General features: G+C 72.2%; 113 protein-coding genes, 2 pseudogenes and 1 riboswitch (1 of these 116 cut by a window edge). Of the genes and pseudogenes, 72 read left to right on the top strand and 43 right to left on the bottom strand.

Annotated elements, in window-relative coordinates; genetic code table 11:
• From ACZ5WC_RS18940 to ACZ5WC_RS18930, 3 genes are all read right to left on the bottom strand, one after another.
• Positions 1–1,031: the 5' portion of a polyprenyl synthetase family protein gene (locus tag ACZ5WC_RS18940; RefSeq protein WP_468541857.1), read on the bottom strand. It extends 19 nt beyond the left edge of the window; 1,031 of the gene's 1,050 nt are visible here — the first part of the coding sequence; it begins with the start codon at positions 1,029–1,031; its stop codon lies beyond the left edge, outside the window.
• Positions 1,028–2,095 carry a tetratricopeptide repeat protein gene (locus tag ACZ5WC_RS18935; protein WP_468541856.1) on the bottom strand — a complete coding sequence of 356 codons (1,068 nt, stop codon included), beginning with the start codon at positions 2,093–2,095 and terminating at the stop codon, positions 1,028–1,030. The genes ACZ5WC_RS18940 and ACZ5WC_RS18935 overlap by 4 nt, the downstream gene beginning before the upstream one ends.
• Positions 2,096–2,316: 221 nt before the next feature.
• On the bottom strand, positions 2,317–2,682 hold the full coding sequence (locus ACZ5WC_RS18930) for a VOC family protein (protein ID WP_468541855.1): 366 nt from the start codon (positions 2,680–2,682) through the stop codon (positions 2,317–2,319).
• A 35-nt stretch (positions 2,683–2,717) separates the two neighbouring features.
• On the opposite strand from ACZ5WC_RS18930, the gene ACZ5WC_RS18925 reads away from it, so the two are divergent.
• From ACZ5WC_RS18925 to ACZ5WC_RS18910, 4 genes are all read left to right on the top strand, one after another.
• The gene (locus ACZ5WC_RS18925; protein ID WP_468541854.1) at positions 2,718–3,065 is read left to right on the top strand and encodes a hypothetical protein; all 348 of its coding nucleotides are present in this window, start codon (positions 2,718–2,720) and stop codon (positions 3,063–3,065) included.
• 63 nt (positions 3,066–3,128) lie between these two features.
• The gene (locus ACZ5WC_RS18920; RefSeq protein ID WP_468541853.1) at positions 3,129–3,806 is read left to right on the top strand and encodes an ABC transporter permease; all 678 of its coding nucleotides are present in this window, start codon (positions 3,129–3,131) and stop codon (positions 3,804–3,806) included.
• A gap of 28 nt (positions 3,807–3,834) precedes the next feature.
• Entirely contained in the window at positions 3,835–4,506 is a 672-nt protein-coding gene (locus ACZ5WC_RS18915; protein ID WP_468541852.1) for an ABC transporter permease, read from the top strand.
• Positions 4,503–5,459 (top strand): ABC transporter substrate-binding protein, encoded by a 957-nt coding sequence (locus ACZ5WC_RS18910; protein ID WP_468541851.1) that lies wholly within the window; start codon positions 4,503–4,505, stop codon positions 5,457–5,459. Before ACZ5WC_RS18915 ends, ACZ5WC_RS18910 begins: the two co-directional genes overlap by 4 nt.
• Before the next feature lie 13 nt (positions 5,460–5,472).
• On the opposite strand, the gene ACZ5WC_RS18905 is transcribed toward ACZ5WC_RS18910, so the two are convergent.
• Entirely contained in the window at positions 5,473–6,387 is a 915-nt protein-coding gene (locus ACZ5WC_RS18905; RefSeq protein ID WP_468541850.1) for a nitroreductase/quinone reductase family protein, read from the bottom strand.
• A 383-nt stretch (positions 6,388–6,770) separates the two neighbouring features.
• Between ACZ5WC_RS18905 and ACZ5WC_RS18900 the strand changes: the two genes are divergently transcribed.
• Positions 6,771–7,076 carry a DUF2087 domain-containing protein gene (locus ACZ5WC_RS18900; protein ID WP_468542025.1) on the top strand — a complete coding sequence of 102 codons (306 nt, stop codon included), beginning with the start codon at positions 6,771–6,773 and terminating at the stop codon, positions 7,074–7,076.
• Positions 7,077–7,088: 12 nt separating this feature from the next.
• Positions 7,089–8,051, top strand: coding sequence for a carboxylate-amine ligase (locus ACZ5WC_RS18895; RefSeq protein ID WP_468542024.1), 963 nt, complete (start codon positions 7,089–7,091; stop codon positions 8,049–8,051).
• Positions 8,052–8,210: 159 nt separating this feature from the next.
• On the opposite strand, the gene ACZ5WC_RS18890 is transcribed toward ACZ5WC_RS18895, so the two are convergent.
• Positions 8,211–9,374 carry an ABC transporter ATP-binding protein gene (locus ACZ5WC_RS18890; protein WP_468541849.1) on the bottom strand — a complete coding sequence of 388 codons (1,164 nt, stop codon included), beginning with the start codon at positions 9,372–9,374 and terminating at the stop codon, positions 8,211–8,213.
• Positions 9,375–9,588: 214 nt separating this feature from the next.
• On the opposite strand from ACZ5WC_RS18890, the gene ACZ5WC_RS18885 reads away from it, so the two are divergent.
• Entirely contained in the window at positions 9,589–10,884 is a 1,296-nt protein-coding gene (locus tag ACZ5WC_RS18885; RefSeq protein ID WP_468541848.1) for an alpha/beta fold hydrolase, read from the top strand.
• Positions 10,885–10,931: 47 nt separating this feature from the next.
• Here the strand turns inward: ACZ5WC_RS18885 and ACZ5WC_RS18880 are convergent, their stop codons facing one another.
• Positions 10,932–11,504, bottom strand: coding sequence for a rhodanese-like domain-containing protein (locus ACZ5WC_RS18880; protein WP_468541847.1), 573 nt, complete (start codon positions 11,502–11,504; stop codon positions 10,932–10,934).
• Between the two features lie 191 nt (positions 11,505–11,695).
• On the opposite strand from ACZ5WC_RS18880, the gene ACZ5WC_RS18875 reads away from it, so the two are divergent.
• From ACZ5WC_RS18875 to ACZ5WC_RS18805, 15 genes are all read left to right on the top strand, one after another.
• Positions 11,696–12,430: a PIG-L deacetylase family protein gene (locus tag ACZ5WC_RS18875; RefSeq protein ID WP_468541846.1), complete on the top strand. Its 735-nt coding sequence runs from the start codon at positions 11,696–11,698 to the stop codon at positions 12,428–12,430.
• A 60-nt stretch (positions 12,431–12,490) separates the two neighbouring features.
• Positions 12,491–13,096 (top strand): helix-turn-helix domain-containing protein, encoded by a 606-nt coding sequence (locus tag ACZ5WC_RS18870; protein ID WP_096627309.1) that lies wholly within the window; start codon positions 12,491–12,493, stop codon positions 13,094–13,096.
• A 126-nt stretch (positions 13,097–13,222) separates the two neighbouring features.
• On the top strand, positions 13,223–14,188 hold the full coding sequence (locus ACZ5WC_RS18865; protein WP_468541845.1) for an NADPH:quinone oxidoreductase family protein: 966 nt from the start codon (positions 13,223–13,225) through the stop codon (positions 14,186–14,188).
• Positions 14,185–15,375: an acyl-CoA dehydrogenase family protein gene (locus ACZ5WC_RS18860; protein ID WP_468541844.1), complete on the top strand. Its 1,191-nt coding sequence runs from the start codon at positions 14,185–14,187 to the stop codon at positions 15,373–15,375. The genes ACZ5WC_RS18865 and ACZ5WC_RS18860 overlap by 4 nt, the downstream gene beginning before the upstream one ends.
• Positions 15,372–16,490 carry an acyl-CoA dehydrogenase family protein gene (locus ACZ5WC_RS18855; protein ID WP_468541843.1) on the top strand — a complete coding sequence of 373 codons (1,119 nt, stop codon included), beginning with the start codon at positions 15,372–15,374 and terminating at the stop codon, positions 16,488–16,490. The genes ACZ5WC_RS18860 and ACZ5WC_RS18855 overlap by 4 nt, the downstream gene beginning before the upstream one ends.
• Before the next feature lie 147 nt (positions 16,491–16,637).
• A complete protein-coding gene (locus tag ACZ5WC_RS18850; RefSeq protein ID WP_468541842.1) occupies positions 16,638–18,254 on the top strand; it encodes an ABC transporter substrate-binding protein in 1,617 nt (538 codons plus the stop codon).
• Between the two features lie 23 nt (positions 18,255–18,277).
• Positions 18,278–19,243 (top strand): ABC transporter permease, encoded by a 966-nt coding sequence (locus tag ACZ5WC_RS18845; RefSeq protein ID WP_468541841.1) that lies wholly within the window; start codon positions 18,278–18,280, stop codon positions 19,241–19,243.
• Complete coding sequence (locus ACZ5WC_RS18840; RefSeq protein WP_468541840.1) at positions 19,236–20,093, top strand: ABC transporter permease; 858 nt, start codon at positions 19,236–19,238, stop codon at positions 20,091–20,093. Before ACZ5WC_RS18845 ends, ACZ5WC_RS18840 begins: the two co-directional genes overlap by 8 nt.
• Complete coding sequence (locus tag ACZ5WC_RS18835; RefSeq protein WP_468541839.1) at positions 20,090–21,091, top strand: ABC transporter ATP-binding protein; 1,002 nt, start codon at positions 20,090–20,092, stop codon at positions 21,089–21,091. The genes ACZ5WC_RS18840 and ACZ5WC_RS18835 overlap by 4 nt, the downstream gene beginning before the upstream one ends.
• Entirely contained in the window at positions 21,084–21,758 is a 675-nt protein-coding gene (locus ACZ5WC_RS18830; RefSeq protein ID WP_468541838.1) for an ABC transporter ATP-binding protein, read from the top strand. Before ACZ5WC_RS18835 ends, ACZ5WC_RS18830 begins: the two co-directional genes overlap by 8 nt.
• A 242-nt stretch (positions 21,759–22,000) precedes the next feature.
• Positions 22,001–22,879 (top strand): phosphatidylinositol-specific phospholipase C/glycerophosphodiester phosphodiesterase family protein, encoded by an 879-nt coding sequence (locus ACZ5WC_RS18825; RefSeq protein ID WP_468541837.1) that lies wholly within the window; start codon positions 22,001–22,003, stop codon positions 22,877–22,879.
• A 117-nt stretch (positions 22,880–22,996) separates the two neighbouring features.
• Positions 22,997–23,191, top strand: a complete 195-nt coding sequence (locus ACZ5WC_RS18820) for a hypothetical protein (protein ID WP_096627319.1) — start codon at positions 22,997–22,999, stop codon at positions 23,189–23,191.
• Between the two features lie 70 nt (positions 23,192–23,261).
• Positions 23,262–24,002 (top strand): FYVE zinc finger domain-containing protein, encoded by a 741-nt coding sequence (locus ACZ5WC_RS18815; protein ID WP_468541836.1) that lies wholly within the window; start codon positions 23,262–23,264, stop codon positions 24,000–24,002.
• 146 nt (positions 24,003–24,148) lie between these two features.
• Positions 24,149–24,538: a hypothetical protein gene (locus ACZ5WC_RS18810; RefSeq protein ID WP_468541835.1), complete on the top strand. Its 390-nt coding sequence runs from the start codon at positions 24,149–24,151 to the stop codon at positions 24,536–24,538.
• An 88-nt stretch (positions 24,539–24,626) separates the two neighbouring features.
• Positions 24,627–24,806, top strand: a complete 180-nt coding sequence (locus ACZ5WC_RS18805) for a CsbD family protein (protein WP_468541834.1) — start codon at positions 24,627–24,629, stop codon at positions 24,804–24,806.
• Between the two features lie 119 nt (positions 24,807–24,925).
• Here the strand turns inward: ACZ5WC_RS18805 and ACZ5WC_RS18800 are convergent, their stop codons facing one another.
• Complete coding sequence (locus ACZ5WC_RS18800) at positions 24,926–25,594, bottom strand: endonuclease (RefSeq protein WP_468541833.1); 669 nt, start codon at positions 25,592–25,594, stop codon at positions 24,926–24,928.
• Complete coding sequence (locus ACZ5WC_RS18795) at positions 25,591–25,785, bottom strand: DUF6480 family protein (RefSeq protein WP_311122560.1); 195 nt, start codon at positions 25,783–25,785, stop codon at positions 25,591–25,593. Before ACZ5WC_RS18795 ends, ACZ5WC_RS18800 begins: the two co-directional genes overlap by 4 nt.
• 116 nt (positions 25,786–25,901) lie before the next feature.
• On the opposite strand from ACZ5WC_RS18795, the gene ACZ5WC_RS18790 reads away from it, so the two are divergent.
• Positions 25,902–27,107 (top strand): FUSC family protein, encoded by a 1,206-nt coding sequence (locus ACZ5WC_RS18790; RefSeq protein ID WP_468541832.1) that lies wholly within the window; start codon positions 25,902–25,904, stop codon positions 27,105–27,107.
• Positions 27,108–27,231: 124 nt separating this feature from the next.
• Complete coding sequence (locus tag ACZ5WC_RS18785) at positions 27,232–27,429, top strand: DUF6381 family protein (protein ID WP_468541831.1); 198 nt, start codon at positions 27,232–27,234, stop codon at positions 27,427–27,429.
• A gap of 8 nt (positions 27,430–27,437) precedes the next feature.
• Here ACZ5WC_RS18785 and ACZ5WC_RS18780 read toward each other — a convergent pair.
• The 5 genes and pseudogenes from ACZ5WC_RS18780 to ACZ5WC_RS18760 all read right to left on the bottom strand — a co-directional run.
• A pseudogene (locus tag ACZ5WC_RS18780) lies at positions 27,438–27,560 on the bottom strand (ISAzo13-like element transposase-related protein); the annotation flags it as partial.
• Positions 27,561–27,665: 105 nt separating this feature from the next.
• Entirely contained in the window at positions 27,666–28,154 is a 489-nt protein-coding gene (locus ACZ5WC_RS18775) for a hypothetical protein (protein WP_468541830.1), read from the bottom strand.
• 131 nt (positions 28,155–28,285) lie between these two features.
• On the bottom strand, positions 28,286–29,173 hold the full coding sequence (locus ACZ5WC_RS18770) for a hypothetical protein (protein ID WP_468541829.1): 888 nt from the start codon (positions 29,171–29,173) through the stop codon (positions 28,286–28,288).
• Between the two features lie 344 nt (positions 29,174–29,517).
• Positions 29,518–30,525, bottom strand: coding sequence for a PHP domain-containing protein (locus tag ACZ5WC_RS18765; RefSeq protein ID WP_468541828.1), 1,008 nt, complete (start codon positions 30,523–30,525; stop codon positions 29,518–29,520).
• An 88-nt stretch (positions 30,526–30,613) separates the two neighbouring features.
• The gene (locus ACZ5WC_RS18760) at positions 30,614–32,122 is read right to left on the bottom strand and encodes a helix-turn-helix domain-containing protein (protein ID WP_468541827.1); all 1,509 of its coding nucleotides are present in this window, start codon (positions 32,120–32,122) and stop codon (positions 30,614–30,616) included.
• A 200-nt stretch (positions 32,123–32,322) separates the two neighbouring features.
• Here ACZ5WC_RS18760 and ACZ5WC_RS18755 point away from each other — a divergent pair, with 200 nt between their 5' ends.
• Both ACZ5WC_RS18755 and ACZ5WC_RS18750 read left to right on the top strand, forming a co-directional pair.
• The gene (locus ACZ5WC_RS18755; protein ID WP_468541826.1) at positions 32,323–32,937 is read left to right on the top strand and encodes a hypothetical protein; all 615 of its coding nucleotides are present in this window, start codon (positions 32,323–32,325) and stop codon (positions 32,935–32,937) included.
• 88 nt (positions 32,938–33,025) lie between these two features.
• A complete protein-coding gene (locus ACZ5WC_RS18750) occupies positions 33,026–35,701 on the top strand; it encodes a SpoIIE family protein phosphatase (protein ID WP_468541825.1) in 2,676 nt (891 codons plus the stop codon).
• Positions 35,702–35,785: 84 nt separating this feature from the next.
• Here the strand turns inward: ACZ5WC_RS18750 and ACZ5WC_RS18745 are convergent, their stop codons facing one another.
• Positions 35,786–37,147 carry an FAD-dependent oxidoreductase gene (locus ACZ5WC_RS18745; protein ID WP_468541824.1) on the bottom strand — a complete coding sequence of 454 codons (1,362 nt, stop codon included), beginning with the start codon at positions 37,145–37,147 and terminating at the stop codon, positions 35,786–35,788.
• 481 nt (positions 37,148–37,628) lie between these two features.
• A riboswitch (cyclic di-AMP (ydaO/yuaA leader) is annotated at positions 37,629–37,787 on the top strand.
• A gap of 3 nt (positions 37,788–37,790) precedes the next feature.
• On the opposite strand from ACZ5WC_RS18745, the gene ACZ5WC_RS18740 reads away from it, so the two are divergent.
• Positions 37,791–38,645: a transglycosylase SLT domain-containing protein gene (locus ACZ5WC_RS18740; protein ID WP_468541823.1), complete on the top strand. Its 855-nt coding sequence runs from the start codon at positions 37,791–37,793 to the stop codon at positions 38,643–38,645.
• Positions 38,646–38,723: 78 nt separating this feature from the next.
• Here the strand turns inward: ACZ5WC_RS18740 and ACZ5WC_RS18735 are convergent, their stop codons facing one another.
• The 3 genes from ACZ5WC_RS18735 to ACZ5WC_RS18725 form a co-directional block, all read right to left on the bottom strand.
• Entirely contained in the window at positions 38,724–40,241 is a 1,518-nt protein-coding gene (locus ACZ5WC_RS18735) for a PucR family transcriptional regulator (protein ID WP_468541822.1), read from the bottom strand.
• Positions 40,242–40,317: 76 nt separating this feature from the next.
• Positions 40,318–41,124: an SAM-dependent methyltransferase gene (locus tag ACZ5WC_RS18730; RefSeq protein WP_468541821.1), complete on the bottom strand. Its 807-nt coding sequence runs from the start codon at positions 41,122–41,124 to the stop codon at positions 40,318–40,320.
• Positions 41,099–41,968, bottom strand: a complete 870-nt coding sequence (locus tag ACZ5WC_RS18725) for a helix-turn-helix domain-containing protein (RefSeq protein WP_468541820.1) — start codon at positions 41,966–41,968, stop codon at positions 41,099–41,101. Before ACZ5WC_RS18725 ends, ACZ5WC_RS18730 begins: the two co-directional genes overlap by 26 nt.
• Positions 41,969–42,105: 137 nt before the next feature.
• Here ACZ5WC_RS18725 and ACZ5WC_RS18720 point away from each other — a divergent pair, with 137 nt between their 5' ends.
• Together ACZ5WC_RS18720 and ACZ5WC_RS18715 are read left to right on the top strand one after the other, a co-directional pair.
• Entirely contained in the window at positions 42,106–42,477 is a 372-nt protein-coding gene (locus ACZ5WC_RS18720) for a hypothetical protein (RefSeq protein ID WP_468541819.1), read from the top strand.
• 146 nt (positions 42,478–42,623) lie between these two features.
• Complete coding sequence (locus tag ACZ5WC_RS18715) at positions 42,624–44,267, top strand: GMC oxidoreductase (protein ID WP_468541818.1); 1,644 nt, start codon at positions 42,624–42,626, stop codon at positions 44,265–44,267.
• Positions 44,268–44,343: 76 nt separating this feature from the next.
• On the opposite strand, the gene ACZ5WC_RS18710 is transcribed toward ACZ5WC_RS18715, so the two are convergent.
• The 3 genes from ACZ5WC_RS18710 to ACZ5WC_RS18700 form a co-directional block, all read right to left on the bottom strand.
• Positions 44,344–44,823 (bottom strand): carboxymuconolactone decarboxylase family protein, encoded by a 480-nt coding sequence (locus ACZ5WC_RS18710; protein ID WP_468541817.1) that lies wholly within the window; start codon positions 44,821–44,823, stop codon positions 44,344–44,346.
• On the bottom strand, positions 44,820–45,899 hold the full coding sequence (locus tag ACZ5WC_RS18705) for an NAD(P)H-dependent amine dehydrogenase family protein (RefSeq protein ID WP_468541816.1): 1,080 nt from the start codon (positions 45,897–45,899) through the stop codon (positions 44,820–44,822). The genes ACZ5WC_RS18710 and ACZ5WC_RS18705 overlap by 4 nt, the downstream gene beginning before the upstream one ends.
• Positions 45,900–46,007: 108 nt before the next feature.
• Positions 46,008–46,913, bottom strand: coding sequence for a UbiA family prenyltransferase (locus ACZ5WC_RS18700; protein ID WP_468541815.1), 906 nt, complete (start codon positions 46,911–46,913; stop codon positions 46,008–46,010).
• 118 nt (positions 46,914–47,031) lie between these two features.
• On the opposite strand from ACZ5WC_RS18700, the gene ACZ5WC_RS18695 reads away from it, so the two are divergent.
• The 10 genes from ACZ5WC_RS18695 (at position 47,032) to ACZ5WC_RS18650 (ending at position 54,605) form a co-directional block, all read left to right on the top strand.
• Entirely contained in the window at positions 47,032–48,084 is a 1,053-nt protein-coding gene (locus tag ACZ5WC_RS18695; protein ID WP_468541814.1) for a type III polyketide synthase, read from the top strand.
• Positions 48,085–48,099: 15 nt separating this feature from the next.
• Positions 48,100–48,627 (top strand): isoprenylcysteine carboxyl methyltransferase family protein, encoded by a 528-nt coding sequence (locus ACZ5WC_RS18690; RefSeq protein WP_468541813.1) that lies wholly within the window; start codon positions 48,100–48,102, stop codon positions 48,625–48,627.
• Complete coding sequence (locus ACZ5WC_RS18685; protein ID WP_468541812.1) at positions 48,624–49,640, top strand: NAD(P)/FAD-dependent oxidoreductase; 1,017 nt, start codon at positions 48,624–48,626, stop codon at positions 49,638–49,640. Before ACZ5WC_RS18690 ends, ACZ5WC_RS18685 begins: the two co-directional genes overlap by 4 nt.
• A gap of 156 nt (positions 49,641–49,796) precedes the next feature.
• On the top strand, positions 49,797–51,416 hold the full coding sequence (locus tag ACZ5WC_RS18680) for an MFS transporter (protein ID WP_468541811.1): 1,620 nt from the start codon (positions 49,797–49,799) through the stop codon (positions 51,414–51,416).
• Between the two features lie 3 nt (positions 51,417–51,419).
• Positions 51,420–51,875 carry a glyoxalase superfamily protein gene (locus ACZ5WC_RS18675; RefSeq protein ID WP_468541810.1) on the top strand — a complete coding sequence of 152 codons (456 nt, stop codon included), beginning with the start codon at positions 51,420–51,422 and terminating at the stop codon, positions 51,873–51,875.
• Between the two features lie 96 nt (positions 51,876–51,971).
• Complete coding sequence (locus tag ACZ5WC_RS18670) at positions 51,972–52,370, top strand: DUF6221 family protein (RefSeq protein ID WP_096623984.1); 399 nt, start codon at positions 51,972–51,974, stop codon at positions 52,368–52,370.
• A gap of 115 nt (positions 52,371–52,485) precedes the next feature.
• Positions 52,486–53,355, top strand: a complete 870-nt coding sequence (locus tag ACZ5WC_RS18665) for a hypothetical protein (RefSeq protein WP_468541809.1) — start codon at positions 52,486–52,488, stop codon at positions 53,353–53,355.
• A 1-nt stretch (position 53,356) separates the two neighbouring features.
• Positions 53,357–53,797, top strand: a complete 441-nt coding sequence (locus tag ACZ5WC_RS18660; protein WP_468541808.1) for a hypothetical protein — start codon at positions 53,357–53,359, stop codon at positions 53,795–53,797.
• Positions 53,794–54,111, top strand: a complete 318-nt coding sequence (locus ACZ5WC_RS18655; RefSeq protein WP_468541807.1) for a hypothetical protein — start codon at positions 53,794–53,796, stop codon at positions 54,109–54,111. The genes ACZ5WC_RS18660 and ACZ5WC_RS18655 overlap by 4 nt, the downstream gene beginning before the upstream one ends.
• A gap of 290 nt (positions 54,112–54,401) precedes the next feature.
• The gene (locus ACZ5WC_RS18650) at positions 54,402–54,605 is read left to right on the top strand and encodes a cold-shock protein (protein ID WP_003964323.1); all 204 of its coding nucleotides are present in this window, start codon (positions 54,402–54,404) and stop codon (positions 54,603–54,605) included.
• Positions 54,606–54,691: 86 nt separating this feature from the next.
• Here ACZ5WC_RS18650 and ACZ5WC_RS18645 read toward each other — a convergent pair whose 3' ends face one another.
• Positions 54,692–54,937 (bottom strand): hypothetical protein, encoded by a 246-nt coding sequence (locus ACZ5WC_RS18645; RefSeq protein ID WP_468541806.1) that lies wholly within the window; start codon positions 54,935–54,937, stop codon positions 54,692–54,694.
• A 591-nt stretch (positions 54,938–55,528) separates the two neighbouring features.
• Between ACZ5WC_RS18645 and ACZ5WC_RS18640 the strand changes: the two genes are divergently transcribed.
• Positions 55,529–56,092 carry a DJ-1/PfpI/YhbO family deglycase/protease gene (locus ACZ5WC_RS18640; RefSeq protein ID WP_468541805.1) on the top strand — a complete coding sequence of 188 codons (564 nt, stop codon included), beginning with the start codon at positions 55,529–55,531 and terminating at the stop codon, positions 56,090–56,092.
• A gap of 8 nt (positions 56,093–56,100) precedes the next feature.
• On the opposite strand, the gene bla is transcribed toward ACZ5WC_RS18640, so the two are convergent.
• A complete protein-coding gene (gene bla / locus ACZ5WC_RS18635) occupies positions 56,101–57,048 on the bottom strand; it encodes a class A beta-lactamase (RefSeq protein ID WP_468541804.1) in 948 nt (315 codons plus the stop codon).
• 42 nt (positions 57,049–57,090) lie between these two features.
• Here bla and ACZ5WC_RS18630 point away from each other — a divergent pair, with 42 nt between their 5' ends.
• Positions 57,091–57,225: a hypothetical protein gene (locus ACZ5WC_RS18630; protein ID WP_468541803.1), complete on the top strand. Its 135-nt coding sequence runs from the start codon at positions 57,091–57,093 to the stop codon at positions 57,223–57,225.
• Between the two features lie 20 nt (positions 57,226–57,245).
• On the opposite strand, the gene ACZ5WC_RS18625 is transcribed toward ACZ5WC_RS18630, so the two are convergent.
• Positions 57,246–58,274 (bottom strand): S66 family peptidase, encoded by a 1,029-nt coding sequence (locus ACZ5WC_RS18625; RefSeq protein WP_468541802.1) that lies wholly within the window; start codon positions 58,272–58,274, stop codon positions 57,246–57,248.
• Between the two features lie 262 nt (positions 58,275–58,536).
• Between ACZ5WC_RS18625 and ACZ5WC_RS18620 the strand changes: the two genes are divergently transcribed.
• From ACZ5WC_RS18620 to ACZ5WC_RS18605, 4 genes are all read left to right on the top strand, one after another.
• Positions 58,537–58,755 (top strand): MbtH family protein, encoded by a 219-nt coding sequence (locus tag ACZ5WC_RS18620; RefSeq protein ID WP_096624000.1) that lies wholly within the window; start codon positions 58,537–58,539, stop codon positions 58,753–58,755.
• 789 nt (positions 58,756–59,544) lie between these two features.
• The gene (locus tag ACZ5WC_RS18615; RefSeq protein ID WP_468541801.1) at positions 59,545–60,111 is read left to right on the top strand and encodes a nitrobindin family protein; all 567 of its coding nucleotides are present in this window, start codon (positions 59,545–59,547) and stop codon (positions 60,109–60,111) included.
• Positions 60,112–60,197: 86 nt separating this feature from the next.
• The gene (locus ACZ5WC_RS18610) at positions 60,198–60,626 is read left to right on the top strand and encodes a DUF4190 domain-containing protein (protein WP_468541800.1); all 429 of its coding nucleotides are present in this window, start codon (positions 60,198–60,200) and stop codon (positions 60,624–60,626) included.
• A 28-nt stretch (positions 60,627–60,654) separates the two neighbouring features.
• On the top strand, positions 60,655–61,041 hold the full coding sequence (locus ACZ5WC_RS18605; RefSeq protein ID WP_468541799.1) for a VOC family protein: 387 nt from the start codon (positions 60,655–60,657) through the stop codon (positions 61,039–61,041).
• Here the strand turns inward: ACZ5WC_RS18605 and ACZ5WC_RS18600 are convergent.
• Complete coding sequence (locus ACZ5WC_RS18600) at positions 61,029–61,916, bottom strand: NAD(P)H-binding protein (RefSeq protein WP_468541798.1); 888 nt, start codon at positions 61,914–61,916, stop codon at positions 61,029–61,031. The two genes, ACZ5WC_RS18605 and ACZ5WC_RS18600, sit on opposite strands and share 13 nt — an antisense overlap.
• 123 nt (positions 61,917–62,039) lie before the next feature.
• Between ACZ5WC_RS18600 and ACZ5WC_RS18595 the strand changes: the two genes are divergently transcribed.
• Positions 62,040–62,633: a TetR/AcrR family transcriptional regulator gene (locus ACZ5WC_RS18595; RefSeq protein WP_468541797.1), complete on the top strand. Its 594-nt coding sequence runs from the start codon at positions 62,040–62,042 to the stop codon at positions 62,631–62,633.
• A gap of 177 nt (positions 62,634–62,810) precedes the next feature.
• Positions 62,811–62,888 carry a 50S ribosomal protein bL37 gene (locus tag ACZ5WC_RS18590; RefSeq protein WP_373558710.1) on the top strand — a complete coding sequence of 26 codons (78 nt, stop codon included), beginning with the start codon at positions 62,811–62,813 and terminating at the stop codon, positions 62,886–62,888.
• Positions 62,889–63,109: 221 nt separating this feature from the next.
• On the opposite strand, the gene ACZ5WC_RS18585 is transcribed toward ACZ5WC_RS18590, so the two are convergent.
• The 9 genes from ACZ5WC_RS18585 to ACZ5WC_RS18545 all read right to left on the bottom strand — a co-directional run bounded on the left by ACZ5WC_RS18585 (position 63,110) and on the right by ACZ5WC_RS18545 (position 71,555).
• The gene (locus ACZ5WC_RS18585) at positions 63,110–64,060 is read right to left on the bottom strand and encodes a PfkB family carbohydrate kinase (RefSeq protein WP_468541796.1); all 951 of its coding nucleotides are present in this window, start codon (positions 64,058–64,060) and stop codon (positions 63,110–63,112) included.
• Positions 64,057–65,046, bottom strand: coding sequence for a zinc-dependent alcohol dehydrogenase family protein (locus tag ACZ5WC_RS18580; protein WP_468541795.1), 990 nt, complete (start codon positions 65,044–65,046; stop codon positions 64,057–64,059). Before ACZ5WC_RS18580 ends, ACZ5WC_RS18585 begins: the two co-directional genes overlap by 4 nt.
• Positions 65,043–65,915, bottom strand: a complete 873-nt coding sequence (locus ACZ5WC_RS18575; protein WP_468541794.1) for a carbohydrate ABC transporter permease — start codon at positions 65,913–65,915, stop codon at positions 65,043–65,045. Before ACZ5WC_RS18575 ends, ACZ5WC_RS18580 begins: the two co-directional genes overlap by 4 nt.
• Complete coding sequence (locus tag ACZ5WC_RS18570; RefSeq protein ID WP_468541793.1) at positions 65,912–66,874, bottom strand: carbohydrate ABC transporter permease; 963 nt, start codon at positions 66,872–66,874, stop codon at positions 65,912–65,914. The genes ACZ5WC_RS18575 and ACZ5WC_RS18570 overlap by 4 nt, the downstream gene beginning before the upstream one ends.
• A complete protein-coding gene (locus ACZ5WC_RS18565; RefSeq protein ID WP_468541792.1) occupies positions 66,871–68,241 on the bottom strand; it encodes an ABC transporter substrate-binding protein in 1,371 nt (456 codons plus the stop codon). Before ACZ5WC_RS18565 ends, ACZ5WC_RS18570 begins: the two co-directional genes overlap by 4 nt.
• Before the next feature lie 139 nt (positions 68,242–68,380).
• The gene (locus ACZ5WC_RS18560) at positions 68,381–69,142 is read right to left on the bottom strand and encodes a DeoR/GlpR family DNA-binding transcription regulator (protein ID WP_468541791.1); all 762 of its coding nucleotides are present in this window, start codon (positions 69,140–69,142) and stop codon (positions 68,381–68,383) included.
• 240 nt (positions 69,143–69,382) lie between these two features.
• A complete protein-coding gene (locus tag ACZ5WC_RS18555; protein ID WP_468541790.1) occupies positions 69,383–70,540 on the bottom strand; it encodes an MAB_1171c family putative transporter in 1,158 nt (385 codons plus the stop codon).
• A gap of 8 nt (positions 70,541–70,548) precedes the next feature.
• Positions 70,549–71,073 (bottom strand): hypothetical protein, encoded by a 525-nt coding sequence (locus ACZ5WC_RS18550; protein WP_468541789.1) that lies wholly within the window; start codon positions 71,071–71,073, stop codon positions 70,549–70,551.
• An 11-nt stretch (positions 71,074–71,084) separates the two neighbouring features.
• Positions 71,085–71,555, bottom strand: a complete 471-nt coding sequence (locus ACZ5WC_RS18545; protein WP_468541788.1) for a hypothetical protein — start codon at positions 71,553–71,555, stop codon at positions 71,085–71,087.
• A gap of 174 nt (positions 71,556–71,729) precedes the next feature.
• Between ACZ5WC_RS18545 and ACZ5WC_RS18540 the strand changes: the two genes are divergently transcribed.
• From ACZ5WC_RS18540 to ACZ5WC_RS18470, 15 genes are all read left to right on the top strand, one after another.
• Complete coding sequence (locus ACZ5WC_RS18540; protein WP_468541787.1) at positions 71,730–72,800, top strand: ParB/RepB/Spo0J family partition protein; 1,071 nt, start codon at positions 71,730–71,732, stop codon at positions 72,798–72,800.
• A gap of 677 nt (positions 72,801–73,477) precedes the next feature.
• A complete protein-coding gene (locus ACZ5WC_RS18535) occupies positions 73,478–74,680 on the top strand; it encodes a helix-turn-helix transcriptional regulator (RefSeq protein WP_468541786.1) in 1,203 nt (400 codons plus the stop codon).
• A gap of 293 nt (positions 74,681–74,973) precedes the next feature.
• The gene (locus ACZ5WC_RS18530) at positions 74,974–75,399 is read left to right on the top strand and encodes a MarR family winged helix-turn-helix transcriptional regulator (RefSeq protein WP_468541785.1); all 426 of its coding nucleotides are present in this window, start codon (positions 74,974–74,976) and stop codon (positions 75,397–75,399) included.
• 25 nt (positions 75,400–75,424) lie between these two features.
• Positions 75,425–76,909: an FAD-dependent monooxygenase gene (locus tag ACZ5WC_RS18525; RefSeq protein ID WP_468541784.1), complete on the top strand. Its 1,485-nt coding sequence runs from the start codon at positions 75,425–75,427 to the stop codon at positions 76,907–76,909.
• Positions 76,909–77,232, top strand: coding sequence for a TcmI family type II polyketide cyclase (locus ACZ5WC_RS18520; RefSeq protein WP_096624220.1), 324 nt, complete (start codon positions 76,909–76,911; stop codon positions 77,230–77,232). Before ACZ5WC_RS18525 ends, ACZ5WC_RS18520 begins: the two co-directional genes overlap by 1 nt.
• A complete protein-coding gene (locus tag ACZ5WC_RS18515; RefSeq protein WP_468541783.1) occupies positions 77,232–78,512 on the top strand; it encodes a beta-ketoacyl-[acyl-carrier-protein] synthase family protein in 1,281 nt (426 codons plus the stop codon). Before ACZ5WC_RS18520 ends, ACZ5WC_RS18515 begins: the two co-directional genes overlap by 1 nt.
• Complete coding sequence (locus tag ACZ5WC_RS18510; protein ID WP_468541782.1) at positions 78,509–79,738, top strand: ketosynthase chain-length factor; 1,230 nt, start codon at positions 78,509–78,511, stop codon at positions 79,736–79,738. The genes ACZ5WC_RS18515 and ACZ5WC_RS18510 overlap by 4 nt, the downstream gene beginning before the upstream one ends.
• 20 nt (positions 79,739–79,758) lie before the next feature.
• Positions 79,759–80,028: an acyl carrier protein gene (locus ACZ5WC_RS18505; RefSeq protein WP_468541781.1), complete on the top strand. Its 270-nt coding sequence runs from the start codon at positions 79,759–79,761 to the stop codon at positions 80,026–80,028.
• A gap of 12 nt (positions 80,029–80,040) precedes the next feature.
• The gene (gene fabG, locus ACZ5WC_RS18500) at positions 80,041–80,826 is read left to right on the top strand and encodes a 3-oxoacyl-ACP reductase FabG (RefSeq protein ID WP_468541780.1); all 786 of its coding nucleotides are present in this window, start codon (positions 80,041–80,043) and stop codon (positions 80,824–80,826) included.
• Between the two features lie 63 nt (positions 80,827–80,889).
• Complete coding sequence (locus ACZ5WC_RS18495; protein WP_468541779.1) at positions 80,890–81,837, top strand: aromatase/cyclase; 948 nt, start codon at positions 80,890–80,892, stop codon at positions 81,835–81,837.
• 3 nt (positions 81,838–81,840) lie between these two features.
• Entirely contained in the window at positions 81,841–83,871 is a 2,031-nt protein-coding gene (locus tag ACZ5WC_RS18490; protein WP_468541778.1) for an SDR family oxidoreductase, read from the top strand.
• A 60-nt stretch (positions 83,872–83,931) separates the two neighbouring features.
• Positions 83,932–85,476 carry an acyl-CoA carboxylase subunit beta gene (locus ACZ5WC_RS18485; RefSeq protein ID WP_468542023.1) on the top strand — a complete coding sequence of 515 codons (1,545 nt, stop codon included), beginning with the start codon at positions 83,932–83,934 and terminating at the stop codon, positions 85,474–85,476.
• Positions 85,473–85,694: an acyl-CoA carboxylase subunit epsilon gene (locus tag ACZ5WC_RS18480; RefSeq protein ID WP_468541777.1), complete on the top strand. Its 222-nt coding sequence runs from the start codon at positions 85,473–85,475 to the stop codon at positions 85,692–85,694. The genes ACZ5WC_RS18485 and ACZ5WC_RS18480 overlap by 4 nt, the downstream gene beginning before the upstream one ends.
• Before the next feature lie 29 nt (positions 85,695–85,723).
• The gene (locus tag ACZ5WC_RS18475) at positions 85,724–86,707 is read left to right on the top strand and encodes an LLM class flavin-dependent oxidoreductase (protein WP_468541776.1); all 984 of its coding nucleotides are present in this window, start codon (positions 85,724–85,726) and stop codon (positions 86,705–86,707) included.
• Positions 86,704–87,903, top strand: a complete 1,200-nt coding sequence (locus ACZ5WC_RS18470) for an MFS transporter (RefSeq protein ID WP_468541775.1) — start codon at positions 86,704–86,706, stop codon at positions 87,901–87,903. The genes ACZ5WC_RS18475 and ACZ5WC_RS18470 overlap by 4 nt, the downstream gene beginning before the upstream one ends.
• Before the next feature lie 20 nt (positions 87,904–87,923).
• Here ACZ5WC_RS18470 and ACZ5WC_RS18465 read toward each other — a convergent pair whose 3' ends face one another.
• On the bottom strand, positions 87,924–88,748 hold the full coding sequence (locus ACZ5WC_RS18465) for an SDR family NAD(P)-dependent oxidoreductase (protein ID WP_468541774.1): 825 nt from the start codon (positions 88,746–88,748) through the stop codon (positions 87,924–87,926).
• A gap of 45 nt (positions 88,749–88,793) precedes the next feature.
• On the opposite strand from ACZ5WC_RS18465, the gene ACZ5WC_RS18460 reads away from it, so the two are divergent.
• Positions 88,794–89,303 carry a nuclear transport factor 2 family protein gene (locus ACZ5WC_RS18460; protein WP_468541773.1) on the top strand — a complete coding sequence of 170 codons (510 nt, stop codon included), beginning with the start codon at positions 88,794–88,796 and terminating at the stop codon, positions 89,301–89,303.
• A gap of 68 nt (positions 89,304–89,371) precedes the next feature.
• On the opposite strand, the gene ACZ5WC_RS18455 is transcribed toward ACZ5WC_RS18460, so the two are convergent.
• A complete protein-coding gene (locus tag ACZ5WC_RS18455) occupies positions 89,372–90,829 on the bottom strand; it encodes an MFS transporter (protein WP_468541772.1) in 1,458 nt (485 codons plus the stop codon).
• 177 nt (positions 90,830–91,006) lie between these two features.
• On the opposite strand from ACZ5WC_RS18455, the gene ACZ5WC_RS18450 reads away from it, so the two are divergent.
• Positions 91,007–91,585 carry a TetR/AcrR family transcriptional regulator gene (locus ACZ5WC_RS18450; protein WP_468541771.1) on the top strand — a complete coding sequence of 193 codons (579 nt, stop codon included), beginning with the start codon at positions 91,007–91,009 and terminating at the stop codon, positions 91,583–91,585.
• Between the two features lie 94 nt (positions 91,586–91,679).
• Complete coding sequence (locus tag ACZ5WC_RS18445; protein ID WP_468541770.1) at positions 91,680–92,468, top strand: SDR family oxidoreductase; 789 nt, start codon at positions 91,680–91,682, stop codon at positions 92,466–92,468.
• 1 nt (position 92,469) lies between these two features.
• On the opposite strand, the gene ACZ5WC_RS18440 is transcribed toward ACZ5WC_RS18445, so the two are convergent.
• Together ACZ5WC_RS18440 and ACZ5WC_RS18435 are read right to left on the bottom strand one after the other, a co-directional pair.
• Positions 92,470–93,360 (bottom strand): LLM class F420-dependent oxidoreductase, encoded by an 891-nt coding sequence (locus ACZ5WC_RS18440; protein WP_468541769.1) that lies wholly within the window; start codon positions 93,358–93,360, stop codon positions 92,470–92,472.
• A 48-nt stretch (positions 93,361–93,408) separates the two neighbouring features.
• Positions 93,409–94,638: an erythromycin esterase family protein gene (locus tag ACZ5WC_RS18435; RefSeq protein ID WP_468541768.1), complete on the bottom strand. Its 1,230-nt coding sequence runs from the start codon at positions 94,636–94,638 to the stop codon at positions 93,409–93,411.
• 75 nt (positions 94,639–94,713) lie between these two features.
• Between ACZ5WC_RS18435 and ACZ5WC_RS18430 the strand changes: the two genes are divergently transcribed.
• Positions 94,714–95,427, top strand: coding sequence for a TioE family transcriptional regulator (locus tag ACZ5WC_RS18430; protein WP_468541767.1), 714 nt, complete (start codon positions 94,714–94,716; stop codon positions 95,425–95,427).
• On the opposite strand, the gene ACZ5WC_RS18425 is transcribed toward ACZ5WC_RS18430, so the two are convergent.
• The 3 genes and pseudogenes from ACZ5WC_RS18425 to ACZ5WC_RS18415 all read right to left on the bottom strand — a co-directional run bounded on the left by ACZ5WC_RS18425 (position 95,411) and on the right by ACZ5WC_RS18415 (position 97,180).
• A complete protein-coding gene (locus ACZ5WC_RS18425; protein WP_468541766.1) occupies positions 95,411–96,103 on the bottom strand; it encodes a 2-phosphosulfolactate phosphatase in 693 nt (230 codons plus the stop codon). The genes ACZ5WC_RS18430 and ACZ5WC_RS18425 overlap by 17 nt on opposite strands.
• A gap of 79 nt (positions 96,104–96,182) precedes the next feature.
• A pseudogene (locus ACZ5WC_RS18420) lies at positions 96,183–96,449 on the bottom strand (PQQ-dependent sugar dehydrogenase); the annotation flags it as partial.
• A 110-nt stretch (positions 96,450–96,559) separates the two neighbouring features.
• The gene (locus ACZ5WC_RS18415) at positions 96,560–97,180 is read right to left on the bottom strand and encodes a TetR/AcrR family transcriptional regulator (protein WP_468541765.1); all 621 of its coding nucleotides are present in this window, start codon (positions 97,178–97,180) and stop codon (positions 96,560–96,562) included.
• Between the two features lie 170 nt (positions 97,181–97,350).
• On the opposite strand from ACZ5WC_RS18415, the gene ACZ5WC_RS18410 reads away from it, so the two are divergent.
• From ACZ5WC_RS18410 to ACZ5WC_RS18395, 4 genes are read left to right on the top strand one after another with little or no spacing between them, the layout of a single operon-like run.
• Positions 97,351–97,929, top strand: coding sequence for a (2Fe-2S)-binding protein (locus tag ACZ5WC_RS18410; RefSeq protein WP_311122622.1), 579 nt, complete (start codon positions 97,351–97,353; stop codon positions 97,927–97,929).
• The gene (locus tag ACZ5WC_RS18405) at positions 97,926–98,918 is read left to right on the top strand and encodes an FAD binding domain-containing protein (RefSeq protein WP_468541764.1); all 993 of its coding nucleotides are present in this window, start codon (positions 97,926–97,928) and stop codon (positions 98,916–98,918) included. Before ACZ5WC_RS18410 ends, ACZ5WC_RS18405 begins: the two co-directional genes overlap by 4 nt.
• Positions 98,915–101,071, top strand: coding sequence for a xanthine dehydrogenase family protein molybdopterin-binding subunit (locus tag ACZ5WC_RS18400; protein WP_468541763.1), 2,157 nt, complete (start codon positions 98,915–98,917; stop codon positions 101,069–101,071). The genes ACZ5WC_RS18405 and ACZ5WC_RS18400 overlap by 4 nt, the downstream gene beginning before the upstream one ends.
• Complete coding sequence (locus ACZ5WC_RS18395) at positions 101,064–102,194, top strand: XdhC family protein (RefSeq protein WP_468541762.1); 1,131 nt, start codon at positions 101,064–101,066, stop codon at positions 102,192–102,194. The genes ACZ5WC_RS18400 and ACZ5WC_RS18395 overlap by 8 nt, the downstream gene beginning before the upstream one ends.
• Before the next feature lie 342 nt (positions 102,195–102,536).
• Here ACZ5WC_RS18395 and ACZ5WC_RS18390 read toward each other — a convergent pair whose 3' ends face one another.
• The 3 genes from ACZ5WC_RS18390 to ACZ5WC_RS18380 all read right to left on the bottom strand — a co-directional run bounded on the left by ACZ5WC_RS18390 (position 102,537) and on the right by ACZ5WC_RS18380 (position 107,910).
• On the bottom strand, positions 102,537–103,118 hold the full coding sequence (locus tag ACZ5WC_RS18390; protein WP_468541761.1) for an N-acetylmuramoyl-L-alanine amidase: 582 nt from the start codon (positions 103,116–103,118) through the stop codon (positions 102,537–102,539).
• A 350-nt stretch (positions 103,119–103,468) separates the two neighbouring features.
• The gene (locus ACZ5WC_RS18385; protein WP_468541760.1) at positions 103,469–104,845 is read right to left on the bottom strand and encodes an SWIM zinc finger family protein; all 1,377 of its coding nucleotides are present in this window, start codon (positions 104,843–104,845) and stop codon (positions 103,469–103,471) included.
• Positions 104,842–107,910, bottom strand: coding sequence for a DEAD/DEAH box helicase (locus tag ACZ5WC_RS18380; RefSeq protein ID WP_468541759.1), 3,069 nt, complete (start codon positions 107,908–107,910; stop codon positions 104,842–104,844). Before ACZ5WC_RS18380 ends, ACZ5WC_RS18385 begins: the two co-directional genes overlap by 4 nt.
• 282 nt (positions 107,911–108,192) lie before the next feature.
• On the opposite strand from ACZ5WC_RS18380, the gene ACZ5WC_RS18375 reads away from it, so the two are divergent.
• Entirely contained in the window at positions 108,193–109,275 is a 1,083-nt protein-coding gene (locus ACZ5WC_RS18375; protein ID WP_468541758.1) for a fatty acid desaturase family protein, read from the top strand.
• Positions 109,276–109,355: 80 nt separating this feature from the next.
• Positions 109,356–109,538, top strand: coding sequence for a hypothetical protein (locus ACZ5WC_RS18370; protein ID WP_096624084.1), 183 nt, complete (start codon positions 109,356–109,358; stop codon positions 109,536–109,538).
• The last annotated feature ends 101 nt before the right edge of the window (positions 109,539–109,639 follow it).

The raw sequence follows: 109,639 nt of genomic DNA, 5'->3' as shown, positions 1-109,639 counted from the left end.
AGATACGGGATCAGGGTGAGCAGGTCTCCCCGCGCCTCCTCGGCGAGCTCCACCCGGCCCAGGCAGTCGTGGGCGGCGGCCAGGTGCTCCTGGGCCTCGGCCGCCGTCGCGCGGCGCCCCCCGGCGGCGTCGATCAGTTCGGCCGCCCGGCGGGCCGTCGGCCCGTCGAGGGGATCGGCGGAGGTGAGGAGGGCCTCCAGGCTCCGGGACGCCGGGTGGTCGGCCGCGAGGGCGGCCAGCACCGGGTACGTCTTCTTGAGCCGCCGCAGATCGCTGTGCACCGGCTTGCCCGTGACCTGGGGATCACCCCAGATGCCGAGCAGGTCGTCCACCGCCTGGAACGCCACCCCCAGATGGCGTCCCGCCCGGTCCAGCGCCTCGGCCGTGCTCGGCGGGGCGCCCGCGAGTACCGCGCCCACGGCGGCCGCGCACCCGAGCAGGGAACCCGTCTTGTGCGTGGCCATCGCCCGGTATTCCTGCGGCAGGACGGCGTCGGGCCCGGTCCACGGCCGGGACTCGAACAACAGGTCCTGCGCCTGACCGTGCACCAGTTCGCCCAGGGTGCCCGCCAGTTGCCGCACCGCCGCCGGGCCGCCCGGCCCGGGAGACTCCGCGAGCGTCGAGACGGCCAGCGCGAACAGGGCATCCCCCGCGAGGACCGCCGGGCCGGTGCCGTACGCCTTCCACAGGGCCGGGCGGCGGCGGCGCGTCTCGTCGCCGTCCATGATGTCGTCGTGGATCAGGGAGAAGGTGTGGATCAGCTCGACGGCGACCGCGCCGGGCACCGCGTCCGCCCCGGAGCCCCCGGCGGCCTCCGCGCCGAGCACCGCGAGGGCCTGGCGCACGCCCTTGCCCTGCGAGCCGGGCACCGGGTCACCGCCGACCCCGCTCCAGCCCAGCGAGAAGGCCGCCGTCTCCGCATGCCAGGGATGCAGTCGGCGCACCGACTCCACTAGCGCCGGGCGGACGAGCTCGCGGCACCGGTCCAGTATGCGTGGCGCGCTCGTCCGCCGGGTCGTGGAGGGCGTCATCGTCGGCCGTTCCCCTCGTCCGCCTCGTCCGCCAGGGCCGGTTCCACGCCCAGTTCGGCGTACGCCTTCTCGACCATCTCGCGGGCGTTCAGCAGGCCGATCCGGTCCAGCCGGACACGCAGCCCGTCCAGGTCGGCCGCCGTGGCCGCGCGGTCCCGGCCGAGCCTGGCCCGCGCCTTGACCAGGCCGAGTGATGCCAGTGCCTCGCCGCGGAGCTCGTCCATCGCCCGGAACTCGCCGAGCGCCTGCTCGTAGACCGCGCGGGCCTCCTCGTAACGCCCGGCCCGGAACAGCACGTTGGCCCGCATCTTGTGGTTGTACGCCAGCGCGCTGGAGAGGTTCATCGAGCGGCAGGAGGCCTCGGCCTCGGAGAGCAGATCGAGTGCCCGCCCGGTCGCGCCGTCCCGGAGGGAAACGATGTCAGCGATGCCGCGCAGTGCCCAGGCCCGGCCGCGCCGGTCGTCCGCGTCGCCCGCCAGGGCGGCCGCCTCCTCGAACATCTCCAACGCGGTGTCCAGGGAGCCGGTGTTGCGGTGGATCTGCGCTATGCCCTCCAGAGCCCACACCGTGTGCCGCGCCTCGCCCCGGGCGCGTGCCTCGGCCAGCAGCTGTTCGTGCAGCGTCGCGACCGTCGCGTAGTCGCCCTGGATGCGGCCGGTCTCGGCGAGACCGGCCAGGGAGTAGCCCCGGGCGACCACGTCGCCGCCCTGCTTGCCCAGCTCCGCGGCGAGCCCCAGCAGCCGGAACGCCAGGCGCAGCGCCCCGCGCTGCCGCGCCAGCGTGCCGCCGCTCCACAGCGCCCAGGCCATCGCCCCGGTGTTCCCGGCCGCCCGCGCGGCCCGGTAGCTGGCCTTCCAGGCCCGGTCCGCCTCCGCCACCTGCCCCAGCCTGCGGTGCGCCTCGGCCACGGCGAGACCGGAACGCGCCACTTCCTCCTGCGATCCGGAGAGCTCGGCCTGCTTCAGATGATGTAGGCCCTCGGCCAGTACGTCGGTGAGGGAGGCGTTCACCGACATCTTGGTGAGAGCGCCCTGGTACTCGGGCGCCAGTGCCTTGGTCTGCATGGGTGCCTTCCGCGCGGTGCCGGGCCCGCACCCGGGGCAACTATGCGCCCCGGGTATACAGGGAGCGTATAGTCGGCCGGTCGTCCAAGCCCGGAACATGTGGGGGTGGACGCCGCTGAACACCTGCGGCGAACCGTCCTGTCGTGGATCAAGACGGCAGTGGGACGGGGAGGGTTGCTCGCCCGCCCCAGGTCGTTCCGCATTCGCTCGGCGGTCCCGCGTCAGACGGCTGTCGGCGGCTCGTGCAAGCCGAACGGCGATCCCTGGTCGTCACGGCAGAGCCGGAAGCGCCCGAACCGGGCGGCCGACTCCTCGTCGTCACCCGGCGACGTGTCGTCCACCACGCCGCCGAGCTCGCGGACCCTCGCCACGGCGGCGCCCAGGTCGTCGACCCGGAAGAAGACGTACGGTCCGGCTCCCCGGTCACCGCCGTGTACGCCGCCCGGAGTCCCGGGGGTCGTGATCACGAAGCCGCCGCCGTCCGAGGGGCCCGGCTCGAAGGTCCAGCCGAACAGTTCGCTGTAGAAGGCGCGCGCCTGCTCCGGGTCCTCCACGCCGAGCTCGAAGAAGGAGATCTCACCGGCCATCGCGGGTACCTGCCGTCCGTTCGGGGCCCGTACTCATGCCGCCACTCCACCGTACGTCGGCCGCCCGCCCGCTGCTGCGCCCTTCCCGTCCGCCGCGGCCGAAGGCGCACCGCGCGCCGGGCGACCGGGCCGAGTTCGTCGAGCACGCCCGCCCGTTCCGCGAGCCGCTCCAGCGCCCCGACGGCCCGTCGCGCCCCGGCCGGCAGCGCGTCGAGCGAGCCGACGCGGGAGAGGTTCGTCGAGCGAGCCGAAGCGGCGAGGACCAGGGCCTGATCGACCCCGGCCGCGGCCGCCGACGAACGGGCCGACGTCTTCGCGGCGCGCCGCTCGGCGAGCGTGCGCGGCGCGCCCTCCAGAAGCTCCGTGCGGGTGTCCGCCCCTGACCGCACACCCCGAACGGCCGCCCCTGACCTGCGACGGCGCCACGGCCGCGCTCGAATGAACGGATGACGGCGCCCCCGGACGACTGCCTCGCCCGCAACGAGTGGATCTGCGGCGCCTATCTCTCCACCCGCCGCGAGATCCTGGTGGACGCGGTGATCCAGCACCTCCAGCTGACGGCCGCCGCGGTGGCCGTCGCCCTGGTGCTCGCCGTTCCCCTCGCGCTGGCGGCCCGCCGGTGGCGCTGGGCGGCCGGGCCGGTGCTCGGACTGACGACGATCCTCTACACCATCCCGTCGCTGGCGATGTTCTCGCTGCTCCTGCCGGTGTACGGGCTGTCCGCCGCACTCGTCGTCGCGGGGCTCGTCCTCTACTCCCTGACGCTGCTCGTCCGCAACATCCTGGCCGGGCTCCGGGCCGTCCCCGAGGAGACCCGGCAGGCCGCACGCGGCATGGGCTACGGGCCGCTGCGCCTGCTGCTCGCCGTGGAGCTCCCGCTCGCGCTGCCCGCGGCGATGGCCGGGCTGCGCATCGCCACCGTCTCCGCGGTCTCCCTGGTCACCGTCGGCGCGATCGTCGGCCACGGCGGACTCGGCAACCTCATCTACTCCGGCATGAACACGTACTTCAAGGCCCAGGTGCTCACCGCGTCCGTGCTGTGCGTCGTCATCGCCGTCGCCGCCGACCTGCTGCTCCTGGGAGCCGGACGGCTGCTGACGCCCTGGACCCGGAGGCGGGCATGAGGACGCGACCCGCGGCACGGAGGCCGGGATGAACACGCTCGCCGACACCTGGTCCTGGCTCACCACAGCCACCCACTGGTCCGGCCCCGACGGTGTCTGGCACCGGCTCGTCGAACACCTCTTCCTGACCGGCGTCTGCCTGCTCATCAGCTGTCTGATCGCCCTGCCCGTCGCCCTCGTCCTCGGACACCTCGGCAGGGGCGGCGCACTCGCCGTCAACCTCTCCAACATCGGCCGGGCCGTCCCCACCTTCGCCGTACTGGTCCTGCTGCTGCTCACACCCATCGGCACGTACGGCCAGTGGCCGACGATCATCGCGCTGGTGCTGTTCGCCGTGCCGCCGCTCCTCACCAACGCCTACGTCGGGATGCGCGAGGTCGACCGCGACGTCGTACGGGCGGCCCGGGGCATGGGCATGACCGGCCGCCAGATGCTGCTGGGCGTGGAACTGCCGCTCGCCCTCCCGCTGGTGCTCACCGGCGTACGGATCGCCGCCGTGCAGCTGGTCGCCACCGCCACCCTCGCCGCACTGGCGGGCGGCGGGGGACTGGGCCGGATCATCACCGCGGGCTTCAACCTCGCCTCCACCCCGCAGGTGGTGGCCGGGGCGGTCCTGGTGGCCGTCTTCGCCCTCCTCGTCGAGAGCCTCTTCGAGGCCGGGCAGCGCCTTGTGCCGCGGCGCGGACGGGAGGCCGCGTGAGGCCCGCCCGCGCCCGCCGGGCCCTGGCCGCGCTGGCCCTGCTCACCGCGACCGCCTGCACCACGGGCCCCAGCCTGGAGAACCAGGGCGAGGTCACCGCACCGCCCGGCGACAGCAGGGAACTCACCGTCGGATCGGCCGGATTCACCGAGAGCGACCTGCTCGCCCGGATGTACGCCCTGCTCCTGGAGCACGCCGGATACTCCGCCGACATCATCTCCGTCACCAACCGGGAGATCTACGAACCCGCCCTGGAGAACGGCCAGATCGACGTCGTCGCGGAGTACGCGGCGACCTTCGCCGACTGGCTGAACGCCAAGGCCAACGGCGCCGACGCGGCCCCCGTGGGATCGCCCGACCTGGCCGCCACCATGAAGGCGCTGCGCGCCCTCGCCGCCCCGCGCGGGCTGACCGTCCTCGACCCGGGCCGGGCCGTCGACCAGAACGCCTTCGCCGTCACCGCCGCGTACGCGAGGAAGCACCGCCTGAAGACCCTCAGCGACCTGGGCGCCGCGAAGCTGGCCGTGCGGCTGGCGGCGGGCGACGAATGCGTACAGCGGCCCTACTGCGCCCCCGGGCTGCGCAGGACGTACGGCATCGACATCGTCGCCGTCGACCCGAAGGGCGTCGGTACCACCCAGGCGAAGCAGGCGGTCCAGAACGGTCAGGACCAGATGGTGCTGACCACCACGACCGACGCCACGCTCGACCAGTTCGGCCTGGTCCTGCTGGAGGACGACAAGAACCTCCAGAACGCGGACTACGTGGTGCCCGTCGTCAACCGTGCGCGCGCCGGGAGCACCGGGGTGCGCGACGCCCTCGACCCGCTCAACACCGTACTGACCACCGCCGACCTGGCATCGCTGAACGAGCAGGTCGACAGCTGGCGCAGGCTGCCCGAGGACGTCGCGCGCACCTACCTGGAGTCGAAGGAGCTCCTCCCGGAGGGCTGAGCGGCCCCGGAACTCAGGAAGCGGTCGCGGCGGGAGCCGCCGGAGGCCAGGGCACCTCGGCCAGCAACGGCAGGATCTGCTCCTCCTCGTAGTCGAGGTGGGTGGTCAGCTCCTCGGTCATCCGCGTCAGTTCGGCACGGAAGCGGTCCGGCTCCGCGATGGCGACGTCGGCCAGCAGCGCGGAGAGGGCCGTCTGGACGGACGCGATGCCGCGGTGCTCCTCCCGCAGCCGGTCGAACACCTCCCGCAGGTGCGGGTGGTACCCCTCCATCGCGGGGAACATATGGCCGTCCTCGGCCGTGTGATGGAAGTCCAGAGCCTGGCAGAACGCCAGGCAGCGCTGCCGGATCTGGAGCCCGAGAGGCGGCGCGGGCGGTTCCCCGGCGTCCCGGTGGGCGGCCCGTGAGGCGAAGTGCGCCTCCGTCTCGGTGCGGACGTGGAGCAGCTGGGCGCGCAGCCAGGTGTGCACCTCCACGAGCTTGTCCGCGAGGGAGGCGGCCGCGGGGGCCGCCGCGTCGGGGTCGGGGAGTTCCAGGACCACGACCGGCAGCACCCGGTCGGTCGCGTCCTGGTACTCCGCGTACCCGGGCGCTTCGGTCACCACCCGGGCGAACAGCTCGTCACGCCGGGCCCCTTCGGCGGGAACGGCGACGGTCTCGAACTCCGCTGTGCCCCACTCCACCCGGACGGAGGGGCGGGCGAGGAGGTTGCGGTACCAGTCGGGGTGGCGCGGTGCGCCGAGGTTGGAGGCGACGACGAGCAGCCGGCGGCCGTCGCGTACGTACCCGAGCGGCGTGGTGTGCGGGGTGCCGGAGCGGGCGCCGGTGGTGGTGAGCAGGAGGAGGTCGGAGCCCTCGAAGGGGCCACCGACCTTCCCGGCGTTGGCGCGGAACTCTTCGATGACGGACTGCTGGAAAGCAGGGGGCATGGAGGTTCTGGGTCTCCTGGAAGGATGCGGGCGCACGAGGGCCCGGCAGACGGAACGGGGTGCGTCACACGGGGGCGCGTCGACGTGTACGCGCCCGGAGCGAACTGCTCAGCGGCAGGGGGCTCAGCGGCAGGGGGCGATGAGTGTGCTCATGGCGGTTTCCCTGGAAGAAGGTGCTGGCTTGACTGCCGGCCGGCCCAGATCTCTTTGGCCGACGTCACGCTGCACGTGCCCCATCACAACCCGGGCCGCGTACGTCTGTCAACGCGAGTGCCGGGAAGGGCGACGCGAGGACGGGCCACGCCGGGACGGGCAACGTGGAAACGGCGTTGCCCGTGCTGCGGAAGCCTGCGACGCTTCCGACCATGCCTGCCATATCTGCCATGCATGCTGAACAGGAAACCCTTCAGCCGCTGTCGCCGTCGCCGAGCCCTCGTACGCACCGCGTGGAGGCGCTCTTCTCGCACGGCCGCCTGGTCGCGATCCCGCGCAAGGAGGCCCGGCGGGAGCAGTTGCTCGTGCACCTTGCCGACACGCTGTTCGAGCGGGAGCGCTCGTACACCGAACGCGAGGTGAACGAGGCGCTGCTCACCGTTCACGAGGACTGCTCCGCGCTGCGCCGCTATCTGGTCGTCGCGGGACTGCTGGTCCGCCCCCGGGACGGCAGCAGCTACCGGCGCGGCCGCTGACCGTTCGCCTCCCTGAGCCTGAGCGGTCGTCTCACTCGGTGCAGTGAACCTCGCGGCGGTGCGGCATCGACAGACGCCCTTACGCCAGCCCGCGCACCCGAATCAGGCCAGGCCCCGGCGCCGCTCACCGTCGGCGTCGAGGAAGAGCTCCTGCTGATCGATCCGGCCACCCGCGCCCTCAGCCCTCAGGGCCCCCGCCTGGTGGGAGAGGCCGTCGGCGAACTCGGTGACCGGGTGGGCGCCGAGCTGACCTGCTACCAGGTCGAACTGCGCACTGACCCGCACACCTGCCTGAAGGAAGCCGACGACCAGATCCGCTCCACGAGAACGGCCGCCGCCCGCGCCGCCGCCCGCCTGGGCCTGCGCATCGCCTCCACCGGCGCCCCCGTACTCGGCCAGGCCTCCCCCGTCCCGATCACCCCCGGCGACCGGTACGCACGAAGCGCCGCCCACTTCCAAGCCCTGGACGACGAGCAGACCTCGTGCGCCTGCCACGTCCACGTCGGCCTGCCCGACCCCGGCAACGCCGTCCACGTCAGCAACCACCTGCGCCCCTGGCTGCCCACCCTGATCGCCCTGTCGGCCAACTCTCCGTTCCGCGACGGCCGGGACACCGTCCGCGCCCTGACCGCCACCGCCCTCACCGCCGTCAAAGCCGGCGACCCTGCGCCGCGGCCGGCCCCGGAGCTCCTGCGTGCGGCCTGCTGGCGCGCGGCACGCGACGGACTGGCCGGCCACGGCATCGACCCCTTCACCGGCCGCCTGGTGCTCCAAAGCACGCTGGTCGAACGGCTGCTGCACACCATCGCGCTGTCTTTGCGACAGCACGAGGATCTCGACTTCGTACGCGAGCAGTGGCAGCGCCTGCGCACCGAAGGAACCGGCGCCGACCGCCAGCGCGCCGCCTATCGGCAGCGCTCCAGTGCGCGCGACGTCGTTGACTACACCGTCTCTGCCACCTGCCCCCAGTGCTGACCATCCCCTCGGCCCGGATCGGGCACAGCGGAGAACTTCCTGTGGTCGGGGGGCATGCCGATCCGCAAGGCCGCCGCCGGCCTCCGCCACCCGCCCCTCCGCGCTGCGATGCACCGCGTCTGACACTGCGCTGATCCACCAGGGACGACGGGACAGCCCTCACGCGTCCGCCACCGAGTCGAAGTCCACCTCCTCGCGCCCCACGCCCTGCGCGTCCGCGTCCACCGACCGGCGCAGCGCTTCGTGCAGCTTGGCCGGGGTGAGCACCCCGAGGAACCGCGCCCCGTCCAGCACCGCCACCCACCCCGCGTCGTGCTGGAGCATCTCGCTGAACGCCTGCTTCAACGGGGCCCCGACCGGCACCCACGCGTCCATCCGGCGGGCCAGGGTGCCCACCGTCGCCTCCTCCCCGGCCGCCCGCAGCGCGTCCGTGGCGACCCAGCCGTGCAGCTCGCCCGAGCCGCTGAGGACCACCGCCCACCGGGCCCCCGCCGCGACCAGCCGGGCAGCCGCGTCCCCGGCTGGCTCCTCCAGCCGGGCCACGGGCGGCTCCTCCAGGTCCTCCGGCTCGATCGCGGTGACCGACAGCCGCTTCAGACCCCGGTCGGAGCCGACGAACCGGGCCACGTACGGGGTCGCCGGAGTGCCGAGCACGGCGGCCGGGGTGTCGAACTGCTCGATGCGCCCCTCCCCGTACACCGCGATCCGGTCGCCCATCCGCACCGCTTCCTCGATGTCGTGCGTCACCATGAGCACCGTCTTGCGCACCCGCTGCTGGAGGCTCAGGAACTCGTTCTGCAGCCGCTCCCGCACCACCGGGTCCACCGCTCCGAACGGTTCGTCCATCAGCAGCACCGGCGGATCGGCGGCGAGCGCCCGCGCCACGCCGACCCGCTGCCGCTGGCCGCCGGAGAGCTGCGCCGGATAGCGCGAGCCGTACGTCGCCGGGTCCAGGCCCACCAGGTCCAGCAGCTCCGCCGCCCGCTCCCGGGCCCGTGCGCGCTTCCAGCCGACCAGTGCCGGGACGGTCGCGGTGTTGTCCAGGACGGTCCGGTGCGGGAAGAGGCCGACCTGCTGGATCACATAGCCGATGCGGCGACGCAGCTTGACCGGATCGGTCCCGGCGATGTCCTCGCCGTCCACCAGGATGCGGCCCGAGGTCGGCTCGATCAGCCGGTTCACCATCATCATCGTGGTCGTCTTGCCGCAGCCGGACGGCCCCACCAGGGTCACCAGTTCGCCCTCGGCCACCTCGAAGGACAGCCCGTCGACCGCCGTCGTCCCGTCCGGGTAGACCTTGCCGACCTGCTCGAACCGGATCATGTCTGCACGCTAGGAGCGCCCCGGCCGCCGCGCACACGGGCCGGGACCGTACGGGGCACGGCTGCCTCCGCCGTACGGTCCCGCGCCCCCTTCGCCGTACGGTCCCGGCTCCCACTTCCGTACGGGCGCGGCCCCTTCGCCGACCGGCCGTGGGCATGTGCTGAACTGGGCCTTTCGCCCGGATCAGCCCGCACCCCGGATTCAGGAGTTCCCCGTGAGCAGTTACCGGCAGCCTGGTGTCGTCCTCACCGACCGGCGTTTCACCGTGCCCCTGGACCACAGCGACCCCGGCGGCGAGCAGATCGAGGTCTACGGCCGGGAGGCGGTGGCGGTCTCCCGGGCCGGTGACGAGCTGCCCTGGCTGGTCTACCTGGAGGGCGGCCCCGGCTTCGGCGCGCGCCGGTTCGTCGGCACGGAGGCCTGGCTCGGCCGCGCCCTGCGCGAGTTCCGGGTCCTCCTCCTCGACCAGCGCGGCACCGGACTGTCCACCCCCGCCAACCGGCAGACCCTGCCGCTGCGCGGCGGCCCGCGCGAACAGGCCGACTACCTCGCCCACTTCCGCTCCGACTCCATCGTCCGCGACTGCGAGCTGATCCGGCCGCGGCTCACCGGCGGAGCCCCCTGGACGGTCCTCGGGCAGTCCTTCGGCGGGTTCTGCGCCGTCCGCTATCTCTCCTCGGCGCCCGAGGGCCTCGCGGCGGTCCTCATCACCGGTGGGCTGCCCTCGCTGGACGCCCACGCGGACGACGTCTACCGGGCCGCGTACCCCCGTATCGAACGCAAGGTCGCCGCCCACTACGCCCGCTACCCGCAGGACGTCGAGCGCGCCCGCGCCATCGCCGCGTACCTCGCCGAACACCGGCCCGAGAGCGCCGGACACCGGCTGACGCCCGAGGGCTTCCAGTCGCTCGGCATCCTGCTGGGCTCCGGCAGCGGCAGCCACCAGCTCCACTACCTGCTGGAGAACGCCTTCGTCCGCACCCCGCACGGCACGGAACTCTCCGACACCTTCCAGGAGGCCCTGCGCACCGCCACGTCCTTTGCCGGGCACCCCCTGTACGCCCTGCTGCACGAGGCCATCTACGGGCAGGGCGAACGCGCCACGGCCTGGTCAGCCGAACGCGTACGGGCCGAGTTCCCCCAGTTCGACGCGGCGGCCGCGCTGAAGGGCGACGGGCCCCTCCTCCTCACCGGCGAGACCATCCACCCCTGGCACTTCGACGTCGACCCGGCGCTGCGCCCGCTGCGCGAGACCGCCGAACTGCTCGCCCGGCGCACCGACTGGCCGGTGCTGTACGACCCCGAGCGGCTCGCCGCCAACGAGGTCCCCGTCGCGGCGGCCGTCTACCACGACGACATGTACGTCGACACCGAGGACTCGCTGCGCACGGCGGCGGCGATCCGGGGGCTGCGGACCTGGGTGACGAACGAGTACGAGCACGACGGGGTGCGCGCGGGCGGCCCCCGAGTGCTCGACCGGCTGCTCGCGCTGGTGCGGGGTGAGGCCTGACCGCACGGCCGGGGCCGTCCGGGGGCCCGCGCGGCCACTGCCCCGGATCAGCGCTGGAGCGCCTCCAGGGTGGCGTCCAGGTCGGTGGCCGAGCGCGGGGCGCGGTTGTACGGCAGCTTCGAGAGGACCGAGGCCATCCCGCAGGTGTTGCTGACCGCCGAGTAGACGAGGCCCGTGCCGATGCCGGCGGACAGCCAGCGCGCCGCCGGGTAGCGGACGCCCGCCGCGAGACCGGCCACCACCAGCGAGCCCGCCACCAGCCGCACCTGACGCTCCATGGGCCAGGTGGTGCGCGCGCCCTCGGGGCGGTCCAGGCCGCGGCCGTCGCCCTGCCAGGCAGAGGTGCCGCCGGTCAGGGTCGCGGCCTCGATGTCCGCGCCCCCGAGGATCTCGCAGGCCCGTGTGGAGCGGACCCCGGAGGCGCACACCACCAGGAGCGAACCGCGCGCCGAGGCGGACTTGAGGGCGGGCAGCGCGTCGGGCAGCTTGTCGAGCGGGATGTTCAGGGCGCCGGGCACATGGCCCGACGCGTACTCGCCGGGAGCCCGCACGTCGATGACGGTGAACTCCTCCAAGCGGGCTGCGGCCTGGGCGGGGGAGAGAGATGCGGGGCTGGTCACGAGCGGGATTCCTTTCGTTCACCGGGGCTGCGCGAGAGGGCAGGGACTCTACACGTGAGTCCAGCACCGAGGGGCGGTCCCGCATTCCGCGTCCGGGCCCTGGGATGTGCGCCCCCGGGCCGTACCGAGAAGCCCGGCCGGACGCCGGGTGCCGTACTCCGGGCCCCGGGGCCCGTGGGTAGCCTGCCGGTATGACGCAGCATCGACTCGAACCCATGCCCGCCGACTGGCAGCGCGCCCTGGCGGTGGTCGCGCACCCCGACGACCTGGAGTACGGCGCGGCCGCCGCTGTGGCGGAGTGGACCGACGGCGGCCGCGAGGTCGTCTATCTCCTGGCCAGCCGGGGCGAGGCCGGGATCGACACCCTCCCGCCGGAGGAGTGTGCTCCGGTGCGGGAGCGGGAGCAGCGGGCCAGTGCCGCCGTCGTCGGCGTACGGACGGTGGAGTTCCTCGACCACCGCGACGGAGTGATCGAGTACGGCGTCGGGCTGCGCCGCGACATCGCCGCGGCCGTCCGGCGCCACCGCCCCGAGCTGGTGGTCACCCTCAACCACCGGGACACCTGGGGCGGGGTCGCCTGGAACACCCCGGACCACCGCGCGGTCGGGCGCGCCACGCTGGACGCGGTGGCGGACGCGGGCAACCGCTGGATCTTCCCGGAACTGGCCGAGCAGGGCCTCCAGCCGTGGAACGGGGTGCGCTGGACGGCCGTGGCGGGCAGCGACCGGCCCACCCACGCGGTCGACGCCACGGCGGGCTTCGAACGCTCGGTCCAGTCGCTGCTGGAGCACCGCGCCTACATCGAGGCGCTGACGCAGGAGGACCCGGAGCGGTACTGCCGGTCCTTCCTGGAAGGCATGGTCGGGGCCGCCGCGGAGCGGTTCGACGGCCGGCCGGCGGTCGCCTTCGAGGTCTTCGCCCACTGAGCGCGCCGGGAACGGTGTTCCCGCATTGACAAACCGTCTTGCCGATTCTGCAATGGCGGTATGAAAGAACACGACCGGGACGATCCGGAACTCGAAGCGGTGCTCTCCGGCGTCGGCCCCAGGCTGCGCCGTCTGCGCAAGGATCGCGGAGTCACCCTCTCCGCGCTCTCGGACGCCACCGGAATCTCCGTTTCCACGCTCTCCCGGCTGGAGTCCGGCGGCCGCCGCCCCAGCCTTGAGCTGATGCTTCCCATCGCCCGCGCCCACGAGGTGCCGCTCGACGACCTCGTGGGCGCCCCCGCGGTCGGCGACCCCCGGGTACGGGCCACGCCGATCGTGCAGCACGGCCGGACGATGGTGCCGCTGACCGCCCGTCCCGGCGGGCTCCAGGCGTACAAGATGATCCAGGAGCCCGGCAGCGGCGAGGCGCCGGAGCAGCGCACGCACGAGGGGTACGAGTGGCTGTTCGTGCTCTCCGGGAAGCTCCGGCTGCTGCTGGCCGAACACGATCTGGTGCTGGAGCCGGGGGAGGCCGCCGAGTTCGACACGCGGCTGCCGCACTGGTTCGGACCGGCGGAGGGCAAGCCGGTGGAGTTTCTCAGTCTCTTCGGCCCGCAGGGCGAGCGCATGCACGTGCGGGCGAAGCCGAAGCCGAAGCGGGGCTGAGGAGTCCCGCCGTCGGCGGTGTGAAGGTGTTCCCAGGCGGGCAAGCGACCGCTTAGTATGCGCCGGAGCAGTGGTAATGCCGACAGCGGCAGCGGTTCGATGCCGACAGTGTTGTGGAGGCCCCTCATGCAGGCATGGCGAGTACACCGGAACGGCGAACCGGGCGAGGTGATGCGCCTGGAGGAGACGGAACGGCCCACGCCCGGCGAGGGGCAGGTGCTCGTCGAGGTCCGCGCCGCGAACGTCAACTTCCCCGACGCCCTGCTCTGCCGGGGCCAGTACCAGGTGCGGCCGCCGCTGCCGTTCACCCCGGGCGTCGAGGTGTGCGGCACGACCGAGGACGGGCGGCGCGTCCTCGCCACCCCCGCCCTGCCGCACGGCGGCTTCGCCGACTGCGTCGTCGCGGACGAGGCGGCCCTGCTGCCCGCCCCCGACGCCCTGGACGATGCCGAAGCGGCCGCTCTGCACATCGGCTACCAGACCGGCTGGTTCGCACTGCACCGCCGCGCGCACCTCCACCCCGGCGAGACCCTGCTCGTGCACGCGGCGGCGGGCGGCGTCGGCAGCGCCGCCGTCCAGCTCGGCAAGGCGGCGGGCGCCACCGTCATCGGCGTCGTCGGCGGCCCGGAGAAGGCGGCTGTCGCCCGCGGGCTCGGCTGCGACCTGGTCATCGACCGGCGGAGCGAGGACATCGTCGGCGCGGTGAAGGAAGCCACCGGCGGGCGCGGCGCGGACGTCGTCTACGACCCGGTCGGCGGCGACGCGTACGCCAAGTCCGTCAAGTGCGTCGCCTTCGAGGGCCGCGTCCTCGTCGTCGGATTCGCCAGTGGCACCATCCCCGCCCCGGCCCTCAACCACGCCCTGGTGAAGAACTACTCGATCGTCGGGCTGCACTGGGGCCTCTACAACACCAAGGACCCGGCCGCTGTCCGCGCCTGCCACGACGAGCTGACCGAGCTGGCCGCCCAGGGCATCGTCAAACCCCTGATCAGCGAGCGTGTCGCCATGGCCGGGGCCGCCGACGCCGTCCAGCGCGTCGCCGACGGCACCAGCACCGGCCGCATCGTCGTCCTGCCCGGAGGCGCCCGATGAGCCCCGCCGTCGACGCCGCCGAGGTGCGCCGCCGCACCCGCGAGCTGCTCGCCGCCCATCCGCCCGCGACGACCGACCGCACCGACTTCCTGAAGGCCCGGTTCGACGCGGGCCTCGCCTGGGTCCACTACCCGGTGGGCCTCGGCGGGCTCGACGCGCCCCGCTCCCTCCAGCAGGTCGTGGACGCCGAACTCGCCGCCGCCGACGCGCCCGACAACGACCCGCGCCGCATCGGCATCGGCCTCGGCATGGCCGCGCCGACCATCCTCGGCTTCGGCACGGACGAGCAGAAGCAGCGCTTCCTGCGCCCCCTGTGGGTGGGGGAGGAGGTCTGGTGCCAGCTCTTCAGCGAGCCCGGCGCCGGGTCCGACCTCGCGGCGCTGGCCACCCGGGCGGTCCGCGACGGCGATGACTGGATCGTCGACGGGCAGAAGGTCTGGACGTCCAGCGCCCACCTCGCCCGCTGGGCCATCCTCATCGCCCGCACCGACCCCGGCCTGCCCAAGCACCGGGGCATCAGCTACTTCCTCTGCGACATGACCGACCCCGGCGTCGAGGTCCGGCCGCTGCGCCAGATCACCGGGGAGGCCGAGTTCAACGAGGTCTTCCTCTCCGGTGTGCGCATCCCGGACAGCCACCGGCTCGGGCCGGTCGGCGAGGGCTGGAAGGTCGCCCAGACCACCCTGATGAACGAGCGAGTCTCCATCGGCGGCTCCCGCATCCCGCGCGAGGGCGGCATGATCGGCCCGGTCTCCGCGACCTGGCGCGAACGCCCCGACCTGCGCACCCATGACACCCACCAACGCCTGCTCACCCTCTGGGTGGAGGCCGAGGTCGCCCGGCTCACCGGGGAGCGGCTGCGGCAGCAGCTCGTCGCCGGACAGCCCGGACCCGAGGGATCGGGCATGAAGCTCGCCTTCGCCCGCCTCAACCAGGAGATCAGCGGCCTGGAAGTGGAACTGCTCGGCGACGAGGGCCTGCTGTACGGCGACTGGACCATGCGCCGCCCGGAGCTGGTCGACTTCACCGGACGTGACGCCGGTTACCGCTATCTGCGGTCCAAGGGGAACTCCATCGAGGGCGGCACCAGCGAGGTCCTGCTGAACATCGTCGCCGAGCGTGTCCTCGGCCTGCCCGCCGAACCCCGCAACGACAAGGACGTCGCCTGGAAGGACCTGAGCCGATGACCGCGACCGCCCAGCCGCCCGCCACCCCCGACCTCCTCTACTCCCAGGACGAGGAGGACCTGCGCTTGGCCGTACGCGCCCTCCTCGCCGACCGGGCCGACGCGCCGACGGTGATCGCGGCGACCGAGTCCGGCACGCCGTACGACCCCCGGCTCTGGGAGGCACTCGCCTCCGGCATCGGCGCCGCCGGACTCCTCGTGCCGGAGAGGCTCGGCGGCCAGGGAGCATCCCACCGCGAGGCCGCCGTGGTCCTGGAGGAGCTGGGCCGCAGCGTGGCCCCGGCCCCGTATCTGACCAGCTCCGTGGTGGCCACCGAGACGCTGCTCGCACTCGGCGGGGACGGCGGACCGGCCGCCGCTCTCGTCGGTGAACTGGCCTCCGGCGCTCGTACGGCGGTGCTCGCCGTGCCCTTCGGGACCGCGCCCGCAGGCTCCGGGAAGGCCACGGCCTCGCTGGACGGCACGGTCCGGGGCGTCGCCGACGCGGCAGTGGCGGACGTCCTGCTGGTACCGGCCGCCGAAGGCCTGTACGCGGTCGAGGCGACGGGCCCCGGGGTGACGGTCGCCCCCCTCGTACCGCTCGACCTGACCCGCCCGCTCGCCACCCTCACCCTCTCCGGTGCGACCGGGACCCTGCTCGCAGGCGCGGACGCGAGCGCCACCGCCGTACGGCGCGGGCTGCTCGCCGGGGCCGGGCTGCTCGCCTCCGAACAGCTCGGGATCGCCGAGTGGTGCCTCACCGAGACCGTCCGGCACACCCGCGAACGGCACCAGTTCAACCGGCCCGTGGGCTCGTTCCAGTCGCTCAAGCACCGGATGGCCCAGCTCTGGCTGGAGGTCGTCTCGGCCCGTGCCGCCGCCCGCGGCGCCGCCGACGCCCTCGCCACCGGCAGCCCGGACGCCCCGCTCGCCGTCGCCGTGGCCCAGGCGTACTGCTCCGGCGTCGCGGTCCACGCCGCCGAGGAGTGCGTACAGCTGCACGGCGGGATCGGGATGACGTGGGAGCACCCGGCGCACCTGTACCTCAAGCGCGCCAAGGCGGACTCCATCGCCTACGGCACGGCGGGCAGCCACCGCGCCGCCGTCGCGGAGCTGGCGGAACTCCCGGCTCCGTAGCTCTCACGGCTGCCGCGCGCATCCGGACCGCCGGCCCCGGTACCCCCGCCCCACCTGCTGAGGCGGGGTGTACCGGGGTCTTTTACGTGCTGTTTAATTGCGTACTGCTCGCAACAACAGTCGATCTTGAACAGGGATGTGCAGAGTATGACGGCCCGATCGATACGGGGGGCGGTCGCCGCCACGCTGGTGACCGCACTGTCCTTGACCGCGGCGGCCTGCTCCAACCCGGACAGCTCCAAGGGCGGCTCCGCGACCGGTTCCACCTCGGCCGTCGTCGGCATCGCCTACGAGCCCGAGAGCCTGAGCCCGCTGCTCGGCTACGGCAAGGACGGCAACTCCAAGATCTTCGACGGGCTGCTCGCGCTGGACGCGGACATGCAGCTCCGCCCGGCCCTCGCCGCCGCGCTTCCCGAGGTCAGCGCCGACGGGCTCACGTACACGTACAAGCTGCGCCAGGGCGTGAAGTTCAGCGACGGCGAGCCGTTCAGTGCCAAGGACGTCGTCTTCACCTACCGCACCATCCTCGACGAGAAGACCAACAACGCCTCCCGCACCGAGCTGGACGCCGTCAAGGACGTCACGGCCAAGGGCGAGGACACCGTCGTCTTCACTCTCAAGTACCCCTACGCGCCCTTCGCCCAGCGCACCGTCCTGCCCATCGCCCCCGAGCACATCGCGGGCAAGCAGGACGTCAACACCGGGGCCTTCACCACCCGGCCCGTCGGCACGGGACCCTACGTCCTCACCAAGTGGTCCAAGGGCGAGAAGCTCAGCTTCACCGCCAACCCCCACTACTGGGACGGCGAGCCCGAGGTGAAGAAGCTCACCATGGCGATCATCAAGGACGACGACGTGCGCGCCACCCGGCTGCGCTCCGGCGACCTCGACGGCGCGATCCTGCCGCCCAACCTCGCCAAGGGCTTCGCCGACGACAAGGCCAAGAAGACCTACGCCGCGACCACCTACGACTACCGCACGGTGACGCTCCCCACGCACAACAAGGTCGCGGGCGACACCGCCGTACGCCGCGCCCTCGACGTCGCCGTCGACCGCGAGACGATGGTCAAGGCCATCCTCAACGGCGACGGCAAGCCCGCCTACGGGCCCGTCCCCACCGACAGCGAGTGGTTCACCAAGGGCACCGAACGCCCCCACGACCTCGCCGCCGCGAAGAAGATCCTGGACGAGGCGGGATGGAAGCCCGGCAAGGACGGCATCCGCGTCAAGGACGGCGTGCGCGCCGCGTTCCCCCTCTGGTACCTCAGCGGTGACAAGCTCCGCCAGGAGCACGCCCTCGCCTACGCCTCCGACGCCAAGAAGGCGGGCATCGACATCCGCACCGAGGCCGGGACCTGGGAGGTCATCGAGCCCCGGATGAAGCACGACGCCGTCCTCGCGGGCGGCGGCTCGCCCGCCGACCCCGACTTCGACCAGTACACCCTGCTGAAGTCCTCCCTCGCGGGCGACGGCTTCAACAATATGGCCTGGTACGACAACAAGGCCGTCGACGCCGCCATCGAGTCGGGCCGCAGGAGCGGCGACGCGGCCGAGCGCAAGAAGGCGTACGACACCGTCCAGCGCGAGCTGGTGAAGAACCCGGGCTACACCTTCCTCACCCACATCGACCACCTCTACGTCGTCGACGACCGCTTCGGCGCCCTCACCACCCAGGTCGAGCCGCACGACCACGGGCTGGCCTCCGGCCCCTGGTGGAACGTCGAGAAGTGGAAGACCGCGAGCACCGGAGACACGGACAAGTGAGCCGCAGCCTCCCCTGGGGGCCGATGGCGAGGATGACAGGACGGCGGGCCCTGTTCGCCGTCCCGGTCCTCCTCACCGTCACCTTCGGCGTGTTCGCCGTCGCCGCCGCGTCCCCCTTCGACCCGGTCAAGGCGTACGCGGGCACCGCCGGACTCACCGCGTCCCAGGAGAACCTGGACCAGCTCCGGGCCAACCTCGGCGTCGACCAGCCGCTGGTGGCCCGCTGGTGGAACTGGCTGACCTCGGCCCTCCAGGGCGATCTGGGCGACTCCAGCGTGATGCGCCAGCCCGTCGCCGACGTCATCGCGGAGCGCCTGGGCTGGTCCGTCCTGCTGGCCGCCACCGCCTTCCTCATCGCGATCCTGCTCGGCACCGGACTCGGCGTCCTCGCCGCCCGCAGGCCCGGCGGCTGGCTCGACCGGGGCGTCAGCTCCGCCGCGTACACCCTGGAAGCCGCCCCCGCCTTCTGGCTGGGACTGCTCGCCATCTGGGTCTTCGCCCTGAAGCTGGACGTCCTCCCGGCCGGCGGACTCACCGACACCGCCAGCGAATCCATCACCTTCGGCCAGGTCGCCTCCCACCTCGTCCTGCCCGCGGCGGTCCTCGGGGTCTCCCAGCTGCCGTGGTTCTTCCTCTACGTACGCCAAGGGGTCACCGACGCCCTGGCCGAGGACCCGGTCCGCGGCGCCCGCGCCCGGGGGCTGAGCGAGCGCACCGTGCTCCTCGGCCACGCGCTGCGCTCCGGGATGCTGCCGATGCTCACCCTGATCGGCTCCCGCGTCCCCGAACTCATCACCGGCGCCCTGCTCATCGAGACGGTCTTCAGCTGGCCCGGCATCGCCGCCGCCACCGTGCAGGCCGCCACCTCCGTCGACTTCTCCCTGCTCGCCGCGCTCACGGTGCTCGCCACCGCCGCGGTCCTGCTCGGCAACCTGCTCTCCGACCTCCTCTACGGGCTCGCCGACCCACGGGTGGCCTTCGATGGCTGAGACCGCACTCGCCCCGCCGGGCCGCACCACCCGCCGCGTCCGGGTCGTCACCTCCGTGGTGATCGTCGCCGCCGTCGCGCTCGCCGTCCTGATCGTGCCGCCGCTGGCCCAGCTCGACCAGCAGGCCGTCGACCTCTCCAACAAGCTCCACCCGCCGTCCTGGGCCCACCCCTTCGGCACCGACGACGTCGGCCGCGACCTGCTGCTGCGCTGCGTCTACGGACTCCGCGTCTCGCTGCTCGTCGGCCTGGTCGCCGCCCTCACCGCCACCGTCATCGGCACCGCGATCGGTGCGCTCGCCGGGGCGTTCGGCGGCTGGCCGGATCGCATCGTGATGCGGGTCGTCGACGCCCTGTCCTCCATCCCGCATCTCCTGCTGGGCATCTTCATCGTCGCGATGTTCCGGCCCGGCGTCTGGCCGGTCGTCATCTCGGTCGCCCTGACCCACTGGATCTCCACCGCCCGGATCGTCCGCTCCGAGGTGCTCTCGCTGCGCTCGCGCCCCTTCATCGACGCGGCCGTCTCCGGCGGGGCCTCGCGCACCCGGGTCATCGTGCGGCACCTGCTGCCCGGGGTGCTCCCGCAGGCCGGTCTCGCGGCGGTGCTGATGGTGCCGCACGCGATGTGGCACGAGTCCGCGCTGTCCTTCCTCGGCCTCGGGCTCCCGGCCCACCAGGCGAGCCTCGGCAACCTCGTCCAGTCCGCGCGCGGTTCGCTGCTCGCGGGGGACTGGTGGCCGACGCTCTTCCCCGGCCTCTTCCTGATCATCCCGACCCTGGCGCTGGCCGGTCTCGCCGGAGCGTGGCGCGACCGGATCAACCCGCGCCGGAAATCGGAGCTGATGCTGTGACCGACGACCGCGAGAACACCGGCGCGCCGGTCCTCGACGTCCAGAACCTCTCCGTCCGCTTCCGGATGCGCGGCGGCCGGGACATCGCCGCCGTCAGCGACGCCCGCTTCTCCGTCGCGGCGGGGGAGTGCCTGGCCCTGGTCGGGGAGAGCGGCTGCGGCAAGTCCGTCCTGGCCTCCGCCCTGCTCGGGCTGCTCCCCGCCAACGCCGAGACCACCGGCAGCGCCGTCCTCGGCGGGGACACGGACCTGCTCACCGCCGGTGAACGCACCCTCGCCCGTACGGTACGGGGACGGCGCATCGGCCTCGTACCGCAGAGCCCCGCCGCCCACCTCACCCCCGTGCGCACCGTGCGGGCCCAGCTGGAGGAGACGCTGCGGGAGCTGACCGGGGCGAGGGGGAGCGCCCTGCACAAGGCGGCCGTGGCAGCCGCGGCCCGCGCCTCGTTCCCCGACGGCCACCTCGACCGCTACCCGCACGAACTCTCCGGCGGCCTCGCCCAGCGCGCCGCCACCGCCCTCGCCCTGATCGGCGACGCCCCGCTGCTGCTCGCCGACGAACCGACCACCGGACTCGACCGGGATCTCGTCGAGCGGACGGTGGACGAACTGCGCCGCCACACCGACGAGGGCCGGGCGCTGCTGATCATCACCCATGACCTGGCCGCCGCCGAACGCATCGCCGACCGGGTCGCCGTGATGTACGCGGGCCGGATCGTCGAGATCGCGGACGCCCCCGGTTTCTTCGGCGTCCCGGGCCCCCGCCACCCCTACGCCAAGGGCCTCCTGGACGCCCTGCCCGAACGGGACTTCGCCCCGATCCCCGGCATGCCCCCGGAGCTGGGCGCGCTGCCCGAGGGTTGCGCCTTCGCCGCCCGCTGCGCGTACGCCGACGCCCGCTGCACCGGCGAACGCCCGGACTTCACGGCGGACCTCGCCTGCCACCACGGGCTGACCGGACGCGCACACTCCCCGACGAAGGAGTCCGCCGATGCTTGAGCTGACCCGGATCACCGCCGGATACGACCGCCGCGACCCCGTCGTCCGCGAGGTCTCCCTGCACGTCGGCCCGGGTGAAGCGGTCGGACTCCTCGGCCCCAGCGGCTGCGGCAAGTCCACCCTGGCCAAGGTCGCCGCCCTCCTCCACCGCCCGGACTCCGGAACCATGACCCTGGACGGCACCGTGGTACGCGGCTGGCGGCACCGCGCCCCGCAGGAGCAGCGCACGGCGATCGGCGTCGTCTTCCAGCAGCCCCGGCTCTCCGCCGACCCCCGGCTCAGCCTCCGCGAGCTGATCGCCCAGCCGCTGCGGTCCACCGGGCGCCGCCACGAGGTCCCGGAACGGGTGGCCGAACTCGCCCCGCTGGTCGGCCTCTCCGACGAACTCCTGGAGCGCCGCCCGCACGCGGTGAGCGACGGCCAGCTCCAACGGGCCTGCCTGGCCCGGGCCCTGGTGCTGCGGCCCCGGCTGCTGATCTGCGACGAGATGACCGCGATGCTCGACGCGTCCACGACGGCCGCCCTGGTCGCCGTGGTCGAGCGCTACCGCTCCGACTCCGGGGCCGCCCTGCTGGCCGTCGGCCACGACCGGGTGCTGCTGGAGCGCTGGTGCGACCGTACGGTGCGCTGGGGCGAGCGGAGCGCGGAGAGCGTTCCTGCCGGGTGAAGGGCCCGCGTGCCTGCCGTGCGTGCGGCCGTCAGCCCTTGAGGGACCCGTCCGTCGGATTCTCCGGCCGCGGCGACGCCCTGCCGGGGCGTGTGCATCGGGAGGCGCGGGGCGTAGGTGTCCGGGGCGTGAAGCATCGCCGAACGAATGTCAGGTACCTGACGTATTGGTGGGTGCGCCTCCATACTCGTCGCGACCGCCCCCCTCCTTCGTCCCCTCGCCCGTCCGCTCAGGGAGTCTCCATGGCCCACCCCACCCGCCGCCGCGCGCTCACCGTCGCCCTCGCCACCGCCGCCGCGGGCGTCGCCGTCCCCACCGCGACGGCGACCGCCGCACACGCCCGCCCACGCGGCCCGCGTCCGTTACGCCACGCCCACGCGCACAACGACTACCTGCACCCCCGACCGCTCCTCGACGCCCTCGCGCACGGGTTCACCAGCGTCGAGGCGGACATCTTCCTGGTCGACGGGGAGCTGCTCGTCGCCCATGAGCCCGCCGAGCTCGACCCCACCCGGACCCTCGCCTCGCTCTACCTGGACCCCCTGGCCGCCCTGGTCCGCGCCGGGCACGGCAGTGTCCACCCGGGCCACCGTGCCCCGCTGCAACTCCTCATCGACATCAAGGCCGACGGCGTCGCCGCCTACCGCGAGCTGGACCGGCAGCTGCGCCGCCACCGCCGCATCCTGACCCGGTGCGGCCACGGCCGCGTCCACCCCGGGGCGGTCACCGCCGTGATCTCCGGCGACCGGACCGCCCGCGGCCCCATGGAGGCCCAGCGCACCCGCTACGCGTTCTACGACGGCCGCCTCGACGATCTCGGCACCCCGGCCCCCGCCTCCTTCGCCCCGCTCGTCAGCGCCAACTGGACCCAGACCTTCGGCTGGCTCGGCGCGGGCCCCTTCCCCCGGGCCGAGCGCGACCGGCTCCGGACCCTCGTCGCCGCCGCCCACCGCGAAGGCCGCCGCATCCGCTTCTGGGCCACGCCCGACCTGCCCGGCCCCGAGCGGACGGCCGTCTGGACCGAACTGCTGGCCGCCGGGGTCGACCACCTCAACACCGACGATCTGGCGGGGCTGCGACGCTTCCTGCGCGCCCGACGGGACGCCGGCCCGACCCCGTAACGCGTCACCTCCCGGAAGTACCCGTTCGGCGGACACGCCAGTCCGCCGAACGGTCCCTCCGCTACGCCACACTGGCGGCCGAATGCCGCAAATCAGGCGCGGCGGAGGAGGTTGGTCATGGCCATTTCGATCTCACTGGTGCTGCTTCTGGTGATTCTCGCGGTGATCTTTCTGCGCAACGGCGGTCTGAAGGTCTCGCACGCACTGGTCTGCGCCCTGCTCGGCTTCTTCCTGGCCGGTACGAGCATGGCGCCGACGATCCACGACGGCGTCGGCGCCACCGCCGACCTGGTCAGCAGCCTGCACCCCTGACAGCGGAGGGTTCCGGGGAGCGGTGGGGGATCGTCCGCGAGCGCACCGGCTGATCCCGCACAATGGGCAGATGTCTTTTCCGCCTCCCGGCCGGCACTCCGGCGCCGCGCACCACGAGCACTGCAACACCGGCCTCTGCTGCCGGTGCCAGATGCGGATCTGGACCACCAAGGCGGGCAACGAACGGCTCTGCGGTCCGTGCGCGGCCTGCTGCCACGCGTGCGGCCGGGCCCCCGCCCCGCATCTGGACGGGCTCGACGGCGGACTGTGCGCCGAGTGCCGCGGACTGTGCGGCCGCTGCCACGCACGGAAGCGGCCCGACGGGTCCTGCGGCTGCGACCGCTGGCGGGAGAGCGCCAGGAGCAACCCGCGCGGCTACGTCCTCCAGGCCCTGCCGCCCCAGCTCCTCCAGGCGCTCGGCGGCCGCGTGCCGAGCACCGTCCACGACCTCATCCACCAGGAGATCGCCACCCGCAGCGCCGGCCAGCTCCGCGAGCGCATCGAACGCCGCTGGAACCTGCGCTGGGCCCACGCGCTGGGCGAGCTGGACGAGGACGGCCGCCGCCGCTGGAGCGCGCAGGACATCGCCGAACAGCTGCTGCGGCCCGGCTCGTGCCCCGACCGGCAGTGCGAGGACGGGTACCTCCTCACCACCGACGCGGCCTGTCCCCGCTGCCGCCAGCCCCTGCACCGCTTCGTCACCTCGGTCGCCGACCACACCGCCACCCCGGAGCGCGCGCGTGCCACCGCGGCCGAAATCCGGCAGGCGATGCGGGAGAGCCGCTCGCGCAAGCGGATCCCGCCGCGCTGAGCAGCCACGGGGTGCCCGCGCGGCCGGTCGGCTGATCAGGGGTGCTGCTTCCACGAGAGGGAGCCCGAACGGCATCGTCGCCGTACGCGACACCGCCCGAGGCCCGGGCCGTGCGGACCGGACGTGGTGCCCGGGCCGCACGCCCTATGCTCGCGCCCATGGAGCAACGGGAAGTCGTGAAGCGCGTGATCGGCATCCTCACAGAGGCGCGCGAAATGCAGCGCCTGCTGGAGGCGGACCTCGAACGGGAAGACCTGGACGCGGGAGCGGGCGCCGTCACGGCCCTGCTGAACGAGACGATGCCCCACATCGCCATCCCCGACGACTTCTCCGTCGAGGAGGTGGTGGCCGTGGTCGGACGCGAGGTGGGCGGCGCGGTCGAACAGCTGGTGAGCGCGTTCACCCTCGCGTTCACGATGCTGGCGCAGGTGCACGACTCCGGGCAGACGGACGTGACCTCGGCCGACGTCCTCCAGGACCTCGCCCTGCGGGTCGAGGGCGGCGGTCCGGACGAAGGCGAGGAGCCGCTGCTGTAGCCGCCGGACCGCGGCCCCTGCGTTCTGCCGCGCGGGTACGCATAGTGGAGGGAGAGGCGCGTATCCCCCTCGCGCCGTGGAGGCAGCTGTGGGAAAGAGCACCGACATAGCCCGCGCCAAAGCGCGGAGGCTCAAAGGCATGATCAAGGAATCGGACGGCATCGCCCTCGACAATGAGCGGATGAAGGCCGAGGGCAGAAGGGAACAGGCCAAGGCCCGCCGCGAGGAGGCCCAGGCACGCGCAGCGCGGACTGCCTCCCACGGCTGAGGCCGGTGCGAATGGGGCCGCCCCCCAGGGGGTGTCCGGCGGACCCGGTCATGATTCGCCGGACACCCTCCCCGACGCCGCATGCGGTGCGGGCGGCCCTTTCGCCAGTGGACGGGCCTTCAGTCACCGCGTGTCCTCTCCCGGACCGCGGCGGCGAGGTCCTGGTCGAGGGCCACCCGGACCAGGGCTGCGGCGAACGCCGCCCCGTCCCGGCCCCTCGCCACCTCCGCCAGCCTGTCGGGGGAGGTGGGCAGCCCGATCCGCTCGGCGCCCTGGATTCCTTTCCGGCCGATCCAGGGTCCGGCCTCCGGCCAGACCGCCTGCACCTCGCGTACGAAGATGTCCGCTCCGGCCGGTCCGATTCCGCGGACCCGCTGGAGTCCCTCCCGCAGCTTCCCGTCGTCGCCGTCGGCCTCCCGGCGCAGTCGCCGCAGATCCCCTCCCCACACGTCGAGGACGAGTTCCGCACCCTCCCCGAGCTGGGTGGACGTCCGTTCGTCGTAGCGCCGGTAGCCGCCCTCGCCCAGCGCGTCGACCCGCTGCTGCCAGGTCGCCTCGGCCATCCGGCGCGGGGTGCGCATGCCGTGCGCGAACAGCGCCTGCGCGGCCGCCACCGCGACCGGGGCGCGGATGCGTGCGCTGAGCAGGTGGCTCAGCACCAGGAGCTGGTACAGCGGCTGCGGTGTGTCGCGCAGCCGGATTCCCGCCTCCGCCGCGTACGTCCGCCCGCACTCCGCCAGCAGCGCGTCGGTGGTCCGCCGCGCCGAAGTGGACACCCGGGAGCTCATCCGTAGCCGAAGATCCGGGCGATGAAGAACCCGGCGACCACCAGCGCGCCCACCACGATCAGGCCGGTCCACACGGCCGGGTGCTCCCAGAGGCCGCCGTCCGCGCGTTCCTCGTGGGCTTCGCTGATGGAGCCCTCGGCCGGTGGGGTCTCACCGGGAGGACGCAGTTCTTGGGGGTGCGAAACAGCCATGCCCCCAGGGTCTCTCCGTACGCTTCCGCGCGCACGCCGTCCGGGTGCGGGGCCGTACGGGCGCACCGGCGGGGGAGAAGTGCTGCCGCGCCCGGAAAGCGGGGCACCGTCAAGGAATGCCTGGAGTCTCCGCCCCTGTCGTCAAACTTGTGCAGCGCACCACGGAACCCGCCGGGGTACAGACCCTGCGGTCCACGGCGGCTGCCGTCATCGCCTACTCCGTGGCCGTGTGGACGCTGCCCGAACCGGCCCCGTTGACCGCGCCCCTCACCGCGCTCCTGGTTGTCCAGGTGACCCTGTACGCGACCCTCACCACCGGGGTCCGCCGGGTGAACTCCGTCGTCGTCGGCGTGCTCATCGCCATCGCCTTCAGCTCCCTGGTGGGACTGACCTGGTGGAGCCTCGGCCTCACCATCTTCACCTCGCTCCTGATCGGGAGGCTGGTGCGGGTCAACGAGTTCGTTCCCGAGGTGGCGATCAGCGCCATGCTCGTGCTCGGCGTCTCCCAGGTCGCCGACACCGCCTGGGACCGGGTGTGGGAGACGCTGATCGGCGCCGTCGTGGGCCTGCTGTTCAACCTGGTGTTCGCCCCACCGGTCTGGGTGAGGACGGCGGGCTCCTCCATCGAGTCGCTGGCCACCCGTATGGGCACGATGCTCCGCAGCATGGGCGAGGAGGTGGTCGGCAACAACCCCGTACCCAGGGCCGCCGCCCGGCTCCACGAGGCCCGCAGGCTCGACCACGACATCGTCGAGGTCGACGCTTCCCTGCGCCAGGCGGAGGAAAGTCTCACCCTCAACCCCAGAGTGAGACAAGGGCTGCTCCACCGGGTCGTCCTGCGGTCCGGGCTCGACACCCTGGAGATCTGCGCGGTCGTGCTGCGGGTCCTCTCCCGCACTCTCACCGACCTCGCCAAGGCCCGTACGGAGGAGTCGTTGTTCCCGGCCGATGTGGCGGAGCTGCTCCGGGAGCTCTTCGGCCGGCTCGCCGAGGCGATCGAGAGCTTCGCCGTCCTGGTCACCACCCAGCTCGCCGCCGACGCCGAGGAGGCGGAGCAACGCCTCGCCGACGCCCTCGTACGCAGCCGCGCCACCCGCGACCGGGTCGCGGACCTCCTTCTGGAGGACGTCCAGGAGCACCCTCGGCAGTGGCAGCTGCACGGGGCGCTGCTCGCCGAGATCGACCGGGTGCTCGCCGAACTCGACATCGACGAGCGCACCAAGCGCCTGGGCGAGGAGCTGGACCGCCGCTCGGCCGAGGCCCACGCGCACCACCCCCGGCTGCGCGCCCTGCTGAAGCGGCTGGGCAGGCAGCCCGACTGACCGCCGCCGGGCCCGGCGACCGCTTCCGCCGGGCCCGGCGGGCGGCGCGGGATGCGGATGCGGCCGGTCACTGGTTCGCTGGGGGGCAGTGGTCCCCAGCGTCCCCAGCGTCCAAGGAGTGGTGATGAGCGGTTCGGACGAACCCGCCGACCTGGCTCGGCAGATGCGTGAGAAGGCCCAGCAGCTCGCCGAGGCCGCGGAGCGCGCGAGCGACCCGCAGGAGAAGGAGCGGCTGGCGAAGAAGTCCCGGACGATCCGGGACCGGAGCGAGCAGCAGAGCACGACGGCGGCGGGGCCCTCTACCCCAAGACCGCGGAGGTAGGGCTTGCCGATCAGGCCCGCGACCGTATCCGCCGAGACCCGGTGGCCCCGCCGGGTCGGCTCGGCGGCCAGGCGCCGGGTCGACTTCGTCGTCCACCGCAGCGGCGACACCGGGTCGCCCCGCTCGTCCGGCGACCGGTCGCACGTGTGAACCGGTGAGCCAAACGATCACGCAGAGGCGAGCCGCACCCCGGTCGGAGATGCGGCCCAGCCTGCTGTACGGCGGTAGCGCGAGGATCAGCTGATGAAGCTGCCCGCGCGGCAGTCGCCCGCGGTTACCCAGCGGTGGGAGGAGATGGAGTTGTTCATGTTGTAGCGAGTTCCGCTGGGGGCCGGAGTGAACCGGTTGCGGCTCAGGTCGTCCACGTAGAACTCGCCAGGCTTCAGGCAGCCGTAGCCGAACTTCCACGGCTCCGAGTTGTCCCCGATCCAGTAGAACGCGACGACGTCCCTGCCACCGTAGTAGCCGCTGTTCATGACGGACGACGCCCTGTTGTCGTCGGACCCCCGGAACGCGCCGGCCCCATCGCCCCAGTCGCCGTCGTTCCCCTGCGTCCCGCCCAGGAGGGTGCCTTGGCAGTCCTTGCCGTCCCAGGCACGGACGTAGCCGTCGCGGCCCGGCCATTTGCTGTTGCAGCCGTCCGCGGCTTGAGCAGTGCCGACCGAGGCGGTGAGGCCCAGGGCTGCCAAGCCGAAGGCGGCGAATGCTGTACCAACCTTGCGCATGTCTGTACTCCTTCGCTGTTTTCTGACCTGCCTCACTCGGGGCAGGGGATCCGCGCCTCTTGGCGCGGAGGCTGGTAGGGGGAGGGAACACCCTCCGGGTCCGGAAGGCGACGCGCGGGGAGCGCGACTGGTCACTCGCGCGGTTCGACGATCTGCTCGGCGCGCGTCAGGGCCCGGTGCCGCAGACGTTGGGCCGTGTCCAGGGCGCCCCCGAACTCGGTCCTCAGCTGATCGACGTAGTGGGCCTCCCGCTGCCGGCCGATGGTCTTGAGCGAGGTCTGGCGAGCGCAGGTGGCGGCGGCGACGGCGATACGGAGTTCGGTCCCGAAGTCTGCCTGTCCTGCTGCCTGCCGGGCCTCGCCCGGGTCCCGATAGGGATGCCCGGCGCTCTGCATACAACGGGACCAGGCGCGGACCGCGCGGGCGAACTTCTCGTCCGCCAGCAGTTCTCCCACGTAGAGAGGCCGGATGCTGTCGGCGGCCTTCTCGGCGACGAACCACGTCTCCAGATCGCCGTACAGCTTCCGCTCGGCCTCGCCGATGCAGCCGTCGGCACGTTTGCGGATCGTGCCTCCGCCTGGGACGTCGGCGACGATGACCCGGGCCGTCGGGCCGCCGTCGAGCGCTGTGTCGAAGGCCCTGCGACGCTCAGCGGAGAGGCCTTTGCGGTAGGCGATGTTCGGGTCCTTCGCCCGGGCGCGGCTGCTCTTCTCGGCGATGCGGCTGCCGTAGCCGTGCTTGTGGGCCCACGCCACATCGTCCTGGACATAGCCGGTCGGGCGGCTCTCCTCCAGGGTCAGTGGCCTGCGTTCGCGGTAGGTGAACCCCTGTCGCTCCATGCACTTGCTGATCAGCCGCTGGACCGCGTCATCGATGCGGAGCTGGTCCGCGTGGGTGAGCTCGCGGACAGGGCGTGACTCGCGCCCCTGCTCGGTGTTCATCCCATCGGACCGGGAGAGCCCCTTGGCCTTTGTCCCGTTGCTGTCCGTGCACCCGGTCGTGGCGGATAACGCAGCCATGACGAGGCACACTGAAGCGAACACGCGCTTCATGGAAATTCCCTCCCCCGTCGCGGTGTTCCTCGTTGGCACCGCAGGAACACCATGACCCGTGGAGCCGCTTCCAGATACCTCGTACCTCAGAGGAACGGCGCCGGGCATGGGTGTGACAGAGTGGAATCTTCGGTCCGGGCGCAGGACGTGACCACGATTCCTTCACGCCAGGCGGGCACCTGAACCGCCCCGGGTTCGGTGGAGATCTCAGGCTGTGCACGTGTTCCCGTGCACACCCGTCCCGGTCCCGCCCGGGGCGGGTGCCGTCGCCGCCTGCCGACCGTACGCACCGCACGTGCCGTGCGTACGCGTCACCCGGCCCACTCCAGCAGCCGCTCCGCGCTCCACGTCGTCACCACGCGCTCGGCCGGGATCCCGCACTCCTCGGCGCGCGCACAGCCCGACAGCTGCCAGTCCAGCTGCCCCGGAGCATGCGCGTCCGTGTCGATCGAGAACAGCACGCCCGCCGCTTCGGCCTCGCGCAGCAGCCGCAGGGGCGGATCCTGCCGTTCCGGGCGGCAGTTGATCTCCACCGCCGTCCCCGCCTCCGCACAGGCGGCGAGAACCCGGCCCGCGTCGAACCGAGACTCCGGCCTCCCGCGACCGTCCAGGAGCCTGCCCGTGCAGTGGCCGAGCACATTGGCCTGCGGATGCCGCACCGCCGCTTCCAGACGCCGGGTCATCGGGCCCGGGTCCATGCGCAGCTTGGAGTGGACGGAGACCACCACCACGTCGAGCCGTTCCAGCAGCTCGGGCTCCTGGTCGAGCGAACCGTCCGGGAGGATGTCGCACTCGATGCCCGTCAGCAGCCGGAACGGAGCCCACTCCTCGTTGAGCCGCTCCACCACCGTGAGCTGCTGCCGCAGCCGCTCGGGCGACAGGCCGCCCGCCACCGTCAGCCGGGGCGAGTGGTCGGTGAGCACGGCCCACGCGTGCCCGAGTTCCGCCGCCGTCCGGCCCATTTCCTCGATCGGGCTGCCGCCGTCCGACCAGTCCGAGTGCAGATGGCAGTCGCCGGTCAGCAGGGCGCGGAGTTCCCGGCCTCCCTCGGGGACCGGTTCCGCCGCGGCCTCCCGCTCCAGCCGGTCCAGATAGGCGGGCACCCCGCCGGCCAGGGCCTCGCCGATCACCTCGGCCGTACGGGGGCCGATCCCGGCGACCCTCTCCAAGGAGTTCGCGGCCGCCCGCTCGGCCGCCTCCCCGACGTCCATCGCGTCCACGACGGCGGCTGCCCTCCGGAAGGCCTTCACCCGGTGGGTGGAGGCTTGCGAGCGTTCCAGCAGGAAAGCGATCCGCCGCAGAGCGGTGACAGGGTCCATCCCACCTCACCTCCAGCCGTGCGCGCGCCGCCTGTCACCAGCATGGCCGCACCCGGGCCCGTACGCCTCCGCGATCCCGCTCACCGCGTCAGGAGGACGGCGGCTCCTCGGCCTCGTCGGCTTCCTCCCGTGCGACCCAGCGCCCGCTGTCCGTGTCGTAGTCGTGGACGGGCCGCCCCCGCGCCCCGCTCGTACGGAACGGGCGCCCGTCGTCGTCGATGCGCACCGTCCCGGACCGGCCCCCGCTGCTCCACGCCAGCTCGGCGAACCAGTAACAGTCGCAGCGGACCGTGCGGCCGGTGACGAGGAAGACCTCCGGGTCCGAGGCCGAGACGCGGTACGGGAAGGCGACCGCCTCGATCGGCACGCCCGAGTCGTTGCCCGGGACCGATCGCGCCACGGGACGGGGTACGTCGAGGTCGACGTCGAACACCCGCGGGGTGAGCGCCCCGCCGCACCCGGGGCTCATCCGGTACACCCGGCCCCCGACGGGCGTCCCGCGCTCGACGACCCGGATGCGCAGCGCCTCCAGCACCACGGCCCGCTCGTCCCGGCCCTGAACGGTGATCCGGACCCTGGTGTCGCCCGCGTGCACCGCGCCGAGAGCCTTCGCCCAGGCTGCCCCGTCGGCCTCGACCGGGGGCGGCGGGACGGCCGCGGGCGCGCGGTCGACGAGATAGGAGTGGCCGCAGCCGGACTTCCATGCGTGGTCGTCGCTGGTCCAGGTGAACGGCGCCCGCCCGGCTCCGGTGCCCTGGTCCGGCCCCGGCTCCGGCTCCGGGGAGGACCCCGGCGGCCCGGGTACTCCTTCCTGCCGTGCGACCTCGGGCGGCGCTGTCGGCCGGGGACCGCCCGACGGACCGTCCGACGGTGTCCCGGGCGCGGGTGCGCCGTCCGTGGCAGAGGGCTCCGGGACGGCGCCCGGGGGGACGCCCGGCCCCTGGGCCGCCGACGGCTGCCGCTCCTGCCCCGGCAGGAACGGCAACCGGGTCCCGCCGAAGCCCGTGACCAGGGCGAGGACGACAACGGCCGCGGCGAGGGCGGCGAGCGCCTGCCCGTACCGGCGCACCCGTCGCGAGCGACCCGGCGCGGCGGGGACGGCCCGGCCCTTGACGCCGTACGACGCCCCGGGCCGGGTGCTTTCCCTGTCGCCTGGTCCGGGCGCGGAGCTCTCGCGTACGGCCTTCGCCCCCGCCCCAGGCTCCCCGGCCCGCACCGGCCCCGCGCCGGGAGTCTCCCGTACAGCCTCAGCCTCCCCACCGGCGGCCTGCCCCGCGCCGGGAGTCTCCCGTACGGGCTCCGCCGCAGCGTCCCCCGCCCCCTGCCGGTCGAGGCGCTCCGCGTCCGCCAGGAGCCACAGGCGGTGCAGGGCCTCCCGTTCCCCGCCCGGTGCGCCGCACAGCCGGGCCAGCCGTTCCACCGCGGCGAACTCCGCCGGCACCGTCCGCCCGGTGCAGTACCGGTGCAGCGTCGATCCGCTGACCCCGACGCGACGGGCCAGCGAGGCGTACGTCCGGCCCGAGCCCTCCCGCAGCGCGCTCAGCCGTTCCGCCAGCGCGTCACGCGCGCACCCCTCGGCCTCGTCACCGTCACTCAAGCCGCTCGACCTCCTCACAGCCGTCCCAGGGCGTTCCAGCCCTCCGGGAACACCCACGTCACCGGGGGTGGGACGGTTCCAGCCCGGCCGGAAGCAGTGTCGCGCTTGTCCGGATCGGGGGCGGCCGCCCAGGCTGGTGCCCGTTCCCCTGCGACTCCCGTACGGGAACACGACCGACCGCCCGAACGGGGAGCTTCACCATGCACATGATCCGCACCGCACTCCTGACCGCCGCAGCCGCGGGCCTGGCCGCCACCGCGCTGGCCCCCGTGCCCGCCGCCGCGGCCCCCGCTCCCGCCCCCGCTCCGAAGTTCCTCAGCGCCAAGGAGCTGCCCGCGTCGCTCACCCCGTGGACCGCGGGTCCGGTGCGCAAGGGCCTGCCCGAGTACGGGGCCGTGTGCACCGGCGAGGCCACCCCGGCCGCCGGTACCCGCCACCGGGAATTCCGTACCGAGCTGGACACCGGCGCCCGCCAGACCATCACCGTCGCCCCCACCACCGCGAAGGCGAAGGCGCTCGCGGCGAAGCTGCGGACCTCGCTGGAGACCTGCCTCGACCGGCTCAAGGAGCAGGACCCGGGTCTGGAGGGCGAGGCCTTCTACCACGGCCGCGTGAACGTGGCGGACGGCGCGCACGTCTACAGCATCGACACCTCCTACCCGGAGGTCGGCTCCACCGACATCGGCCTCTACTCCGTGGGCCGCGACGGCCGTGCGGTGACCGTCGTCGAGTGGGGCCAGCTCGGCGAACTGGACGGCGCGCCGCTGGGGGGATTCAGGAAGACGACCCGCACCGCCGTCGCCAAGATGTACTGACCTCCGCACCCGCGACCGGCCGCCGACGGGGGGGCGGCCGGTCGTGCCGGAGGTGCGAGGCCCCCCTGACCGGGAGCATCCTGGCTGTGTGACCCGGCACGGTACGACCCGGCACACCCCGCCCGCCGGCAGCGGGGACACGGACGGGGCGGGCGAGGACGGCCGCGTACCGGACGAGCTGTCCCTCGTCCTCGCGCAGTCCCTGGTCAGCGCCGTCGAGTCGTCCGACGGCTACGCGGGCGGGGTGTACCTGCGCACGGGGACGCCGGGGCTGCTGCGGCTCGCGGTACTCGCCGGACTGCCGGGCCCGCTGTTCCGGCCCTGGTGGCGGATGCATGTGAACCGCCCCTTCCCGGTCTCCGAGGCCTACCGCTCGGGGCGGCCCGTACTGCTCGCCGACGCGGAGGAGGCGATGCGGCGCTTCCCGCAGCTGATGGCCGGGCTGCCGTTCCCGTTCGGTTCGCTGTGGGTCCCCGTCACCGGGCCCCTCGGCAGCATGGGCGTACTGGCCGTTCTGCGGGCCTCCACCCCGGGGCGGCCGATCGCCGCGGCCGACGGCGACCGGCTCCACCGGCACGGCCAGCGGCTCGGTGACGCGCTCACCGATCTGGAGCGGCGGGGCATCGACTGCGTATGGGAGACCGAGCCGGTCCCCGTGCAGCTGCCCGCCGCCACCGCGCCCCCGGTGCGGGTCGGCCGCTTCGACTGGGACCTGCACTCCGGGCAGGTCGCCGCCGACGACGAACTGTGCGCGATCCTCGGCTTCGAGCCCGCCGCCTTTCCCGGCACCGTCGACGCACTGGCCGCGCGGCTGGTCCCCGAGGACGTGTACGGGCTGTGGGCCCTGGCCCGGCAGACGGTGGAGTCGGCACAACCGGTCGTCCGCCGCATGCGGCTGCGCGGCCCCGACGGCCGGTCCCATCTGCTGGAGCTCTCCGGCCGCTGGACCCACCCGGACGGCGACGCCGACTCCAGCCATCTGACCGGGTTCCTGGTCGACCTGGGCGCGGGCCCCGTCGTGCCGGAGGCCGCCGACCGGCTGCCCCGGGGCGTCCTCTCCCTGGACCGGCTCGGCCGGATCACCTACGCCAACGGACTCGCCGAAGAGCTGCTCGGGCACTCCCGCACGGAGCTCGTCGGCCGTCTGGTGTGGCAGGCCCTGCCGTGGTTCGGGCACGAGGCGTACGAGGACCACTACCGGGCCGCCATGATCGCCCACGAGCCCGTCCACTTCCTCGCCCGCCGCCCGCCCTCCCGCTGGCTGTCCGTCTCCCTGTATCCGGGCCACGACGGGGTGAGCGTCGTCCTCCAGGCGACCGACCGGCCGGCCTACGCCCCCGGATCGGTCACCGCCCCCGGCCTGGGCATCGGCTCCACCGCCGACCGCTCCTCCGCGCTCTACCGTCCGGTGGCCCTCGCCATCGCGCTGACCGAGGCGGTCACGGCCCGTCAGGTCTCCGCCGTGGTCACGGAGGAACTGCTGCCCGCGTTCGGCGGCCGCCAGCTCGCCATCTATCTGCTGAACGAGCGTCATCTGCACCTGGCGTGGGAGACGGGGTTCCCCAAGGGCTTCCTCGACCGCTTCGACGGGGTCGGACTCGACGTCAGGATTCCCGGGGTGGAGACCCTGACCACCGGCCGCCCGATCTTCTTCGAGTCCATGCAGCACCTGGCCGAGGCCTACCCGGGCATCCCCATCGACGCGGACGTCGGGGCCCGGGCCTTCCTGCCGCTGATCGCCTCGGGGCGGCCGGTGGGCTCCTGCATCCTCGGCTTCGACCGGCCGCGCGGCTTCAGCCCGGAGGAGCGCACGGTCCTGACCGCGCTGGCCGGGCTCATCGCCCAGGCGCTCCAGCGCGCCCAGCGTTACGACAGTGAGTCGGCCCTCGCCCGCGGACTCCAGGACGCCCTGCTGCCCCACCGGCTGCCGGAGGTCGACGGGGTGGACACGCTGGGGCGCTATCTCTCCGGCACCCAGGGCATGGAGGTGGGCGGCGACTGGTACGACGTCATCGAGACCGGTCACGAACTCGCGCTGATCATCGGCGATGTCCAGGGCCACGGTGTCGCCGCCGCCGCGACGATGGGCCAACTCCGCAGTGCGGTGCGGGCGTTCGCGCTGAGCAACCACGACCCGCAGGAGGTGATGAGCGGGACGAACCGGCTGCTCATCGACCTCGACCCGGGCCAGTTCGCCAGCTGCTGCTACGTGGTCCTCGACCCGGCGACCGGGGTGGCCCGTGTCGTACGGGCGGGGCATCCGCAGCCCGTGCTGCGAAGGCCCGACGGCCGGACGGAGGTGCTGGACCTGCCCGGCGGCATCGTGCTCGGGATCGACGGACAGGCGGTCTATCCGGTCACCGAGATGCGGCTCGAACCGGGCGCCATGCTCGCGCTCTTCACCGACGGCCTGATCGAACGCCCCGGTACCGACATCGACGAGGGGATCGAGCGGCTGCGCGCCACGATCGAACGCATCGGCGCCGTCCCGCTGGCCGACACGGCCGACCAGGTCATCGGGGAGGCACGAGCGGCCATCGACCGCCCCGACGACATCGCGATCCTGCTGGCCGCCCGCTGGGCCGGGACCTCGACGGTCCGTCGGCCCGCCGAGGCGCACACCCCCGGACCGGACCTGTGGCGGACGTTCCGGGGTGCGGAGCCGGGGCGCACGGCCGAGGCCCGGGGCCGGCCCCGCACGGATGGCGGCACGGCGGCCCCGGGTCCCGCCCGGACGGACGTCAGCCCCGGTCGGGACCGGTGAGGGCCCCGTCCAGGGCCGGGCGGTGTCCGCCGGGACGTGCCCGGCCGACGGTCAGGTCCGGCGCCCGGGGCGCCCGGCCGACGATCAGGCGCCCGAGGCCTTGAGCATGCCCTCGCGCTCCACGACCTTGATCCGCTCACGGCCCTGGGCCGCGCCGAGCGCCTGCTCGTGCGCGTCCAGCCTGTGCCAGCCCTCCCAGGTCGTGTACCGCACGCCCCGGTCCTCCAGGAAGGCCTCGACGGCCTCGGGGGCGGGCGTCGCCGGCTCGGGCAGCCGACCGGCGGCGCGGTCCTCCAGGAGGCAGGCCACCGTCTCGTTGGCGTCGCCCTTCGTGTGGCCGATCAGGCCGATCGGACCGCGCTTGATCCAGCCCGTGACGTAGACCGAGGCCATGTGTTCGTCCCCGGCGATGACCCGGCCCGCCTCGTGCGGGACGGTGCCGGAGGCCACGTCGAAGGGGAGCTTGGACAGCTCCTCCGAGTAGTAGCCGACGGCGCGGTAGACGCTCTGCACGTCCCAGTCGGTGAACTCTCCGGTGCCCCGGACATTGCCGGTGCCGTCCAGCTCGGTGCGCTCGGTGCGCAGCGCCGCGACCTTGCCGTCCTCGCCGAGGATCTCGACGGGGGACTCGAAGAAGTGCAGGAACAGCTTGTGCGGGCGGTCGCCGACATCGCGGATCGCCCAGTTCTCCAGGGTCTGCGCGACCATGTTGGCCTGCTTGTTCTCCCGCCGGGTGGCGATGGAGCCCTCGTCGTACTCGATGTCCTCGGGGTTGACGATGACTTCGATGTTGGGGGAGTGGTCCAGCTCCCGCAGCTCCATCGGGCTGAACTTGGCCTGCGCCGGGCCACGCCGACCGAAGACATGAACCTCCAGCGCCTTGTTCGCCTTGAGGCCCTGGTACACGTTGTCCGGGATCTCGGTGGGCAGCAGCTCGTCCGCCGTCTTGGCCAGGACCCGGGCCACGTCCAGCGCCACGTTGCCCACGCCGAGGACGGCGACCTTCTCCGCGGTCAGCGGCCAGGTGCGGGGGACCTCGGGGTGACCGTCGTACCAGGAGACGAACTCGGCCGCGCCGTAGGAGCCGTCCAGGTCGATGCCGGGGATGTCGAGAGCCCGGTCGGCCTCGGCGCCGGTGGAGAAGATCACGGCGTCGTAGAACGAGCGCAGGTCGTCCAGGCCGATGTCGTTCGGGTAGCTGACGTTCCCGAAGAGGCGGATCTGCGGCTTGTCCAGCACCTGGTGGAGGGCCTTGACGATGCCCTTGATCCGGGGGTGGTCGGGGGCCACGCCGTAACGGATCAGGCCGAAGGGCGCGGGCATGCGCTCGAAGAGGTCGATGGAGACCCCCGGGTCCTGGCAGACCTCGGATTTGAGCAGCGCGTCCGCAGCGTAGATACCGGCGGGGCCGGCTCCGACAATGGCGACGCGGACGGGGCGTGTCATGGCGTGGTGTTCCTTCGGGGCGGGCGAACGCGGGCAGGTACAGCGTACGTCGGAGGTAAGGGTTGGCTTACTAGTCTCCACCCCACACCGTAAGCGATCGCCCGGCGAGCGCTTCGACCGGCCCTGACCAGCGTGCCCGATAAGTCCATTTCGCCATATCGATATGGGTGATTTACCTCCTTTGGAACTCTCATCCGTAAAGGGCTTATTAGGGCGCTTGAGGCATTTGCCTGGCCGTGTTTTCGCCACCTCCGGTGGAAGTGGTGAGCGTCACGTCGCGGGGCGCGGACGGTGATCCGGAGGGTTCGGTTCCCTTCTGTGCGAAGAAAGTTGACGCGGTGACGGTGCGGCCCCCGTCGGAAATCCCCTGTTTCGATCATGCGGAAAAACAGCGATGCGGAATGCGGGGCTTGTTCCGTTCGGCGTTTCTCGCCTACGGTCACCGTCAATCCGGATGGAACGCCGAATCCTGCCGCCGTCCGGGAATCCGAAACCCACTCACGTACGGCAGGAGCGGGGGACCCAGGTAAGTCGCCGAACCGTTACCGGAACGGCTTGGGGTGAAGTCGCATGCCCATGCGGCCAGACATCTCCCGTCTGAACCCGACAGCTCACCTCGCAGGCGCCGGAGAGGAAATTCCCCATGCCCGCACAGGGTAAGCACCGCCGTCCCAAGTCCACCTCGCTGAGCCGCGGCCTCGCCGCCGTGACCACGGGCGGAGCCGTTCTCGCTCTCCCGGTGATCGGCGCCACCACCGCCTTCGCGGCCCCCGCCCCGGCCGCCCAGCAGCAGGCCGTGGCCCCGGTCTCCGTGGCCGCCCAGGTGAATTCCGCCACCAAGGCCGCTTCCGGGTCCGCCGTGAAGTCCGCGCCCGCCAAGCATTCCGTGGCGGCCGGGGAAACCCTTTCCAAGATCGCCCGCGAATATTCCGTCAGCGGCGGTTGGAAGAAGCTCTACGAAGGGAACCGGAAGGTCGTCGGCGGTAATCCCGACCTCATTCACCCGGGTCTCACGCTGACCATCGGCGCCAAGGCCGCCGCCCCGTCGGAGGACAAGTCCGGCAAGGCCTCCGCGAGCGCCGCCCGCGGTGAGTCGGCTGACCGCGCCGACCGTTCCGAGCGCGCCGCGGCCCCGGTCGCGAAGGCCGCCCCGGCCGCCGAGAAGCCGACCGCGTACACGAACGACCTCGACGGCTGGATCAAGGAGTCGCTGGCGATCATGGCCGAGCGCGGCATCCCCGGCAGCTACGAGGGCATCCACCGCAACATCATGCGCGAGTCCTCCGGCAACCCGAACGCCATCAACAACTGGGACTCCAACGCCGCCAAGGGCACCCCGTCCAAGGGCCTGCTCCAGGTCATCGACCCGACCTTCCAGGCCTACCACGTGCCCGGCACCTCGACCGACAGCTACGACCCGGTCGCCAACATCACCGCCGCGTGCAACTACGCCGCCGACCGCTACGGCTCCATCGACAACGTCTTCGGCGCCTACTGACCGAGGCGCGGAGACCCGGAAGGCGGTGCCACCCGTTCGCGCGGTGGCACCGCCTTCCGCCGTTTCCCGCTGCCGCCGTCAGGTACGCCGGTAGGTGCGGCCGCCGCGCCGGGGCAGGGCGCGCGGGTCGTCCGCGCCGTCGGTGGCCGCGGTGGTTTCGAGAGCGAGGTGGAGCTCGGCGCGGACGGCGGCGTCATCGAGGTTCCGGTCGAGATGCTCGGCGCACTGGGCGAGCCAGACCGTCAGGGTGGTGCGGTGGACGTGCAGTTCGGTCGCGGCGGGCGCGGTCTTCGCGTGGTGGCGCAGCCAGCAGGCCAGCGCGATCCGCAGGTGCGGTTCGAGACCGCCGACCAGACCGGTGGCCCAGGAGAGGGCGGGGGCGGTGTCGAGAATCCCGGCGGGCAGCGTCTTCAACCGGGCTGGACCGTACGGGCCCGCGGCCGCTTGGCTTCCCGGCGGCGTCGGGCCCGAGTCCCCCTGCCCGCCGTCGTGAGCGTGGCCGTTGTGGTCGCCGGAGGCGGGAGCGCGGAGGGCGAGGAGGAGATGGGCCCGCACGGTGGCGTCGTCGAGGTCCGTGCCGAGCAGGGCGGTCAGCTCGCGCAGCCGGGTGCGGAGGGTGCCGGCGGAGATACCGAGCGCGGCGGCGGCGCGCGGGGTGCTGCCGGTGCGCAGCCACACCAGGAGCAGGTGCCGGTGCTGCGGGGTGAGCGGGCCGAGGACGGCGGCCGCCCACCGGCTGTAGGAGCCGGGGTCCAGGAGGCGGACGAGCTGTGTGGCGCCCACGGCATCGGCGGGGACGACGCGGTGGGCGGGGGTGGCGCTGTGCCGGGCGGCGGCCGCGTCCGCGTGCGCGGTGGGCATGTCCGCGAGCGGGAGCGGTCCGGCGAGGCCCGCGAGGAGGTGGTGGCGTTCACTGACCCGGGAGACCAGGCGGAGGATCCGCCCGTTGTCCTGGCCGCGGTGGAGTTCGGCGACCAGGAGCTCGCCGTCCAGCTCGCCGATCAGGGCGCAGGAGCCGCTGTGCCCGGCGAGGGAGGGGCGGGCGGCGCGCCAGAGGACCTGGTGGGCGGTGGGAACGTCGGGGCCGGTGAGCCGGTAGACCGTGACATGCGTGAGGCCGTCGGCGCCCAGGGTGTCGGTGACGGCGGTGGTGTGGCCGCCCAGGAGCAGCCGGAGCAGCGTGGAGTGCAGCCGCATCTGCTCGGCGCGCAGTTCGGCGGCGCGCTGCCCCCGGACCTCCAGCAGGGCCGCGGTGGTGGTGGCGACGAGGGCGGTGTGCTCGGCGCGGACGACGGGCGCCGGGTGCAGGACGAGGACGGCGCCGGCCGCCGGCCGCAGGACGTGGTGCGGGTGGTCCTGCGGGTGGGACGCCGCCCGGACGCCGGCGGCGGCCGCGACGGCGGGGGTGCTGTAGACGGCTCCGGCGATCGGGTCGGCCAGCACTGCCGAGCCGTTGATCAGGGTGGCGGCCTCGCTGATCAGGTGCGCACCGGAGCGCATGGCGGCCCGCAGGAGCCGGTCCGCCGCGGCTTCCCGTGTATCGCGGGCGCGGAACGGATCGGCTTCGAAGGGCTCTGCCGTACCTCTGGTGCTCATGCTGTACGCCTCTGCGGGCCGAGCGCGCCGCGCACCGGTCCATCCCGGTGCGCGGCGCGGCGGTTGCGGACAGGGGTTACGGGATGCGGGCGACGGCCCCCCACCCGGCCCGGGCCGTGGTGGTGCCGGTGTTCGCGTCGGGCCGCCAGTTCGGCCAGGACACCATCCCCGGCTCCACCATCTCCAGCCCGTCGAAGAACGCGATCGTCGTCTCCGGCTCCCGGAAGATGTACGGGATGGCGCCGGATGAGTTGTACTCGTCCTGCACGGCGCGGTGCGCCTCGTCCGAGGCGGTGGAGTGCGAGAGCGAGAGGTAGCTGCCCGAGGGCAGCCGCTCCACCAGCCGCCGTACCAGGGACAGCGCGTCGTCCCAGTCCACGATGTGCCCGAGCACGTCCGAGATCACCAGGGCGACCGGCCGCGTCAGGTCCAGGGTCTCGGCGGCCCCGGCCAGGACGGTGTCCGTGTCGCGCATGTCCGCCTCGACGTACGCGGTCGCGCCTTCGGGGCTGGACGTCAGCAGGGCATGGACGTGCAGCAGCACGAGCGGGTCGTGGTCGACGTAGACGATCCGCGACTCCGGGGCGATCCGCTGGGCGACCTCGTGGGTGTTGTTCGCGGTGGGCAGGCCCGCGCCGACGTCCAGGAACTGCCGTATCCCGGCGTCCCGGGCGAGGTGGGTGACCGTCCGGCGCAGGAAGTCACGGGACTCCTTCGCGAAGGTCTCGATCAGCGGGTACTTGTTCTTGTACGCGTCGCCCGCCGCCCGGTCCGCCGGGAAGTTGTCCTTCCCGCCGAGCCAGTAGTTCCACACCCGGGCGCTGTGCGCGACGGACGTGTCGATCTGTGCGGGCAGTTCAAGCCCATTCCCGGTCGTACTCATCCTGAAGAATCTCCCTGGTTCGGGCCGGACGTATCGCCATCACGCACGACATGTCCAGCATTGCTTGGTATTCCTGTACGGACGGATTGGTGTCCCAGACCTCCGCCGTCCCGGGCAGCCCGCCCTCGCGGACCACGTGATCCGCGATCTCCCGGATCTCCACCCGGTACAGACTCAGCGCCGGCACCCCGGTGAGCGGGTGCGGCGGCGCGCCGTCGGGGTGCAGCTGCACCGTCACCTCCCGCCGCCCGGCGGCCCTCTGAAGCGCGTTCAGTTGCTCGCGCATCACCTCGGGGCCGCCGACCCGGCAGCGCAGCGCGGTGACCGGCAGTACCGCCCACACCCGCGCCTGCTGTTCACGCAGCCGCTTCTGACGCTCCGCCAGCAGGTCGGCCCGCCGCTGCCGCGCCCCGGTGCCCAGTTCGGGCCGCAGGGCCGCGTCCACGGCCATGGCGTAGGCCGGGGTCCGGAGCAGCAGGGGTACGAGCGCCGGGTCCCAGGTGCGGACGACGCTCGCGGCGGACTCCACGCTCATCAGGTCCATGAGCCAGGGGTCCATCGCGTCCCGCCATGGATGCCACCAGCCGGGCATGTTCGCGGCGTTGAGCCGGCCCATGATGTCCTCGGCCTCCGCCGCGCCCGCCCCGTAGAGGCCGAGCAGCGCGGAGACCTGCCCGACATCGAGGGAGGTCTGCGCCTGCTCCAGCCGCCGCAGCGTCGTCGGATGCCAGCCGAGCTGCTTCGCGGCCTGCGGTACGGACAGACCGGCGCCTTCCCGCAGGTGCCGCAGGCGCGCCACCAGGACCAGGTGCTGCGCCGTCCGGCCCGACCGTTCACGCGCCACGTGGTGCTCCCTCCCCGCTCCGGCTCGATCTATTCGACACTCCGCACAGTCTGAGCGCAATGCATACAACGCACCTTGCGACGACCGCACGCCGCTCTCATGGTGAGTATCTCCGACGCCACCCTGGAGCCCACCCCGTGAACCATCCGAGTCCGCTGCGCGCTGTTCCCGCCCCGATGCCGGCCCCCGCCCGCCCGCTCGATCTCCGCGTACGCGCGCAGCGGATCCAGATCGACGAACTGATCGTCGACGACCCGCACGAGGTCCTCGCGCATGCCTGCCGGGCAGCCCGCACCGCCCCGGACACCGCGGCCCTGCTGGGGTACGGCCCCGGCGCCGACCTGACGCTCCCGGCGGCCGCCGCGCTTCTCTGCGCCCTCCACGAACCCGACGAACTCGCCACCATGGGCCTGCGCTTCACGCGGCACACGACTCACGTCACCGCCCACAACCAGCAGAGCGAACCCGTCTCGCTGGAGTTGTCCCACGCCCCGGAAGAGGGGCGCTGACCTGCCCGGTCGCCTCGCCCGGCAACGGCGCGCGCCCCGGCTTCGCCTGCCGGAGGGGCGCCGGAAGTTACCCCTGAGTTTCTCGTGACTTACCACACGATTGACAGTAGAACCTGTTGCACTCTGTCGAGAGTGAGGAATGTCACATGAGTGACGCTATCATGCACAACAGTGAGGCCAAGGGCGTCTCGCGTCGAAGATTCATCACTGGAACAGGTTCTCTTCTGGGTGCTGCGGCGATCGCCGGGCACGCCACGCCGACATGGGCGAGCGTCCGTCCGGCGGCGGCGCCGATCGGCTCGGGGGCGCATGTGCCGGTCCTCGTCGTCGGCACCGGATACGGCGGCTCCGTGGCCGCCCTCCGGCTCGCCGAGGCCGGCACGGACGTCCACATGATCGAGATGGGCATGGCCTGGGACACCCCGGGCGCGGACGGCAAGATTTTCGCCAACACCACCAAGCCCGACGACCGCTCCTTCTGGCTGCGGACCCGGACCAAGCAGCCGCTGAGCAACTTCCTCGGGTTCCCGCTCGACAAGAACGTCAACTGCTACACCGGCATCCTCGACGCCGAGGAGTTCGGCGGCATCACGGTCTACCAGGGACGGGGCGTCGGCGGCGGATCGCTGGTCAACGGCGGAATGGCCGTCACCCCCAAGCGGGAGCACTTCGGGTCCGTCCTCCCCACGGTGAACGCCGCGGAGATGTACAGCACCTACTACCCGCGCGCCAACAGCGGGCTCGGCGTCACCACCATCGACCCCGCCTGGTTCGACACGGTCGACTGCTACCGGTACGGCAGGGTCGGGCGTAAGCACGCCCAGCGCTCCGGCTTCCCGTTCCTCTTCGTACCCGCCGTGTACGACTGGGACTACATGAAGCAGGAGGCGGCCGGGGCCGTCCCCAAGTCCGCCCTGGACGGCGAGATCCTCTACGGCAACAACCACGGCAAGAAGTCGCTCCAGAAGACCTACATCGACCGGATCAGAGCCACCGGACGAGTTACCATCTCGCCGCTCCACAAGGTCACCTCGGTCGCCCCGGCACCGGGCGGCGGCTACACCGTGCTCATCGACCAGCTCAGCACCGGCGGCCGGACCACGGCCACCAAGTCCGTCACCGCGGACAAGGTGTTCTTCGCGGCGGGCAGCGTGGGCACCAGCAAGCTGCTGGTCGCCCTGAAGGCCACCGGTGCCCTGCCCCTCCTCAACAGTGAGATCGGCAAGGGCTGGGGCGACAACGGCAACGTCATGTGCGGCCGTGCCAACCACCTGTGGGACCCGACCGGGAAGGTCCAGTCGTCCATCCCCACCGGCGGCATCGACAACTGGGACGCCGGAGGGGCGTTCGCCGAGATCGCCCCGCTGCCCACCGGGATCGAGACCTGGGCCTCGTTCTACCTGTCCATCACCAAGAACCCGCACCGCGCGCGGTTCACCTGGAACGCGGCGGCGGGCAAGGCCGAGCTGAACTGGCAGACGGAGTGGAAGCAGCCGTCCATCGACGCCGCGAAGACCATCTTCGACAAGATCAACCAGAAGGAAGGGACGATCTACCGCACGGACCTCTTCGGCGTCCACAAGATCTGGGGCGACCACCTCACCTACCACCCGCTGGGCGGCGCGGTCCTGGACAGGGCCACGGACAACTACGGCCGTCTGCACGGCTACCCGGGCCTGTACGTCATCGACGGCGCGCTCATCCCCGGCAACACCAGCGTGAACCCCTTCGTCACCATCACCGCGCTGGCCGAACGGAACATCGAACGGATCATCGCCGCCGACCTGTAGGGGAACCGGCGGGCGAAGAGCCCGGGGCCGGGAGTGCCAACCCGGCGGCCCCGGACTCCGTCAGTGACCGGCTCCCTCAGTGACCGGGCAGGACGCACACCGCGTCGATCCCCAGTACATGGTTGAGCCGCCCGAACGCCAGCCACGAGCCGATGCTCATGCTCAGCTCCACGATCTCCGCCTGGCTGTAGTGCGCCGCCATCCGTTTCCAGAAGGCGCCGTCCAGACCGTGGTGGTCGAGCGTGTACCGCTCGGCGTACTCGGCCGCGAGCCTGGTCCGCTCGTCGAAGGCCCCGGTCGTACGCCACTGGGTCACCGCCTCGGCGAACTCCTCCTCGACCCTCGCCCCGTCCCGCTCGGTACGCCAGTCCAGGCAGAACAGACACCCGTTGATCTGCGCCACCCGCAGCCTGGCCGCCTCGAACTCCCGCAGCCCCAGGGTCGTGTGCTCGTACACGGACATCGAGAAGGCGGCCGCGGCCACACCGATGCCGGGGACCATCTCCCCCCACACGTAACCGATGGGCTCCTGGCCCTCCGGGATGTCGATGATCATGCCGGTCTCCTTCCCAGCCTGCCGACCGCAGGCCGCAGCGGGACGTCGAGTGCGTCGTACAGGCCCGGCTCCGCGTCCACCAGCCAGTCGATGGCCGAGACGAGCCGCCCGACGGCCGTGGCGTTCCCGCCCGCGGACCGGTTCTCGCCCTCGTCGGAGGCCTCGACCGTCACCTCGATGCGGGGGCGGCCCTCGATCACCACACGGTGCGCGCCCACCCCGTCGGGCGGGGAAGGCCAGTCCGGCGCGCACGAGCCGTGGATCCGGGTGATGTGCTCGATGACGATGCGCGGCTCGCCGCCCACGATGCCCTGCACCTCGAACCGGACGGCCCCCTGGGTGCCCGCGGCGAACTCGCCCATCGTGCGCGTGCTGACCGTCGACTCCAGCGCCCGCCGGTCCGATGTCTCGCGGATCTCGTCGAGTTCGACGCCGAGCGCCCGGGCCATCAGACGTATCTGACCGCCCCACACCATCGTCGGGACGCTCTCCGCCAGCATCAGCGGCTGGTAGTCCATCGGGTGCCCCATGCCGATCAGGTGGCGTACCGAATCCTCCTGCTCGTACGTGGAGTAGTCGAAGATCTCCTGGCAGCGGATCGCGTCCACCTCGGTGCCGAGACCGCTGACCAGCAGGGGCAGGACGTCGTTGCCCCAGCCGGGATCGACCCCGGAGACGAAGAGGGAACCGCCGCCGTCCGCGACGGCGGCCAGGACCGGGTCCCGCAGCTCCGGAGGGGCGTTGCGCTGATCGTAGAGCGGATAGAGGGAGGGCGTGACGACCACCGCCCCGGCCCGGATCGCCCTGCCGATGTCGGCGAGGGCGTCGTCGGGGCGGACGTCGCCGGACGCCGCGTAGACCACTGCCCTCGGCCGCTCGGCCAGGACCGCGGTGATGTCGTCGCTCGCCGCCACGCCGAGCGGGTGCCCGAGCCCGGCCAGTTCGCCCGCGTCGCGGCCCGACTTGGCGGGGTTGTGGACGAGGACGGCGGTGAGTGCCAGTGCCGGATGGGCCGCGACGGCGCGGATCGCCGCGCGGCCGACGTTGCCGGTACCCCAGACAACCGTGGGAATCATGCGCGGAGGGTAGCGGCCCGGCCATGCACTTCCCAGAGCCGCGGCGGGACCGAATAAGGCTGCGCAAAGGGTTCTCCCGGGCCGGTGGCGAGCCGCCGGCCCGGGAGTTCAGCGTACGGCCGGGCCTCCGGCCAGCAGCAGCGCCAGGTCGACCCCCGCCACGGCCACCGCCCCCGCCAGCGCCGCCTTGCGCCACCGGTGGCCGAGGGCGGGTCCCACCAGCGCCGCCGCCCCGGCCAGGGCGAGCGCGGCCGCGCCCCCGGCATCCGGCGGGCCGGGCGGCCCGAGCGCCAGCACGGCCGTGGCCCCCAGCAGCGGCAGCGGCAGCAGCAGCCGGGTCCCCGCACCGCCCAGCCGGTGCGGCAGCCCCCGGATGCCGGCCGACCGGTCCACCGAGATGTCCGGGAGCGTGTCGGCCAGATGCGCCGCGAACCCGAGCAGCGCCCCGGCCGTGACCGTCCACCACCGGGGCAACGGGCCGCCGGGCTGGGCCAGGGCGACCGCCGTGGGCAGGGCGGCGAACCCGGCCACGTACGGCAGCCAGGACAGGGCGGTCGCCTTGAGCCGCAGGTTGTAGAGCCAGGCCACCGCGACCGCGGCGAGGTGCACCGTACCGGCGAGGACTCCGCAGGCCAGCGAGAGCGGTACGCACAGGGCGAGCGCGAGCCCCGCCGCCCCCCACACCGCGCGCACCCCGACCGCGCCGTCGGCCACCGGCTTCCCCCGGCGCCCAGCGAGGGCGTCGCGCCGGGCGTCGTACGCGTCGTTGCACCACCCCACCGACAGCTGGCCCGCCAGCACCGCCGCCGCGACCAGCGCCGACCGCGGGCCGCCCAGGCCCGAGCCGAGAGCCAGCGCGAAGGCGATCGCGGTCACGGCGGCCACCGGCCCCGGATGGCAGGCGAGCGCCAGAGCGCCGGCGAGGTCCATGACACGCCGGACCGGCCGGAGGGTGACCGCCGGCCCGCGTGGCGGCGCTCCGGCGGTGCGCGGGGTCCCGTCCATGGCGTCCATCGGGCGATCGTAGGGACCTGCCGACCCGTCAATGCGACAACCGGGCGGGTCCTTTGCCCCGTTTCGTCACTTCTTGTGGGCAGGATGGGGTCATGACGTCCCCGAAGCAGGAACCAGGATGACCCGGATCGCCGCGGTCCACGGGGTCCTGCCGCCCCACCGCCACACCCAGCCCGAGGTCACCGACATGGTGGCCCGCACCTGTCTGCCGCCAGGCGCCGACCGCCGCGTCCTGGACCGGCTCCACAAGAACGCCCGTGTACGCAACCGGCACACCGTGCTCCCCCTGGACGGCTACCGCGAACTGGAGGGATTCGGCGACGCCAACGACGTGTTCATCCGCTCCGCCGTCGACCTCGGGGCGCAGGCCGTACGCGGCGCGCTGCGCTCGGCCGGGCTGCGCCCCACCGACGTCGACCTGCTGATGTTCACCTCCGTCACCGGCATCGCGGCCCCCTCCGTCGACGCCCGGCTCGTGACGCGCCTGGGCATGCGGTCCGACGTCAAACGGCTGCCCGTCTTCGGCCTCGGCTGCGTCGCCGGGGCCGCCGGGATGGCCCGGTTGCACGACTACCTCCTCGGCCGTCCCGACGACGTCGCCGTGCTGCTCTCGGTCGAGCTCTGCTCCCTCACCTTCCAGCGCCGGGACGCGACCCCCGCCAACCTGGTGGCGACCGCGCTGTTCGGCGACGGGGCGGCCGCCGTTGTCGCCCTCGGACAACGCCGTGCCGTCGCCGGACCCGAGATCGTGGACACCCGCAGCCGGATGTACCCGGACACCGAACACGTCATGGGCTGGGACATCGGCAGCACCGGCTTCACCGTGGTCCTGGACCCGGCGGTGCCCGACGTCGTCCGCCGCTACCTCGCCGACGACGTCAGGGAGTTCCTCGCCGGACACGGCCTCAAGCCGAAGGACATCGCCCACTGGGTCTGCCACCCCGGCGGCCCCAAGGTGCTGGAGACCGTCACGGAGGTCCTCGGCCTGCCCGACGGCGCGCTCGACGTCACCTGGCGCTCGCTCACCGACATCGGCAACCTGTCCTCCGCCTCGGTCCTGCACGTCCTGCGCGACACCATCGAACAGCGCAGGCCGGAGCCCGGCACCCCCGGCCTGCTGCTGGCCATGGGCCCGGGATTCTGCTGCGAACTGGTGCTGCTGCGCTGGTAGGAAGGGAGGGACAAGATGGTCTGGTACACCGCCCTGGTGCTGGCCGTCGCCGCCGAGCGCCTCGCCGAACTGGTCGTGGCCCGCCGCAACACCCGCTGGAGCCTGGCCCGCGGCGGTACGGAATCGGGCCGGGGGCACTACCCGGCGATGGTCGCCCTGCACACCGGGCTCCTGGTCGGCTGCCTCGCGGAGGTCGGGCTGGCCGAACGCCCGTTCCTGCCCGCCATCGGCTGGGCCATGGCCGCCCTCGTCGTGGCCGCACAGGCGCTGCGCTGGTGGTGCATCCGCACGCTCGGCCCCCGCTGGAACACCCGCGTCATCGTCGTACCCGGCCTGCCCCGCGTCACAGGCGGCCCCTACCGGTGGCTGAGCCACCCCAACTACGTCGCCGTCGCCGCCGAGGGCGTGGCGCTGCCCCTGGTCCACGGGGCCTGGGTGACCGCCCTCGTGTTCACCCTGCTCAACGCCGCCCTGATGGCCGTCCGGATCCGCTGCGAGGACGGGGCACTGGCCCGCCTCCCGGCAGTGGACGCCCGGGCATGATCGACGTCCTGGTCGCGGGCGGCGGCCCGGCCGGACTCGCGGCCGCGATCCGGGCCGCGTCGGCGGGCCTGGAGGCGGTGGTGGTCGAGCCCCGCACCGCCCCCGTCGACAAGGCGTGCGGCGAGGGCATCATGCCCGGTGGCGTCGCGGCCCTGCGCGGCCTCGGCGTCCGGGTGAACGGCCACGACCTCCGGGGCATCCGGTACACCGACGGCCGGCGCAGCGCGGAGGCGGCGTTCCGGGGCGGCCCCGGCGCGGGCGTACGCCGCACCGAACTCCACGCCGCCCTGCACGAACGGGCCGCCGCCCTCGGCGTACGCGTCGTCACGGGAAAGGCGGGGGAGATCCGCCAGGACGAGCACACCGTCAGGGCCGCCGGGCTCACCGCCCGCTGGCTCATCGCGGCCGACGGGCTGCACTCGCCGCTGCGCCGAGCCCTGGGCCTGGACCGGCCGGTCCCTGGTCCCGGCCGCTACGGGCTGCGCCGCCACTACGCCATCGCCCCCTGGACCGACCACGTCGAGGTGCACTGGTCGCGGCACGGCGAGGCATACGTGACCCCGGTCGGCGAACGCCTCGTCGGCGTGGCCGTCCTGAGCCGCGACCGCCGCCCCTACGAACGCCACCTGGCCGCCTTCCCGGCCCTCGCCGCCCGGCTGGGGGGCGGCCCCGACGCCACCCCCGTACGCGGGGCAGGTCCGCTGCGGCAGCGGGCGCTGGGGCAGCGGGCCGGGCGGGTCCTGCTGGTCGGCGACGCCGCGGGCTACGTCGACGCCCTGACCGGGGAGGGCATCGCCCTCGCGGTGGCCACCGCGAGCGCCGCCGTCGACTGCCTGAGCGCCGGGCGGCCCGAGGACTACCCGCGCCGCTGGGCCGGGGTCACGCGACGGTACCGGCTGCTGACCCTCGCCCTGCTGAGCGCCGCGGGGCATCCGTCCTCGGGCCGGCTGATCGTCGCGGCCGCCCACCGGGCCCCCGCCGTCTTCCGCACGGCGGTCCACGCGCTCCAGTGAAACGACCCCGCGGGAGCGCCCGGTGATCGATTGGCGGGGCCCGGGGTTCCGTCATAACGTCGATCGGGTGAACGCCCGCGTTCACCGTTCACCGGACCGGCGGAGACCGGGCGCCCCACGCGGCGCACTGCTTCGGCACGAGAGACGGACCCCACCATGACGGGCTCCCACGCGACACCCGAGCACCTGGCCAAGAACTCCGAACGGCACCGGGGCAGCGCGATGGCGCTGCTGGTCATCGCCTCGTGCCAGCTGATGGTGGTGCTCGACATCACCATCGTCAACATCGCGCTTCCGCACATGCAGAAGTCCCTGGGGTTCTCCACCGAGAACCTCTCCTGGGTGGTCAACGCCTACACGCTGACCTTCGGCGGGCTGCTGCTGCTCGGCGGACGCCTCGGCGACATCCTCGGCCGCCGCCGGGTCTTCGTCTTCGGTGTGCTCCTCTTCGTCTTCGCCTCGCTGCTCGGCGGACTGTCCCAGGAGTCCTGGCAGTTGCTGGCGGCCCGATCGCTCCAGGGCGTCGGCGGCGCGATCGCCTCGCCCACCGCCCTGTCGCTGATCACCACCACCTTCCGCGAGGGCCCCGAACGCAACCGGGCGTTCGGCGTGTTCGCCGCCGTCTCGGCGGGCGGCAGCGCGATCGGGCTGCTGGCGGGCGGGCTCCTCGTGGAGTGGCTCGACTGGCGCTGGGTCCTGTTCGTCAACGTCCCCATCGGCCTGCTGATCGCGCTGGCCACCCCCCGCTACATCGCCGAGTCCGAACGCCGTCCCGGCCACTTCGACGTCGCGGGCGCCCTCACCTCCACGGTGGGCATGGTGCTGCTCGTCTACGGCTTCATCCGCGCATCCGAGGACGGCTGGAGCGACGCCCTGACCCTCGGGTCGTTCGCCGCCGCCGTGGTGCTCCTGACCGGGTTCATCGCCATCGAACGCGGCTCCAGACAGCCCATCACCCCCCTGTGGATGTTCCGCGACCGCAACCGTGCCGGGGTCTACGGCATGATGCTCAGCCTGGCCGCGGCGATGTTCGGGATGTTCTTCTTCCTGACCCTCTTCGTGCAGAACGTCCTCGACTTCAGCCCGCTGCGGGCCGGACTCGCGTTCCTGCCGGTGAGCGCCATCATCGCGGTCGGCGCGGGACTCGCCTCCCAGCTGCTGCCCAGGTGGGGGCCCAAACCCTTCATGGTGGCCGGTGCGCTGTTCGCCGCGGGCGGCCTCGGCTGGCTCACCCTGACCGACGTCCACAGCTCCTACTTCGGCTCCATCCTCGGGCCGATGCTCGTCTTCGGATTCGGCATGGGCATGCAGTTCGTGTCGCTGACCCTGATGGCCGTCTCGGGTGTCGCCCCGAAGGAGGCGGGCGCCGCATCCGGCATCCTCAACGCCACCCAGCAGGTCGGCGGCTCCCTCGGCCTGTCGATCCTGGTGACGATGTTCGGCACGGCCAGCCGCAACGAGGCCACCGACCAGGTGCCCGAATTCCTCCGGGAGGCCACCCCGGCCCAGCTGCTGGAGTTCCGCAGAACCGGTGAACTGCCAGCGCCCTGGGCCGACCAGGTCCTGACCTCGGGGGTGTCCAGCGCCTTCGTCGTCGCGGCCTGCTTCGCCGTGTTCGCCGCCCTGATCGCCCTGCTGGTCATCCAGGTGCGGCCCGCGGACCTGGCCCGCCTCCAGGGCGGCGCGACCCCGCTCGCCGGTGAGGAGACCGACCACGGCGGGCAGGATGAACTCCGGGCCGACCCGGACACCGACCGCCCCGCGAAAGGGAGCTGAACCATGGACTGGACCCTCGAAGTGATCGTCCTTCCCGTCACCGACATCGACCGGGCCCGGGACTTCTACCGGGACAAACTGGGCTTTCATGTCGACATCGACGCCGAAGTGATGGAGGGCGCCCGGGTCGTGCAGCTGACCCCGCCCGGCTCCGGCTGCTCGATCGCCCTCACCGACGGACTGCCCAACCCGACGGGAACCCCGAAACCGGGCACGTACCACGGCCTCCAGCTCTGCGTCACCGACATCGACGCCGCCCACGCCGAGCTCGTCGGCCGGGGCGTCGAGGTGTCCGAGCCCCAGCGGTACACCGACGAGGACGGCGCCACCTTCATGTACTTCACCGATCCGGACGGCAACGGCTGGGCGGTGCAGGAGTACCGCCGCCGCAAGACCGAACCGCTGCACCGGCTCCTCACCGACCTGGCCGCGCGGAGCGCGGGCGACACGGCGGGGTGAACCGGCCGGAGCGGGGTCGTGCCCCGCCCGGCCCATCCATCAGAATGCTCCCCGTATCGAGTGCGGAGATCCAACAGCGCAAGGGAGCAGCATCCAATGGGCGGCAACGCAGACATGGTGGCCTTCGTCCGGGCGCGGCTCGCCGACGAGGAACAGGTCGCCCGGGCCGCCGGCGGGGACCGATGGCGATGCCCGGCCGACGTGCCGGGCGAGGTCCACGACCGCACCGGCGGGGTGGCGTTCACCGTGCGGGGTCGCGGGTTCGACCAGCACATCGCCTTCCAGGACCCGGCGCGCTCCCTGGAGCGCATCGAGACCCACCGGGTCCTGCTGGGTGAGTACGTCGAGGTCGCCGACCTCGACACCGACCGCCCCGCGCAGGACTTCCCCTCCGGCCGCGCGGTGGGCCTCGGCTTCGCGGTACGCCAACTGGCCGCCGAGTACGCCGGACACCCCGACTACCAGGCGCGCTGGCTGCCCCGCTTCATCCAGTAGCGGCCCCGGGGGCAGGAGACTCTCCGCCGGACCGTGATTCCGGGAAGTCCGCCTGCACGGAGTGCAGTTGATCGATAGCATCTTCCCATCGGCCGACACCGGGGGAGTTGCACGCGTGCCCGACGTCTGGGAGAACACTCGATCGCGGTGGGAGAGCGTCCGGCATGCCGTGGAGGGCGGCGGTCCGGCCCCCGGGCCGGAAGCGGCGACCCTCCACGGAAGGATCGGACTCTCCGTCAATCCCGTCGCCATCACCGGCGAGGCGGGGGCGGGCAAGACCGTCCTGTACGACGCCCTGACACAGTCGATCCGCAGCGGCGACAGCGACAGCGCCCGCAGCCCCGACATCGAGAAGCATGCCACCGTCCTGCGCTCCGGCGGCCGCCGCACCCGGGCAGCCGTCACTGTCATCCCGGGCCAGCTCTCCGCCCAGCGCGAACGCGCCCTGACCGACACGATGCGCGGGGACGCCTCCCCGCACGGCATCGTCCACGTCGTCTGCTGGGGGCACAACAGGATCTGGCAGCGGGGCGCCCAGCGCGACGTCCACGAGGCGCTCGCCGCCCAGGGTGGCCCCGTCGACCAGGAAGCCGTACGGAAGTGGCACCGGCGCAAGGAGGCGGCGGACTTCCGGCTGCTCGTCGACGCGATCATCGACGGGCAGCTGGCCCAACGGCTGCGGTGGCTGATCGTCGCCGTGTCCAAGAGCGATCTGTACTGGGACCGCCTCGGCGAGGCACGCGACCACTACATCCCCGGCGGCTCCCGCCGGGAGTCCCCGTTCGCCGCCCTGATGCGGGACCTGCAGAACGAGACGTCGCTGCGCCTGTCCGTCCTCCCCATGGCCTCCCGCCTCATCCGGCACCAGTTCCTGCCGGGACTGCCCGCGCAGACCTCTCAGCTGGACGACGCGCAGATCGGCGTGCTGCGCACCCACTTCGGCCAGGAACTCCAGGCGTTCATCACGCAGCGGAACGGGGGCTGACATGGCCGCGATCGACAGCGGAGCGGCGTTCCTTCGGACGCTGGCGGCCGCGGAACGAACACTGGCCGCCGTCCAGGCGCTCAGCGCGCGGCGACGGCGGGTCCGCCGGCCCCGGATCGCCGCGGCCTCCCTCGCCGCGCTGATCCCGGCGGTGCTGCTGCTCGCCGCCGCGGCGGGCGACGGCCCCGGCGGTGCGGCCGTGGCGGTGGGTCTGGCCGTGGCGGCGCTCGCGTTCGCCGCGTACATCGCCCTCGGCCTCATGATCGAGCGGCCACTCGGCCGCCGTATGGCGCAGGAGGAGCACACCATGATCGAGGAGGTGAACCGGATGCGGGAGCTGTTCACCCATATCGCCGAGCGGGAGCGGTGGGAGGCACGACTGACCCGGTCGGTCCGGGAGCGCCTCTCCCGCTTCCCCGTAGAAGGAGGGTCCCTGCGGTGATCCGACGCCTGGCGGTCGTCTTCGGACTGGTGGCCTTCCCCGCCGCCCTGTTCACCTCGGCCGGATACGTCCTGGCCACCCGGGACCAGGGCCCCTACCAGCGGGTGTTCGAGGACCAGTGGGACGCCATCGCGGCCGGGTTCGCCGTCACGGTCTGCGGGGCGCTCGTGGTGGCGTACGGCGCCCGGCTCTGCTTCAGCGTGCTCGGCGGCTTCCAGCCGGACAACGTACGCCGGGGAGCGCTGGCCCTGCTGGGCGGTGCGCTCGTGTGCGGAGTGGGTCTCCTTCTGCTCTGGCGGCTGCTGGAGGTCTGAGGAGGCGCGCGGCGACATCTGCGGAATCTCTCCGTCCGGGTCACCGACGACCTCTGAACGGAAAGTGATCGGCAGGCTACGGTGCGGTGACTGTGACACTGATCGTCAGCAAAATGGCGTTGCTCTCTGGTGAGGAGTGATCCCGCCGTGTAGCGTCGCCGACAGATGTCGTGGTTCGCAGTACCTGCCCGCGCCTGGCGCGGGCGTTTTGCTGTGCAGTGCCTGAGAACCAGGGCGATCACCTCCGGGTCCGCGCGGTGCGGATCCGTTTACTGCTGAGAGGTACAGGCATGGCCAGCGGAACCGTCAAGTGGTTCAACTCGGAAAAGGGCTTCGGCTTCATCGCGCAGGACGGCGGCGGCCCCGACGTCTTCGCGCACTACTCGAACATCAACTCCACCGGCTTCCGTGAGCTCCAGGAAGGCCAGGCGGTGACCTTCGACATCACCCAGGGCCAGAAGGGCCCGCAGGCGGAGAACATCACCACCGCCTGATCCGGGTTGACCGACCCTCGGGCCCCGGAGCGCACGCACCGCGCTCCGGGGCCCGAGGGCGTTCCCGGGCCCTCCGGCCTGGCCTCCTAGTCCGGCGACTCGTCCGGAGTCGGGTGCTCGGGGTGCGCGCCGGCGTTGCGCGGGGTGTCCGGGCCGGAACCGGCCTCGTCCGGATCGGGCTCGCCGCTCTCGCGGGCCACCCGTTCGGGCACCGGTGTGTCGAGCGGGTCCTCGTCCTCCCCCATCTGCTGGTCCGGCAGGTCCGCCGGTATGGGGGGCGGGCTGCCGGAAGCCCCGTTGTGGGCGGCGCCTTCGGGCCTGCGGTCGGTCATGGGAGCTTCCTTCCGTGCTGACCCCGGTGGGACCGGGGACGACTGGTCCGCCCTGCTGGGTACCCCTTGCCGCGAGGAGCACTCCTCCCGGATACGGCCTCCGGCCGAAGACGCGGGGCGCCGACGGCCCGGCCATATCGGGAGCCCCGGTCCACCGGTCGCTGCCGCACGTGCGGTGCGACGGTGTGACCCGGACGGGTGCGGGTACCCGGTGCATGGCTCCACCTCCACGGTAGGGGGCCGACGGCGGAAGGGGAGGCGCACGGTTCCGCCGAGCGGCATGGTCCACTTCACCGCGCGCCTCTCGCACCGCTGCGCCACAGTGGGGACCAGGGGCGCGGACGTCTGCCTGGACCCGGCCGACACGGTGCTGCCGGCCACGCCCGTAGGGGCCTGGCACGAACCCCTGTGCGTCGCGTCCTGGCAGGTGGCCAGGGCGGGGCTGAAGGACCGGCTGGTCCATCCCCGCACCCTGCGGCCGGAGCCCGCGTCCGCCGTGCTGTGGGACCCGCCCACCAGAAGCAGCACCAGAGGCCACAGAGGACGCAGAGGGAACAGAAGCATCGGAAGATCGGAAGAGAGGAGCAGTCCATGTCCACCACCGATCTCGGCGACCGCCGGATCCTGGTCATCGTCACCAACTACGGGGTCGAGCAGGACGAACTCGTCGTCCCCGTCCGGCACCTGCGCGACCGAGGCGCCCAGGTCGGCGTGGCGGCGGTCTCCGGCGACGAGATCCGCACCCTCGTCGGCGACCGCGATCCCGGCGAGAGCGTGCGGCCCGACCTCACGCTCGCCGACGTCGACCCCGCCGCGTACGACCTCCTGCTGGTACCTGGCGGCACGCTGAACGCCGACTCGCTGCGACTGGAGGACGCCACCACCCGGATCGTCAGCTCGTTCGCGGCCTCCGGCAGGCCGGTGGCCGCGATCTGCCACGGCCCGTGGGCGCTCGTGGAGGGTGGCTACGTCCGGGGCAAGACGCTGACCTCGTACGCCTCCCTGCGCACCGACATCACCAACGCGGGCGGCACCTGGGTCGACAAGTCGGTCGTCCGCGACGACGCCTCCGGCTGGCCGCTGATCACCTCGCGGAACCCCGGTGACCTGGAGGACTTCCTCGGCGAGATCGACGCCGTGCTCACCGAGGCCTGACCCACCTGTCAGGGAGTGTCCTGCCCGGTCAGCGCACCGACGGCGACGGACGCCGCCTTCGCGATCAGCGTGTCGTCGAAGGCGGCTTCCGCGTCCATCCGGTTGGACAGCACCGCCAGCACGAGCGGGGCGGCGCCGGGCGGCCACACCACGGCGATGTCGTTGCGCGTCCCGTACGTACCGCCCGCCCCGGTCTTGTCGCCGACGGTCCACCCCTTCGGTACCCCGGCCCGGATCAGCTCGTCGCCGGTGGTGTTGGTCCGCAGCCACTGGGTGAGCCGGGCCCGCTCGGGCCTGCCGAGGACATCGCCCAGGACGAACGCGCGCAGATCCTCGGCCAGGGCCCGGGGCGTACTGGTGTCGCTTGTCGCGCCCGGGCTCCACTTGTTGAGCTCCGTCTCGCGCCGCTCCATCCGCGTCACGTCGTCCCCGAGCCCCGCCAGCACCCTCTGAAGCCCCCGGGGCCCGCCGAGCGCGTCGAACAACAGGTTCCCGGCCGTGTTGTCGCTGTAGCGGACGGCGGCGTCGCACAGGTCGCCCAGGCTCATTCCGGTGGCCACATGCTTCTCGGTGACGGGGGAGTAGTCGACGAGATCCTCGCGGCGGTACGTCACGACGCGCATCAGCCCGCTCAGCCCGTGCTTGTGCAGCACCGCCCCCGCCGCCAGCGCCTTGAACGTGGAGGCGTACGCGAACCGCTCCCCATCACGATGGGCGACCGCACGCCCGCTCCCGGTGTCGACGGCGTACACACCGAGCCTGGCGGCGTACTCCTTCTCCAGCGCCGCGAACGCGCGGGTCGGGTCCTCCGCCGCCGACGGCGATCCCGCCGCCTTCCCGGGGGACGCTGATGCACTGTCCGGGCCCCCACAGGCGACGAGCGGTACGGAAACCAGCGCGCCGCCCATCATGCGGAGTACGGAACGTCGGGCGTGGGGGTTGGGCAGTCGGTTCATCCCGCCATGCTAGGCACGCCCGGGGGGCGGACCATCACGTACATGATCGAATCAGGCCATGTACAGGTGTACGGCGGCCGCGAGGGCGAGCCCGTCGCCTGCGTACCCCCGGACCACGCCGACGCGTTCCTGGAGGCCGACGTGCCGCTGGGCGAGCAACTGCCGCGCGTCTGCTGACAGGGAGGGCTTACCGCCGCTCAGTCCAGCGTCTGCGTGATCTCACTGCGCGTCGCGGTGTGCACGACCCGGGCGCGCGCGCCGTTGACGAGCGGCATGTACGGGGGCACGTGCCCGCACTCGACGTCGGCAAGGATCGGCACGTTCAGCGGACCGAGCGCGTCGAGCACCGCCTCATGCTGACCGAGCGACGGAGTGCCCGGCGCCGAGGTCCGGCCGACCAGCACCGCCCGCGCCGTGTCGAAGAATCCGGCCATCCGCATCCCGTGCAGGTAGCGGCAGATGGCGAGCGCGTCCTCGCCCGCAGCCTCCACGTACACGAGCAGACCGTCTGGGGCGTGCGCCCGGGCGAAGGAGGAGGAGTCGAGGTACGGGGTTCCCGTGAGGTTGCACAGCATTTCGGTGCAGCCGCCGATGAGCCGCCCCTCCACGTCCACGTCCCCGTCGCCGTCCAGTCGGGTCCACCGCCCCGGGGTGTCGAGCGTGAGCGTACGGGCGTCGGGGTGCTCCGCCCAGTCGTCCCAGCCCGAGGCCCGGTGCCGTTCCGGCGGGACCTGGGTGAACCGGTGGCCCGGCGGGGCGGCGACGATGTCGAACCAGGACACCAGCCCCTCCGGCACCCGGTAGGGGGTGTCCATGAGGTTGTTCCCGTGCACGGTCGCCACCCCGGTGAGCAGGGTCAGCGGTGTCATCACGGTCGACATGTCCGAGTAGCCCACCAGCCAGGTCGGCTCGGCCGTCCGCACGGCGTCCCAGTCGATCAGCGGCAGCAGGTCGAGCGCGGTCTCCCCGCCCCACGGCGGCACCACGGCCCGGATCGCGGGATCCGTCAGCATCTCCGTCAACTCGGCCGCCCGGTCGGCCGCGGGCGCGCTGACATGCCCCGAACCGTCCATGCACCGGCCGGTCACGACCTCGTACCCCCGTGCCTCCACATCGCGCACCGCCACGGCGAGCCGCTCGCGCAGCTCCTTGGGCACTCCGCTCGAAGGGGAGGTGATTCCGATGCGGTCACCGGGGCGCAGGGGGCGCGGGTATCGAACTGACATGCGCTGGATTCTGGCACAACACCCCCGCGCGGGCGGCGGGGCACCGGGTGTCGTCGGGCTCCGGGGGAGAAGACGGGCGTGGTGGACGGGGAAGCCGCCACGGGCAGCCGGAGCGAAGGGCGCGGCGCCGTGCTGGTACGGCCGTGCCGGCGGTGTGCAACGGAAGGGAGTTGTGAGATTCGGTGGGTCAACCGAGAAAGAGATGGGTAGGATCGCCGACGTCCAAGTAAAGAGAGCCTTGCCTAAGTTGACGGAGGATGCTGTGGCCAACCCGTTCGAGGACGAGAACGGCACCTATCTGGTGCTCGTCAACGACGAGGGACAGCACTCCTTGTGGCCCGCCTTCGCCGAGGTGCCCGCCGGGTGGACCGTGGCCCACCCCGAGGACACCCGTCAGGCCTGCCTGGACTACGTGGAGCGGAACTGGACCGACCTGCGGCCCAAGAGCCTGATCGAGAGCACGGCGGCCGATCCCGCGTGAGCGCACCGGCTGCTGGACCTCCTCGCCCCCACCCCCGGCCGGTGAGGTGCGGGCGGGCTCTGTGCGGGTGAAGTCCAGCTGATCGGCCCGGTTCGTGCGGTCCTCCTCGATCCGGCCGTCCTCGTTCTCGTCCTCGACGAGGCCACCGCCGCCATCGACTCCGAGACGGCACACACAACCCCGCGGAATCCGCGATCGACCGCTGAGCGACGTCAACGGCGGCCCCGGCCGCCTGACCAGTCGGCCGCGATCACCCGGGCGGCTTCGCGTTCCGGACCGGGCGTCACCACGTCTGTCCTGCGCCCCTGCGCCCCGGCGTTTCCTGGCGCGGCCTTCCGGCCGAGAGCGCGGGCTGCTCCGGAGTCATGTTCCGGCACCGGCTGCGGGACTGGATCGAGGGCGACTGCTCCGTGGACGGATCGCGCGTGCGGGGACGCCCGCCGCAAGCCCCGGTGCCTGTACCCCGACCGGAGCTACGACGTGGACAAGTGCCGCCGTCTACTGTGGACGCGGGGCGTCGGAACCGCTGATCGCCCGACGAGGGCTCGTCCACGGTTCCGGACCGGGCAGGGTGCGCCGGGTCGTCGAGCGCGCCTTCGTCCGGCTGCACCAGCCAGAACCGCTCCACACCCGCTGCGAGCGGCGCGGTGGCCTCCACCAGGGCCTGCCCGGACCGGCGTGCAGCCTCGTATGCCTCCGTCGCCTCCGAACCTCATTCCGAAACGATCAGCCAGGTCCGTACGACCGATGGCACCGCCCCGTCCCGACCGACCCAGGAGCGCACACCTCATGCACCACCCCCTCCACCCCGCCCGCGAACTCCCCTTCCCCGACGCCCTCGGCCCCCACGAGTCACCGGCCCCGCACCCCCTGCTCGCCCCGGTCACCGGATACCTCGGCACCTGGGCCGGTACCGGCCGCGGCGGATACCCGACGCTCGACGAGGGGTTCACGTACGCCCAGGAGGTGACGTTCAGCCATGACGGGCGGCCCTTCCTCGCGTACGAGGCGCGGGCCTGGCTGCTCGGCCCCGACGGGCAGCCCGTGCGGCCGTCCGCCCGGGAGGCCGGATGGTGGCGGCTCCAGCCCGACGGGCGGGTGGAGGCGCTGATCACCCAGCCCACCGGCATCGCGGAGATCTCGGTCGGTCAGGCTCACGACGGTACGGTCGACCTGGCCACCCATCACGTGGGGCTCGCCCCCACCGCCAAGACGGTCGAGGCCACCCGGCGTCGCTACACCCTGGCTGACGGGGACACCCTCACCTTCGTCCATGAGCTCGCGGCCGTCGGACAGCCGCTCCAGCACCACCTGTCGGCAGAGCTTCGCCGGGCGGCGCCCGGCCAAGGCCTTTAGTTGCCCGAGTGTGACCAAGAGGGCGCATGGGGGAGGGATCTTCGGGCATATGCTCGGATGACCAGGAGAACAGGAGCCCTCACCCGATGTCCCTTCCCTCTTACCCGGACCCCTCGTACACGGGCCCGCCCGCAGCCGGGCAGCAGCCCTATGGCGGCCACGGGCCCGCCCCGACGAACGGCTTGGCGGTCGCCGCCCTCGTCCTCGGCCTCAGTGCCTGTGTGTTCTTCTGGACCGTGGTCGGCGGGGTCCTCCTCGGACTGCTCGCCATCGTCTTCGGGATCATCGCCGTGCTCCGCACCCGTCAGGGCCGGGCCCCGCGCCGGGTGATGGCCATAGTCGGCGCCTCGTTCGGGGCGCTCGGTCTCATCGGTTCCGCGGTCCTCCTCGTGTGGGTGGTCAACCTGGTCGACTCCGAGGAGTTCAGGAACTTCGAACGGTGCATGGACCGCGCGATCGGCCAGACGGCGCAGGACCGCTGCACCGAGGACTTCCTCGACGAGCTCACCAACTGACGGACCGCGCACGGCGTACGCTCGGGGCATGGTGCATGTACTGGGCAGCAGGATTCTGCTCCACCCCACCGATCCCGAGCGTTCGCGTGCCTTCTACGGCGAGGCCCTGGGCCTCGCCGTCTACCGCGAGTTCGGCACCGGCCCCGAGCGCGGCACGGTCTACTTCCTGGGCGGCGGATTCCTGGAGGTCTCCGGGCGCGGCGAGGGTCCGCCCTCGTCCTCCGTGCAGATCTGGCTCCAGGTCGACGACGCCGAGGCCGCCCACGAGGAGTTGCGGGCCAAGGGTGTCGACGTGCTGCGTCCGCCGCAACGGGAGCCCTGGGGGCTGATCGAGATGTGGATCGCCGACCCAGACGGGGTGCGGATCGCCGTGGTCGAGGTCCCGGAGGACCATCCGCTGCGCTACCGGGCCTGAGCGCCCGGACGGCTGTCCGCCGCGCCCGCCGTCCTGCCCGACTCCCGTGCCAGGAAGCCGTCGAAGTCGCCCGGCGGCCGGCCGGTGAGCCGTAGCACGGTGTCCGTGACCCGGTCCTCGGCCCCGCCGGCGATGGCGAGGTCCATTCCGGCGAGCATCTCCGCGAACAGGACGGGTATCCCGGAGGCGGTGAGCCGGTCGCGCATGCGCCCGTACGTCAGCCGCTCATGGCGGACGTCCCGCCCGGTGGCCCGGCCGACCGCCGAGGCGACCTCGTCGTAACTCAGCGGCCGGGGACCGGTGAGGACCAGGTCGGTGTCCGGTGCCCGCTCGTCGGTCAGGGCGTGCACGGCGACCGCGGCGATGTCCTCCGCGTCCACGAAGCCGACCCGCCCCTCGCCCGCCGCGGTCCGGATGACGCCGGTCTCCCGGATGCTCAGGGCATGCGCGTGGTCACCCGTGAAGTTCTGCATGAACCAGGACGGCCGCAGCACCGCCCACTCCTCGAAGAGGCTGGGCAGGGCCCGGTGGACACGGCCGGTCGCGGGCCCGCCCGCCGGGATCGCGGAGGAGCTGAGCAGCACCGCACGGCGAACCCCGGCACCGCGGGCCCGCTCCAGGAAGGGCAGCATCACCTCGGCCGGGTCCGGGTGGCCGATCGGCGGTACCAGATAGACCCGGTCCGCCCCGGTCAGCGCCTCGCCGTGGCTGGAGGGGTCCTCCCAGTCGAAGCGGACCGCCTCGCCGCCGGGTACCGGACGGGCTGCACGGGAGGCGGCCCGCGCACGGTGCCCGGCCGCGGCGAGGCGGGCGACGACACGGCTGCCGGTGGTGCCGGTCGCGCCGATGACGAGGGTGGCGGCGGAGGTCTGCAACGGCTGCTCCCGGTGAAGTCGTTCGACGGCCCGAAGGTTCCGTCACCTAGAATGCGGACCGTCGGTCCGTTTCAGTGGCGACGATACGGACCGTGGGTCCGTTTTGCAATCGGAGGAGACCCCATGACCGCCCGCACGCCTCGCAAGGACGCCGCCCGCAACCGTGCGGCCGTCCTCGCGGCGGCCGATGATCTCTTCGCGCGCTGCGAGAGCCCCGCGGCCGTCACCATGGCCGATATCGCGGCGGCGGCCGGTGTCGGCAAGGCGACCCTCTTCCGCGGTTTCGGCGACCGCACCGGGCTGATCCGTGCCCTGTTCGAAGCCCGCCTCGAACCGATCCGGACCGCCGTCGAGTCCGGCCCGCCGCCACTGGGCCCCGCGGCCCCGCCGCGGCGTCGCGTACCCGCCCTGCTGGACGCCGTCCTGTGCTTCAAGCTCGACAACCGGCACCTCGCCCTCGCCCTGGAGGACACCGGCGGAGACAGCCCGTACCGCACAGAGCACTACGAACGCTGGCACCGCACCCTCCAGGACCTGCTGGACCGGATCGAGGGCTTCACCGGCAGCGCCTACGCCGCACATGCCCTGCTGGCGGCCACACGCGCCGATCTCGTCGAGCACCTGATCGTCCAGCAGGGCATGGGCCGTGAGGAACTGCGTGCGAACCTGGCCGACTACACCGCCACCGTCCTCGGTTCCCGCCCTTCTCCGGGCTGAGCGGCTGCCCCCGCCGCCTCCCCCGGGTCACCGCCCGGACTTCTGTGCGCCGTGTCGCCGGTTGCACCCGCACCGGGTGTTTGCCACGGTGTCCCTCGGCAGGTGGCACAGTGATCGCCGGGGTTCATCGCCCCGCACACCGTCCGCACGGAACGCAGAGCAGAGAAGGAGGGTTCGATGTCCTCGAAGCGACGTCGGAAGAAGAAGGCCCGCCGCAAGAACGGCGCCAACCACGGCAAGCGCCCGCAGTGCTGACCGGCCGTAACTGAGCCAAGCGTCCCGCCCGGGGACCGGCACCGCGGGGTGCCGGTCCCCGGGCGGTGTGCTGTCCGCTCGCCGAACGCCGTGGCGGCCCGCCGGACACACCGCGGCCCCACCCGGCGGGGGAGCCGGGTGGGGCCGCGGTGGTTTCCGTGGACCGGGGGAGGGCCTTCGGGAACTCGGGTCCCGATGTCGATGCCCGGTGTGCGGGCCCCTCACACCGCAAGCGGGGGTGTGGGTTCCGTGCCCGCCCGGGCGCAGACCGACGCGGCGGTCGCGGCCGCGTACTCCAGCATCGCCCGCGTTTCAACGGCGGACAGGTCGCTCCGCCACCCCGCCTCCGCCCCGAGCCAGGACAGCATCCCCGCCATGAACGCGTCGCCCGCGCCGATCGTGTTGACCACCCGCACCGGCAGGGCCGGGACGGAGACCGCCGGTGCGCCGTGGGCGTATGCGACGGCCCCGCGCGGGCCCCGGGTCAGCACCACCAGCCGCTCCTGTGCGGCCAGCCTGCGGCAGCTGGCCTCCGGATCCGCATCCGGCCACAGGCGTACCAGGTCCTCGTCGCTCGCCTTGACGACGCGGGCGAGGCCGCACAGCTCGCGCAGCCGCCCGAGGCTCCGTACGGGGTCGAGGGTGCGGTCCTCGCGGACATTCGGGTCCACCGCCAGCAGCCCGTCGCGGGCGGCCGCCCGCGCGGTGGCGGCGACGGCCCGGGCCGCGGGCTCCACGACCGCGGCGAGCCCGCCCACGTACACCGCGCCGAAGCGGGATGCCTCCGTGCTGCGGTCGGGCAGCTGGAAGGTCGCCGTGTCCCGCAGGTGGAAGCGGTAGCTGTTCCCGCCGCTGCCCGGGTCCGCGACCGCGAGCGCCGTGGGCAGCGCCGGACGGGCGCTCAGCGAGAGATCCACGCCCGCCCCGCCCAGCCACGCCTCGATGGTGCCCGCGAAGGCGTCGTCGCCGATCCCGCCCACGAAGGACGGCCGCCCGCCGAGCCGGGCGAGGCCCACCGCGACATTGGCGGGCGCGCCGCCCGGCTGGGCTGCCCGGACCCCGGGATCACCGTCCACCGGGACCAGATCCACCAGCGCCTCACCGACCACGAGCACGGAGCCGGAGCCGGAGCCGGGGACCGGTGTGGTGGCGGGGCTCTGCGGGCCCGTCACGGCTCCACCACGATCTTGCGGCCGATGCCCGCCCCGAAACGCTCGACCGCCTGCGGATACCGCTCCAGCGGCAGCCGGTCGCTGATGAACACCGACGCGTCCAGCACCCCGCTCGCGAACAGCGCGGCGGCCCGCTCGAAACTGTGCAGGACCGCCATCGAACCGGTGATGGTGATCTCCTGGTTGTAGATCCGGTACGGCTCGATCACCGCCGTCGTCGCGTAGTCGGCGACCCCGAACTGGAGGAACGTACCGCCCTTGGCGACCCGCCCCAGCCCGTCCTGGATGGCCCCCGCGTTGCCCGTGGCGTCGATCACCACGTCCCAGCCGCGCGGGCGCTCCAGCTCCTCGGCGCGGGCGGCCGAAGCGCTGCACCCCAGGAGCGACGCCGTGGCCAGCCGCTGGGCGTTGACGTCCAGCACGTCCACCGACGCCGCGCCGGTGCGCTTGGCCAGCTCCAGCATCATCAGGCCCATGGTGCCCGAGCCGTAGATCAGCACCTCCGCACCCAGATTGCCCCGGAGCACGTCATAGCCCCGCACCGCGCACGACAGCGGCTCGATCAGCGCCGCGTCCCGCACGTCGACATGCTCGGGCAGCCGTACGCAGTTGGCGACGGGCGCCACCGCGAACTCGGCCGCGCCGCCCGGCACGGTGACACCGATCGCCGCCCAGGCGTCGCAGAGATTCCCCCGCCCCGAACGGCAGTAGCGGCACTCGTGGCAGTGCAGCGAAGGGTCCACGGCCACCCGGTCGCCGACGGACAGCTCCGTGACGTCAGCGCCGAGGCCGACGACCTCCCCGGCGAACTCATGACCGGGCACGATCGGCAGGGTCGGGGCGAACTCGCCCTGGAGAATGTGCAGATCGGTGCCGCACAGTCCGCACGACGCGACTTCGACGACCACCTCGCGGGGGCCCGGCGCGGGGTCAGGGACGGTGGTCACGGAGACCTTGCCGGGGGCTTCGACGATGGCTGCCCTCATTTGACTGCTCCCAGGGAGAGGCCCTGGACGAGCTTGTCCTGGGCGGCGTAACCGGCCACCAGCACCGGCAGGGACACGACCACCGACGCCGCGCACAGCTGGGCGAGGAAGAGGCCCTGGCTGGTGACGAAGGTGGTCAGATGGACGGGTGCGGTCCCGGCGACGACACCGGTCAGCACCCGCGCGAACAACAGCTCGTTCCAGCTGAAGATGAAACAGATCAGCGCGGTCGCCGCGATGCCCGGCCCGGCGACCGGGGCGACGACCCGGCGCAGCACCGTGGGCAGCCGGGCCCCGTCGACCTGCGCGGCCTCGATGATGGAGACGGGCACGTCCGCGAGGAAGGACTGCATCATCCACACCGCGATCGGCAGGTTCATCGAGGTGTAGAGCAGAACGAGCAGCCAGATGTTGTCCAGCAGCCCGGTGTTCTTCGCGAACAGATACACCGGCAGCAGCCCGGCGACCACCGGCAGCATCTTCGTGGACAGGAAGAAGAACATCACGTCAGTCCACTTGCGCACCCGCCGGATGGACAGCGCGTACGCGGCGGGCAGTGCCAGGAGCAGGACCAGCACGGTGGAGAAGAACGAGGCCGCCAGCGAGTTGACCAGCGGGGGCCACGGCGTCGGGCCGCCTCCGCCGCCGAAGAACGAACGGTAGCCGTCGAGCGTCAACGCGGCTGCCAGGGAAGGCGGGTTGGTCGCCGCGTCGGCCTCCGCGTGGAAGGACGTCAGTACCATCCACAGGGCGGGCAGGCAGAAGCCGACCCCCACCACCCAGGCGGCCGCACCGAGCGCGGCGGAGCGCCGACGGGCCCTGCGGGAAACGGTGTTGGCGGAATGGGGACTGGCGGTCGAGGCGCTCATGCGCGGCTCGCCTCCTCACGGAAGAGCGACGAGACCACCCGGAGCGCGAAGGTGGCGATGATGATCGTGCCGATCACCACGACCACACCCGCCGCGGACGCCAGCCCGTACTCATGGGCCCGGTAGAAGGTCTCGTAGACGGTGTACGGCAGGTTGGCGGTGCCCAGACCGCCGGAGGTGATCGTGAAAACCGCGTCGAAGTTCTGCACGATGTACACCGACCCCAGCAGGACGCCCAGTTCGAGGTAGCGGCGCAGATGGGGCAGGGTCAGATGCCGGAAGGTCTGCCAGGGTCCCGCCCCGTCCAGCCGTGCGGCCTCCATGATCTCGGCGGGCCGGCTCTGGAGTCCGGCGAGCAGGATCAGCATCATGAACGGCGTCCACTGCCACACGAGTGCCGCCTCGATCGCGATCAGCGGCATCTGGGACGTCCACTCCGGCTGCGCGACGCTCTCGACGCCGAACAGGTCGCCGAACCAGGTGAGCGCCCCGTTGAACAGCCCGTATTCGGGGTTGTAGAGCGCGTGTTTCCACAGCAGGGCGGCGGAGACCGGCACCAGGAGGAACGGGGTGATCAGCAGCGTACGGACGAACCCCCGGCCGAAGAAGGTGCGGTCCAGCAGCAGGGCGAACGCCAGCCCCAGGACGACGCTGACGAGCACCACGGACGCGGTGAGGACGACGGTCGTCACCACGGACTCGCGCAGGGCCTCGTCGGTGAAGACGGAGGCGTAGTTGGACAACCCGGTGAAGTGGCGCTTCTCCGGTTTGAGGGAGTTCCAGTCGAACAGGGATATCACCAGCGTCGCCACGAAGGGCAGTTGGGTGACGGCGATGAGGAAGACGAGAGCGGGCAGCAGCGGGGCACGGGTGGCCCAGGCGCGCCTGCGGCCGCTGCCGCCGGCCTTCCTCGCCGGGGTGGGAGGCGCGGGTGTCCCTCTGGTGGCGGTGACGGTCATCGGTACTCCTCGGCGACCTTCTCGGCCAGCTTCTGGGAGGCGGCGAGCGCGGCGTCCACCGACTGGCGGCCCGCGATGGCCGCACTGATCTCCTGTGCCACCTTGGTGCCCAGATCGGTGAACTCCGGTACGCCGACGAACTGGATGCCCGCCGTGGGGCGGGGCTGGGTCCCGGGGTTCCACGGGTCGGCCTCGGAGATGGCCCGCTCGGTGACATCGGCGAACGCGCCCGCCTCCGCCCGGTAGTCGGGGTGGGCGTAGGTGGAAGCCCTTTTGCCCGCAGGCACGTTGGACCAGCCGCTGGTGGAACCGACCAGCTCCTCGTACTCCTTGCTCGACGCCCAGGACACGAACTTCCAGGCGTCGTCCGACTTCTTGGACGCCTTCTGCAGACCCCACGCCCAGGTGTAGAGCCACCCGGAGCTCTCGGTCCGCTCGACGGGGGCGGGGACGTAACCGATCTTCCCCTTCACCGGGGAGCCCTCGGCCTCCAGCGAACCGGCGCCCGCCGTGGCGTCGTACCACATGGCGGTCTTGCCCTGGGTCATGTTGTTCAGGCACTCGGCGTACCCGGACTGCGGGGCGCCGAGCTCGCCGTGGTCGCGTACCAGGTCGACATAGAACTTCGTCGCCTTCCTGAACTCCGGTGCGGTGAGCCGCGGTTCCCAGTCCTTCGTGAACCAGGTGCCGCCCATGGTGTTGACCACCGTGGTGAGCGGGGCGATCACCTCGCCCCAGCCGGGCAGCCCGCGCAGACAGATGCCCTTCATCCCGCGCTCCGCGCCGTCCGTCTTCGCGGCGAGCTTCGCCACCTGCTGCCAGGTGGGATTCTCGGGCATCGTGAGCCCGTGCTTCTCGAAGACGTCCTTGCGGTACATCAGGAAGGACGACTCGCCGTAGAACGGCTGGGCGTAGAGCCTGCCGTCCTCGGCGGTCAGCGACTCCCGCAGCGGTTCCAGGATGTCCTCCTGGTCGAAGGCGGCGTCGGCCGCCGCGTAGTCGTCCAGGGGATGCAGCCAGCCGTTCTTCGCGAAGAACGGCAGCTCGAAGTTGCTGATGGTGGCGATGTCGTACTGACCGGCCTGGTTGGAAAAGTCCTGGCTGATCTTGTCCCGCACGTCGTTCTCGGGCAGGACCGTGAAGTGGACCTTGATCCCGGTCTTCCTCGTGAAGTGCTTCGCGGTGAGCTTCTGCAACTCGACCATCTGCGGGTTGTTCACCATCAGGACGTTCAGGGCGTCGCCGCCCCCGAAGGAGGTTCCGCCCGCCCCGGCACAGCCGGTGGCGAGCAGGGCGAGGGCGGCCGTCGCGGCGCAGGCCCGACCGCGCAGAGGTGGTCGACGGCGGCGGCGTCGTGGGTGGGGCATGGGGGACTCCTGATCAGTCGTAGCGGCTCGGTGATCGGGTCGTTGCGGGCATGGCGGACCAGGCCCCGGCGGAAAGGGGGGCGAGCGGTGCCGGACAGGCAGGGGTGCGGAGACGGGGCGGCGCGCGCAGCCGTACGGGTCAGACGCGGATGACCTGCGGGCCGAGGAGGGAGTAGCGCTGGGCCTCCGCCGAGGGGAGTCCTGCATCGGTGACGATCGCTTCAAAATCACCGACACCGGCGAACCGGCAGAAGCTCACCGCCCCGAACTTGCTGTGGATCCCGGCGAAGACCCGCCGCCGCGAACTGCGCAGAGCCTGCGCCTTGACCTCGGCGACGGCGGGGTCCGGGGTGGTCAGGCCGTACTCGCGGGAGATGCCGTTCGCCCCGAGGAACGCCAGGTCGATGACGAAGTCCGCGAGCATGCGGCTGGCCCAGTGATCGACCGTCGCCATGGTCGAACCGCGTACCCGGCCGCCCAGCAGGAGCACCGCCGTCTTCTCCGCCCCGGCCAGCGCGGTCGCGACGGCCAGCGAGGCGGTGACCACGGTCAGCGGCCGGTCCTTCGGCAGTGCCTCGGCGACGAGCTGCGGGGTGAAGCCCTCGTCGACGAAGACCGTCTCGGCGTCGCCGAGCAGATCGGCGGCGGCCGCCGCGATCCGTGACTTCTGCGGAACGTTACGGGTGGTGCGGACAGCGAGCGTGGTCTCGAAGCCCGCCGACTCCACGGGATAGGCACCCCCGTGGGTACGGCGGACGAGGCCGTGCTCCTCCAGCACGTGCAGATCCCGGCGGACGGTCTCCTTGGCCACCTTGAACAGGTCCGCGAGGGCGTTCACTGCGACCGACCCGTCCCGTCGCGCCGTGTCCAGAATTCCCCGACGGCGTTCTTCGGTGTCCACGGCGCACTTCCCTGATCGCTGCTGGGCCCGGTCGGGCGGAGCCCGCTGTCCGTTCGGGCTCATGTGTCGTTTCTACAAGCACTTCCCCTGCTTCGACCAGCCGCTTCACCGAATCCCCTGGGCCCGTTCGCGCCCGTTTCCCAGGGGCGTCGGTGCCTGGTCACGCCCAGGACGAGCGCAGGACCGGCAGTCCGGGGTGCCCGCTTCCCACCGATCGGCGCCCGGATCCCGACCGAAGGGTCAGCGGCAGGGTGCGGGCGCTCTGTGGCTGTCCGTGGTGAGCGCCGCGAACGCGGTGGAAACGGCGATGAGCTCGTGAGCCTCCGCGTCCATGTCGTTGCCCGAGGGGGAGGCGACGCGCACGGCGGGATGCGTCGTGTCCGGGTCCTCGACGAGCGGTTTCCGGGCCAGCGCCGCACGGATGTGCAGGGCGAGCTGATCGGGCCCGCAGCGGGCGAGGTCGGCGCCGGGCGCCACGAGGACGAGGTAGGGGCTCAACCGCACCAGGCCGTCCCGGCATTCGATGAGGCGGCGGTAGAAGCGTGCGTGGGTGTGGCGCAGCCTCAGTCGGCCCCACCGGGACATGGGCGGCTCCTGGTTGAGGACGACGTCCGGGTACGCCGTGACCAGCGCAGTCCACAGGGGAGTGAGCTGGTGATGCATCTGTTGGTGGCGCGCGACCGATCGCAGGTGGGTCACCAGTTGCACTCCGGCGGAGAGGGTGATGCCGATCAGCACGGTCCCCAGGGCCACATCGGTGAGGGCTCGGTTCACCGTGTCGAGCACCGGGTGCGTGCCGGGTGAGCCTGCCTGCACGATCACCCAGAGCACGCGCACGGCCGAGGTGACCGCCAGGCCGAAGAGGCCGATCGACATGGTCCGAAGGCTGGGGGCCAAGGACCGGGACGCCAGGCGCGTGTAGCGCAGCGCCCAGCGGCCCGAGGTGAGATACGCGTAGAAGAAGTAGGTGTTGCCGATGAGGTAGAAGGAGGCGATGGTCGGCTCGGCCATGTGCGGGGTGGACAGCGTATGGCCGCGCAGGGCGGGCGGGGTGGCGAGCATGGTGACGACCAGGGTCCCCAGCACCGCGGCCAGCAGGCCGGTGTGCAGACGGACGTGGCGTCGGTGAACGGAGGGCGCGTCACTGGTCGAGGCGGTGAAGAAGAGAACGAGAACGCCCAGGCCGCACATGTAGACCCAGTTGAAGACGATCTTGCCGACGCCGACGGTCGTCAGCCCGTCGACCCGGTCGTTGACCTCGTCGAACCCCAGGAGGTCGCCCACAGTGAGCAGGAACAGCGAGGCGACGAGCAGGCGCAGGACCCGGTCGTGCGGGGCGCGGACGAGGTCGACGGCCTTCCAGGCGAAGCCGATGACCAGCATGACGGTCACCGGCACATGGAGGATCACCTCCACCCCCAGCGCGAACCCAGCGCGGAACGCAGCGGATCGAGGGCCGAGTCCTCGTAGCCGCGTGCCGTGGTGTGGTCGATGACGACGGCCCACTCCTGGATGATGGTCGCGACCAGCTCCGCCTCGCGTTCGTAGTCCTCCGAGTAGGAGGTGCGGTGGAGCCTCCGGGTGATCAGACCGCGGGGGTGGTCGGGACCGCCCATACCCAGAACCTCCTCCTCGGCGCGTGCGTCGGCCTCGTGATCGGCGAGGATGTGGCCGACCTCATGGAGAATGATGTGGTCCTGATGTACCCGGGTCGTCTCCTTCTGGTAAAAGATGTGTTCCTCGTCCGTGCGGGATATCCACACGCCGAAGGGCCCGGGAGCGGGCAGCTCCCAGGGGATCAGCCGGATGGGTTTTCCGCGGTGCAGGCCGAGCCGGTGGCACAGTTCGTCCACGCGGAGCGGTGGCCGGATGTCCAGTTGGCGCAACAGACGTTTGCAGTAGCGGCGGAGCTCGCGCTCGCGTATGGCCACGACATCCTTCCTCAGTGCTGGGCGCCGGGGTCGGCGGGGGCGTCCTGATCGAAGGTCTCGATCATCTTGAGCAGCTGTTCCCGCATCGTAGGCGTCATCGCGCCCGCCCTCATGGCGATCATGCGGACCTGTCGGCTGGCCAACTGCTCCCGGAGCAGGTCGTCTTCGGGATCCCTGCCCGCCACCAGTGACTGGATCGTGATCGGAGTGGCCCCCGGCCCACGGTGGTCGTCGAAGAACTTCACCAGGCCGTCGAGGACGCCCAGCGTCGGGTTCGTGTGCGAGCCGTTGCGCAGCATCGCGAGGTAGCTCCTCGACAACGTCGCGGGGTGGGACGGATCGGCGGTCACCGCCCTGGCCACCTCGGCCGTCGAATACTCCCGTTGCCGCCCATGGGCGTCGCGCCATCGCACCATGGCGAACAACGCGTTCAACCGCTCGGCCAGCGACTGGCCGCGACACTGGTCCCTATCTGCTGACAAGGTTCACGCTCCCCGGTCGGATCGCCCGACGTTCCTGCTCGTCCTGCTGTCTGTGCGTGGTACGGAGAGTAGCCAACACCACTGGCTGTGTGGAGACTTGGGTGCTAATATCTTGGACACTTCGCTTACATCATTGACATCCGCCCGGGCAGGAGCGCGCTAAGGGGAGCATCGATGTCCGATGGGTTGGTCGGCGCCGTCGAGGACGGTGAGTACGGGCGCGGCACGGAGCTGGTGGCCGTCGACGCCCTGCGTGTCTCGGATCGTCCACGCGTCGCGGCGGAGGACACCCGGCACACCCGGGCCCTCGCCGACTCGGACGTCCCGCTGCCGCCCATCGTCGTCCACCGGCCCACGATGCGTGTCGTGGACGGCTTCCACCGCCTGCGCGCCACGGTGCTGCGGGGAGAGGCGTATATCCGGGTCAGCTTCGTCGAGGGCACGCTCGACGATGCCTTCGTCCTGGCCGTAAGGATCAACACACGGCAGGGGATGCCTCTTTCGCACGCCGACCGGACGGCGGCGGCGGCCCGCCTCGTCGAGAGCCACCCCCGGTGGTCCGACCGCCGCATCGCCGAGGTCGCCTGCCTCTCGCCCACCACCGTCGCCGCGCTGCGGAGTCGTTCAACCGGCCGTCGTGGGCAGTTGAACGCACGGGCGGGCCGCGACGGGCGGGTCCGCCCGCCCGACGCCGACGCGGCGCGGGGGCGCCGTCGCGCGGAGCGTTTCCTCCGCGTCAGGCCCGACGCGTCCTTGCGCGAGGTGGCGGCCGCGGCCGGTGTCGCGGTCGCCACGGCCAGAGACGTACGGGCCAGGCTGCGGGCCGGTGAGAGTCCGCTGCCGCCGAAGCTGCTGGCCGCCGAACAGCAGGGTGTCCCCGAGGGGGGTGCGGCGTCCCCGGCGTCCGCTCGCGGTGGAAAGGAGCGGTCGCTGACCGCTGCCGGTCCGCCGCCCACGGGGGACGGCAGATGTGTGGTGCAGATGCCGCAGCGCTTCGCGCACCCGGCCGTGCCCAATCTGCGCAAGGACCCCTCGCTGCGCTTCACCGAGGCCGGGCGCACGCTGCTGAGGCTGTGGAGTGCGCACTCGATGGACGCCCACCGGTGGCAGTGGCTGGCCGGCGGTGTGCCCGCCCACCGGCTGGGCGATGCCGTCTGGGCCGCACTCCAGTGTGCGGACCAGTGGCGTCGCTTCGCCAGAGACCTCGAAATTCGTGCGGCGGAAGGCCGTGACCGGACCGGCTGACACCCGAAAACGCCGGCGCCCGTGCAGAGGGCGGCGTCGTAAACATGTGGTGGATGAGACGGACTTCACGGCGAGCGGTCTTGAAGAGCGCCGAAGTGACTCGTGTACGTTGAAGTAATTGTTGGCGCGCTGCTTCCCGACTTTGTGGCGGGTAACGGATCCCGGTGTGCGTCGCGGGATTACTGAAGGGATGCTGGATGCCTCATTGTGTGGCGTGCACAGTTCCGGTAGTTCCTCAGGTCTGCGAGGCTGGGTGCACGCGAGGCGGTCCGTCCGCGTGACGTCCGCTGGTTTTCCGGCGGGCAGTGAACCGCAAGCGAGAAGAATGGCGTCGGCCGGGCCCGCTGTCGTGCCCGCCAGTCCCGCACTTTGCCCGAAGTGCTTCCCTGTCGCGGTGGGCATAGGGAATTCCCTGCTGCTGATGCCCGCACCCGTGCGCCGACACCTTGGTACGTATTGCCAGTTATGGGGGAAAGATGAACGCGACGGAGTGCGAAAAAAATCGGACAGCGGATGTTTTCGCCGGGCGGCATGCGTGGCGCACGGATCCGATGGTGCCGGGGTGGCGCAACGCGGCCGTTCACGCGGGATGGGAGGAAAGGGGGCAGGAGAGCGCCCCTGCCTTAGCCAGGCCGTCGGCGTCGTACCGGTCCGCAGTCACCTACACGCCGGGGATCGTGCTCCGCGGCGAGGGCGACGGCCTGCGGCCCGAACTGCGCGCCGCCGTGCAGAGCATCGGGCTGGCCAATCTTGGAGTGGGCCGTGCGGTGGTCACCGAACAGACCGAGTGGGTGCTGGAATCGGACGCGGTCCGCTCCGAGGCGCACTGCGCCTGGCTGGCGATCCTGGCGCTGCACTACACCGGTGACCTCGTCTCGGCGGACGCGCAGTGCGAGCGGCTCGCCCGTGATCCCGTGTGGGCCGGGTCGGACCGGCACCAGGAGCTGCTGACGCTCCTGAGGGCCCGCAGCAGTCTGATGTCCGGCGATGTGGCGCGGGCCGCGGACCTGCTGAAGGCGCTTCTCGCCCGCCGCGCGTCGACGTTGCCCACCTGTCTCACGGTCGCCTGGCTGATCGAGGCGCTGGTCCACCTGGGCGAATTCGACCAGGCGCACCAAGTGCTCCTCGACCACGGGCTGGTCGGCCGGCTCGGCTCCCACCTGCCCGACCGGGTGCACGTGCTGGCGGCCAGGGGCGCCCTGCACATGGCCGTCGGCCAGTTCCGGCACGCCATCGACGACTACACCGCCTGCGGCCGGATTCTGGCCACGCTCAACGTGGTCAACTCCGCCGTCGTCCCCTGGCGGTCCAGGGCGGCCTTCGGGGCGCTGGCCGTGCAGCGGTACGACCTGGCACTCGCGCTGGCCGAGGACGAACTGATCGCGGCCCGGAAGTGGGGCTCCGCCAGGGGCGTGGGCATGGCGCTGCACGCTGTGGCCATGGCGCGCCGCGACGAGACGTCACCGGCCCTGCTGGAAGAGGCCGTGCAACTGCTCGAACTGGGACACGCCCGGTCCGAGCTGATCCAGGCACTCTTCGACCTCGGGATGATGCAGGCCGAACGCAAGGACGTGGTGGGCGGGCGCAGCCGGCTGGAGGAGGCCGACGAGGTGGCCCACGCCTGCGGCAACGCCTTCTGGGCGCGGCGCGTGAAGCCGGCTCTGGCCCGCCTGAGCGACCCCGACAGCAGCCGTGTGCTCACCCGGCAGGAGAACAAGATCGCCCAACTGGCCCGTGCCGGATACAGCAACCGGAGGATAGCGGAGACGCTCTTCCTGGCAGTTCGGACGGTCGAATTCCACTTGTCCAGTGTGTACCGGAAGCTGGATATCTCCGGGCGGCAGGAGCTGGTCACCGCCCTGGGGGTCGTGGCCCCTTAGGGAACAGTGCAAGGCGACGCCGCCCATCTCTTCGAGATGGGCGGCTTTTTCGTGTTCTGTTCGGCAGCGTTTCCCCGTCTGAAATAAAGGCGTGCTGCTGCGAGGGGGGGAATCTACGGGTGGGCCGCAGTGACCCTGTGGGTGTCCCGTAACGGAACCTGTGGGTGCCCCGCAGGTTCCCCTCGGTTCCCTTGTGTGCCGGTCGGTTCTGATGACAGGCTCGAAATCAATTCAGCGGGGCTTCGCTCACCGGGCTGCGGCCGCAACCGACGCACACCGAGGCAGGAATTCGCATGCTTCAGCAGAACACGACCAAGCGCATCGGATATTGGCTACTGCATTTGCACCAGCTTTTCGACGAAGCCACTCGGCGGGCACTGTCGGAACAGAACCTGAATCGACGTCAGTGGCAGGTGCTGCACGCCATCAGTATCCAGGTGAATACCGTCGCCGGGATCGATGAGGCGTTCTCCCCCTTCCTGGCGGTGGACCGGGCGGAGACGTACGGCCCTATCGTGAAGGAGTTCGAGGCCCGTGGCTGGGTGACAACGGACGGCACGGCCATTTCCCTCACCCAGGACGGGGGTGCGGCGCATACGCGGGCCGAGGCCGCGGTGAACGCGCATGCGGCCGAATCGCTCGCAGGGATATCCGAGGCCGAGTTCCTCGCGGCCAACGACGTACTGGCACGCATCGCCCACAACCTTGAGAACAAATAACGCCGGTTCTCCTCGGGAGGCACGTATGGATGCTTCAGTCATTGTCGTGGGCGCCGGGCCCGCGGGGCTCGCGCTGGCCGGGGAACTGCGTCTGGCCGGTGTCGACGTCATCGTGCTGGACCGGCTGGCCGCACCGTCCGGAGAGTCGCGCGGCATCGGGTTCACCATCCGGACCATGGAAGTCTTCGACCAGCGGGGACTTCTCTCCCGCTTCGGGGAGATCGAGACCAGTGAGGCCGGGCACTTCGGTGGCCTGCCTCTCGACCTGGGGGTGCTGGGCGCCGCCCACGCATCCGCGAGGACCGTTCCCCAGCCCGTGACCGAGGGAGTCCTGGAGAGCTGGGCCCGCGACCTGGGCGCCGACATCAGGCGCGGACACGAGGTCACCGGCCATGTCGAGGACGGCGCCGGGGTGACCGTCACCCTCTCGGGCGGCGGGGCCAATCTGCGCGCCCGCTACCTGGTCGGCTGTGACGGAGGGCGCAGCGGCGTTCGCCGAGCCGCCGGCTTCGACTTCCCCGGAACTCCCGCCACCACCGAACTCTTCCTCGCCGACATCCGCGGCGCGGATCTGTCACCCCGCATGGTGATCGACCGGACCGACGACGGCCTGGTGATGGTCGCGCAACTGCCGGGCGGCATCCACCGCGTCATCGTGGGCGAGCGAGGCACGACACCGCCCGGGCGCCGCACCGAACCGCCCGCCTTCAGCGAGGTCGCCGACGTCTGGAAGCGCCTGACGGGTGGTGACATCTCCGGGGCGGAGCCGGTCTGGGTCAGCGCGTTCACCGACGCCGCCCGGCAGGTCACCGCATACCGGCGCGGCCGGGTGCTGCTTGCCGGGGACGCCGCGCACGTCCATCTGCCCGCCGGTGGGCAGGGGATGAACACCAGCATCCAGGACTCGGTGAACCTCGGCTGGAAGCTCGCGGCGGTGGTGCGCGGCACGGCCCCCGGCACGCTCCTCGACTCCTACCACGACGAACGCCACGAGGTCGGCCGCAGGCTCCTCGCGAACACCCGGGCCCAGAGCTCCCTGATCCTCGGCGGCGCCGAGGCGGGACCGGTCCGCGAGATCCTCGGCGAACTCCTCGACCAGCCGGAGGTCGAACGCCTTCTGGCGGCCCGGGTCAGCGGCCTGGACATCCGCTACGACGTGGGCGGCGGCGCGCACCCCCTGCTGGGGGCCCGCATGCCGCGGCTCCGGCTCACTCACGAGCGGAAGGACACCAGCAGCAGCGAACTCCTGCGGACGGGGCGCGGCGTGCTGCTGGACCTGGCGGACAACGCCACGCTGCGCGGCCGTGCCCGGGAATGGACCGACCGGATCGACGTGGTGACAGCCGTCCCGCACGACCTCACGGCCGACCACCTGCCGGCCGGCACCACCGCACTCCTGCTGCGTCCCGACGGCCATGTGGCCTGGGCCGCTCCGGGCTCCCACTCCGACCTGCCGATGGCGCTGGCCCGCTGGTTCGGGCCGGCCCGACGAACACGAGAAGGGGAATGATGCACAGCACGCTGATCGTGGCCAGAATGGCATCCGGCTCGGCCGAGGAGGTCGCCGAACTCTTCGGAGCCTTCGACCGTACGGACGTTCCCGGCCGCATGGGCACCCGCCGCCGGCGGCTCTTCGAGTTCCGCGGCCTCTACTTCCACCTTCAGGACTTCGACGAGGACAACGGCGAGGACCTGATCGAGGAGGCCAAGACCGACCCCCGCTTCGTCCGCATCAGCCAGGACCTGAAGCCGCACATCCAGGCGTACGACCCCGCCACCTGGCGGTCGCCCAAGGACGCCATGGCCCGACGCTTCTACGACTGGAGGGCCTGATGAGCGGCGTGCAAGGACGCCGGGTCGTGATCACCGGGATCGGGGTCACCGCCCCCGGTGGAAAGGGCCCCAAGGAGTTCTGGAAGCTCCTCACCGACGGACGCACGGCCACTCGCCGTATCTCCTTCTTCGACCCCTCTCCGTTCCGCTCGCAGATCGCCGCCGAGGTCGACTTCGACGCCGAACTCTCCGGACTGAGCCCGCAGGAGATCCGCCGGATGGACCGGGCCGCCCAGTTCGCGGTGGTCACCGCGCGCGACGCGGTCGCCGACAGCGGACTGGAGTTCGCCGCCCTCCTCCCGCAGCGGACCGGGGTGACGATCGGCAGCGCGGTCGGCGCGACCACCGGCCTGGACCAGGAGTACCGCACGGTCAGCGACGGCGGCCGGCTGGAACTGGTGGACCACGCCTACGCGGTGCCGCATCTGTACAACCACATGGTCCCGAGCTCCTTCGCGACCGAGGTCGCCTGGGCGGTGGGCGCGGAGGGGCCGAGCACGGTGGTGTCCACCGGCTGCACCTCCGGTCTGGACGCGGTGGGGTACGCCGCGGACGTGATCAGGGAAGGCTCGGCCGACGTGATGATCGCGGGCGCGACCGACGCGCCCATCTCGCCGATCACCGTGGCCTGCTTCGACGCGATCAAGGCCACCACGCCCCGCAACGACGACCCCGAGCACGCCTCGCGGCCCTTCGACGCCAGCCGCAACGGCTTCGTCATGGGTGAGGGATCGGCCGTGTTCGTCCTGGAGGAACTGGACAGCGCCCGTGCCCGCGGGGCGCGGATCTACGCCGAGGTCGCCGGATTCGCGACGCGCTCGAACGCGTTCCACATGACCGGACTCCGCCCCGACGGCGCCGAGATGGCCGAGGCCATCAGGGTCGCCCTCGACGAGGCCCGGCTCAACCCCGAGGACATCGACTACATCAACGCCCACGGCTCCGGAACCAAGCAGAACGACCGGCACGAGACGGCGGCGTTCAAGCGCAGCCTGGGGGAGCACGCCCACCGGACCCCGGTCAGCTCCATCAAGTCGATGGTCGGCCACTCGCTCGGCGCCATCGGCTCCATCGAGATCGCCGCCTCCGTCCTCGCCATGACCCACGACGTGGTGCCGCCGACGGCGAATCTCCACAACCCCGACCCGGAGTGCGACCTGGACTACGTGCCACTGACCGCACGCGACTGGAAGACCGACAGCGTGCTCTCCGTAGGCAGCGGCTTCGGCGGATTCCAGAGCGCGGTGGTGCTGGCCAAGCCCGAGCGGAGCACCCGATGAGCGCGCGTGCACTGGTCACCGGGCTCGGGATCGTCGCGCCGACCGGACTCGGCATCGAGGATTACTGGTCTGCCACTCTCGCGGGCTGCAGTGCGATCGGACGGGTGACACACTTCGACCCCACGCCCTACCCGTCCCGGCTGGCGGGCCAGGTCAGCGGGTTCGACGCCGCGGAGCACCTGCCCAGCCGGCTCCTGCCGCAGACCGACCGGATGACCCGGCTCGCCCTGGTCGGCGCCGACTGGGCGTTCGAGGACGCCGGTGTGGTCCCCGCCGACCTGCCCACATACGGCATCGGAGTGATCACCGCGAGCCACTCCGGGGGCTTCGAGTTCGGCCAGAACGAGCTGCGGGCGCTGTGGAGCAAGGGTGGCCAGTACGTCAGCGCGTACCAGTCCTTCGCCTGGTTCTACGCGGTCAACAGCGGGCAGATCTCCATCCGCAGCGGCCTCCGCGGCCCCAGCAGTGTCGTGGTCAGCGACCAGGCGGGAGGGCTCGACGCGGTAGCCCAGGCCCGCCGGCAGATCCGCAAGGGGACCAGCATGGTCATCTCGGGCGCGGTCGACGCGTCGATCTGCCCCTGGGGGTGGGTCGCCCAGATGGCCGGCGGCCGCCTCAGCACCTCCGACGACCCGGAGCGGGCCTACCTCCCCTTCGACGACCGGGCCGCCGGGCACGTCCCGGGCGAGGGCGGCGCACTGCTGGTCGTCGAGGACGCCGCACACGCGACGCGGCGTGCGGCGCCCCGGGTGTACGGCGAGATCGCCGGGCACGCGTCGACGGTGGACCCCAGGCCCGGCAGCGACCGTGCGCCCACCCTGCAGAACGCCATCGAACTCGCCCTGGCGGACGCGGACATGGTTGCCGACGACATCGACGTCGTGTTCGCCGACGCCGCGGGCCTGCCGGACCTGGACCGGGCCGAGGCCGAGGCGATCACCAAGGTCTTCGGGCCCCGCGGGGTGCCGGTGACCGCGCCCAAGACCACGACGGGACGGCTGTACTCCGGCGCCGCACCGCTCGACCTCGCCGCCGCGTTCCTCTCGATGCGCGACCAGGTCGTCCCGCCGACGGCTGGCTCAACCCCGGCGAAGTCCTACGAGATCGACCTCGTGACCGGCGCCCCCCGCCCCGCCGAGCTGCGCAGCGCGCTCGTGCTCGCCCGCGGCCACGGCGGCTTCAACTCGGCGATGGTCGTGCGCGCAGCCGGCCACGCCGCTCCGTGACCCGTACGAAAGGACGCCCCATGACCACCCGTGAATTCACCCTCCAGGCCCTCAGGACCACGCTCCTGGAAGGCGCCGGAACCGACGAGAACGTGGACCTGCACGGCGACATCGCCGACACCACCTTCGAGGACCTCGGCTACGAGTCGCTGGCGATGCTGGAGACCGTCGGCCGCATCGAGCGCGAGTACGGCATCGGCCTGGACGAGGAGGAAGTCGCCCTGGCGAACACCCCCCGCGCGCTCATCCGCCTCGTCAACGGCCGTCTGTCCGCCGCCCAGTCCGCCTGATCGGAGACCACGATGACCGACAACACGGCCAAAGTCGCGCTGGTCACCGGCGCCACCAGCGGAATAGGCCTGGCTTCCGCCCGGCTCCTCGCCGAGCAGGGACACCGGGTGTTCCTCTGCGCCCGGGACGCGAGCGCGGTCGCCGAGACCGTCAAAGCCCTGCAGAACGAGAACCTCGACGTGGACGGCGCGGCCGCCGACGTCCGCTCCAAGGACGACATCGAGGCCGTCGTACGGGCGGCGGTGGCCAGGTTCGGGCCGATCGACGTCCTGGTCAACAACGCGGGCCGCAGCGGGGGAGGAGTCACCGCGGACATCGCCGACGACCTGTGGGACGACGTCATCGCCACCAACCTCACCAGCGTGTTCCAGGTGACCCGCGAAGTCCTCAACACGGGGGGCATGCGCGAGAAGAGGCGCGGCCGCATCATCAACATCGCTTCCACGGCGGGCAAGCAGGGCGTGGTGCTCGGCGCCCCGTACTCCGCCTCGAAGCACGGGGTGGTCGGTTTCACCAAGGCGCTGGGCAACGAGCTGGCGCCGACCGGGATCACCGTCAACGCGGTGTGCCCCGGCTACGTCGAGACGCCGATGGCGCAGCGTGTGCGGCAGGGGTACGCGGCCGCCTACGAGACGTCCGAGGACGCGATCCTGGAGAAGTTCCGGGCGAAGATCCCGCTGGGCCGGTACTCCACCCCCCAGGAGGTCGCCGGACTCGTCGGCTACCTCGCCTCCGACCCGGCGGCCTCCATCACCGCGCAGGCGCTGAACGTCTGCGGAGGCCTGGGCAACTTCTGACTCCCTGTCATGTCGCGTAGCAACTTCCCTGCCCACCGAGCACGTCGAGTCAAGGAGACAGCTGTGCCCGCACAAGCCGGCCGCGAGGTCGAGCACGAGATCACCGTCCTGGCCGCTGCCAAGGACGTCTACCGACTGCTTGCCGAGGTGGAGAACTGGCCGAGGCTCTTCCCGCCGTCGGTGTACGTCGACGTCCTGGAGCGTGAGGGAAACCTGGAGCGGATCCGTATCTGGGCCACCGCGAACGGTGAGGCCAAGAACTGGACCTCGATCCGGGAGCTCGATCCGGACGGGCTGCGCATCACGTTCCGGCAGGAGATCTCCGCACCGCCCGTGGCGTCGATGAGCGGCACCTGGATCGTGGAGCCGGTGGGGGAGGGGGAAACCCGGCTCCGGCTGCTCCACGAGTACCGCGCGATCGACGACGATCCCGAGGGCCTCGCCTGGATCGACGAGGCCGTCGACCGCAACAGCCGCGCCGAACTCCCCTCGGTCAAGGCCGGACTCGAAGAAGCCACCCGGACCGATGAGCTGACGCTGTCCTTCGTGGACAGTGTCACGGTCGAAGGCGCCGCGAAGGACCTCTTCGACTTCGTCAACGAGGCCGACCGCTGGACCGAGCGGCTGCCGCACGTCAACGAGGTCAAGCTCACCGAGGAGACCCCCGGCCTCCAGGTCCTGCGGATGGAGACCCTCACCAAGGACGGCTCGGCGCACACGACCGAGTCGGTACGGGTCTGCTTCCCGCACCAGCGGATCGCCTACAAGCAGACCACGCTGCCCGCCCTGATGAACCTCCACACCGGGTACTGGCTCTTCGAGGAAGGCCCCGACGGCACCACCACCGCGAGCTCGCAGCACACGGTGGTTCTCAACGCCGCGAACATCACCAAGATCCTCGGAGCGGACGCGGGCGTCCCCGAAGCCAGGGAGTTCATCCGCAACGCCCTCGGCAACAACAGCCGCGCCACGCTGGAGCACGCCAGGAAGTACGCGGAAGCGCGGCGCTGACCGATGCCCGTGAACACCCCCCGGAGCACAGTGGACGCGGACGTGGTCGTGGTCGGCGCCGGTCCGGTCGGGCTGCTCCTCGCCGGGGACCTGTGCGCCCATGGGGTCCGGGTCACGGTGGTGGAGCGGCTGACCACGCCGATGACCGAATCGCGCGCGTCCACCCTGCACGCCCGCACGATGGAGGTGCTCGCCGAACGCGGCGTCCTCGACCGGCTCGGCCCGCTCCCGGACGGCGGCCCGGGGCACTTCGGCGGCATCCGGCTCGACCTGGCCGAGGCCGAGCCGGGCCATCCGTACGCGGGACAGTGGAAGTGTCCCCAGACGCGGATCGAGGCGGTGCTCCAGGAGCGGGCCGTCGAGCTGGGGGCGCGGATACTGCGCGGGCGACAGCTTGTCGCCCTGGCGGACCGCGGCGACCGCGTGGTGGTCGCGACCGCCGCGACGGATCCGGCCGGCGGCCCGGCCGAGGAGCTGACCGGATCGTATGTCGTCGGCTGCGACGGCTGGCGGTCCGCCGTACGGGACCTGGCGGGCTTCACGTTCCCCGGCCGGCCGGCGGGCCGCGAGATGCTGCGGGCCGACGTCGCCGGAATCCGTGTCCCCGACCGGCGGTTCGAGCGCCTGCCCGACGGACTGGCCACCGCCCACCGCTGGCCGGACGGCAGCACCCGGGTCATGGTGCACGTCTTCGGTACGGAGCCCCGGTCCCGCGCCGGGCAGCCGGAGTTCGACGAGATCGTGCGGGCCTGGTCGAAGGTCACCGGTGAGGACATCGGCCATGGGACGCCCCGGTGGCTGAACGCCTTCGACAACACCCGACGCCAGGCCGCCCGCTACCGCCGGGGCCGGGTCCTGCTCGCCGGTGACGCCGCCCACGTACAGATGCCGGTCGGCGGGCAGGCCCTCAACCTCGGCCTCCAGGACGCCGCCGCGCTCGGCGTACGGCTCGCCGAGCAGCTCAGGGCCCCGACGGGCGGCGAACCCCGGGCCGATGGGGACGCCCTGGACGCGTACCACCGTGAGCGCCACCCCGTGGGGGCCGCCACGCTCAACAACATCCAGGCGCAGTCGACGCTGCTGCTCGGCGGGCACGAGGTGGAGCCGCTGCGGGAGATCTTCGCCGAGCTCATGCGCCTCGGGTCCGTACGCCGACGGCTCGCCCGCATGATCAGCGGCCTCGGCACGCCGCCCACCGCCGACGGGGGGGCCGACGGGCTCTTCGCCCTCCCTTCCCCGACGACTACACAGGACAGGACTCCCACCATGGCCAAGCTCACGAACAAGACCGCGCTGGTGACCGGCTCCAGCCGGGGAATCGGCCGCGCCACCGCCCAGCGGCTGGCCGCCGAGGGCGCACTCGTCGCGGTGCACTACGCGTCCAACGAGGAGGCGGCGCGCGAGACCGTCGAACTGATCGAGAAGGACGGGGGACGGGCCTTCACGGTCCGGGCCGAACTCGGTGTCCCCGGAGACGTGCACGAACTCTTCCTCGGCCTGGAGCGCGGCCTCAAGGAGCGCACCGGCGCCACGACCCTCGACATCGTGGTCAACAACGCGGCTGTGACCACCCCCGCCGGGGTGCAGCCGGAGGATGTCACGCCCGAGGAGTTCGAGCGGCTCTTCGCGGTGAACGCCAAGGCCCCGTTCTTCATCGTGCAGCGCGCCCTCGTCCTGCTCTCCGACGGCGGCCGCGTCATCAACATCTCCTCCGGCCTCACCCGCTGCGCCAACCCCGACCAGGTCGCGTACTCCATGACCAAGGGCGCGGTCGAGCAGATCACCCTGCACTTCGCGCGCCACCTGGCGCCGCGCGGCATCACCGTCAACAGCGTGGCGCCCGGCATCACCAACAATGGCGGCCCGGTCTTCGACATCCCCGAGGCCGTGGAGCAGATGGCCCAGCTGTCGGCGTTCAAGCGCGTCGGCGAGGCGGTGGACGTCGCTGACGTGGTGACGTTCCTCGCCACCCACGAGGCCCGGTGGATCACCGGGGCCTTCATCGACGCCAGCGGTGGCACCCTGCTGGGCTGACCGCTCCGGCATCCGAGACGAGCAGGAGGACTGGTGACGACCGTACAAGCATCGCCGAGCATCGCTGAACACCTCGGTGAACTCAAGGAGTTGAAGAAGGCGGCCCGGGTCGGACCCGATCCCGCGGCCACGGAGCGCCAGCACGCCAAGGGCAAGCTCACCGCGTACGAACGCATCGATCTCCTGCTGGATCCGGGCAGCTTCACCGAGGTCGAGCCACTGCGGCGGCACCGGGCCACGGGATTCGGCCTGGAGGCCAAACGGCCGCACTCCGACGGCGTGGTCACCGGTTGGGGAACCGTCGAGGGACGCACCGTATTCGTGTACGCGCACGACTTCCGGATCTTCGGGGGTGCGCTGGGAGAGGCGCACGCACAGAAGATCCAGAAGATCATGGACATGGCCATCGCTTCGGGCGGTCCGCTGGTGTCCCTGAACGACGGCGCGGGCGCCCGTATCCAGGAGGGCGTCTCGGCACTGGCCGGATACGGCGGCATCTTCCAGCGCAACACCCGGGCATCCGGGGTCATCCCGCAGATCAGCGTGATGCTCGGACCCTGCGCCGGGGGAGCCGCCTACTCCCCGGCTCTGACCGACTTCGTTTTCGCGGTCCGCGGCATAGCGCAGATGTTCATCACCGGCCCCGACGTGGTCCGCACGGTCACCGGGGAGGAGGTCTCGCAGGACGGCCTGGGCGGCGCCGACGTACACGGCACCGCGTCGGGCGTCGCGCACTTCGTCCACGACGACGAGGAGACCTGCCTCGCCGAGGTGCGCTGGCTCCTGTCGCTGCTGCCCGCCAACAACCGTGAACTGCCGCCCGCCGTCGTCACCGGCGATCCGGCGGACCGCAGGGTGGACCGCCTCCTCGAAGTGGTACCGGCCGACGGCAACCGCTCCTACGACATCCGCGACGTCATCGCCGAACTCGTGGACGACGAGGACTACATGGAGGTCCACGCCCAGTGGGGCACCAACCTGGTCTGCGCACTGGCCCGGCTCGACGGGCAGGTCGTCGGCGTGGTCGGGAGCCAGCCCGCCGCCCTGGCCGGTGTCCTGGACATCACCGCGAGCGAGAAGGGCGCCAGATTCGTCCAGTTCTGCGACGCCTTCAACATCCCCCTCCTGACGCTCGTGGACGTGCCGGGCTTCCTGCCCGGCGTGGACCAGGAGCACGGCGGCATCATCCGGCGCGGCGCCAAGCTGCTCTACGCGTACTGCAACGCCACCGTGCCGCGGATCTCCGTGGTGCTCCGCAAGGCGTACGGCGGTGCCTACATCGTGATGGACTCGCGTTCCATCGGCACGGACCTCGCCCTTGCCTGGCCCACCAACGAGATCGCGGTGATGGGTGCGGAAGCGGCGGCGGACGTGGTCTTCCGGCGCGAGATCGCCGCCTCCGACGACCCGACGACCACCCGCGAGCAGAAGATCAAAGAATACCGGCGGGAGCTCGTACACCCCTACTACGCGGCCGAACGCGGCCTGGTCGACGATGTGATCGACCCGGGCGATACGCGTGCCGTCCTCATCCGCTCCTTCGCGATGCTTCAGCGCAAGGACACCGACCTGCCGCGCCGCAAGCACGGCAACCCGCCCCAGTGAGCGCCGGCCCCGGCCAGGAAGCACCGCTGCTCCTGCGGATCGAGAAGGGCTCACCCGACGCGGTGGATCTCGCCGCCGTCACCACGGCCCTGTTCACCCGCCTCACCGCCGCACCACAGGAGTCCGCCCACCGCGGGCGCACTGCCGCCCCGTGGCGCCGCCCCGAACGGTCGTCCGGCTTCGACGGTCCCAGAAGCTGGCAGGACGCCCGCAGTTGAATACGACGACAACGAACGGAGAACAGAGCATGGATGTGGGAATCCTCTTCGACCTGCGCAACCCGGACGCCTGGCACCGGCCGTGGGCCGATCACTACGCGCACGCGCTGGAGCTCTGCGAGGAGGCGGACCGGCGAGGCGTCGGCGGTCTCTGGTTCACCGAGCACCACCTCTTCGAGGACGGCTATCTGCCGCAGCCGCTGGTGTTCGCCGCGGCCGCCGCGGCCCGTACCCGCGACTGCCGTATCGGAACCGCGGTCGTCCTGCCCAACCTGCGCAAGCCCGCACAACTCGCCGAGGACGCCGCGGTCGTCGACCTGATCAGCGGCGGCCGTCTGGAGCTGGGCGTCGGGGCCGGATACCGGGTGCCCGAATACCAGCTGTTCGACGCCGAGTTCGAGGGCCGCATCGGGCGGGTCGAGAGGAACATCGCCGAGGTCCGAAGCCTGTGGGCCGAGGGCGGCATCACCCCCGGGCCGATCCAGCGGCCGGTACCCGTGTGGGGCGGCTTCTACGGGCCGCGCGGCGCACGGATCGCGGGCCGCCTCGGCATCGGTCTGCTCCACATCAACCGCGCCATGTACGAGCACTACCGCAGAGGCCTGGAGGAGGGCGGCCACGACCCGTCCGTCGCCCGGGTCTCCGACCTGCTGCCGGTGATCCTGGCCGACGACCCCGAGGCAGCCTGGCCGCGGATCGCCCCGCACCTGGTCCACCAGATGAACTCCTACCGCACCGGATCGGTGGAAGGCACCGGCCACCCCGCTCCGCCGCTGTTGAAGGTGGAGGACTTCCCCGAGAAGCGCGCCGACGACGGGTCCTGGTCGACCCTGGAGGTCCTCACCCCCGAGGAAGCGGCGGTACGCATCCACGAGCGGACCCAGGGACTCCCGGTCAAGCACCTCATCTTCTGGGCGAGCGTCGCGGGGATGCCCAACGACCTGGTGACCCGGCACATCGAACTGGTGAGTGAGCGACTGCCGAAACTGCTCGCCGAGGTGCGGGGCCGGTGAGTGGGAGGACCGCCAGCGAGGCGACCGCAGGACGGGAGGGCGTACGACAGCACCGGCCGCTGCTCGTCGTCCTGTCGGGGAACATGCTCCTGGACGCCGTCGAGGTCTCCGTGGTCCTGGTGGCTCTCCCGTCGATCGCGGCCGACCTGGGACTGACCCTGTGGTCGGTGCAGTGGCTGATGAGCGGCTTCGCACTCGGCTTCGCCGCGATGCTGCTCCTGGGGCCCGTGCTCTCGGGCCGCTGGGGGCTGCGCCGCGTCTACCTCTGCGCGATGCTGGTCTTCGCGCTCGCCTCCCTCATCGGCGGTCTCGGCGACAGTACGGAGCTGCTGATCGCCTCACGCGTCGTCAAGGGGGCATGCGCGGCGCTGACCGCCCCGGCCGGGCTCGCGCTCATCGGTACGACCTTCCCGAGCGGACCGGCGCAGCGCCGGGCGGTGTCGGTCTACTCGTTGTTCGGAGCGGCCGGGTTCACCGCGGGTCTGCTGCTCTCCGGGGCCCTGGTCGCCGCCGACTGGCGCTGGACGTTCCTGCTCCCGACCCCGGTGGCCCTGGTACTCCTGGTGTGGGGGCTGAAAGTGATCCCCGGCCCCGCCCGGCAGGCCGCACGCCGGCCGGTCGCGGCGGTGCTGCGGAACGGGCCGTTGACGAGGGCGGCCCTGGGCGCCTCCGCCCTCAACGGCTCCTACATCGGGCTGCTTGTGCTCGTGACGTTCCGGGCCGCCGACGGTTGGGGCTGGGAGCCCTGGCAGATCGCGCTGGCCCTGCTGCCCGCGAGCGTTCCGCTGGCTCTTTCGGTGCCGTACGCGGGGCTTCTCGTCCACCGATTCGGCACGGCACGACTGATCGCCGCAGGCGCGCTCTGCGCCCTCGCCGGACAGCTCTACGCCCTGCTGAGCCCGGCGCCCCACACGTACGCGACCGGGCTGCTCCCTGCGCTGATCCTGGTGGAGGCCGCGTTCGTGCTCTCCTTCGCGGCCCTGAACCTTCAGGCGACGCAGAGCGTGGAACCCGTGCTGCGGTCCACGGCCGTGCCGGTCTACCAGACCGGGGTGCAGATCGGCAGCGTCGTCATGCTGCCGCTGGTCGCCGGGCTCGCCACCGTCACCGACGGCTACCGGGCACCTCTGTTCGCGACCTCGCTGGCCGCCGCCCTGGGGGTGGCGACGGCGGCCGGGGGGCTGCGTGGGAGGTGACCGGGGCCGGGGCGGTGGTCTCAGCGTGCGAGCAGTTCCCGGGTGAGGGCGTCGAGCCGCAGTGCCTCCTGCTGGTTGAAGGACGGGAGCCGCGTGCTGAGCCGTCGGCCCTCGAAGAAGGCGCTCAGGGGTTCGGCCGGCGGGGCGTCGATGGCCGCGACGATCGGCGCGATGCCCACCTCCACCGGATTCGCGTACCGCAGCATCTCCTGGATACGGGCAGCGGTGGCCGGGTCGAACTCGCCGGCGAAGCCGGTCGCCGTACCGCCGGGGAAGTTGAGGACGTACCGGGTGCGGTAGCCGCGGTGTTCGGCGGCGAACGAGGTGCCGAGGAGGTCATTGAGCTTTCCGCCCTGGAACATCGCCGCCCAGCCGTCGTAGCCGTGCTCGAAGCCGAGGTCGTCCCAGTGGATCCCGCCCGCGTCGACGCCCGGGCCCGCCACGTTCATGATGACCGGTGCGGGCGCCTTCTCCAGGAGGCCGACCAGGCCGTACCCGAGCAGGAAGCGGCTCAGGTAGTACAACGCGAAGTTGTGTTCGAACCCCTCGGATGTGACACGGCGGTACGAACGGAAGAACCGCGCGCACAGCACCAGTGCGTCAACGACGGGAAACCGCTCCTCGATCTCCTTGACGACCCGTTCGTTCTCGCTGACGAGACTCAGGTCCGCCCGGATGAAGAAGGCCCGCTCCTCGGCGCCCAGGCCGGTCGCGGCGGCGAGGAGATTCTTCCCCTTTTCCGGGTTGGGGCCGATGACGGCAACGCGGTCCCCGCGCTTCAGATAGGTGTGGGCGAGGGCCTCCCCGATTCCGGAGGTGCCGCCTGAAATGACCATGGTCTTCATCGTCGTTCTCCCTGAGCGGTGGTGTTCTGAGTGAGAGGAAACTTCATGAGTAACGAATCGGATCTCGTCCGTACGGTGGCACTACTCACCGAGCGCGTGCGGGAGCTGGAGAGCATTCATGAACTGCAGAGGCTGCGGGCGGAGTTCCACCGCTGTCTGAACAACGCCGAATGGGATGCCCTGGGCGCCCTGTTCGCGGATGACGCACATCTGGACTACGGGGATTTTGGGCAGGCACACGGCGGTGCGGGTGTCCGTGACTTCTACAGCGCGCTCCCGAAGAAGATCCTGGAATTTCAGCGTGGTGCCTCCGAGATCTCGTTCAAGAACTTCATACAGGGGCACCAGGTGGAGATTCTCGGCATGGACGAGGCGAAGGGCGTGTCCTTCTTCGCGGAGAAGATCCGCTTCGACCGGGCGAGCGAGATCCACCAGAGCATCGGCCAGTTCACCGACACCTATGTCCGGCGGGACGGCCGTTGGTACTTCGCCAGGGTCGAGCTCGACCACTACTGGGTGGTGCCCGACAACGAGGACTGGCGCTGGCCCTGGTGATCCGCCGGAGCGCGCCGCCCCGGCCGTGATCCCCCAGGCCCCCGAGGCGCGCCTCGGGGGCCGTGCCGTCACCCGTGTGCGGTCTCCTGCTCCGGCACGGGAGCCGCCGCGGGCGACGGCTTGCGCCGGCGCAACGCGGGCAGCATGGTGACCACCCCGATCAGGGCGAAGACCAGCGGTACCACCAGCGCGAGGCGCAGGCCGTGCAGGAACGCGTCCGGAGTGTCCCCGGTATTCGCGGTGGTGACCGCGGTCACCACGCTCAGGCCGAGCGCCGGCCCGATCTGGAACGAGGTGTTCACCAGGCCGCCGGCCACGCCCTGGTCCTGCACCGAGACGCTGTCGGCCGCTGCCATGGTCAGCGGCCCGTACGCCAGCGAGAATCCGAGGCCGATCAGGAGGAAGGAGGGCAGCAGCAGAGCGCTGTAGCTGGAGTCGGCGGAGAGGAACTGGAGCAGTGCGTACGCCAGGGCGGCCGACGTCAGCCCCGCGAGGATCACCCGGTCCACCCCGAAGCGCCCGACCAGCGGCGGGGCGATCCGGGTCGAGAGCACGGCGGCGACCAGGCCGACGGGGCTCACCGCGAAGCCGGTCTCCATCGCCGACCAGCCGCGGAAGTCCTGGAGATACAGCGTCATGGTGAACAGGACACCGATCCAGGCGCCGATCAGTGCCATGGCACCGATGTTGGCGCGAATCAGCGCGGGGGCGCGCAGAATGTCCAGCCGCACGAGCGGCGAGGGGACCCTTCGCTGGATCGTGGTGAACAAGGCGAGCAAGGCCAGCGCGACCAGCAGCGACACTAGGGTGCGAGCCGAGGTCCAGCCCACCTCCGGTGCCTGGACCAGGGTGAACACCACCAGCAGCATCGTCGCGGTGATGGTCACGGCTCCGGCGATGTCGAAGTCCTTCGCGCCGCCTCGGGGGTGGGGCGAGCGTGGGATGAAGGAGAGACCGGCGAGGAACGCGATGAGACCGACCGCGGCCGGGGCGAAGAACACCCAGCGCCAGTGCAGATCGGTGAGGAGACCGCCGATGACCATGCCGAGGGCCATGCCCGTGGCGCCGGTCGCGGTGAAGATCGACAGGGCCTTGTTGCGCAGGTGGCCCTCGGCGAAGCTCGTGGTGATGATCGAGAAGCCCGCCGGGGCGCTGAACGCGGCGCCGACACCCGTGACGAATCGCGCCGCGATCAGCACGTCCCCGTTCGGGGCGGCGCCGCCGACCGCGGAGCCGACGACGAAGACCATGAGCGAGATGAGCAGCATCCGGCGGCGCCCGAAGAGGTCGGCGGCGCGCCCGCCGAGAAGGAGGAAGCCGCCGAATCCGACCACGTATCCGGTGATCACCCACTGGAGGGAACTGGTCGACATGTCGAGCGCGGAACCGATGGCCGGGAGGGCCACGCCCTTCATCGAGACGTCGAGGGCGTCGATGAATAACGCGCCGCACAGCACGCTCAGCATCGCGTAGGCCTTGGGGGTCATCGAGGTGAACAAGGCGTTCGAAGGGGGTGGGGCGGACATGGAACCTCCAGGAGAGCCGGCCGGTCGCCATGGGCGGACCGATCGGTCTGAAACGCGGACGGCCACAGCATGGCCATGCCCGGAGCGGGATGTCAACGAGCGTCGCCCACAAGGCGGACCGATCGGTCTGTTAGGGAACTCCCGTTCGGACCGATCGGTCTGATAGTCTGTGAACTCATGGCGCGCAAACCCACGTCCGACGCACACGACCGCATCCTGGATGCCGCGGCCGACCTGTTCGACCGCTACGGCGTGCACGCCGTCGGAATGCAGCAGATCATCGACGAGCTCGGCTACGGCAAGCAGCTCCTCTACCGGGAATTCGCCAGCAAGGACAAGCTGGTCGTGGCGTATCTCCAGCGCTGTACACAGGACTGGGACAGGACGCTGGAAAGCGCGGCGGAGAAGTCGAGCACGCCTGAGGAGCAGCTCGTCGAAGTGGTCCGCGCGGTGCAGACGATGGCCCCCGGAACCCGTGGTTGTTCACTGCGCAACACCCACGCCGAATTTCCCCATCCGGACCATCCCGCCCACCGGGTCTCCGTCGAACACTTCAAGACCGTGCGGGAGCAGCTCCGCGCCCTGGCCCGACAGACCTCGGCTGCGAACCCCGACCGTCTCGGCGACCGGATCATGCTGATCATCGATGGTCTCTATGCGAGCGGTTCCGTTCTCGGCGCGTCGGGTGCGGCGGCCGAGGCGGTGGATTTCGCTCGTGACGTGATTCGCTTCGAGACGTCCGTGACAGTGGGCTGAAATTCCAGAACCTGTGGTCGTCCCGCAGTGACACGGTGTGTATCCCCGGCGATACGGTGAGAGCCGTTTCAGTTGAATCCCTGAGGAGAGCATCGTGAAACAGCGCCAGCGTGTCGCGTTGATCAGTGGAGCCGGCCGTGGAATCGGTGCGGCGACCGCACGGGAATTCGGTCGGCGCGGATATCACGTGGTGGTCAACTACCGCAGCAACGCGGACACCGCGGCATCCGTCGTCGAGGCGATCGAGAAGGAAGGCGGCTCGGCCCGGGCGGTGCGGGCCGACGTCTGCGACGCGGACGAGGTCGCCGCTCTCATCGAGGGAGTGCGCGGCGAACACGGACGCATCGACGTGCTCGTCTGCAACGCCAACACCGTCAACCCCTCGTTCGCGCCGCTGGCCGAGCTCTCCTGGGAAGCCTTCGCGGACAAGGTCAACGGCGAGCTGTCAGGGGTCTTCTTCCTCAGTCAGCGCGCCCTGGCCGTGATGCGCGAGCAGCGGGCGGGCCGCATCATCTTCATATCGAGCACCGCCGCCGACTACATCGGCATGGCCGTGGCCCATTCCACGGCGAAGGCGGCCCTCAACACCTTCAGCCGCCATGTCGCGGGGGTCGGCGCGCAGTACGGCGTCACGGTGAACACTATCGCGTTCGGCGCGGTCCGCACCGAGTCCTCCGGCCAGGGCTTCAGCGAGGGCCTCCAGAAGTACCTGACGGACCGTTCCGTTCTCACCCGGCTCGTCGAGCCCGAGGACGCGGCACGGACCGTCGCACTGGTCGCCGACGACGACTTCGGGGCAGTGGCCGGTCAACTGATCCGTGTGGAAGGAGGGTACGACGTCCTCGATCAGCAACTGCACCCGTTGACCGGCCATTTCAACTGACCTACAGGTCGTTGTCGAACGCCGCCGCCAGCTCACGCCATGCGGCCCGGGGCAGGCCCGAACCGCCCTCCTCGGCGGTGAGCACCTGAAGGGCGACATGGTCGGCGCCCGCGTCGAAGTACTCCTGGGTCCGGGCCTTGACGCGGTCGGCGTCGCCGATGGCGAACAGGGCGTCCAGAAGCCGGAGGCTGCCGCCGCCCTCGAAGTCGTTCTCCGAGAACCCCAGGCGCAGCAGGTTGGCGGTGTAGTTGGGCAGCTGCAGGTACATACCCAGCATGTTCCGGGCGGTCGTGCGGGCCCGGTCGAGGTCGGTGTCGAGCACCACCGACAGCTCCGGAGCGAGCAGCGCCCGAGGCCCGAGGGCCGCGCGGGCCTCCGCCGTGTGCTCGCTGGTGACGAGATAGGGGTGGGCGCCCAGAGCCCGCCCGGCCGCGAGCTTCAGCATCTTCGGGCCGAGCGCCGCCAGCACCCTGCGGCCCGGCTCCACGGGCGGAGCGGCGGCGTCCAGCGCGTCGAGATAGGCCACCATCGCGCTGTACGGCTTCGCGTACTGCGGCACCAACGGTCCGTGGCTGACGCCCAGACCGAGGACGAACCGCCCGCGCGCGCTCGCGTCGATCGCCGCGATCCGCGCGGCCACGTCCTCGGCGGCATGGCCCCAGACGCTCAGGATGCCGGTGGCCACGGTGAGCGTACGGGTGGCGGCGACGAGGTCCGCCGCGTCGTCGGGCGAGGGGCTGCCCCCGATCCACACCGTGCCGTAGCCCAACTCCTCCAGCTCGGCCACCGCTTCGGCGATCGCCTCCCTGCCCGGGCCGTCCACCCGCGAACCGTGCAGGGCGCTGCTCCAGATACCGACCCGTCCGAATGTCTCATGCGTCACAGTAGCCATGGTGTGATCAACAGCGGTCCGCCCCCGGTATTCCCGGCCGGGGGAGTTTCATCCCCGCGACGTTCCGGACGCCTCCCCGTCCTCCGGAACGTCCTTGATGAAGACGAGACCGTCGATCCCGGCCAAGTGCCCGGGGTCCAGGGGGGAGTAGCCGAAGTAGGGGGACACGCGCCGGGCGGGGCGCGCGCTGGCGAGGGCGTCGGCCAGCCGGGGGGCGTCGAGGAGGAAGCGTTCCTCGGGGAGCGCGTGGAGCAGCCCTTCGACGGTGTCCGGCGGCGGAGTGCCCACGCCCTGGTGGCGCAGGGTGCCGAGCGCGGTGGCGAGAAACCCGTAGCGCTCACCCGGACGGGTGCTGACCAGGGCGCCGGCGCTCCACCACTCCAGCGGGAGCCCGCCCATCAGGGTGCTGCTCCGCTCGCGCTGGAGATGCCCGTTGTGGCCATGGGCCAGGGCCGGGCCCCGCTCGACGACGGCGAGAAGGTTCTCGGCCATCATCCGGTCCCGCAGGCCCATCATGCGCGCCATGCGGCTCGGCGACGCGTCGGCCATCCAGTAGTGGTACCGCAGCAGGCCCAGCGCGGTGCGACCGTACAGCGACGCCCGGTCCCTCTCCTCCCGGGACGTCGCCGTGATCAGGTCCGGCGTCTGCGCGTCGAGCAACGCCACGAGGTCATCGGCGAGGAGACGCAGGTGAACGGCCCCGTCCGACCGCCCCACGGAGCGCGCCGGGTCCGTCATCGCGGCGGCGTCGGTCCACCGGCCATCGGGACCGAGCAGGCCGTCGAGCGTCTCGGCGGAGCAGGGCAGCATGTCCGCTTCCACCTGGGCCGCGAGGTACCCGTGGAGTGCGGTGAGTGCCTGCCGGGGGCTCGCGGCGTGAGTGATCTCCACCGGACCGTCGAATCCGGCGAAGCGGACCCGGTCGGAGAGGGGGCGTCCCTGGTTGAACGTGCGCATCCAGCCGACGAGTTCGCGGTTGGCCGCGGACGCGCCCCACCCGTGGCTGAAGCCGTGCTCCATGGCCGCGTCGAGGGTGCCCGTGCCGAACGCGACGTACTCGTCCACGAGCAGTGCCATCAGGCAGTCGCTCTCGATCGCGATCGTCCGGTAGCCCTCCTGCTCCACCAGCTGCCGGAAGAGCTCGTTACGCAGACGGAGCGGGGTCTCCACGCCGTGGGTGGGCTCCCCCAGGGCGAGCAGCCGTGGCCGGGCCGGGAACAGCTTCATGACGGCGGTCGCGTCGAGAGCGTGGACGGTGTCTTTGATGTCCGAAGTCATGCACTAAACGGTATCGTTGAAGCTTCGGTGTAGACTTTTCCGCAATTCCGGCAGGCAGATGAGGGAAAGTCTCAAATGAGTAGGCAGCTGAGGCCGATCGATCTGGCGCGCGAGCACGGTCTGTCCACGCAGGCCGTCCGGAACTACGAAGCGGCGGGCATCCTTCCGCCCGCCGCCCGCACCCCTCACGGCTACCGCACCTACACCCCGCGCCACGCGGCGGCCCTGCGGGCCTTTCTCGCCCTGGCCCCCGGCCACGGCCACCGCACCGCCGCGTCGGTCATGCAGGCGGTGAACCGGGGCGAGGAGGACGAGGCGTTCCGGCTCATCGACGAGAGCCACGTCCAACTCCGCGAGGACCGTGGGACCCTGCGGGCCGTCGAGAGCGCCCTGCGCGCCCTGGAGCCGGACACGTCCCCCGCACACCCCGACGTGCCCGCCCCCGGCACGACGTACATCGGGCCGCTGGCCGCGCAGCTCGGGCTCCGGCCCGCCACGCTCCGCACGTGGGAGCGCGCGGGCCTGGTGCGCCCGCGCCGCGATCCGGCGACCGGATACCGGGTGTACGACGAGGCCGACGTCCGGGACGCCCGGCTCACCCACCAACTCCGGCGGGGCGGCTACCTCCTGGAGCAGATCGCCCCCCTGATCGCCCACGTACGGGCGGCCGGCGGGCTGCACCCGCTGGAGTCCGCCCTGCACGACTGGCACGGCAGGCTGTCCGCCCGGGGGCGCGCGATGCTGGCGGGGGCGGCCGAACTGGACGCGTACCTCAGGCGGCGGCCGTAGACGACGACGTATGCGGACGCAGAACCATGAGCGGCCCCTCCAGGGCCGCCACCATGGCGAAGGGAAACCGGTCGACCTCAAGACAGAGGGCGACGTCATCGGGATGGACTCCTTGACGCACCCCCTCGGTCAGTTCGGCGGCGGCACGTGACGCGGCGGCCCGGCGGAGGAACGGGGCCGTGTCCGTCCCGTCGTCGGTCACCCTCCGGGCGATGTACTGGGCACACGCCAGATCCTCATCGGCCCGCCCGTCCTCGCCGGTGACCACGAACGTGACACCGTCACCCCCGTGCGTCCGCAGGAGCCGAGCCGTCGACTCCGCCACCACGAAGGCGGAACACAGCACCAGCGGAGCGTCCTTGACCGCGAGGGCGCCGACCGTCCCCGCCGTGGTCTTCTGCACCACGATCCGCCCGCCGAGGTCCATGGACCTCAGCATGCCCGGGGAGTTGACGGTGTCGAACCCGGGCGCGGGCGGGCCGTCCTTGATCGCCACCCAGTCGGAGTGGCGGGACTTGAGTGCCAGGGCTTCGTCCAGCGACCCGGCGAGGACGATCTTCTCCGCCCCCTGGCCGAAGGCCCAGGCGGCCACCGTGAAAGCGCGCATGACGTCGACCACGACCGCCACGGACGGGGTTTCGGTCAGCTCGGGGATTCCGAGGAAATGAGCGTCCATCCGGTCATGATCGCGGACGCCCGGCCCGGGACGCCGGAGCAGTGATGCGTATCACCGTCCCGCGCCCCGGGAGTGCGGCTCACGGCTCAGTGATGCACGCCGGGTCGATGCGCAGGATCGCGCCGCCGATGTTGAGCACGTACAGCTCGCCGTCGCCGTCCTGCACGAACGAGATGACCTCGCCGCCGCTGACTCCGAGGTCGCCCTCGTCGGTCACCTGCCCGTTCTCCAACTTCAGAGTGCGGAGCGTCCCGTCGCAGTGGTCACTGAACACGTGGCTCTCCCGGAGCTCCGGCACAGCGTCGCCGCGGTAGACGAATCCGCCGGTGACCGAAGCGGCTTGGCCTGGACCAGTGTTACGGCCATCTGCTCGTCGCAGCAGTCCGTCCCGTGGCGGGCCGCCGAGCGGTCCGCCGCACCGGGCCGGGACCGTCCCCGGAGCCAGGCCCGGGGCGGTCACCGCCCTGGCGCCCGCGCGCGCAGTCCGTCCATCACGAAGTCCAGCAGCCGGGTGGCCCGCGGCTGCCAGTCCTCCCGCGGATCGATCTGCCACAGACCGGCGATGGCGAGAAAGAAGTCGTCCGGGGTCACCCCGGAACGGATGGTGCCCGCCTCCTCGTTGGCGCGGAGCAGCATGCCCGCGGCGTCCATCACCGGGGTGGGTCCGGGCCTCGCGGGGCCGCCCGGCGCGCTGGTGACCAGCCGGATCGCGTCCGCCAGGCCCGCCTTGGTCATGGCGAACCGGGCGAGGCGGTCCATCCACTCGCGCAGGGCCTGTTCCGGCGCGCGGGTGTCGAGCAACGCGGTCGCCGCTTCCGCCACCTGCTGCATCTCGTAGCGGTAGACCTCTAGGACGAGCGCCTCCCGATGGGGGAAGTTGCGGTAGAACGTGCCCTGTCCCACGCCCGCCTTCCTGGCGATCGTGCTGAGCGGGGCGTCCGCGCACCGCGTCAGCTCCACCATGGCCACTTGCAGGATGCGTTCGCGGTTGCGCTGGGCGTCCGAACGCAGGGGGGCGTCCTTGGGCAGGGGAGTGTCCTTCTTCGACTGGGGCACACGTCCTCCTCGCGGGTCCATGGCCGAAACCCGTCCCTTGTTAACCGGACAGCTGTCCGTTAAGTTTTCCGGGTGAGTGGACAACAGTCCGGTTAGGTCTACCTTAGCGCCGACCGCGGTCGGCGGTCACCGCCCCGGCCCGCTGCCGGCAGCCCGGTTTTCTTGTCACCAGACACCAGAGAAGGCTGATCATGGCCCCAGCTCCCTCGTCGACATCCAGTGCCATCACCCTGAACATCAATGGTGAGAAGCACCACCTGTCCGTCGACCACCGCACCACCCTGCTCGACGCCCTGCGCGAGCGCCTCGATCTCACCGGCACCAAGAAGGGCTGCGACCAAGGGCAGTGCGGCGCCTGCACCGTCCTGGTCGACCAGCGGCGCGTCGTCTCCTGCCTGAACCTGGCGGTCGCCGCCGAGGGGCGTGAGATCACCACCATCGAAGGCGTGGCCGACGGCGACGAACTGCACCCCGTCCAGCAGGCGTTCCTCGATCTCGACGGCTACCAGTGCGGCTACTGCACGCCCGGACAGATCTGCTCCGCCGTCGCCCTCATCGAGGAACACGCGGCGGGCTGGCCGAGCGCGGTCACGGACGACGTGGGTCCCGAGGCGGGCCCGCCACCGCTGACGCCGGAGGAGATCCGTGAGCGGATGAGCGGCAATCTGTGCCGCTGCGGCGCCTACGTCTCGATCGTCCAGGCCGTCGCCCGGGCCGCCGAGGCCCACGCGGACAGCCGTACGGCAGCCGCGAAGGAGGCAGCCGCATGAGGCAGTTCGGCTACCGGCGCGCCCACGACGTCACCGGCGCGGTCGCCCTCCTCGCCGCCGACCCGGACGCACGGTTCCTCGGCGGCGGCACCAACCTCGTCGACCTGATGAAGACCGGCGTCGAACGCCCCGCCCGCCTCGTCGACGTCCGCGAACTCCCGCTGGACCGCATCGAGCACACCACGGACGGCGGCCTGCGCATCGGCGCGACCGTCACCAACAGCGACCTCGCCGCCGACCCTGAAATCCGCCGCCGCTACCCGGCGTTGACCCAGGCCCTGCTGGCCGGGGCATCCGGGCAGCTGCGCAACATGGCGACCGTCGGCGGCAACCTGCTCCAGCGCACCCGCTGCGGATACTTCTCCGACGTCAGCAAGGCCTGCAACAAGCGCGTCCCGGGCAGCGGTTGCCCGGCCGTCGGCGGCGAGCACCACAACCACGCGGTACTCGGCGCCTCCGATCACTGCGTGGCCGTGCACCCCTCCGACATGGGCGTCGCCCTGACGGCCTTCGACGCCGTCGTCGCCTACGAGACCCTCGACGGACCCGGCGAGGTGCCGATCACCGACCTCTACCTCCCCGTCGGCGACACCCCGCACCGCGAAACGGCCCTGCCGCCCGGCGCGCTGATCACCCACGTCACCCTTCCGGCCGGGCCCGTCGCCGCCCGCTCCCGCTACCGCAAAGTGCGCGAACGCGCCTCGTACGCCTTCGCCATCGGCTCCGTCGCCGCCGCGCTCACCATCGAGGACGGCCGCGTACGCGAAGCGCGCCTGGCCCTCGGGGCCGTCGCCTCCCGCCCCTGGCGCGCCCGCGCCGCCGAAGCCGTCCTGACCGGCGCACCGGCCGACGGCGCGACCTTCGCCGCCGCCGCCGACGCCGAGCTCGCGGCCGCACGGCCGCTGCCCCGCAACGGATACAAGGTGACCCTCATGCGCAACCTCGTGGTCTCCGTCCTGACCGAACTCGCCGAGGGGGACGCCCGATGACGACCACCACACCCGCCTCTGCGGCGGTCCGCGGGGCCGTCGGTGTCGCCCACACCCGGGTGGAGGGCCGCGCCAAGGTCACCGGCGCGGCGCGCTACGCGGGCGAGATCCCCTTCGCCGGGCTGGCCCACGGCTGGCTGGTGCTGTCCACGATCACCCGCGGCCGGATCAGCCACGTCGAGACCGCCCCGGTGCTCGACATGCCGGGCGTGCTCACGGTCCTGCACCACGGCAACGCCCCGCGGCTGAAAACCGACTACGTCGGCCTGCTCGGCGTTCCACCGGACCCGACCGCCGCCGTCTTCCAGGACGACAGGGTGCCCCACGCGGGCTGGCCGGTGGCGCTCGTCGTCGCCGAGACGCCCGAGGAGGCCAGGGAGGCTGCCGAAGCGCTCGTCGTGACGTACGAGGAGGAGCGGCACGACACCGCACTCGTCGCCGACCACCCCGACGCCTACGCCGCGAGCGGCCACATGCCCGCGGAGACCGACAAGGGGGACCTGGAGACACAACTCGCCGCGTCCGCCGTCGTCGTGGAAGCGGAGTACACCACCCCCGAAGAGCAGCACAGCATGATGGAGCCGCACGCGGCGACCGCCCTGTGGGACGGTGGCACGCTGGAGGTCGTCGACTCCAACCAGGGCGTCAGCTGGGTCCGGAGCGAGCTGGCCACGATGTTCTCGCTCGACCCCGCCTCCGTACGGGTACGCTCCGAGCACATCGGCGGCGGCTTCGGCAGCAAGGGCCTGCGCGCCCACCAGGTGTCCGCCGTGATGGCCGCCACCGCACTGCGCCGCCCGGTACGCGTGGTGATGACCCGGCGTCAGTTGTTCTCGCTGGCCGGATACCGCAGCCCCACCACCCAGCGGATCAGGCTCGGCGCCGACCCCGACGGCCGGCTGCGCGCTCTGGAGCACCGTTCGCTGAACCAGACGTCGACCGTGTACGAGTTCGTCGAACCCGGCGCGGCCGTCGCCCGCGTGCTCTACGACGCCGACGCCCACCGCACCGTCAACCAGGTCGTACGGCTCGACGTGCCGACCCCGACCTGGATGCGCGCGCCGGGGGAGGCCCCGGGGTCGTTCGCGATGGAGACGGCCCTCGACGAGCTCGCCGAACGCTGCGGCGTCGACCCGGTCGAACTGCGTCTGCGCAACGAGCCCGAGGTCGGCCCCGTCTCCGGGCTCCCGTTCAGCAGCCGGAACCTGACGGCCTGTTTCCGCGAGGGCGCCCGCAGGTTCGGCTGGGCGGACCGCGACCCCCGTCCCGGCACGCGGCGCGACGGGCGATGGCTGCTGGGCACCGGCACGGCGGCGGGTTCCTACGGAGCCGGGGCCGCCCCTTCCACGGCCCTGCTGACGGCGGAGCCGGACGGTTCCTTCACCGTCCGGATCGCCGCCGCCGACATCGGCACCGGTGCCCGCACCGCCCTCACCCTGGTCGCCGCCGACGCCCTGGAGACCGCACCCGAACGCGTCCGGGTCCGGATCGGTGACAGCGACTTCGGCCATGCCATGATCGCCGGCGGCTCCATGGGCACCCGCTCCTGGGCCTGGGCGGTCACGGCCGCGGCAGCCGAACTGCGGGCGCGGCTCGCGCCGGGGACGAGTATCCCCCCGGAGGGGATCACCGTGCAGTCCGACACCGCGGAGGCCATCGGCGCCCTCGCCCAGAAGGAACGGCACTCCTACGGCGCCCAGTTCGCCGAGGTCGCCGTGGACGTCAGCACCGGCGAGGTGCGGGTGCGCCGGATGCTGGGCATCTTCGCGGCGGGCCGGATCGTCAACCCGCTCACCGCCCGCAACCAGCTCGTCGGCGGCATGACCTGGGGCATCTCCATGGCCCTGCACGAAGAGGCGGTCCGCGACCGGAACACCGGCGCCCACTACGCACCCGACCTCGCCGGATACCACGTGGCTGTCCACGCCGACGTCCCGGACATCGAGGCGGACTGGGTGGACGACCACGACCCGGACGACCCGGTCGGCATCAAGGGCATCGGAGAGGTCGGCATCGTGGGCGCGGCGGCGGCCGTCGCCAACGCGGTCTGGCATGCCACCGGTGTGCGCCACCGGCACCTGCCGATCCGTCCCGACCGGGTCCTGGAGGCGTCGATGCGGACCCCGGCGGACGGGGGAGCGGCGGATGCTTGACATCGCCGGCGAGCTTCACCGGTGGATGGCGGAGGGCCGGGAGTTCGCCGTCGGCACCGTCGTCTCCACCGGCGGCAGCGCGCCGCGCGGACCCGGTGCCGCCCTCGCCGTGGACCGCGCGGGCACGGTGATCGGATCGGTCTCCGGCGGCTGTGTGGAGGGCGCGGTGTACGAACTGTGCGCGGGGGCCCTCCAGGACGGCGAAGCCGTGCGCGAACGGTTCGGCTACAGCGACGAGGACGCCTTCGCGGTTGGGCTGACCTGCGGCGGGGTCGTCGACGTGATGGTCACCCCGGTCCGCGCTGACTCGCCGGACCGGGCGGTGCTGCGGGCCGCCCTCGCCGTGGCGGCCTCCGGCGCGGCCGGGGCACTCGCCCGGGTGGTCAGCGGCCCCGACGGGCTTCTGGGGCGCTCCCTGCTCGTCCGCGCCGACGGCACCCACGAGGGCGGACTCGGCGGCCACCCGGCGCTGGACCGCACGGCGGCGGCCGAGGCCCGGGCCCTGCTGGACGCCGGTCGCACCGGCACCGTCGAACTCTCCGAGGACGGGTCGCACTGCCCCGGCGGGCTCACCCTGCTCGTCGAGACCAGGGTTCCACCGCCCCGCATGATCGTCTTCGGAGCGGTCGACTTCGCCGCGGCGCTGGTGCGGGCGGGCAAGTTCCTCGGCCACCACGTGACGGTGTGCGACGCCCGGCCCGTCTTCGCCACCCCGGCCCGGTTCCCCGAGGCCGACGAAGTCGTCGTCGACTGGCCGCACCGCTATCTGCGGCGCACCCCCACCGACGCGCGCACGGTGCTGTGCGTGCTGACGCACGAGGCCCGGTTCGACGTACCGCTCCTCACGGAGGCGCTGCGGATGCCCTTCGCGTTCGTCGGCGCGATGGGCTCACGCCGCACCCACGAGGAACGGACACGACGGCTGCGTGAGGCGGGCCTGAGCGAGCGCGAACTGAACCGGCTGCGTTCGCCCATCGGCCTCGACCTCGGAGCCCGTACGCCGGAGGAGACCGCCCTGTCCATCGCGGCGGAGATCGTCGCGGCCCGGCACGGCGGCACGGGCCTGCCGCTCACCGGCGGTGCGGCGCCCATCCACCGGCATCTGTCCGGGGCGAGCGCCTGACGAGGGCGACTTCCGCGCGGGCCCCCGCGAGCCGGACGGTCAGCCCGGCAGCGTGGTGTCCGACTCGGTGGCCTCCTGCGCGGACGCAGATCCGCTCCTCGGTGAGAACCTGCTCGAACTCCGCGGCGTCCAGAACCGTCTGCGCGTGGGTGGTGCTCGGCGACGCGGCGGAGCTGCCCGTGGCAGCGTCCCGCTTGCCCTCCGACGCCGTCTGGGCGCATCCGGTACTCAGCGCGGCGGCGCATACGACGGCCCGGGCTGGCACACGGCGTGCCGCAACAGGGCTCCCCATCATCTGTGGGGTGCAGCCCATGCTGTTCAGATGCCGTTCGAGCCGCGGGTTCAGACGCGGTTGAGGAGCCGGAGGTAGCGGTCCCAGTCCCAGTGCACACCGGGGTCGGTGTGGTCGCTGCCCGGCACCTCGTGGTGGCCCACGATGTGTTCGCGGTCCTTGGGGATGCCGTGGCGTTCGCAGATGTCGGCCGTGAGCTCCGCCGAGCGCACGTACATGACGTCCGTGAAGAACTCCGGCCGGTCCACCCACCCCTCGTGCTCGATGCCGACGCTCCGGGTGTTCCAGTTCCAGTTTCCCGCGTGCCAGGCGATGTCCCGCTCGCGCACGCACTGGGCCACGTAACCGTCGCCCGAACGCACCACGTAATGGGCCGACACCTGCTTGGCCGGATCGCGGAAGATGCCCGCGGTGGGGGTGAACAACTGCTGTGCGACATGGATGACGACGCGGTCGACCCGGCGCTCGGAAGGGCGGGAGGGGACGGTGTAGTTGGCGGGAGAGGCCGGAGCCCACAGGGCGGTCGCGTAGTCCGTGACGGCATCCGGCGCCGCCACGGCCCGGACCGACGACCGCAGCGCGGCCGCCGCCGTCGCCACGGCGGCGCACTGAAGGATCCTTCTGCGGTACAACGGCACTCCAGGTGCTGGGGGGAGGGGGGCGGGGTGAGGGCGCGGGGCCTGCGGGGCCGTCGCGGCGAGGGGGCACCGCTCGCCGGTCGCTCCCCGCAGATGCAGATGACGAGCCCACCGGACCTACGGTTCCCGAGCGCCTACCCGTAGCAGCAACCGCAACGCGGGCGGCCCTGCCCCGCACTCGCCCGGCCCAGGCCGGCCCGGCGCCGGCCGCGCCCGGCTTCGGGGCCCGTGCCTTCGGGCCCGCGTTCCCGGCCCGCGCCTGGGGCCCCGCCTCCCACCCCGCGCGCTCCGGCCCTCAGGCCCCGCGCACCTCGCCCCACCCCCGTAGCCGTACGCCCGGCCGCTCAGCCCATACCGTTCGGCACTCCGCCACCGGCCCCCGCCAGCGCACTCGCCGGGTCGTCGTCCGACGGTCCGGCGGGCACCCAGCGGCCGCGCTCCTTGCGGTAGGGCCACCACCGGCCGTTGCGGTCGAACCGGAGCTGGACGTCGGCGCCCACCACCGTCCAGCGGGACCGGCCGCCTGCCCGCAGCGCCGGCCGCTCGCCCGTCTCCCAGGCCGTGGCGAGCTGGGCGCGGGCCCGCGCCAGCGCGTCCGCGTCCGGCTCCCACTCCTCCTCCAGCACGGTGAGCGCGGCGACCCCGCCGTACCGCCAGGCGTCGACCGCCGCAGCCAGCTCGGCGGGCCGCCGACCCGAGCCCGCGGAGAGCCGGGCGGCGATCCACGGTCCCGGCCGGACATCAGCGGCCAGCCGTACCGCATCCTGCCGCGGCGTCAGTTCCACCGGCAGCGGCAGGTCCCCGTGCCCCGGAACCAGCGCGTCCAGGAGCATCCGGTGGGCCCGCACCGCACTGTCCGCGGCCAGCACCTCCAGCGCCGGCGGGTCGATCCCGGGCACCGGACCGGTCTCCGTGTCCAGTGACGGCCCGGGCCCCGGTTCGGCGGGCACCGGCGGGGGAGCGGGGAGCGGCGGCAGGATCCCGTCGGCGGCGAACGCCTCACCGGCCGGAACCCCACGGACCTCCCGGCCCGCGTCCCCAGCGGTGTCCGGAGCCCAGCCGTCCGCATCCCGGGCGGCGCGGGCGGTGCTGCGCACCTGGAGTTCGTCCAGCAGCCGCCGCTCGTCGCGTCCCCGCAACAGCAGCAGTACGAACGGGTCCTCGTCCAGCAACCGTGCCACCTGGTAGCACAGCGCACCCGAATGCGGGCAGTGGTCCCAGGCCCCGCAGGTGCACTCGGGCTCCAGGTCACCGATGCCGGGCAGCAGATCGACCCCGGCGCCCGCCGCGTCCTCCACCAGGTGCGGCGGCATCTCCCGGTCCAGCAGCGCCGCGATGTGCCCGGCCCGGTCCACGGCCATGTCCAGGAACCGGTCCCACGCACCCGGGCCGAGTTGCTGCAGCAGCACGTCGCTGCGGTGGGCCGTGCCGTCCCGGTCCCGTACCACCGCCGTGATCCGGCCCGGACGTACGGAGACCGCCCCGACCCGGCCCTCCCGGGCCAGTCGCCGCCCCTTCTTGAGCTGCTCACCGTCGAGAGCCGTGTCCTCCAGGGCCTTCAGCCACGCCAGGCCCCACCAGGACGTGGCGAACCCGCGCCCCTGTGCCGGAGGCAGCGCCGCGAACGTACGCTCCGGCCCACCGCGCCCCTCCTGCGATGCCCCGTCGTCGTCCCGGTCCGATGCGTCGTAGTCGTGGTACTCGTATGCGTCGTTGCTCATCGTGCGCCCCCTCGCAGCTCGACCAGGTCGGCCAGTTCCGCATCGGTCAGTTCCGTCAGCGCCGCCTCGCCGGAGCCGAGCACCGCCTCCGCGAGGCCCTGCTTGCGGGCGAGCATCTCGGCGATCCGGTCCTCGATCGTGCCCTCGGCGATCAGCCGGTGGACCTGCACCGGCTGGGTCTGCCCGATCCGGTACGCCCGGTCCGTCGCCTGCGCCTCGACCGCCGGATTCCACCAGCGGTCGAAGTGCACGACATGACCGGCCCGGGTCAGATTGAGCCCCGTACCCGCCGCCTTGAGCGACAACAGGAACACCGGCGCCTCGCCCGCCTGGAAGAGGTTTACCATCTCCTCGCGCCGCGCCACCGGCGTACCGCCGTGCAGGAACTGCGTACGCACCCCGCGTGCGGCCAGGTGCTCCTCCAGCAGCCGGGCCATCCGCACGTACTGCGTGAACACGAGCACCGAACCCCGCTCGGCCAGGATCGTGTCCAGGAGCTCGTCCAGCAGTTCGACCTTCCCCGACCGGTCCGCGATCCTCGGCCGCTCCTCCTTGAGGTACTGCGCCGGGTGGTTGCAGATCTGCTTCAACGCCGTGAGCAGCTTCATCACGAGGCCCCGCCGTTCGAACCCGTCCGCGCCGGAGATCTCCGCCAGCGTCTCGCGCACCACCGCCTCGTACAGGCCGGTCTGTTCCGCCGTCAGCGACACCGTCCGGTCGGTCTCCGTCTTCGGCGGCAGCTCGGGCGCGATACCCGGATCGGACTTACGGCGCCGCAGCAGGAAGGGCCGCACGAGCGCGGACAGCCGTTCCGCCGCGCCCGGGTCGTTGCCGCCCTCGACGGCGGCGGCGTACCGGCTGCGGAACGTACCCAGCCGCCCGAGCAGCCCGGGGGTCGTCCAGTCGAGGATCGCCCACAGCTCAGACAGGTTGTTCTCCACCGGGGTGCCGGTGAGGGCCACGCGAGCCCGGGCGCCGATGGCCCGCAACTGCTTGGCCGTCGCCGAGTGCGGGTTCTTGACGTGCTGGGCCTCGTCGATGACGAGCATGTCCCAGGCCACCTCGGCCAGCCGGGGCGCGTCGAGCCGCATCGTGCCGTACGTCGTCAGGACGAACTCGCCGTCCACCACCCCCTTCAGGGAGCGCGACGCGCCGTGGAAGCGGCGGACGGGGGTGCCCGGGGCGAACTTCTCGATCTCCCGCTGCCAGTTGCCCATCAGGGAGGTCGGGCACACCACCAGCGTCGGCCCGGCCGCGTCCCGGTCACCCCGGCGATGCAGATGCAGCGCGATGAGCGTGATGGTCTTGCCCAGCCCCATGTCGTCGGCGAGGCAGGCCCCCAGACCCAGCGAGGTCATGGTGTTCAGCCAGTTCAGACCGCGCAGTTGATAGTCGCGCAGCGTCGCGGTGAGCGCCTCGGGCTGTCCGACCTGCCGGTGGGCGGCGGACTCCGGGTCGGCCAGCCGGTCCCGCAGCTGCCGCAGCCAGCCGGTCGCCTCCACCTCCACACGACGGCCGTCCACCTCCGCGGACCCCGTCAGCACCGCGCTCAGCGCGTCGATCGGAGTGACCTTGCGGTCCTGGGTCTCCCGGGCCCGGCGTGCCTCCTCGGGGTCGATCAGTACCCACTGGTCACGCAGCCGGACGATGGGACGGTTCGACTCGGCGAGCCGGTCGAGCTCCTCGCGGGTCAGTCTCCGGTCGCCCAGCGCGAACCGCCAGTCGAACGCCAGGAGCGCGTCGGCCGACAGGAACGAGGGCGTGTCCGCCGTGGTACGCCCCTGCCGCCCGGTCCCCGAGCCGTCGGCATCCCGGTCCGAGGATGCCGCGTCGTCCGGATTCCGGTCCGGGGACCCCGCGCCGTCGGGCCCGACCACCGCTCGCGCGGTCAGCTTTCTGGCCAGCTCCTTGGGCCAGTGCACCTGCACCCCGGCGGCGGCCAGGGCGCGCGAGGCGGAGCCCAGCAGTTCGGCGATCTCCTCATCGGCCGGTTCCACCGAGTCCGGCACCGCAGCGGAGAGCAGCGGTGCCAGCGGGGGCCAGGCGCGGGCGGCGCGCCGCAGGGTGAGGAGGGCGTCCATCCGGGCCCGCGGCCCGAACGCGGGGGCCGTCCGCGCACCACCGGCCCACACCTCGGCCGCATCGGCGACCAGGGAGGGGTCGCTGACGCTGTGGATCTGAAGCACGGCCCGGAACGCCGGAGCCTCCCCATCCGGAGCCTCCCCATCCGGAGCCTTCCCGTCCGGAGCCTCCTCGTCCGGAGCCTCACTGCCCGGAGTGTCGCCGTCCGCAGGGTCGGGCGCGTCCCCCGGTGCGCCTGCGGCCGGGGTCACTCCCGAGATCTCGATACGCAACGAGAGCCGTACGCCCGCGTCGTGACCGGCCGCCACATCGGCGGCCCAGGCCCGCCCCTCGGGCAGCCGCCGCGGTTCCGGGGCGGCGAACGCGGGGCCTGCGGCGACGAAACCGGCGGCCGGAGTACGGGGCATCGTGTCGGCCACGGCATCGAGGAACGCCCGCAACAGCCCCTCCGGTTCGGGCAGCAGCGGTTCGTCGGCGGTCCCTTCGGGGGTCCGCGCGCCACCTTCGTGCGGGAGCGGGGTCGCGTGCGCGCTCGGGGGCATCGACGCGGCCAGTTCCCGGAGCCGTTCGAGGTCCTCGGCGCTGAGCGGGCCGATTCGCCAGGCGTCGTGGTCGGTGGGGCTCAGCCCCGGCAGCAGCAGGCCGCGTGCGACGAACTGGAGCGCCAGAAGCCCGGCGGCGCCCCAGAAGGCGACGGACGGGGATGCCTGGGCGCCGGCGCGCGCCCGGGTCAGCACCGGCAGAGCGTCCCCTACGGGAAGGTACAGGGCCGTGACAGTGTGGCGGCGCAGGTCGGCTCCGACAACGGTCAGATCCGAAACGGCCGGCTCCGACGAGATCCCGGGAGCGGCGGGAAGGGTGCTGCCGTCCGGGTTCCAGAACCCGATCCGGCCGGCACGGGCCGGATCCGCCGGGACGAAGACCGCAGAGCAGCGGGACAGTTCGGTGACCTCGGAGGGCGTTGCCGCAGGGTGCCTGTGCACAGCGATGTCGAATTCCTCAAATTTGACTAGTGGGTCAGGGTCGCCGAGGGTACTCCACCCTGCGCGGCAGCGGGCCGCTCCGATATGTGATCCGTGTCACTTCTGTGGGGTGGTCTCGGTCGAGGGTGCAGCCAGCACCACCCTGCGGCACGGGGCCTGCCCCAGGGGAATCAGGGGGATGGCGCCATGGCTGCCGCGCACCTCTGATCCGTACGTTCGAGAGGTCAGCTGATGCGTACGTTCTACGAGGTCGGCGCAGAGGTTCCAGAGACCGGAGACTCCATGCCCCAGGCGACAGCCACCGCTACAGACGCCGCCGCGGCCACCGCCACGGCGCTCAGCGTCGCCTCCACGCCTTCATCCCGCCGGTCGGCCGCCGGGAGCGACTTCGCGCCCCTGCTGCGTGCGGTGAAGGGCCAGGGCCTGCTGGAGCGCCGCCCCGGCCGGTACGCGCTGGGGATCGCCGCCAATCTGACGGCCCTGGGGTCGGTGGTCACCGCCCTCGTCCTGGTGGGCGACAGCTGGTGGAGCCTGTTCCTCGCCCTGCCGCTGGCCGTCCTGTGGGCCCGTACGGCGTTCATCGCCCATGACGCGGGACATGCGCAGATAGCCGGTGACCGCAGGACGAGCAGGCTGATCGGCCTCGTGCACGCCAATCTGCTCCTCGGCATGAACGAAGCGTGGTGGAACGACAAGCATGTACGCCACCACGCCCACCCCAATCACATCGAGAAGGACCCCGATGTCGGTGTCGGCGCGCTGGTCTGGACCCAGAAGCAGGCGGCCCAGCGAGAGGGATTCGCCCGCTGGCTCACCCGCAACCAGGCCCGGCTGTTCTTCCCGATGCTGCTGCTCGAAGGCATCGCCTTGAAGATCTACGGGTTCCAGTTCCTGCGCCGCCAGCCCGCCCGGGAGCGGGCGCTCGCGGCCCTGCTGCTGATCGCGCACGTCACCCTGTACGCGACGCTGCTGCTGAGCGCGTTGTCCCCGGGCAAGGCGGTCGTATTCGCCCTTCTGCTGCACGCGGTGTTCGGTCTCCACCTGGGCCTGGCGTTCGCCCCCAACCACAAGGGCATGGAGATGCCCGACCCCGACGGGGAGCGCTGGGGTCACCTCCAGCGGCAGGTCCTGACCTCGCGGAACGTCCGCGGCGCGGTGCTGACCGACTGGTTCCTGGGCGGGCTGAACTACCAGATCGAGCACCACCTCTTCCCGAGCATGCCCCGGCCCCACCTCAGGCTGGCCCAGCCGCTGGTCCAGGCGCACTGCGGGAGCATAGGTATGCCGTATGCGGAGACCGGTCTGATCGAGTCCTACCGCCAGGCCCTGGCGCACATGCATGACGTCGGTGAGCCGCTGCGATGACGGGCCCGGCGGGGAACGGAAGGACGCGCGGACGCGTTCACACAACAGGAGCGGCGCCGGCCGCGAAGGAGGCGTGGACCATGACGAATGGTGCGAAGGTCGCTATCGGGGGAGTTCTCGCGGCGGCCATCCTGTGGCCCCTGATCGGATTCTGGTGGGCCCTGCTGATCGTGATCGGGGTCCCCGTGGCGGGCTATCTGCTACTGGACCCGTCGCAGCGGCGCAGGCTCCGCAGGATCAACCGCAAGGAAATCGGCCGCTGAGGTCCGGCCCGGTCGGGGCCGGTTGTGGAGGGGGGGGGGGGGGGGGGGGGGGGGGGGGGGGGGGGGGGAGGGGGGGGGGGGGGGTGGGGGGGGTTGGTGGT

The sequence above is a fragment of the Streptomyces sp. NPDC033165 genome, assembly GCF_055577965.1.
Note: the sequence above shows the minus strand (reverse complement) of the source record. Positions and strands in the feature narration are given on the sequence as shown.

Excerpts from the sequence above, each read along its gene's own strand:
- ACZ5WC_RS18845 (WP_468541841.1), top strand. The coding sequence starts at position 18,278 with ATGGCGAGGATGACAGGACGGCGGGCCCTGTTCGCCGTCCCGGTCCTC.
- ACZ5WC_RS18530 (WP_468541785.1), top strand. The coding sequence starts at position 74,974 with ATGCTTCAGCAGAACACGACCAAGCGCATCGGATATTGGCTACTGCAT.
- ACZ5WC_RS18690 (WP_468541813.1), top strand. The coding sequence starts at position 48,100 with ATGGTCTGGTACACCGCCCTGGTGCTGGCCGTCGCCGCCGAGCGCCTC.
- ACZ5WC_RS18785 (WP_468541831.1), top strand. The coding sequence starts at position 27,232 with ATGAGCGGTTCGGACGAACCCGCCGACCTGGCTCGGCAGATGCGTGAG.
- ACZ5WC_RS18790 (WP_468541832.1), top strand. The coding sequence starts at position 25,902 with ATGCCTGGAGTCTCCGCCCCTGTCGTCAAACTTGTGCAGCGCACCACG.
- ACZ5WC_RS18570 (WP_468541793.1), bottom strand. The coding sequence starts at position 66,874 with ATGACCGTCACCGCCACCAGAGGGACACCCGCGCCTCCCACCCCGGCG.
- ACZ5WC_RS18890 (WP_468541849.1), bottom strand. The coding sequence starts at position 9,374 with ATGATCCGGTTCGAGCAGGTCGGCAAGGTCTACCCGGACGGGACGACG.
- ACZ5WC_RS18605 (WP_468541799.1), top strand. The coding sequence starts at position 60,655 with ATGGTGCATGTACTGGGCAGCAGGATTCTGCTCCACCCCACCGATCCC.
- ACZ5WC_RS18925 (WP_468541854.1), top strand. The coding sequence starts at position 2,718 with ATGCCGCCACTCCACCGTACGTCGGCCGCCCGCCCGCTGCTGCGCCCT.
- ACZ5WC_RS18865 (WP_468541845.1), top strand. The coding sequence starts at position 13,223 with ATGCAGGCATGGCGAGTACACCGGAACGGCGAACCGGGCGAGGTGATG.
- ACZ5WC_RS18405 (WP_468541764.1), top strand. The coding sequence starts at position 97,926 with ATGAGGCAGTTCGGCTACCGGCGCGCCCACGACGTCACCGGCGCGGTC.
- ACZ5WC_RS18610 (WP_468541800.1), top strand. The coding sequence starts at position 60,198 with ATGTCCCTTCCCTCTTACCCGGACCCCTCGTACACGGGCCCGCCCGCA.
- ACZ5WC_RS18645 (WP_468541806.1), bottom strand. The coding sequence starts at position 54,937 with ATGACCGACCGCAGGCCCGAAGGCGCCGCCCACAACGGGGCTTCCGGC.
- ACZ5WC_RS18765 (WP_468541828.1), bottom strand. The coding sequence starts at position 30,525 with ATGGACCCTGTCACCGCTCTGCGGCGGATCGCTTTCCTGCTGGAACGC.
- ACZ5WC_RS18860 (WP_468541844.1), top strand. The coding sequence starts at position 14,185 with ATGAGCCCCGCCGTCGACGCCGCCGAGGTGCGCCGCCGCACCCGCGAG.
- ACZ5WC_RS18465 (WP_468541774.1), bottom strand. The coding sequence starts at position 88,748 with ATGAAGACCATGGTCATTTCAGGCGGCACCTCCGGAATCGGGGAGGCC.
- ACZ5WC_RS18395 (WP_468541762.1), top strand. The coding sequence starts at position 101,064 with ATGCTTGACATCGCCGGCGAGCTTCACCGGTGGATGGCGGAGGGCCGG.
- ACZ5WC_RS18430 (WP_468541767.1), top strand. The coding sequence starts at position 94,714 with ATGAGTAGGCAGCTGAGGCCGATCGATCTGGCGCGCGAGCACGGTCTG.
- ACZ5WC_RS18640 (WP_468541805.1), top strand. The coding sequence starts at position 55,529 with ATGTCCACCACCGATCTCGGCGACCGCCGGATCCTGGTCATCGTCACC.
- fabG (WP_468541780.1), top strand. The coding sequence starts at position 80,041 with ATGACCGACAACACGGCCAAAGTCGCGCTGGTCACCGGCGCCACCAGC.
- ACZ5WC_RS18625 (WP_468541802.1), bottom strand. The coding sequence starts at position 58,274 with ATGTCAGTTCGATACCCGCGCCCCCTGCGCCCCGGTGACCGCATCGGA.
- ACZ5WC_RS18435 (WP_468541768.1), bottom strand. The coding sequence starts at position 94,638 with ATGACTTCGGACATCAAAGACACCGTCCACGCTCTCGACGCGACCGCC.
- ACZ5WC_RS18870 (WP_096627309.1), top strand. The coding sequence starts at position 12,491 with ATGAAAGAACACGACCGGGACGATCCGGAACTCGAAGCGGTGCTCTCC.
- ACZ5WC_RS18595 (WP_468541797.1), top strand. The coding sequence starts at position 62,040 with ATGACCGCCCGCACGCCTCGCAAGGACGCCGCCCGCAACCGTGCGGCC.
- ACZ5WC_RS18460 (WP_468541773.1), top strand. The coding sequence starts at position 88,794 with ATGAGTAACGAATCGGATCTCGTCCGTACGGTGGCACTACTCACCGAG.
- ACZ5WC_RS18540 (WP_468541787.1), top strand. The coding sequence starts at position 71,730 with ATGTCCGATGGGTTGGTCGGCGCCGTCGAGGACGGTGAGTACGGGCGC.
- ACZ5WC_RS18830 (WP_468541838.1), top strand. The coding sequence starts at position 21,084 with ATGCTTGAGCTGACCCGGATCACCGCCGGATACGACCGCCGCGACCCC.
- ACZ5WC_RS18475 (WP_468541776.1), top strand. The coding sequence starts at position 85,724 with ATGGATGTGGGAATCCTCTTCGACCTGCGCAACCCGGACGCCTGGCAC.
- ACZ5WC_RS18455 (WP_468541772.1), bottom strand. The coding sequence starts at position 90,829 with ATGTCCGCCCCACCCCCTTCGAACGCCTTGTTCACCTCGATGACCCCC.
- ACZ5WC_RS18810 (WP_468541835.1), top strand. The coding sequence starts at position 24,149 with ATGCTCGCGCCCATGGAGCAACGGGAAGTCGTGAAGCGCGTGATCGGC.
- ACZ5WC_RS18425 (WP_468541766.1), bottom strand. The coding sequence starts at position 96,103 with ATGGACGCTCATTTCCTCGGAATCCCCGAGCTGACCGAAACCCCGTCC.
- ACZ5WC_RS18730 (WP_468541821.1), bottom strand. The coding sequence starts at position 41,124 with ATGAGTACGACCGGGAATGGGCTTGAACTGCCCGCACAGATCGACACG.
- ACZ5WC_RS18415 (WP_468541765.1), bottom strand. The coding sequence starts at position 97,180 with ATGGACCCGCGAGGAGGACGTGTGCCCCAGTCGAAGAAGGACACTCCC.
- ACZ5WC_RS18630 (WP_468541803.1), top strand. The coding sequence starts at position 57,091 with ATGATCGAATCAGGCCATGTACAGGTGTACGGCGGCCGCGAGGGCGAG.
- ACZ5WC_RS18930 (WP_468541855.1), bottom strand. The coding sequence starts at position 2,682 with ATGGCCGGTGAGATCTCCTTCTTCGAGCTCGGCGTGGAGGACCCGGAG.
- ACZ5WC_RS18680 (WP_468541811.1), top strand. The coding sequence starts at position 49,797 with ATGACGGGCTCCCACGCGACACCCGAGCACCTGGCCAAGAACTCCGAA.
- ACZ5WC_RS18900 (WP_468542025.1), top strand. The coding sequence starts at position 6,771 with ATGCATGCTGAACAGGAAACCCTTCAGCCGCTGTCGCCGTCGCCGAGC.
- ACZ5WC_RS18915 (WP_468541852.1), top strand. The coding sequence starts at position 3,835 with ATGAACACGCTCGCCGACACCTGGTCCTGGCTCACCACAGCCACCCAC.
- ACZ5WC_RS18590 (WP_373558710.1), top strand. The coding sequence starts at position 62,811 with ATGTCCTCGAAGCGACGTCGGAAGAAGAAGGCCCGCCGCAAGAACGGC.
- ACZ5WC_RS18820 (WP_096627319.1), top strand. The coding sequence starts at position 22,997 with ATGGCCATTTCGATCTCACTGGTGCTGCTTCTGGTGATTCTCGCGGTG.
- ACZ5WC_RS18775 (WP_468541830.1), bottom strand. The coding sequence starts at position 28,154 with ATGCGCAAGGTTGGTACAGCATTCGCCGCCTTCGGCTTGGCAGCCCTG.
- ACZ5WC_RS18745 (WP_468541824.1), bottom strand. The coding sequence starts at position 37,147 with ATGACACGCCCCGTCCGCGTCGCCATTGTCGGAGCCGGCCCCGCCGGT.
- ACZ5WC_RS18905 (WP_468541850.1), bottom strand. The coding sequence starts at position 6,387 with ATGCCCCCTGCTTTCCAGCAGTCCGTCATCGAAGAGTTCCGCGCCAAC.
- ACZ5WC_RS18710 (WP_468541817.1), bottom strand. The coding sequence starts at position 44,823 with ATGATCATCGACATCCCGGAGGGCCAGGAGCCCATCGGTTACGTGTGG.
- ACZ5WC_RS18370 (WP_096624084.1), top strand. The coding sequence starts at position 109,356 with ATGACGAATGGTGCGAAGGTCGCTATCGGGGGAGTTCTCGCGGCGGCC.
- ACZ5WC_RS18520 (WP_096624220.1), top strand. The coding sequence starts at position 76,909 with ATGCACAGCACGCTGATCGTGGCCAGAATGGCATCCGGCTCGGCCGAG.
- ACZ5WC_RS18525 (WP_468541784.1), top strand. The coding sequence starts at position 75,425 with ATGGATGCTTCAGTCATTGTCGTGGGCGCCGGGCCCGCGGGGCTCGCG.
- ACZ5WC_RS18800 (WP_468541833.1), bottom strand. The coding sequence starts at position 25,594 with ATGAGCTCCCGGGTGTCCACTTCGGCGCGGCGGACCACCGACGCGCTG.
- ACZ5WC_RS18450 (WP_468541771.1), top strand. The coding sequence starts at position 91,007 with ATGGCGCGCAAACCCACGTCCGACGCACACGACCGCATCCTGGATGCC.
- ACZ5WC_RS18385 (WP_468541760.1), bottom strand. The coding sequence starts at position 104,845 with ATGAGCAACGACGCATACGAGTACCACGACTACGACGCATCGGACCGG.
- ACZ5WC_RS18410 (WP_311122622.1), top strand. The coding sequence starts at position 97,351 with ATGGCCCCAGCTCCCTCGTCGACATCCAGTGCCATCACCCTGAACATC.
- ACZ5WC_RS18770 (WP_468541829.1), bottom strand. The coding sequence starts at position 29,173 with ATGGCTGCGTTATCCGCCACGACCGGGTGCACGGACAGCAACGGGACA.
- ACZ5WC_RS18515 (WP_468541783.1), top strand. The coding sequence starts at position 77,232 with ATGAGCGGCGTGCAAGGACGCCGGGTCGTGATCACCGGGATCGGGGTC.
- ACZ5WC_RS18565 (WP_468541792.1), bottom strand. The coding sequence starts at position 68,241 with ATGCCCCACCCACGACGCCGCCGCCGTCGACCACCTCTGCGCGGTCGG.
- ACZ5WC_RS18670 (WP_096623984.1), top strand. The coding sequence starts at position 51,972 with ATGGGCGGCAACGCAGACATGGTGGCCTTCGTCCGGGCGCGGCTCGCC.
- ACZ5WC_RS18675 (WP_468541810.1), top strand. The coding sequence starts at position 51,420 with ATGGACTGGACCCTCGAAGTGATCGTCCTTCCCGTCACCGACATCGAC.
- ACZ5WC_RS18440 (WP_468541769.1), bottom strand. The coding sequence starts at position 93,360 with ATGGCTACTGTGACGCATGAGACATTCGGACGGGTCGGTATCTGGAGC.
- ACZ5WC_RS18695 (WP_468541814.1), top strand. The coding sequence starts at position 47,032 with ATGACCCGGATCGCCGCGGTCCACGGGGTCCTGCCGCCCCACCGCCAC.
- ACZ5WC_RS18715 (WP_468541818.1), top strand. The coding sequence starts at position 42,624 with ATGAGTGACGCTATCATGCACAACAGTGAGGCCAAGGGCGTCTCGCGT.
- ACZ5WC_RS18580 (WP_468541795.1), bottom strand. The coding sequence starts at position 65,046 with ATGAGGGCAGCCATCGTCGAAGCCCCCGGCAAGGTCTCCGTGACCACC.
- ACZ5WC_RS18825 (WP_468541837.1), top strand. The coding sequence starts at position 22,001 with ATGGCCCACCCCACCCGCCGCCGCGCGCTCACCGTCGCCCTCGCCACC.
- ACZ5WC_RS18705 (WP_468541816.1), bottom strand. The coding sequence starts at position 45,899 with ATGATTCCCACGGTTGTCTGGGGTACCGGCAACGTCGGCCGCGCGGCG.
- ACZ5WC_RS18505 (WP_468541781.1), top strand. The coding sequence starts at position 79,759 with ATGACCACCCGTGAATTCACCCTCCAGGCCCTCAGGACCACGCTCCTG.
- ACZ5WC_RS18650 (WP_003964323.1), top strand. The coding sequence starts at position 54,402 with ATGGCCAGCGGAACCGTCAAGTGGTTCAACTCGGAAAAGGGCTTCGGC.
- ACZ5WC_RS18855 (WP_468541843.1), top strand. The coding sequence starts at position 15,372 with ATGACCGCGACCGCCCAGCCGCCCGCCACCCCCGACCTCCTCTACTCC.
- ACZ5WC_RS18840 (WP_468541840.1), top strand. The coding sequence starts at position 19,236 with ATGGCTGAGACCGCACTCGCCCCGCCGGGCCGCACCACCCGCCGCGTC.
- ACZ5WC_RS18875 (WP_468541846.1), top strand. The coding sequence starts at position 11,696 with ATGACGCAGCATCGACTCGAACCCATGCCCGCCGACTGGCAGCGCGCC.
- ACZ5WC_RS18400 (WP_468541763.1), top strand. The coding sequence starts at position 98,915 with ATGACGACCACCACACCCGCCTCTGCGGCGGTCCGCGGGGCCGTCGGT.
- bla (WP_468541804.1), bottom strand. The coding sequence starts at position 57,048 with ATGAACCGACTGCCCAACCCCCACGCCCGACGTTCCGTACTCCGCATG.
- ACZ5WC_RS18490 (WP_468541778.1), top strand. The coding sequence starts at position 81,841 with ATGCCCGTGAACACCCCCCGGAGCACAGTGGACGCGGACGTGGTCGTG.
- ACZ5WC_RS18735 (WP_468541822.1), bottom strand. The coding sequence starts at position 40,241 with ATGAGCACCAGAGGTACGGCAGAGCCCTTCGAAGCCGATCCGTTCCGC.
- ACZ5WC_RS18615 (WP_468541801.1), top strand. The coding sequence starts at position 59,545 with ATGCACCACCCCCTCCACCCCGCCCGCGAACTCCCCTTCCCCGACGCC.
- ACZ5WC_RS18755 (WP_468541826.1), top strand. The coding sequence starts at position 32,323 with ATGCACATGATCCGCACCGCACTCCTGACCGCCGCAGCCGCGGGCCTG.
- ACZ5WC_RS18740 (WP_468541823.1), top strand. The coding sequence starts at position 37,791 with ATGCCCGCACAGGGTAAGCACCGCCGTCCCAAGTCCACCTCGCTGAGC.
- ACZ5WC_RS18850 (WP_468541842.1), top strand. The coding sequence starts at position 16,638 with ATGACGGCCCGATCGATACGGGGGGCGGTCGCCGCCACGCTGGTGACC.
- ACZ5WC_RS18660 (WP_468541808.1), top strand. The coding sequence starts at position 53,357 with ATGGCCGCGATCGACAGCGGAGCGGCGTTCCTTCGGACGCTGGCGGCC.
- ACZ5WC_RS18575 (WP_468541794.1), bottom strand. The coding sequence starts at position 65,915 with ATGAGCGCCTCGACCGCCAGTCCCCATTCCGCCAACACCGTTTCCCGC.
- ACZ5WC_RS18510 (WP_468541782.1), top strand. The coding sequence starts at position 78,509 with ATGAGCGCGCGTGCACTGGTCACCGGGCTCGGGATCGTCGCGCCGACC.
- ACZ5WC_RS18815 (WP_468541836.1), top strand. The coding sequence starts at position 23,262 with ATGTCTTTTCCGCCTCCCGGCCGGCACTCCGGCGCCGCGCACCACGAG.
- ACZ5WC_RS18685 (WP_468541812.1), top strand. The coding sequence starts at position 48,624 with ATGATCGACGTCCTGGTCGCGGGCGGCGGCCCGGCCGGACTCGCGGCC.
- ACZ5WC_RS18920 (WP_468541853.1), top strand. The coding sequence starts at position 3,129 with ATGACGGCGCCCCCGGACGACTGCCTCGCCCGCAACGAGTGGATCTGC.
- ACZ5WC_RS18795 (WP_311122560.1), bottom strand. The coding sequence starts at position 25,785 with ATGGCTGTTTCGCACCCCCAAGAACTGCGTCCTCCCGGTGAGACCCCA.
- ACZ5WC_RS18700 (WP_468541815.1), bottom strand. The coding sequence starts at position 46,913 with ATGGACGCCATGGACGGGACCCCGCGCACCGCCGGAGCGCCGCCACGC.
- ACZ5WC_RS18935 (WP_468541856.1), bottom strand. The coding sequence starts at position 2,095 with ATGCAGACCAAGGCACTGGCGCCCGAGTACCAGGGCGCTCTCACCAAG.
- ACZ5WC_RS18375 (WP_468541758.1), top strand. The coding sequence starts at position 108,193 with ATGCCCCAGGCGACAGCCACCGCTACAGACGCCGCCGCGGCCACCGCC.